The sequence below is a fragment of the Staphylococcus sp. KUGN1 genome (genome assembly GCF_045984185.1).
GTDB lineage: Bacteria > Bacillota > Bacilli > Staphylococcales > Staphylococcaceae > Staphylococcus > Staphylococcus warneri_A.
The window spans coordinates 1-86929 of the sequence record NZ_JBJQIL010000006.1 but is presented as its reverse complement, the minus strand read 5'-3'; the positions used below and the strand labels follow the sequence as shown (position 1 = coordinate 86929).

The following is an 86929-nucleotide window of genomic DNA, read 5'->3' as shown; positions in this document are numbered from 1 at the left end:
GCTATCGGCTGTTAACCGATCGGTCGTAGGTTCGAGTCCTACCTGTGGAGCCATGGCTCCTTGGTCAAGCGGTTAAGACACCGCCCTTTCACGGCGGTAACACGGGTTCGAGTCCCGTAGGAGTCATTTATGGAGAATTAGCTCAGCTGGGAGAGCATCTGCCTTACAAGCAGAGGGTCGGCGGTTCGAACCCGTCATTCTCCACCATTGATTTTAATTAAATATGCTGGAGGGGTAGCGAAGTGGCTAAACGCGGCGGACTGTAAATCCGCTCCTTCGGGTTCGGCAGTTCGAATCTGCCCCCCTCCACCATCTTAATGGGCTATAGCCAAGCGGTAAGGCAACGGACTTTGACTCCGTCACGCGCTGGTTCGAATCCAGCTAGCCCAGCCATAAGAGCCATTAGCTCAGTTGGTAGAGCATCTGACTTTTAATCAGAGGGTCAGAGGTTCGAATCCTCTATGGCTCACTCTTAACATCTTTCTTCGGAAAGATGTTTTTTTATGTTGTTTTATGTAAGCGGATACATTATTCTATAAATAACATGATAAAAAGAGGTGGATATATTAATGAAGAACATAGATATTATTGGGGCACCTTCGACATTTGGCCAAAGAAAATTAGGTGTGAATTTAGGTCCAGATGCTATAAGATATGCAGGATTACAGGAAAGATTAGAAAATTTAGGTATGAATGTTCAAGATATTGGCAATATAGACGTTCCTGCTATAGATTTGAAAAAGTTTAATTCTGAGCAACAAGGCTTGAGAAATTATGATGAAATTATAAGCGTCTCAAATGCACTTAGCGAAAAAGTTGAACAAACGATAGTAAATCATAGATTTCCATTAGTTTTAGGTGGAGATCATTCTATAGCGGTAGGTTCAATTTCTGGTATTAGTAAACACTATGAAAATCTTGGTGTAATTTGGTATGATGCTCATGGAGATTTGAATATACCTGAAGAGTCACCATCAGGAAATATACATGGGATGCCACTAAGAATATTATTAGGTGATGGTCCAAGTGATCTTGTTAATTTAAATAATAGTCAACCTAAACTTAAACCTGAAAATATAGTTTTAATTGGGATGAGAGATTTGGATAAAGGTGAACGTGAGTATATCAAAGCACAAAACATTAAAACTTATACTATGGCAGATATAGATAAACTTGGAATCGAAACAGTTATTAATGATACTTTAAGTTATTTGAAATCAAGAAATGTTGATGGGTTACATTTATCATTAGATGTCGATGCCTTAGATCCAACTGAAACACCAGGAACAGGAACAAGAGTATTAGGTGGGTTAAGTTATAGAGAAAGCCATTTTGCTTTAGAATTACTTCATGAAAGTAATATGATTACATCAATGGATTTGGTTGAAGTTAATCCATTAATTGATTTACATAATAGTACAGCTGAACAAGCAGTTTCATTACTTGGGACATTTTTCGGAGAAACATTATTATAAAATAATTATTGCAACTTGCATGTGTTTTGACATGCAAGTTTTTTTCATTTTTCTCACCGTTCATATGACACGTGTTCTAATGATTGATATAATGGATGATATGGAAAATGTTATCGGAGGAGATGTTATGGATTTTTCCAATTTTTTTCAAAATTTCAGTACTTTGAAAGTCATAACTAGTGTCCTCGATTTATTGATTGTGTGGTATGTCCTTTACTTACTTATTACAGTTTTTAAAGGAACTAAGGCAATACAATTATTAAAAGGTATTGTTGTTATAGTAATCGGTCAACAAATCAGTAAAATGCTAAATTTGACTGCGACTTCTAAATTGTTCGATATCGTAATTCAATGGGGTGTACTTGCTTTAATAGTTATTTTCCAACCTGAGATTCGAAGAGCGCTTGAACAATTAGGTAGAGGAAGTTTCTTGAAACGTTATACAAATGCCTATACTAAAGATGAAGAGAAGTTAATCCAATCTGTATCTAAAGCGGTTCAGTATATGGCTAAGCGTCGTATAGGTGCGTTAATAGTGTTTGAGAAAGAGACAGGTTTACAGGATTATATTGAAACTGGAATTCCTATGGATTCTAAAATTTCTCAAGAATTATTAACCAATGTATTTATACCTAATACACCTTTACATGATGGTGCTATGATCATTCAAGGAACAAAAATAGCAGCAGCCGCTAGTTATTTACCTTTATCAGATAGTGTTAAAATTTCAAAAAGTTTAGGTACTAGACACAGAGCAGCAGTAGGTATTTCAGAAGTATCAGATGCTTTTACAGTTATTGTTTCTGAAGAGACAGGTGATGTGTCAGTAACATTTGATGGTAAACTAAGACGAGATATTTCAAATGAAGTGTTTGAAGAATTACTAGCTGAGCATTGGTTTGGCACACACTTTCAAAAGAAAGGTGTGAATTAATATGTTAGAGAGTAAGTGGGGGTTAAGATTCGTTGCACTTATTTTAGCAATATTTTTCTTCTTATCTGTTAATAATGTTTTTGGTAACATATTTAATTCAGATGATATTTCACAGAAATCAACAAAGACAATCCAAGATGTTCCAGTGGAAGTAGTTTATAACCATAAAGATTTACATGCAACTCATGTTCCAGATACTGTAGATGTGAACATTTCAGGGCCACAATCTAAATTATTAAAAATTGAAAGTCCAGATGACTTAAAAGTAGTGGTTGATTTATCTGGTGAAAAAGCTGGTAAATATCATGAAAAATTCCAAGTTAAAGGAATAAGTAATGGTATTAATTACAATGTAAAACCTAAAGCAGCCAATATTACATTGGAAAAGAAAACGACTAAGACGATGCATGTTCAACCGGATGTAAGTCAAAGCGATATTTCAAATGAATATAAAATAGATAAACAACAAATTTCACCTGAGACAGTTAAAGTTACAGGTGGAGAAGAACAATTGAATCAAATTGCTTACTTAAAAGCAACATATAAAAATGCAACTAAGATTAGTAAAGATACGAAAGATGTTGCAGATGTTAATGCTTACGATAAAGATTTAAATAAATTAAACGTATCAATTAACCCAGGACAAGTTGATTTGAAAGTGTCTGTTAAGCCTTTTAGTAAAAAAGTTAAGGTTAATACTAAGACTACTGGAAATTTAGATGGTAATAAAAAAGTTGATCATATTAAAATAGATGATGATGAAGTAGAGATTTATGGTAGTAGAGAAGACTTACAGGGTATAGATAATATCACAGCTGAAGTTGATTTAGATCATATTTCAGAATCAACTGAAAAGACAGTGAAATTTAATTTGCCTAAGAATGTAAGTAAGGTTGAACCTGAAGAAACAAAGGCTTATATTACGGTTAAATAAATGAAAGAAATAAAAGGAGAGTAAATCATGGGAAAATATTTTGGTACTGACGGTGTCAGAGGTGTCGCAAACGAAGAGTTAACACCAGAACTAGCATTTAAATTAGGTAGATATGGTGGCTATGTACTAGCACATAATAAAGGTGAAAAAAATCCTAGGGTACTTGTAGGAAGGGATACAAGAGTCTCTGGTGAAATGTTAGAATCTGCATTAATTGCAGGGTTAATTTCTATTGGTGCAGAAGTCATGCGTTTAGGTATTATTTCTACTCCAGGTGTTGCATATTTAACTAGAGAAATGGACGCAGGACTAGGTGTTATGATTTCGGCATCACATAACCCAGTTGCTGATAATGGTATTAAATTCTTTGGTTCTGATGGATTTAAACTTTCTGATGATCAAGAAGAAGAAATAGAAGCACTATTAGATCAAGATGAACCAAGTCTTCCAAGACCAGTTGGTACTGATATCGTTCATTACTCAGATTATTTTGAAGGTGCACAAAAATATTTAAGTTATTTAAAATCAACAGTAGACGTGAATTTAGAAGGCATGAAAATAGTTTTAGATGGTGCCAATGGATCTACATCATCATTAGCACCATTCTTATTCGGTGATTTAGAGGCGGATACTGAAACAGTAGGCTGTAGTCCTGATGGCTATAATATCAATGAGGAATGTGGTTCTACACATCCTCAAGCACTTGCAGAAAAAGTACTTGAAACTGGAGCAGATTTTGGATTAGCATTTGATGGTGATGGTGACAGAATCATTGCTGTAGATGAAAAAGGACATATCGTTGATGGTGACCAAATTATGTTCATCATTGGCCAAGAAATGCACAAGAATCAAGAACTAAATAATAATATGATTGTTTCAACAGTTATGAGTAATTTAGGTTTCTATAAAGCATTAGAGAATGAAGGTATCCAATCTAATAAAACAAAAGTCGGCGATCGTTACGTGGTTGAAGAAATGAGACGTGGCAATTATAATCTTGGTGGCGAACAATCAGGTCATATTGTTTTAATGGATTATAATACAACAGGCGACGGATTATTAACAGGTGTGCAACTTGCAGCTATCGTTAAAATGTCAGGTAAATCATTGAGTGAATTAGTTTCACAAATGAAAACTTATCCGCAATCACTAATCAATGTGAGAGTAACTGATAAATATCGTGTTGAAGAAAATATTGATGTTAAAGAAGTAATGACTAAAGTTGAAGTGGAAATGAATGGTGAGGGTAGAATTTTAGTACGTCCTTCAGGTACAGAACCTTTAGTACGTGTGATGGTAGAAGCATCAACTGACGAAGATGCACAAAGATTTGCACAACAAATTGCCGATGTAGTCGAAGACAAGATGGGTTTAGATAAATAAATGATAAGAGCACATGTCACAAATTAAATGTGGCATGTGTTTTTTATATTACAAAAAGAACCAGAAACAGTAGTTTCTGGTTCTTTAAATATCTTATTTTGCAACTAGTTCATTATATTCTTTTTCAATTTCTTCAGCTAATGGTCCTTCAACTTTAGCATATGTTTGTAAGAAGGCTTTAATACCATTTTCATGAATATAATTATTTTTCTCAACTGTTTCTTGATCAGCTTTGTCGTCATATTTTAGAAGTAGGGCAGCTGCTTTAACCAAGCCATCTCTTTCTAAATTATGTTCATATAAATAATTCAATGGTTTGATGATACGATCTTTCGGTCCAATTTTACGTAGTGTTCCGCGACCTACGCGAGTAACTTCATCAGAAAGATGTGGGTTATTGAAACGTTCGATAATTTTTTCTACGTATTGTGATTGTTCAGTTTTAGTGAAATCAAATTCACGAGTAATATATTCGCTTGTTTCAGCTAATACACGTCTTAAACCTGCTTCAATCGTACTATCTTGAACGGCATCTAATACTGTTGCCTTATTATCATTATATCCTGCATATGCTAAAAATGCATGACCTGTATTTACTGTTAATAATTTTCTTTCGATATAAGGTGTTAGATCATCAACGTATTTAATATGATCTAACTCTTGACCATACCAAGCGTCTTTTTCGACTACCCACTCGAAGAACGGTTCTACCATAACATCTAAAATATTTTCATTTTTTTGTAATGGAACGATTCTATCAACTGCAGAGTTTGCAAAGTGAATATGATCGCCTAGAGGGCCAGTGATATCTAAGATAGCTTTTTTAAGTGTGTCTGTTGCCATTATTGCATTTTCACATGCAACGATATTAACATGATTTTCTTTTTCTTTTAAATATGGTGCAAATGATTTAGCGATAATTGGTAAGATATTAACACCAACTGCAGTAGTAATTAAATCAGCTTCTAAAATAGCTTGTTTTAATTCATCAGACGGTTTAGCTGAGTTAATCGCATCAACATTGTTCACACGTGTAGTTGTTTTAGACTCATCTGCTAAAATAACGTCGTATTCATGCTCTTTTTGTAAAGCATTAATAATGTCTTCGTTAACATCTGCAAATGTAACTTTAATATTATTATCTGCTAAGATATAACCAATAAAACCACGACCGATATTACCGGCACCAAAATGTACTGCTTTCATTATGCATCAGCCTCCTCAAAGACTTGTTTGATTTCGTCAGCAGATTTAGCATTGATAATACGCTCTACATTTTCTTCTTCACTGAAAGTAATCGCGATTTTAGATAATAGGTCTAAATGTTCTCCATCTTTACCAGCAATACCAACTACGACTTTAACTTCTTCGCCATTCCAATCTACGCCTTCAGGAATTTGTAATAAGCTTAATCCAGATTGGATAACGTTTCCTTTAGCTTCTTCAGTACCATGTGGTATAGCTAAGCCATTGCCCATAAATGTAGATACGACATCTTCACGATCTTTCATTGCTTGGATGTAGTTTTCTGTTACAGCACCACTATCTACTAAAGCTTGTCCTGCTTTTTCGATTGCTTCGTTTTGACTACCTACTGATACATTGATAAAGATATTTTCGTTACTGAATAATTCACTCATTGATTAATACACTCCTAAATTAATTGTTGTTTTATTTGTTTTAAAAATTGCTTTTCTAGTATGGTTTTAAATTCCTGTGGATTTTGCATAAAATCATCTAAGTTTTCCAAATGATCGCTAAGTGTTTCTGATATTGTACTAACTAGTTTTGTCATGATTGCATCTTCTGGAATAAACATACTTAACATATATTTAATTAAATGATTGTCATTTTGAACATTACTCAACACTATTGGTTCTTCCAAGGTCGTAATAAGGATACTAGGTTGTTTAAACATAGCATCTTTCATATGTGGAATTGCAATAGGGTAGGGTTGTAATATCCAACTTGGATTTTCCTCTAACCGCTGTTGTAATTGTTCAGCGAATGACTGACCATCTTCAATGATATGTTGACTTACTAAGTAATCAGCTAAATGTTGTTTCCAATTTTTAACTGATTTATATTCTATTTTCACTGAATCAACTAATTTTAAACCTGCGCGCATGGTTTCTAAAATATCTTCTGAGGATGCTTTTTGAGTCTCCACATCCTTCTCTTTTACCACCTGATGTGATTCTTTGGTATTTAAAAATGACGCCACATAACCGATATCTGAATCAGGAAGTAGGGGATTCACTGTTAAAAATGGTCTATCGATATCTAAATTAACTGTCGATATTATGCCATCATAACTAGATAAATCTAATACATTTAAATCACTTACAGATGCTTGGGTAATACGTTCAATTTCACTAAATACTTGTACAAGACGAGTTGCTAATAAACGACTAGTCCCAATACCGCTACTACAAACAACTAGAATGTTTAGAAATTGATGTCCTTGATTTTTGATAGATCCTCCAAAATGAAGCACGATAAAGGCGACTTCACTTTCAGGGAATATCAAATCTGGCCAAACGATGCGTAACGCCTTACTCACATTATCAAATAGTCTTGGATATTTGTACTTAATCATATCGGTTAACGGGTTGTAAGTTTCAATATTTGATTCTAAGCGATTGATAGCTGGATTAATATGCAATGATAAACCATTTATTAAAGTATCTTTATCATCAAAGTATTGGCCTGAAATCTCTTCTACTGACTGTACAAAAGATTTAATTTTTTGTTCGCTTTTTTTATCTTCAAATAATGAATTTTTAGTATCTTTACGTTTTGAACCGCGCAAATGAATGGTAATAAATGTGATTTCAGCTTGGTTAAATTGAACATCGTATAAGTATTCTAAATGTTTGGCGATTTCACTAGCAATTTCATGTTCAAACGTATCTTTTACAGATTGATAAATGTCATCATTAAGTGATACATATTCGTTGTTTTGCATTCTTGTAATACTTAAAACGATATGAACAGTTAGTGTTAAATAGCTAGATTCAGTCAATGAATAGGGAAGTTGCCCTAAATAATCCATTAAAATTCTCTCAACTTTAAATATTCTATCTAAATCCACAAGTGATTGCTGAGATTGATGTAATGATTGGTAAACAAAGTGGTTTTCGATTACTGAATACACACTTGTACTATTTAAGTTATTCACCATTAATTGACTTAAGAACTCTCTTTTTTTAGATTCAGTGCCGTTTAAAATAACACCTTCGCCACGTTTACGTGTTAATGATAATTGATATAATGATAAATCTTGTTCTAATTCATCTAGCAATTTGGTTAACGACTGAATGGATACGCCAATTTCTTGAGCTAGACTATATTGTTTAACAGCATGCTTAGACTGTATAAGAGCATATAGAATAATAACTTTTTGCTCTTCTACTGATAAATCGAGCGTTTGCTGCTGAGTCATTTCAAGTTTTAATGCTTGAATATTTTGGTTAAGTCCTTTTAAGCGTATTCCTTTTTTATTTACACGTTCTAATTCTATAGAGAAAGTATCAATATAAGATTCAACATGTTTTAATTCTCTATGAATAGTACGAGAGGACACTGCCAGTTGCTGAGCAATGTCGTATATAGTGACATATTGACCGTGATACTTGATTAATAGTTCTATAATCTCTTTTTCACGTGTACTCAATAACATGGCGGTATCCTCCATTTAATATTTATTTAAAATTATTGTTCTTCTTTTTTAAGGTTATTTAATAACTCTTCATATCTAGGTGAATTTAAGAAATTATCAACTGAAATATGAATTGCATTTGGTACTTGTTTGATAGCACGATCAGTTAACGTTTTTTGAGTGATAACTAATTGAGCATCGTTAGGTAATTGGTTAATAGCTGTATTTGTCACATTTACATCAGAAATGCCAGCTTTTTTAAATTTATTTCTTAACATACTAGCACCCATTGCACTAGAACCCATACCCGCATCACAAGCAAAGATAACATGGTTAACGTTACTATAATCATGAGCATCTACATCTTCAGTATTATAGTTATCTAATAATTGATAAGCGTCGTCTTCAGTATTATTAGATTCTTCTGTTGATGTAGCACCTGCAGTTGCACTAGCTTCTTGATTATTTTCTTTACTGCTTAATTTTGAAGATACACTTGACTTTTTACCTTTAGTAGCTTCCATTTGAGCAGTAGCTGACTCTAAATCTTGTTTAGGTTCTTTTGTAAACTTAAGAATAATTGCTGAAACTGCGAATGATACTAATGTTGCTAACACCACACCTAATAACATGTGAAGAAATTCTCCTCTAGGTGCGTTAATACAATAAACGATGAATGATCCTGTAGATGCAGGGCTTTTGAATCCGAATCCAGTTGCTTGGTATGTTGCAACGCCTGTCATACCACCTAAAATAACTGAGATGAATAACATAGGTCTCATTAATACATATGGGAAGTAAATTTCATGAATACCACCTAAGAAGTGGATAATTCCTGCACCATATGATGTTGCTTTTGCAGTACCTTTACCAAAAATCATGTATGCAAGTAACACACCGAAACCTGGTCCAGGGTTTGATTCGATTGCGTATAAAACAGATTGACCTGCTGTAGCAGCTTGGTCTGCACCAAGTGGTGTGAATACACCATGGTTTATAGCGTTATTTAAGAATACGATTTTAGCTGGCTCAACAATAATACTTACGATTGGTAATAAGTGAGCGTGAACTAAAGCTTCAACTGCAACAGATAAAATGTGCATGATGAATTTCATAATTGGAGCTAAAATTTCAAAACTTAGAATTGTCATGATGAAACCTAGGATACCGGCTGAGAAGTTATTGAATAACATCTCGAAACCTTTTGGTGTTCTAGGTTGAATGATTTCATCTGTTTTCTTCATTAACCAACCAACTAATGGTCCCATAATCATAGCGCCTAATAGCATTGGTGTATCTGGTAATGCAACGATAACCCCCATAGTTGAAGTTGCAGCGATAATACCACCACGTAATCCATGAATTAAACGACCACCACTAAATGCAATTAATAATGGAATTAAGAATTTAATCATTGGATCGGCTAATTGAGCTAAATCTTTATTTGGTAACCAACCATTGTCGATAAAAATTGCAGCGATAAATCCCCAAGCGATGAATGCTCCAATATTTGGCATAATCATACTACTAAGGAAAGAACCGAATGCTTGAACTTTACGGCCGAAACCTTTTTTCTCTTGTGATTGTGCCATTTCTACACCTCTTTTTAAATTAGTATTTTGACTATATATATTGTAAATCTAAGAAGGTCATTACTACAATAAGAACAAAATTCGAATTTGTCATATAAATCGTGACTATAGGTAAAGAGAATGTAAATATACAGTTTGTTAACAATTAAATTCATATGCAATTTACGCTAGGAATTTTTTACAAAAAGCTTGTGAAAATATTTGCAATTGAGTAAATTGTCATTGTACAATAGGTTTTAATGGGAAGGAGGATAGAAGATAAATATTACAAAGCGCCTGTGCAAGTTGTTGTTATAATGCAATAATTAAGAATTTAATTCAAATGTTGAAATTCTTATAGCTTATATGCACATCTTGTAGACGAGGAGGATAGTGATCGAAAAGATCGGCGGATGCTATCCCGGATGTGGCTCATTCGTTAGCTTATTAAGTAAAACAATAGGGCAACCTATTGGACAAAGTTAATAAGATCGCCAGTAAATATTATATAAAATGAAAGACGTTAGAATGTTAAGTGTGATAAAATATCACGCTTATTTTCAAGTGGGTTCAAATACTTTTTTGTGTCACTTGTTGTATCGAAATAATAATGATAGAAGATTACTAAACTAAATTATGGGTAATAAATCATTGTTACTAACGTTATTTCAATAATTGGAGGAAAAATAAATATGTGCGGAATAGTAGGATATATTGGCTACGATAATGCCAAGGAATTATTATTAAAAGGATTAGAAAAATTAGAATATAGAGGTTATGATTCAGCAGGTGTAGCTGTTGCAAATGAATCAGGTACTAAAGTATTTAAAGAAAAAGGACGTATCGCAGAATTACGAAAAGTAGCTGATAGTAGCGATATTGATGGTACTGTTGGAATCGGTCACACTCGTTGGGCAACTCACGGTGTTCCAAATTATGAAAACTCTCATCCACATCAATCAACAACTGGTCGTTTTACACTTGTACATAACGGTGTAATTGAAAACTATGAAGAATTAAGAAGTGAATACTTAAGCGATGTTAAGTTTGTTTCTGAGACAGATACAGAAGTTATTGTTCAATTAGTTGAATATTTCTCTAAACAAGGTTTCGAAACAGAAGACGCATTTACAAAAGTAGTCTCATTATTACATGGTTCTTATGCGTTAGGTTTGTTAGATGAAGAGGATAAAGACACAATGTTTGTTGCTAAAAACAAATCTCCATTATTAATTGGAGTTGGTGATGGCTTTAACGTTATTGCTTCAGATGCGTTAGCAATGTTACAAGCAACAAATGAATATAAAGAAATTCATGACCATGAAATCGTTATTGTAAAACGTGACGAAGTGATTATTAAAGATGCTAATGGTCAAGTTCAAGAACGTGAAACATACACTGCTGAAATTGATGCTTCAGATGCTGAAAAAGGTGTTTATGATCACTACATGTTAAAAGAAATTCATGAACAACCAGCAGTTATGCGTCGTATTATTCAAGAATACCAAGATAATGAAGGTAACTTGAAAATTGATGAAGATATTATCAATGATGTTTCACAAGCGGATCGTATCTATATTATTGCTGCAGGTACTAGTTATCATGCAGGATTAGTAGGTAAAGAATTCTTAGAAAAATGGTGTGGTGTTCCAACAGAAGTACATGTGGCATCTGAGTTTGTATACAACATGCCTTTATTATCTGAAAAACCACTATTCATATATATCTCACAATCTGGTGAAACTGCAGATAGTCGTGCAGTATTAGTTGAAACTAAAAAGTTAGGTCATAAAGCATTAACAATTACGAACGTGCCTGGTTCTACATTATCTCGTGAAGCAGACCATACTTTATTATTACATGCTGGTCCAGAAATAGCTGTAGCTTCTACAAAAGCATATACAGCACAAATAGCAGTATTATCTATTTTAGCTCAAATCGTTGCTAAAACACATGGTCGTGAAGCGGATATCGATTTATTGAGAGAATTAGCTAAAGTGACTACTGCAATCGAAACAATCGTAGACGATGCACCAGTAATGGAAAAAATTGCTACTGATTTCCTTGAAACAACTAGAAATGCATTCTTTATTGGTCGTACAATTGATTATAATGTCAGCCAAGAAGGTGCATTAAAACTTAAAGAAATTTCATATATTCAAGCAGAAGGCTTTGCTGGTGGGGAATTAAAACACGGTACAATTGCCTTAATTGAAGATCGTACACCAGTGATTGCACTAGCAACACAAGAAAATGTGAACTTATCTATCCGTGGTAATGTTAAAGAAGTTGCAGCACGCGGTGCAAGTACATGTATTATATCTATGGAAGGTCTAGATAAAGAAGATGATACTTACGTGATTCCTCACGTACATGAATTATTAACACCATTAGTTTCTGTAGTTGCACTACAATTGATTTCTTATTATGCTGCATTACACAGAGATCTTGATGTTGATAAACCACGTAACTTAGCTAAATCAGTAACAGTTGAATAATCATTTAGATAAATTGAAATAATTATAAAACATACTTGATAACCTCTTTTTAGTCAATATTAACTGAGAAGGGGTTATTTTTATTGCACTTTTATTCAATTAATGACAAAATTTTAAGTAATATATCATTACGTTATGGAGGATAATATGGACAACATCAAAGCGATATTTTTAGATATGGATGGTACGATTTTACATGAAGATAACAGAGCATCAGAATATACAAAAGACGTCATTAATGCTTTAAGAGAGCATGATTATAAAGTGTTTTTAGCAACTGGACGTTCATATTCTGAAATTCATCAACTTGTTCCTGAAGGTTTTTCAGTAGACGGTATTATTAGTTCAAACGGTACTACTGGAGAAGTAAATGATGAAAATATATTTAAGCATAGTATGTCGCTCGAGTCTGTTAAGCGTATAGTGTCATTAGCGCAACAGCAAAACATATACTATGAAGTATTTCCATTTGGGGAACAACGACTTGTCTTAAAAGAAGATGAGCAGTGGATAAGAAATATGATTAGCGGTGGAGATACACCACCTAATAATGTAGGGCAAAGCGAATGGGCCTCAAGACAAGAAGCACTCAAAGATAAAATTCAATGGGTAGAAACATTACCAGATAAAGACTATTCGAAAATATATTTATTTGATACAAACTTAGATAAAATCACTAATTTCAGAGATGAATTAAAACAAAATAAAGTGTCACTTAATATTAGTGTTTCTAACTCTTCACGTTATAATGCTGAAACGATGGCTTATAATACTGATAAAGGAACAGGTATTAAGGAAATGATTGATTACTTTAATATAAAACAAGAAGAGACCCTTGTAATGGGTGATAGTGATAATGATAGAGCTATGTTTGAATTCGGACATTATACAGTGGCAATGAAAAATGCTCGAAGTGAGATTAAAGCATTGACGAATGATGTGACAGAATTTACAAATGAAGAAGATGGTGCGGCTAAATATTTGGAAAAACACTTATTAGATTAAATTAGAATAGTGATTAGATTAATAAAATAAGACGACGTTCAAAGGTTTAAAACCAATGAACGCCGTCTTTTATAATTGTTCTTTATTTGTTATTAGGGTTGTTTTTATCAATTGTATCTTTTGCTGTTTTTTCTAAATCATCTTTTCTTGATGATGCTGTATTTGATAAATCTTCTTTATGTTGAGTAGCTTTATCGTTTAAGTCTTTATTAGAATCTTGAGCATTAGATTGTGTTGAGTCTTTTAAATGACTTGTATGATCATTAGCACTTTTATCAGTTTTATCTTGTAATTGACTAGATTGTGTTGATTTAGCTTTAGCATCTTTATTATTTATAGCTTTATCTTTTTTGTCTTTTTTACCTTTTTTAGAATCAGTTGTTACTTTTTCGCCACGACGTACGAAATATTGAACGATTCCCATTAATAAAGCATAGTAAATAAATAGTGTTACTAAAATAACAATAACTTGTAAAATAACTAATAATACTTGAGCAACTGTTTGAGACATACTACCAGTTGCCATTTGTACAAGAGTCACTAATACACGTGTGATGATAGTAATTAATAAATTGATTAATAAAATACCAATAAAGAATTTTAACCAAGTTTTATGGCCATTTTTAATTGCTTTAAATCCTTCTTTGAAAAGTTTAATTGGTCCTTGTGTTGGGTTTTCTGCGTATGCGGCTGTGTAGTTAATAATTAACACAAAGAAGAACCAATAAAAGATTGAAGTAATGAATCCAACAATTAAAGTTACACCAATTTGGAATGCTAGGTAAGCAGGCATTGGATTATCCATGCCGCTAATAGGTCCTTGGACAGCATTAAATAATGGTGATAGCGCAAGGCCAATCAATTTATTTACTAAAAATAAAATGACTCCCATAATGATAAATAATACTACTGTGATTAATGCGAGTAACACACTTTTACCATAATGACCTTTTTTAAATGAAATAAATAAATCAGTGAACTTAACTTTTTCTTTTCTAATTGCTTTTGAGATAACATTAATCGCACCTGCAATCAATTGATAACCTAAAAAGATAAATAATAATATAACGACTAATGCAAGCCCAATAATCGGTGTAAGTAATGGTCCGACTGGTTGACCGAATTGCATCATCATTTGCAACTGCATGATTTGTTGGCCAATCATAGCCATTGCCACTCTACCGATTAAAAAGATGACGATAAAGCTTACTAATGTAAATAGTATTGCTTTAAGATTCTGAGGTTTAGCATTCTTAAATGCTAAGTTGTAATATTTAAACAAATTTTAAGCACTCCTTTTCGTTAATATAAATACAATATCAAAAATTTGGACTTTTTCAAATTAATATCTAACATAATAGGGGATTAAGTGTTAAAATGTTCTAATGAATTGAAAATGAAAGGAGATATCATCATGAAATTTGCAATTATTACTGACGTGCATGGTAACTTTGATGCATTAGAAACTGTATTGGATGATATTGATAACAGAGAAGATATTGATAAAATTTATAATCTTGGTGACAACATTGGAATTGGTCACGAGACAAATAAAGTATTAGATCATATATTTGATCGTGACGATATGGAAATGATTGCAGGGAATCATGATGAAGCTATTATGTCTGTTGTTAATGGCACTCCTTATCCAGATGATTTAAAAGATAAATTTTATGAACACCATCGATGGATTGCTGGCCATTTAGATGAAGAATATTATGAAGAACTCAATCAATTACCACGTTATATCGAAAAAACAATTTGTGGAAAAAAAGTTTTATTCATTCATTATGAAATCGCTAATGATAAATTGTCATCTTCAATTGATGAACAACCGTTTAGTCCAATCGTTAAAGATGATGAAAATGAAATGACTCAATTATTTGCGGATAAAGATGCTGATTTAATCATATTTGGTCATAACCATCGTTTGCATATGTTTGATGACAAAAATAAAATGTATTTTAACCCAGGTGCTGTCGGATTGAACAATGGTCCACACGCTGTTTATGGTATTGTAACGATTACTGATACAGACATTTCATTAGAAAGAGTTAAATTAGCATACGATAATGAAGAATTTTTAGAAGGATTTGAAGCTAAACAAGTACCTGCAAAAGAACTTATATTTGAAAAATTTATGTAATTAAAAAGTTGCCCTATCAATTGAATGATGGGGCAACTTTTTATTATTAATGATGATGAACGCCAGTACAAAGTGTTGTCTCGTCATGATCATGATTCACTGTTTCTAATTGAATTGTCATGTGTTGAATATTTAAATGTAACAAGTCATGTTCGATATGTTTAAGTAATTGTTCGCAGTCTTTGACAGTTAAAGTGTCTGATACGACAGCATGGCAACTTAATGCATTCATATCATTAGATATCGTCCACACATGATAATCATGCACGCTTTGGATTTCAGAGTTTCTCATTAAAGTTTGTTTAACGATATCTAAATCTACATCGTTCGGTGTACCTTCCATTAATATATTTAAAGAAGATTTGGTAATACCATAGGCACTTTTTAAGATAATAACAGAAACTAAAATACTCGCTATCGGATCAGCAATAGACCAACCCAATGTCCAAATTAATATTGCAGCGACAATTGCACCTATAGAACCAAATAAGTCTCCAAGTACATGTAAGAATGCACCGCGCATATTTAAATTGTGTGATGTATCTCCACCTTTGAACATTAAAAGTGCAATGACAACATTGACAATTAAACCTAAGATACTAATGACAAACATTTCTTTTGACTGAACTTCTGGTGGCGCGAAAAAGCGTTTAATAGCTTCTATAACAATTAGTATACTTATGACAAAGAGTGTAACACCATTGAAAAGTGCTGCTAAGACTTCAAAGCGCTTATACCCATAGGTCTTAGATATTGTTGCATGTTTTTCTGCATAGATAAATGCAATGAGCGCGACTAAAAGTGATAGGGCATCACTGAACATATGGAAGCCGTCAGAAAGTAAGGCTAGACTATTGGCTAAAAAACCGCCAATAATTTCTACTAACATAAATAGGGCTATAATAATAAATGAGATTAATAGGATTTTTTTGTTGTTTGTATGTACATGCCCATGTGCATGATCATGATGATGTGTTGACATATTATTTTTCACCTTCTATAGGGTGGCTCGCATGATGAATAGCTTGTTTCAATAGAGTAGAAACATGTTGGTCATCTAAAGAATAAATCATACTTTGACCTTGACGTTTTGATTTCACAAGTTTTACTGATTTTAAAAGTTTTAGTTGATGGGACACATTAGATTGGGATAACGACAATGAATGAGAAATGTGACCAACACTTGCTTCACCTGACGCTAATAACTCCATAATTCTAATTCGATTAATATCACTTAAAGCTTTAAAAATATCTGTCACACGTTCCAAGGTATGTTGATCAGATAGGTCTATATACTTTTCAGTCATACGAACACCTCTTAATATATGAATATGTATTCATATATTAATATAATCTACATTGCATATCTAGTCAATAGAGTTATGGCGTTTAAATAATGATAAAAAAGGTAACAATAATAATATAAGTTTTTAAGGAGGACGTTTGATATGAGTATTTTGATTATAGGCGCAAATGGCGGCGTGGGTTCTAAATTGGTTGATCAATTAAAAGATGATAATGTTGATTTTACTGCAGGTGTTAGAAAAGATGAACAAGTTAAAGCATTAGAGGATAATGGTATTAAAGCTTTAAATATTGATGTCGAAAAAGATAGTATTGAAGATTTAAAGAATAAGTTTAAAACATTTGATAAAGTCATTTTCTCAGTAGGTTCTGGCGGTAGTACAGGAGCTGATAAAACAATATATGTAGATTTAGATGGTGCAGTAAAAACAATTAAAGCAAGTGAAGAAGCGGATATTAAGCATTATGTAATGGTTTCAACATACGATTCAAGAAGAGAAGCATTTGATCAAAGTGGCGACTTAAAACCATATACTATCGCTAAGCACTATGCGGATGATTATTTAAGACATTCTAATTTAAATTATACTATTGTGCATCCAGGGGGCCTTAAAGATGACCAAGGTACAGGACAAATAAAAGCAGATTTATATTTTGACAGTTATGGTTCCATACCACGAGAGGATGTAGCCAGTGTATTAAAACATGTAATAAATTCAGATAAATTTAGCAAACAAGAGTTTCAAATTGTATCTGGTAATGAATCTATTAATGATGCATTAAAATCTTATGAATAATGAAGTAGTAAATACTGCGACATACAAATATATAGGACGAGCAGAATTCTGCTTGGCCTATATATTTTTTATACTTTTTAACCCCAAATAATAATACATACAGTTACTATTCATTTGTATTATAAATTGATATAATGACGAAGATTACCTTAAATATAATAAAATAGTATATTTAAAAGTAATAAATGACGTGAATATCGATTGAAAATAGTCAAAAATCATCTTAACCATAAAAATATGAATTGTGATACAATCACATATAGTGAGTTAAATATATTAATCGTTGATTTAAACATCAATAAGGACATACATAGAATACGAATCGTTGATAAATCATTGGTCAACGATATTTACATAAACATCAAGAGTAATGGAGGTGTAGACATGCCACTGTTTTTGAAACCTATTTTCCATGAGAAAATGTGGGGTGGTAATAAATTAGAAAACTTTGGATACCAACTACCCAATCAACAAATTGGAGAATGTTGGGGTATCTCAGCTCACCCTAATGGTAAAAATATAATTAAGAATGGTCCATACGCAGGTCAAACGTTAGATCAAGTTTGGACAGAACATCGAGAATTATTCGGTGAGTTTCCTAGCAAGGATTTTCCATTGCTCGCTAAAATTGTTGATGCAGAATCCCCGTTATCTATTCATGTTCACCCTGATGATTCTTATGCCTATGAAAATGAGAATGGTCAATACGGAAAATCAGAATGCTGGTACGTGATAGATGCAGAGGAAGGGTCTGAAATTATACTAGGAACAACTGCAGATTCAAAAGAGACATTTAAAAAGCATCTAGACGATGGGTCAGTTGAAGATACATTAAGAAAAGTAAATGTAAGGTCAGGCGAATTTTACTTTGTACCAGCTGGAACAATTCATAGTATCGGTGCAGGTATTGTTGCATATGAAGTTATGCAGTCTTCGGATATTTCTTATCGTGTCTATGATTATCAACGCGATAATCATAATGGGGAGTCAAGAGAACTTAATATTAATAAAGCATTAGATGTCATGGCATTTAATAATGATCTACCTAATATTGTTCCAGAAAAAGAGATTATAGAAAGTCATCAATGTACGCATATCGTTTCTAATGATTTCTTCACTATAGTGAAATGGGAAATTTCAGGAACTTTAAATTATATGAAGCCACGTGAATTTTGTTTAGTGTCTGTAATAGATGGTGAAGGGAAATTAATTACAGACGGTGACATTTTTGATATTCAAAAGGGAAGTCATTTTGTTTTGACTTCAGAGGATTTAGATAATGTATTTGAAGGTGACTTTTCTTTAATAATAAGTTATATCTAATGATTAAATAAAGGATGTTCAAATTATGAAGCAGTTTTTATATATTTCATTGCTATGTGGAGTGATTGCAGGTGCTGGTGTGTTTCTGAATATGCCACATTATCCTTCTTTAATGATACCTAGGTTGGTTGCTATTATAGGCGTTCTTAGCGCAGCTATCACGTTTCGAGATAAAGATACAAGTGCCATGCTATCATTAGGTGGTATTATGATTAATTTATTGCCACTGCTTGGTTCTTTCGTACCTTCTCATTAAATTTGAAAAAATGTCTTTATTAAAATAATAACTAAATATAAGTTATATATAGACTAATGCGGATTTTAGCATTAGTCTATTTTTAATTATTTAAGTCCTGAATGATTGCTTTTTAATAAAATATTTGAAAAATAGTTGTAGTAGCATTGGTGTGTTAGATATAATAAGGTAATTACAATAACTTATTTTACATATAATAAGGTGAGGAGATTCGTGATGACAGAAGAAATCAATTACTTTTGGTTAAATTGTGGTTATAATAGATGGAATCATAATGAACCTTTAGTAGGTCAAACGACATTATTTGAATCAGGTGCACAATTTAATCCTACTCAAGGATTTAGAGCATTTAAAAAAGCAAAAGCCGGTGACCAAGTCATCTTTTATCAAGTACAAACTGATACAGGTTTGTTAGGTTTTGGAGAAATACTAAGTGTTCAAGCAGGTGCTCAAAATAAAATCAGAGTTGAATTTAAATTTAATGAAACGTTAAATCCTTTAACTACAGATTATTTAAAGCGTAGTGAAGTACTAGATTTTAGAATGAGTAATATGAAAGAAACACTATTTAATCAAATTAGAAAAGAAGAATTTGATCTTATCGTTCAACTTGGTAAAGGTGAAACCAAAATTCCGCGTTATTTCTTCCTGTCAGAAACAGAAGATTTTGAACCCGGTAAGCACTACACAATATTTACACATACTTACAATGGTATTAAGCGAAATGGCTATCACTTCTATACACAATTAGAAGTTGGAGATAATGTAATTATTTACAATAAATATCAAAACCAATCTGTAATTGGTGTTGGTGAAGTGACTAGACATATTCATGAAAAACCACCAATTCCTGGCAGAACCAATAGTACAGCTATTGAAATTATGTTTGGTAAACATATAACACCAATATCACTTGGTCATTTGAACAAGCATCCGAAGCTTAAAAACTTATATTTCTTACAAGAAAACGCTAAGCAAGCAATAGCGAGTATGTCGCAAGTTCAATATGATGCTATTTTAGAAATGAGCGATAATAATGGAATTAAAAATCCATTTGAAACAGTTGAGAAATCAAATTTATTAGAAGAGCAACACCAAGAAACAACAATTAAGCCTTTTATTCTACTAGTTGTAGATAAAAAAGAAGAAGGTTTAAAAGCTGCAAATGATTTGTTACAAAAAACAAATGCCAATCCAATCATTACATCTGGACATCCAGATTTTAGTGAAGATATGTTATATGGTAAATATCTTCCTAACGAAAGTGGTGCGTTATACTATCGAGAAGGCTTTATCACTCAAAATATGCCTAAGAAAGATAAAAGCTATCTTGTAATCGACAACTTTAATAGAATCGATCCTGATATATTCCAAACTTATATCAACGTGCTTGAAGGATATGAAGTGACATTACCAAGATATAACAAAGAAGGTAATATGATTAAGTGGTCAAAAGAAAAAGACTCATTTTATCATTTTAATCCTAACTGGCACATCATTGGTGTCACTTATGACTCATTAGAAGAAATTCAGCAAAAATATTCTCAACAATTTTTAAAATATACTAGAATTGTAAAAGTTAACCAAGACTAACTCTAAGTTGATTTTATGAAGTAATCATTTAGTATCCTATGACTTAATAGGTAAATTATGATTGTATTCATAAAATCGACTTATTTTTTTAACAAAAAGTGGATAATTTGTTTATAAAAAGGTGAATAGGGAAAATACATAATGAGTTAAAAAGGAGTGAGTTTAATATGGCAATCATTTATTATGATGGTAATTGTGTTTATTGCTATAACTATGCGATATGGTTAATTCAAAAAGGGTTATCACATAAATATGAATTTGCGACATTAAAAGGTGAGTATGGCCAACGCTTGTTTAATCAACATCCGGAAGCGAAGAATAGAAATAGCGTAATAGTAGTAGATGGAGACCATATTGAATATGAATCTACAGCGATTGCTTCACTCATTACGTCATTACCTAATCAGTATAAATTATTAGGTTTATTATTATATGCCATACCTAAATCCATTAGGAATTTGGGTTATCAATTATTTGCTAATAATAGAGATAAAATGTGGCGCACACATTGGCATCAACCTAATGTTTATGAGAAATCATTCTTTTTAGATGATAATGCACATGTCAAATTGATTGATTCTCAATTATAATACTTAATTGAGAATACTTGGACTAAATATTATTAATGAAATCATTGATGAACAATTATATCTTTAAATGCTGAGATTTATTTGTGAATATCATATGAACTTATTTATAATCATTATAAATAAACGTATCATTTTACTTTACAGATTATAATAATTCTAATATAATAAGAGTATAAACAAAGCGTTAAAGGTAGTAAAAGGAGCGAATATTAATATGACAAATCATAATGATGTAGTAAAAGAGTTAAACCAACAAGTTGCTAACTGGACAGTAGCTTATACTAAATTGCATAATTTCCATTGGTATGTAAAAGGACCTAATTTCTTCTCATTACATGTAAAATTTGAAGAATTATACAATGAAGCTGCACAATATGTAGATGATTTAGCAGAACGTATTCTAGCAGTTGGTGGTAATCCTGTTGGAACTATGAAAGAGAGTTTAGATATGTCAATTGTTGAAGAAGCTGGCAAAGGTTACGCTGCTGAACAAATGGTTGAAGAATTATCTAAAGATTTCACAAACATTTCTAAACAATTAGAAAATGCTATTAAAGTAGCAGGTGAAGCTGGCGACGATGTATCTGAAGATATGTTTATCGGCATGCAAACGTCAGTAGATAAACATAATTGGATGTTACAATCTTATTTAGGTAAATAGGATGACTATAAAATCAAGCTAAGAGGCACTTTGTTTAACAAAGTGCCTCTTAGCTTTTCATGTAAAATATTTTAATAGCACCTTAATAATTTATAATTATTATGATAAATTTTATTAAAATAACCAAGCACATCTAAATCAACGTGCTTGGCTTTTATATTATTCAGCTATTTCTAATGCAATTTCCATCATTTGTGTAAATGATGTTTGACGTTCTTCTGCAGTTGTTGCTTCATCTCGTAAGATATGGTCGCTTACTGTGAAAACACCTAATGCTTTTTTACCAGCATGGATAGCATTTAAATATAATCCGGCAGATTCCATTTCAATACCTAATATACCCATTTTCTTCCATGCATCATTAAACGTTTCATCTGCATTATAAAAAGTATCTGATGATAAAACGTTACCGACATGAGATACCGCACCGATGTCATCTGCAGCTTGTTTCGCTTTTGTAACTAAATCAAAATCAGCGATAGGTGCAAAATGGCCAGGAATTTGATATTGATCTACATAATTTGAGTTAGTAGATGCAGCTTGTGCGATGATGACATCATATAAATTTACATGTTCTTGTAATGCTCCACATGAACCTACACGAATAATTGTATCTACATCAAAGAAATGATAAAGCTCATATGAATAAATACCTATACTAGGAATGCCCATACCAGAACCCATAACAGAAATTTCTTTACCTTTATACGTTCCAGTATATCCAAACATATTACGAACTTCATTGAATTGTTCAACATTTTCTAAGAAATTATCGGCGATGTATTTTGCACGTAGCGGATCACCTGGCATTAATACTGTTTTAGCGATTTTAACTCCATTTGGTTGAATATGAGGTGTACCATTTGTCATTTGTTATCTTCTCCTTAAATACATGATTATGTTTAAGATAACATTTGTTTAAATTTATTGCTAATTTTTGTACTATATAGATGAAGGGTATGTTTAACGAATGCATTTGTTCACCAAATGAGATGGACGAAAATTGCATTGTAAAAAAGTGAGGAGGACCTTTTAATGAATTATGCAAAATATATAGATCACACACAGTTAAAGCCTGAATCAACACGTGAACAAATCGATAAAATAATCAGTGAAGCCAAGGAATATGGTTTTAAATCGGTTTGTGTTAATCCAACACATGTGGAATATTCAGCAGAACAATTAAAAGGGACAGACGTCTTAGTATGTACTGTCATCGGTTTTCCACTTGGAGCATCCACTAAAGAAGTAAAAGCATTTGAAACGAAAAATGCGATAGAAAACGGTGCTGCAGAAATTGATATGGTAATTAATATTGGTGCTTTAAAAGATAAGCGCTTTAACGATGTCAAAGAGGATATAGAGAGTGTAGTAACTGCAGCAAATGGTAAGACGGTTAAAGTCATCATTGAAACAGTTTTATTATCAAATGAAGAAAAAGTAAAAGCTTGTGAGCTTGCAAAAGAAGCTGGTGCACACTTTGTTAAAACATCAACAGGATTTGCTGGTGGTGGTGCTACAGCTGAAGACGTTAAGTTGATGAAAGACACAGTAGGAGATGCTTTAGAAGTAAAAGCTTCAGGCGGTGTACGTAATTTAGAAGATTTTAATCAAATGTTAGAAGCTGGTGCTACACGTATTGGTGCAAGTGCAGGAGTTCAAATTATTCAAGGGTTAGAATCGGATTCAAGTTATTAATTCATCTCATTAAAGTAAAGAAAAATAAATCAAGAAACAAACATCTAAAAAGGGGCTGTTTTTATGAGAATGATAGATATTATTGAAAAGAAACGTGATGGGAAATCATTAAGCAAGGAAGAAATCGAATTCTTCATTGAAGGTTATACCAACGGAGAAATACCAGATTATCAAGCTTCAAGCTTAGCTATGGCAATCTTTTTTCAAGATATGAATGAAGAAGAACGTGCTCACTTAACAATGGCAATGGTTAATTCCGGAGAAGTTATCGATTTATCTGATATCGAAGGGATTAAAGTTGATAAACACTCTACAGGCGGTGTTGGGGATACAACAACATTAGTACTAGCGCCTTTAGTGGCTTCAGTTGGCGTACCAGTAGCTAAAATGAGTGGTCATGGTTTAGGCCATACCGGTGGCACAATTGATAAATTAGAGTCTGCTAATGGTTTTCATGTTGAATTAACTGAAGATGAATTTATTAAGTTAGTCAACGAGAATCAGGTCGCAGTTATGGGACAATCAGGTAACCTTACACCAGCAGATAAAAAGTTATATGCACTAAGAGATGTTACAGGAACTGTCAATTCCATTCCGTTAATAGCATCTTCAATAATGAGTAAGAAAATTGCAGCCGGAGCTGACGCGATTGTATTAGATGTCAAAACTGGTAGTGGCGCATTTATGAAGACACTAGAAGATGCTGAAGCCTTAGCGCATGCGATGGTAAGTATTGGTAATAGTGTTGGTAGAAATACAATGGCGATTATATCTGATATGAGCCAACCTTTAGGTAACGCGATTGGTAATGGCTTAGAGCTAAAAGAAGCAATTGAAACACTGCAAGGACATGGTCCAGAGGACTTAACTGAATTGGTACTTACATTAGGTTCGCAAATGGTTGTGCTTGCCGAGAAAGCAGATAATTTAAAAGATGCACGTGAACTATTGGAAGCATCGATTCAATCTGGTAAAGCTTTAGATAAAATGAAAACTTTTATTAGAAATCAAGGCGGTGATGTAAGCGTAATAGAACATCCTGACAGTCTTGAAAATGCGAAATATAAAATAGACTATACTGCAAAAAAAGATGGTTTTATATCAGAAATGGTAGCTAATGAAATTGGTGTTGCATCAATGATGTTAGGTGCAGGTAGACAAACTAAAGAAGACGACATCGATTTAAGTGTGGGTATCGTTTTAAACAAAAAAGTCGGTGACAAAGTAAATGCTGGTGAGTCTATCCTAACCATCCATAGTAATCAAGAAAATGTGAATGATATATTTGATAAATTAAATGAAAGTATTAAAATTGATAGTAAAGGTTACACACCAACATTAATACACAAAATAATTACCGAGTAGGAGATGTAAATATGACTACACCATTTAAACGTGTGCATCTAATTGTGATGGACTCAGTTGGTATTGGCGAAGGCCCTGATGCCGCAGCATTTAATGACGAAGGGTCACATACTTTAAAGCATACACTTGAAGGTTTTGATCAGTCGTTACCTCATTTAGAAAGATTAGGATTAGGTAATATCGACCAATTACCAGTTATCTCAAGTGTCGAGGAACCTCAAGCTTTTTATACAAAATTAAGTGAGGCTTCTGTAGGTAAAGACACAATGACAGGTCACTGGGAAATAATGGGATTAAATATTATGCAACCATTTAAAGTATACCCAGATGGTTTTCCTGATGAATTAGTCCAAGAAATTGAAAGTATGACAGGTAGAAAGGTTGTTGCTAACCGTCCTGCATCTGGTACTCAAATTATTGATGAGTGGGGCGAACATCAAATGAAAACCGGTGATTTGATTGTATACACAAGTGCTGACCCGGTACTTCAAATTGCTGCTCATGAAGATGTGATACCTTTAGAAGAACTATATGATATATGTGAGAAAGTCAGAGAACTAACCAAAGATCCTAAGTATTTAATTGGTAGAATTATTGCTCGACCATATGTTGGTGAACCTGGTAACTTCACACGTACATCTAATCGTCATGACTATGCATTAAAGCCGTTTGGTAAAACAGTTATGAATGAATTGAAAGATAATAACTATGATGTTATTGCAATCGGAAAGATTAATGATATCTATGATGGTGAAGGTGTAACTGAAGCTATTCGAACTAAAAGCAATATGGATGGCATGGATCAATTAATTAATGTTGTAAAAAAAGATTTCAATGGATTAAGTTTTCTCAATTTAGTTGATTTTGATGCTCTTTATGGTCATCGTCGTGATAAACCAGGATATGCACAAGCAATCAAAGACTTTGATAATCGAATACCAGAGCTGATCGACAATTTAAATGAAGATGATTTAGTCATTATTACAGCAGATCATGGTAATGACCCAACAGCTGAAGGTACCGACCATACTAGAGAGTATATACCTGTACTAATGTTTAGTCCTAAAATCAAGCAGTATCATGAATTGCCTGGAGATACAACATTTAGTTCAATAGGTGCAACAATTGCAGATAATTTCAACGTAGAAATGCCCGAATTTGGAAAAAGTTATTTAAAAGAAATGGGAGTGGAACACGAATGAAATTTCTAAGATGGCTATTAGGTATTAGTTTTGGAACAGCAGGTGTATTACATTTTACGAGAGAAAGACAGTTTAGAAACATTGTGCCTGACTATTTACCATTACAAAAAACAGCAGTACTTGTAACTGGCGTATTTGAAATATTCTTTGGTATTGCTTTACTTATTAAACGCCCAGCAAGTTGGTTGAAAAAAGGAATAAATTTATTCTTATTAGCAGTTTTACCTGCAAATGTTTATATGGCGAGAAAAAAATTACCACTTGGTGATAAAGAAGTGCCGGCATGGGCATTATGGTTACGTTTACCATTACAATTTGTACTGATTGGTTTAGTTAAAAAATTATAAGATTAAATAAGCCAGGATGTTAGCAATGAAGCTAACATCCTGGCTTATTTTATACATATATATTGCTATTTAGCATTGCCATAAATGTCGTGCCATTGATTACGTTTATCTAAGAACGCTTGTGCGATTTCTTTGGCACCTTCTAATGAATGACTAGCAGCCCAACCACATTGTACTTCATTACATGCAGGGACTTCTGTTGTGTTTAACACATCATGGAGAGTTTTTTCAACAATATCTAATACATCTTCATAATCATCATGGTTGATAAATGAAACATAAAATCCTGTTTGACATCCCATTGGGCTTAAATCTACTACTTTATCTGTATGATTTCTGATGTTTTCCGCCATTAAATGCTCTAGTGAATGTAAACCAGGCATTTCCATATGTTCTTTGTTAGGTTGTTTAAAACGAATATCATATTTGTGAATTTTGTCGCCATTTAGTCCTTCCATTGTGCCTGCTAATCGAATAAATGGTGCAACCACTTTTGTATGATCTAAATTAAAACTTTCTACGTTCATTTTGGGCATTATATTTTCCTCCTCAAATATACGAAACAACAATTTATTAATAACTAAATTGTAACAATACTGTTTTGTTTTTACAATTTCGAGGTAACAGTATCTTATACTAAAATACAAGTTTGAATAGTGAGAAAATTGTGTAAATATAAATAAATGTAATGACATTTAAATCTAAATCCGATAGAATAAGTAATAATTAAATGATAGATGTGGTCATTATAGTGCGTTTGTAGAATGGGAGCTAGGTAATATGAGTGAGAAACAAGATATTTTATATTATATTGAAAATAATAAATATGATTATGTAGAGATGAGTCACCGAATACATGAAAGACCAGAGCTTGGTAATGAAGAAATCTTCGCTTCAAGAACATTGATCGATAGTTTGAAAGCGAATGGATTTGAAATCGAAACAGATATTGTTGGACATGCTACAGGATTTATAGCTAGATATGAATCGAATAAAGAAGGTCCAGCTATTGGCTTTTTAGCAGAATATGATTCCTTACCGGGACTAGGTCATGCATGTGGACATAATATTATCGGTACGGCAAGCACGTTAGGTGGCATTGCTTTAAAACAAGTCATTGACGATATCGGCGGTTCAGTTGTGGTACTCGGATGTCCTGCAGAAGAAGGCGGAGAAAATGGAAGTGCTAAAGCATCTTATGTAAAAGCAGGTATTATTGATGAAATAGATATTGCATTAATGGTACATCCAGGCAATGAAACATACAAAACGATAAATACATTAGCGGTTGATGTATTAGATGTTAAATTTTATGGGAAAAGTGCACATGCTTCTGAGAATGCGGATGAAGCTAGAAACGCATTAGATGCTATGATTTCATATTTTAATGGTGTAGCGCAACTAAGACAACACATTAAAAAGAGTCAACGTGTCCATGGTGTCATATTAGATGGTGGTAAAGCAGCCAATATTATACCTGATTTTACACATGCTCGGTTTTACACAAGAGCCACGTCAAGAAAAGAATTAGATGTTTTAACAGAAAAAGTAAAACAAATTGCAAGGGGTGCCGCAATTCAAACAGGTTGTGATTATGAATTTGGTCCAATTCAAAATGGTGTCAATGAGTTAATCAAATCACCAAAATTGGACGATTTATTCGAAAAATATGCCATTGAAATGGGTGAAGCAGTCATTGATGATGACTTCGGTTATGGTTCAACTGATACAGGTAATGTTAGTCATGTTGTACCTACAATTCATCCGCACATTAAAATTGGATCAAGAAATTTAGTAGGGCACACACACCGGTTTAGAGAAGCAGCAGCTAGTTTACAAGGTGATCAAGCACTCATCAAAGGCGCAAAAATTATGGCCTTAATGGGATTAGAAATAATTAAAAATCAAACATTATTCGATGAAATAGTTGAAGAACATCATCATATGAAAGGACATGTGAAATCATGAGTGAAAACGTATATAGTCCCAAATTAACATTAAGCGATTTATATAATGATGATGTTGTTTATACATCTAGGCCTTCATATATATCTAATCCATGGTTAAAGCCTGATGAACATCAATCTAATTTTTTAACTGGCCGAGAGTTATTAATTGCCAATCAGTTTCCAGTTATTGTACATGAAGCGAGTGTAACTTCTAAATTAGAGACCCTATTTAAAGAGGTGGGTAAACAAATCCCGCCTCATATTTATCAGTTTAGAGATCAACAAACTTATGAATCTTTAATAAAAAAATTGGCATATGAAAATAATAAAAAATTATACTTCCAATATATTCATGACGACGATGTATTAGAGAAGTCATACTATGCATTAAATAAAGATGTGTTTGTTGCGCTTAACAATAAAGCAAGAATCCCAGAATGGACGAATGGTAAATATCTTCCAAAGAGAGAGATTGTACCTATTGAGTCTTTCAAAGATGCGATACAGAATTGGCAATATCCTTTTGTCATTAAGCCGGGGGATGATTTACCAACTGCTGGAGGATATGGTGTGATGATTTGTTACAATGATCATGATCTAGCCGAAGCTCAAAAACGTATTGAAGAAGCAACAGAAGCAACTGATCAATTAATTATTGAACAAAAAATTGAAGCCGTACAAAACTATTGCGTTCAATTTGCTTATTCCGAAGACATTGGTATTCAATACTTAGGTACCGCGCGACAATTAACAAATGATTATGGTTTCTATAACGGTAATGAAAATGTAGAAGATGTGCCACAACATGTCATAGATGCAGGTCGTGAAATTATGTCAATTGGTGTAGGGTTAGGTTTCTTTGGTGTTGCTGGATTTGATTTATTGTTAGATGAACATCATGACGTATACGCCATTGATTTAAACTTTAGACAAAATGGTTCAACGAGTATGCTACTATTATCTGATGAATTAACAAACGGATATCATAAATTCTACAGTTATTTCTCAGATGGAGATAATGACCATTTCTTCAATGCCATCTTAAAATATGTGAAAAAAGGTGTTCTATATCCTTTATCATATTATGATGGTGATTGGTATGGTAAGAATAAAGTAGGTTCTAGATTTGGATGTATATGGCATGGCAAAGACAAAGCATCGATTCAACAATTGGAGAAAGCATTTTTAGAAGAATTAAAAAATTAAATGATATTGTAATAACTCTTAAAATTTAAGTGATAAGCTTAATTTTTAAGATTTTTTTTAAGGAATAATGAAAAAAGTGAGTGTTAGGTATACGATTCTTATCGTATTGACTAACATTAATGAGTATTTTAATATTTTAAGTAAGGAATAAAAGAATATCTATGAATCGAGGGTGTAAAATGTCTTACAAAGAGGAATCGTTTTTCAAAGAAATGTTAATAAATGAATATATTTATTTTGCTTCAAAAAATAAAAAAATAGTACGTTTAATGAAAAATGAACAGTCCTATGTAGCTGTATGGACAGATGCAGACACTGCGAAGCAATATTTAAATGATAACGAAATCAATTATGATAAATTAATACAATTAGATTTAGATCGCTTTGTCGCATATGACTTAGATGAATTATTTGATGAAACGGATAAAGTAATGATTGATACGACAAACGATAATACAGGTAAACTTGTCAATATATATGATGTCACTCGAGAATTGATGTCAGAATTAGATAAAATTAGAGTGAAAGAATTTGTTAGAGATGTAGCGAAATATGATCATGTGTATGGACTAACTAATAAGAACGAAAAAAACTTTATTTTAATAGATGATGGAAGAGAAGATAAACCACAAATTATGCCAGTTTGGAGCTTAAAGAAAAGAGCTCAAAAAGTTCAAGAGGAAGACTTTGAAGAATGTGATTTAATTGAAATTGAGACCAGTGTGTTTGGTGAGTGGTTAGATAAATTACGTGATGACGATAAAGGTGTTGGAATAGATTTAAAACCAGGTGTCATCGGAACAATAGTATCAGCACAAAAATTATCTAACGAAACAACATTTTAATATTTAAAAGGGAGGTTGAGACATACAGTTTTTGTCTCGACCTCCCTTTTAGTTTAATGATTGTCATTCAGATGTATCGCACCTATTGCACCAGAAAAGGCGCCATGTTCAATGTAAAATGGATTGAATCCTCTTAATACAGTATAATCTTCGATTACTTTACGTAATAACGGATTATTGTTAAATGATGAACCGATGTAAACAACATTATCAGTTTGATGCTCATGAGCAACTGTAATAGACATCGTTGTAATAACTTCTCCCACAACACCCACAACAGAGGCTAATTTATTCTCTAATGAAAAGTCTTCATTCATATGATGTAAAACATTACCAAAGTTTGCGGCTGTTAAATCACCAGGAATAGGGGGTTCACAATCTTTATAAATATGTTTGACTTTTAAATCAATCGTATCTCTATCACCTTTTTGGGCCAAATCTGTTAATTGTTTATAATCTGAAATTTGGCTTAATAAATAACCAAGACCTTGAATCATACCGCCACCAGTACCTATACCTCCAACACGTTGTTGTTGTTGACCATCAAAATAATGAAGTGAAGTACCTGTACCTACATTGGCAAAAATATATTGATTAATATCATGACCTTGTTCTTTAAGTAAAATACCTAGTCCTTTTGAAGCAGCATCAAATTCAACAAAATTTTGAGTTGGTTTTGATAGTTGCTCAGCTATAATACTTGCTTGACCACCAGTCAAACTTAAACTCTCGAATTCAATTTGGTTTAACCACTGAATCACTTTATCAATATTAATGGTTAGTTCGGTGTGATATTTACGTTTATTTTCGAATTCTTGAACGATTTTAATTAAAGTTCCACCAGCATCGATTCCTATTTTCATTTCCACATTCACCTCAAATCAAAAATCCATCACCCATAATAGTATAATAAATTAAGCGAAATACAAGAGTTTATTTTATTTAAAAAATGAACTCATAAAACAATGCAATTAAATTACAATTCTAAAATAGGACTTTGTATACATTTTATTTGGTAGATATTTTAAATTATATGAGAATTCGTATTACAATAGGGTAAAGTAATATATAATAAGTGAGTAATTAAAGATAAGGGGATTAACTTATGAATATAAAAAAGCAATTTGAAGATATAACGATTCAAGTCTTTGAAGAAAAATATCGTACGGATATATTAAATTTTGAACTAAGTGAGAGACAGCAAATCTATTCTTCATTACCTAAAACAGTTTTAGAAGAAGCACTTAATGATGACAATCGTGTTGCTAATATTGCGAAGAATAAAGATGGAGAAGTTGTGGGGTTCTTTGTATTACATCAATATTATCAACATGAAGGGTATGATACGCCTGAAAATGTCGTTTATGTACGATCATTGTCAGTTAATGAACGATACCAAGGACATGGTTATGGTACTAAAATGATGATGTATTTACCTCAATATGTACAAGCATTGTTCCCGGACTTTAATCATCTATTTTTAGTTGTTGATGCTGAGAATCAAGCAGCTTGGAACGTGTATGAACGTGCAGGTTTTATGCATACAGCTACTAAAGAAGAAGGACCAATTGGTAAAGAAAGATTGTATTATTTAGATTTAGATTCTAAACATGTGTCTTCCTTGAAACTCGTTGAGAACGAATCTTCAGAAGAAGCTAATATTCATTTAATTAACTTACTCAAGGATGGAGAAAAAGTAGGTTTTATTGGTATTGAACAGATTGATGATAGAATGCGTATTTCTGGAATTGAAGTTAATAAAACGCATCGAAATGAAGGTATAGCTGAAAGTGCATTAAGACAATTACCAACTTATATACGTAAGAACTTTGATAATATTAAGGTGTTATCTATTACTTTGTATGGAGAAAATAACGAATTAAGTCCACTGTGTATTAATAGTAACTTTGTTGAAGTAGAACAAGCAGAGGATTACATTCTATTTGAAAAATATATAAATTATTAACAGAGATTGCGTAAACGCCCATTGTCATTTATAATTTATTTTTGTTACTATTAATTAACGAAATTTGACCTACTAGTTTAAGATAAAAATCCTTTGAAAGGAAGTATTTTATAATGAAAATTAAAGATTACACTAAAGAAATGGTAGATGAAAAATCATTTATCGATATGGCTTACACACTTCTAAATGAAAAAGGCGAAACAATGAATTTATACGATATTATTGATGAATTCAAAGCCTTAGGTAATTATGAATACGATGAAATTGAAAATCGTGTTGTTCAATTCTATACAGATTTAAATACTGATGGTCGCTTTTTAAATATCGGTGAAAACCAATGGGGAATTCGCGATTGGTATTCTGTAGATGATATTGAAGAAAAAATTGCACCAACTATTCAAAAATTTGATATTCTTGATGACGATGACGAAGAGGATAAAAACCTTAAATTATTAGGTGAAGATGAAGCGGATGACGATGATGATATTCCAGCAGTTACCGATGATCAAGAAACATTAAATGATCCTGAAGATGAACAAGTCGAAGATGAAATTAATGAAACTGATATCGTTATCGACGAAGAAGATGAAGATGAAGATGATGACTTTGATGATGAAGAAGAGGAAGAAGAATATCAAAGCTAAATTTCTAATTGACTTTTAGTTTAAAAATGATAGAATTTTATTTGGGCTCCTTTAAATAGGACACGTGTATAAATGTTATACGCTCCCCTTACAAATATGTGAGAGGGAGCGTTTTTTTATTTTAATAAAATAAGATTCCAATGTAATGTTTAATGTTGTAGAATGAATATTATTTCAAAGTAACTATCAAATACACTGTGACATGTAAATAGAAAAGTATATGTGAATGTATTAAACACATTGTTCCTTTCAAATTAAATACATACTTAATTTATAGTAAATGCTTTTGATTTTAAGCAAATAATATGCAAACTCTAATAAAATTCAGGAGGTCAAATCATGACAAAGTTTATATTTGTAACAGGTGGCGTAGTTTCATCATTAGGTAAAGGGATTACTGCTGCTTCTTTAGGAAGATTATTAAAAGATAGAGGTCTTGAAGTTACGATTCAAAAATTTGATCCGTATTTAAATGTCGATCCAGGAACAATGAGTCCTTATCAACATGGTGAAGTTTTTGTAACTGATGATGGGGCTGAAACGGATTTAGATTTAGGACACTATGAACGTTTTATCGATATCAATTTAAATAAGTATTCAAACGTAACTGCAGGTAAAGTATACTCACACGTCTTGAAAAAAGAGCGTCGTGGTGATTATTTAGGTGGAACAGTACAAGTTATTCCACACATCACTAATGAAATTAAAGAGCGCTTGTTATTAGCTGGTGAAAGTACTAATGCTGATGTTGTTATTACTGAAATTGGTGGTACAACAGGGGATATTGAGTCTTTACCATTCTTAGAAGCAATTCGACAAATTAGAAGTGACTTAGGTAGAGAAAATGTAATGTATGTTCACTGTACACTATTACCATATATCAAAGCAGCAGGCGAAATGAAAACTAAACCAACACAACATAGCGTTAAAGAATTACGTGGATTAGGTATCCAACCAGACCTAATTGTTGTTCGTACTGAATATGAAATGACACAAGATTTAAAAGATAAAATCGCATTATTCTGTGATATTAATAAAGAAAGTGTTATCGAATGTCGCGATGCTGACTCATTATATGAAATCCCACTACAATTAAGTAAACAAGAAATAGACGACATAGTAATCAAACGACTACAATTAAACGCTAAATATGAAACACAATTAGATGAATGGCAACATTTACTAGACACTGTCAATAGTTTAGATGGCAAAATTACAATTGGTTTAGTTGGTAAATATGTAAGCCTACAAGATGCATATTTATCTGTGGTAGAATCACTTAAACATGCAGGTTATCCATTCAAAAAAGATGTTGTAGTTAAATGGATAGATTCAAGTTTAGTAACGGATGAAAATGTTGCAAGTTACCTTTCTGATGTAGATGGTATTCTAGTGCCGGGTGGATTTGGTTTCCGTGCCAGCGAAGGTAAAATTTCAGCCATTAAATATGCGCGCGAAAATAATGTGCCATACTTTGGTATTTGTTTAGGCATGCAACTCGCTACAGTAGAATTTGCACGTAATGTCTTAGGATTAGAAGGTGCACATTCAGCTGAATTAGATCCTAGTACACCACATCCAATTATTGACTTATTACCTGAACAAAAAGATATTGAAGATTTAGGTGGTACTTTAAGATTAGGATTATATCCTTGTACAATTAAAGAAGGTACTTTAGCACATTCTATTTATAATGAAAATAATATTGAAGAAAGACATCGTCATAGATATGAATTCAACAATGATTATAGAGAGCAATTAGAAGCTAATGGAATGGTATTCTCTGGAACAAGTCCAGATGGAAGATTAATTGAAATGGTAGAGATTCCAGAAAAAGATTTCTTTATTGCATGTCAATTCCATCCAGAATTTTTATCTAGACCAAATAGACCACAACCCATTTTTAAAGCTTTTGTTGAAGCAGCTTTAAAACATCAACAACAATAATATTAATAAAGCCTATGGATATGAATTAGTTCATACCCATAGGCTTTGTTATTTTATAATTCTAAATCACGTGTCATTTCAACCATTTGAGTATAAATATCATAATAGATATAGTTAAAAGCAATAGGGTGAGGTTGTACAATCTTATCGTAATCTTCAGTGTATACGATAGGTCTTGGCGTTGATAGATTGATAAAATGCATTAAATGTTCAGGAAAATCATCTCGTTTAGGGTGATTACATACAAGAACAAAGTCGATATCAGTCTCTATTAGTTTATTTACGTCACGTTCGACGTCTTCATTGTATGTAGGTGAAAATAAAAATACGCGGTCTGTTGTATCTAATTCTTCAAAGCTGTTTAAATCTGTTAAAGGTAAGCTTGATTTTAACTTTTCATGACTATGTAGGATGAATTCTTCATAAAATTTCAAATCGTCATATCCTTTAATATAAACATGGCCTTCGCCACCAATGGCTTGTATTAAACATTGTGCCCCCATTTGTACATCTAAAGCTTGTTTTTCAATTCTATCGAAGATACCTATTAATTGCGTATTGAGTATTTTTGACATATTCTACCTCCATTCTATTCATTAAAATATTGTAAATAAAGCCATAATTGATTGCAATGATTATAACTAATTATAATTGGATACGTTTTCAAATCGAGTAGTGGTAAGGATTGTGAAAATTGTAAATTTTAAATCATCTATTCGAATGCATTTAAGTTGTAATTTTGTTATAATGAGTTTGAAAAAATACGTGCTCAAGCACTCAAGGAGGAACTATAATGCCTTTAGTTTCAATGAAAGAAATGTTAATCGATGCAAAAGAAAATGGTTATGCGGTTGGTCAATACAACTTAAATAACTTAGAATTTACACAAGCTATTTTAGAAGCTTCACAAGAAGAGAATGCACCAGTTATTTTAGGTGTTTCTGAAGGAGCTGCTCGTTACATGAGCGGATTCTATACAGTAGTTAAAATGGTTGAAGGTTTAATGCATGACTTAAACATTACAATACCAGTAGCTATCCACTTAGACCATGGTTCAAGCTTTGAAAAATGTAAAGAAGCAATTGATTCTGGATTCACTTCAGTAATGATTGACGCTTCTCACAGTCCTTTTGAAGAAAATGTTGAAATCACTTCTAAAGTGGTTGAATATGCTCACGAAAGAGGCGTTTCAGTAGAAGCTGAGTTAGGTACAGTTGGTGGTCAAGAAGACGATGTAGTAGCTGACGGTGTCATCTATGCAGATCCTAAGGAATGTCAAGAACTAGTTGAAAAAACTGGTATCGATACATTAGCACCTGCATTAGGTTCAGTACATGGTCCTTACAAAGGTGAACCAAAATTAGGTTTCAAAGAAATGGAAGAAATTGGTGCTTCAACTGGTTTACCATTAGTATTACATGGTGGTACTGGTATCCCAACTAAAGACATCCAAAAAGCAATTCCTTATGGTACTGCTAAAATTAATGTTAACACTGAAAACCAAATTGCTTCAGCTAAAGCTGTTCGCGATGTATTAAACAAAGATTCTGAAGTTTACGATCCACGTAAATATTTAGGACCTGCTCGTGAAGCAATTAAAGCAACAGTTAAAGGTAAAATTAAAGAATTCGGTACTTCTAACCGTGCTAAATAATTAAATATCTTTTAATAAGCCATTAAACCTAGGTTTAATGGCTTATTTTTATGCTATAATGATTACGAAATTTATAAAATTGCATAAGTTTTAAGCATACTAAATAAAAATATAGTATTGTTGGCATATGAAAATCAGAACAATTTAATGCGGAGGAAACAAACTTTAAATTCGTAACTTTTGATGAACATGATATAACATAATGTTGAACCAACTATGTATTCATGAACTATTTTACAAACAAAGTAAAATTATTTTATAATGCTAATAATGTAAATTTTTAACAAATGAAGGAAACAAAGGAGAAAAAGATATGGCTCAAGAGGTAATCAAAATTAGAGGTGGAAAGACACTTAAAGGAGAAGTGAATATTAGTGGTGCTAAAAATAGTGCTGTAGCAATCATTCCTGCTACTTTATTAGCCCATGGACAAGTGAATTTAGATGGGTTACCACAAATCTCTGATGTAGAAACACTTGTTAGCTTATTAGAAGATTTAAATATTAAAACAAAATTAGACGGTACTAAATTAGATGTTTATACAACTGAAATTGAAAATGCACCATTACCCAATAATAAAGTTGAATCTTTAAGAGCCTCATATTATATGATGGGAGCAATGCTAGGAAGATTTAAAAAGTGTGTCATTGGGCTTCCAGGTGGTTGCCCATTAGGGCCACGTCCAATCGATCAACATATTAAAGGTTTTAAGGCATTAGGTGCAGAAATCGATGAATCTAGTGACACGTCAATGAAAATTGAAGCTAAACAATTAAAAGGAGCTAATATCTTTTTAGATATGGTGAGTGTTGGTGCTACAATTAATATTATGTTAGCTGCGGTACATGCAGAAGGACAAACTGTTATTGAAAATGCAGCAAAAGAACCTGAAGTTGTAGATGTGGCTAATTTTTTAATTAGTATGGGAGCACAAATTAAAGGTGCCGGTACAACGACAATTAAAATTAATGGCGTAGATACATTACACGGTACAGAGTATCAAGTTATACCTGACCGTATTGAAGCAGGCTCATACATGTGTATGGCGGCAGCTGCGGGAGAAGAAGTTGTCATTAATAATATAGTGCCAAGACATGTTGAAGCATTGACAGCTAAATTAAAAGAATTAGGTGTCGATATCGAATTAAACGATGAAAAAGCTATTATTAGAAAGAGCGAACCGTATCATAGTGTTGATATTAAAACACTGGTATATCCAGGATTTGCAACAGACCTACAACAACCGATTACACCATTATTATTTATGGCAAATGGTCCATCATTTGTTACAGATACAATTTATCCTGAAAGATTCAAGCATGTTGAAGAACTACAACAAATGGGTGCTAACATTAATAAAGATAATGGCACAGCAACGATTAAACCATCCACTCTTAATGGGGCTGAAGTTTATGCGAGTGATTTAAGAGCAGGTGCATGCTTGATAGTAGCTGGTTTAATCGCGGAAGGCGTTACAACTATATACAACGTTAAACACATTTATCGTGGGTATACTCAAATTGTTGAACATTTAAAAGCGCTCGGTGCAGAAATTTGGACTGAAACAGTTTAAAAAATGTGGTATAATAAATATACTTAAAATTATAAGCACAGATTTTAGTGCATTAGTATTAAGATATATGAGTGAGAGGTGAGATTTATGGAAGTATGTCCTTATTTAGAAGAAACTTTTAAAATATTAGGACGCAGTTGGAACGGTTTAATCATCAACTATTTATCTAGATGCGAAGACCAATCTGCACATTTTTCCGATTTGAAAAGAGACTTGAAAACAATCACGCCTCGTGCACTAAGTATTAAACTGACTGAATTAGGAGACTGGGGATTAGTTGAAAAAAGAATCGTTTCCACTAGTCCAGTAACCATTATTTATGAATTGACAGAAAAAGGTAGTTCATTAGCTGACGCTTTAAAACCAATTGAAGAATGGGCACAAAATAATATTAATCTAGAATCAGAAGCAGAACCTGTAAAATAATTCAGACAGTTGTACTTAGAATTGTTTAATTTCTAGATTACGACAACATCCTTATGATTAATTTTAATAAGAAGATGTATTGTAAGAGTGAGGCAATCATGTATTGCTTCGCTCTTTTTCTATGCCATTTTACAGATTGAGTGAATTCGATTGTTATTTCATAAATTTTAAATTTTAAAATGATTAAGTGCAATTGAATCAATGAGCAGATATGTTTAACTTTGTAACAAAATGGTTAGAATAGTTGTATAACAAATCTAAGGAGTGAAGTTTGATGAGACATTTCACTAAACAATATATTAATGGTGAATGGGTTGATAGTGCTAGTGGAGAAACAATAGAAGTAATTAACCCTGCAACTGAAGAGGTCATTGGTTCAGTGGCTAAAGGTAATGAAGAAGATGTTAATAAAGCAGTTGAAGCTGCAGATAATGTATATTTAGATTTCCGTCATAGTACGGTTGAATATAGAAGAGATTTACTAGATAAAATCGTTAAAGAATATGAAAATAGAAAAGAAGATATTGTACAAGCGATTACTGATGAACTTGGTGCGCCGTTATCAGTTTCTGAAAAAGTACATTATCAAATGGGACTTAATCATTTTACTGCAGCGAGAGATGCATTAGACAGTTTTGAATTTGAAGAACAACGTGGTGATGATTTAGTTGTGAAAGAAGCTATCGGCGTAGCAGGTTTAGTTACACCTTGGAATTTCCCAACTAATCAAACATCACTTAAATTAGCTGCAGCATTTGCAGCAGGAAGCGCTGTTGTCTTAAAACCATCAGAAGAAACACCGTTCGCTGCTGTTATCTTAGCTGAAATTTTTGATAAAGTAGGCGTGCCTAAAGGCGTATTTAACCTTGTTAATGGTGACGGTGAAGGTGTAGGTAATCCGTTAAGTGAACATCCTAAAGTTAGAATGATGTCATTTACAGGCTCAGGTCCTACTGGTTCAAAAATTATGGAAAAAGCAGCTAAAGACTTCAAAAAAGTATCATTAGAACTTGGTGGTAAGTCACCTTATATCGTTTTAGATGATGTTGATATTGAAGAAGCGGCTAAAGCGACAACAGGTAAAGTTGTTAATAATACAGGACAAGTATGTACTGCAGGTACACGTGTATTAGTACCAAATAGTATTAAAGAAGACTTCTTAAAAGCTGTGAAAGCACAATTTAGTTCAGTCAAAGTCGGTGATCCTAGAGAAGAAGGTACACAAGTTGGACCGATTATTAGTAAAAAACAATTTGACCAAGTTCAATCATATATTGATAAAGGTATTGAAGAAGGTGCAGAATTATTTTACGGAGGTCCTGGTAAACCTGAAGGTTTAGAAAAAGGATATTTTGCTCGTCCTACTATTTTCATTAACGTTGATAATCATATGACTATTGCTCAAGAAGAAATTTTTGGTCCTGTTATGTCAGTGATCACTTATAATGATGTAGACGAAGCAATTAAAATAGCGAATGATACGAAATATGGTCTAGCTGGTTATGTTATTGGTAATGATAAAGACACATTACACAAAGTGGCACGTTCTATTGAAGCAGGAACAGTTGAAATTAATGAAGCTGGACGTAAACCAGATTTACCATTTGGTGGATATAAACAATCTGGATTAGGTCGTGAATGGGGCGACTACGGAATTGAAGAATTCTTAGAAGTAAAATCAATTGCAGGTTATTTCAAATAATTAAAAAATATTATGAATCAAATTTTTGTGAATGCACGTTACGTTATGACGTAACGTGCATTGTTTTAAATATGTTAAATACAAAATTCGTTTTGTATTTAAATTAAAAGTTTGCTATAGTTATTCTAGTATTTAGAAGGTTATGATGAACAAAGTCGTGATAAGCACTTCAAAAGGCTTTTTTTTAGTAAATGCTAATTAAAAGCCATCTATGTTCCATCACAATCTTTTTAACATAAAAAATAAGGAAATGGGTGCAAGTCTATGCCTGAACGAGAACGAACTTCTCCTCAATATGAATCTTTCCACGAACTATACAAAAACAACACTACTAAAGAACTCACTCAGAAAGCTAAATCTTTAAAATTAACTAATTATAGTAAATTGAATAAGAAAGAACTTGTATTAGCTATCATGGAAGCTCAAATGGAGAAAGATGGCAATTATTATATGGAGGGTATTTTAGATGATATCCAACCCGATGGTTATGGTTTCTTAAGAACTGTTAATTATTCTAAGGGTGAAAAAGACATCTATATTTCAGCAAGTCAAATTCGTCGATTTGAAATTAAAAGAGGCGATAAAGTAACAGGTAAAGTTCGTAAACCTAAAGATAATGAGAAATACTATGGATTACTACAAGTGGACTTTGTTAACGATCAAAATGCTGAAGAAGTAAAAAAACGTCCTCACTTCCAAGCGTTGACGCCTTTGTATCCAGAAGAACGAATTTTACTTGAAACTGAACCAAAAAATTATTCAACACGAATCATGGATTTAGTAACTCCTATTGGTTTAGGACAACGTGGGCTCATTGTTGCGCCACCTAAAGCGGGTAAAACATCATTACTTAAAGAAATTGCTAATGCAATTATTACCAATAAACCAGAAGCCAAATTATTTGTCTTGTTAGTTGGTGAGAGACCTGAAGAAGTAACTGATATAGAACGTTCAGTTGAATCAGCTGAAGTTGTACATTCAACGTTTGATGAACCACCACAACATCACGTGAAAGTTGCAGAATTATTATTAGAGAGAGCTAAACGCCTTGTAGAAATAGGGGAAGATGTCATTATATTAATGGACTCAATTACTCGATTAGCTCGAGCTTATAACTTAGTCATTCCACCAAGTGGCCGTACGCTTTCTGGTGGTCTTGATCCAGCATCTCTGCATAAACCAAAAGCCTTTTTCGGTGCAGCCCGAAATATAGAAGCGGGTGGTAGTTTAACTATCTTAGCTACAGCTTTAGTAGATACAGGCTCAAGAATGGACGATATGATTTATGAAGAATTCAAAGGTACAGGTAATATGGAGCTTCACTTAGATCGTAAACTATCTGAACGACGTATCTTCCCAGCTATAGACATTGGTCGAAGTTCTACACGTAAAGAAGAACTGTTAATTAGCAAGGCAGAGTTAGATACATTATGGCAACTTCGTAATCTATTCACGGATTCTATGGATTTTACAGAGAGATTTATTCGTAAGTTAAAACGTTCAAAAAATAATAAAGATTTCTTTGAACAACTACAAAAATCAGCAGAAGAAAGCACAAAAACAGGTAAACCTATTATTTAATTTTACAAAGGGTTGCGTTTTACATTAATTACTATTATAATTACCAAGTATTGGGTAAAAACTCACAAATAACTCTGTTCCAGATGGTTCAGGGCAAAGGAGCTGAAAACAATGAAACAAGGAATTCATCCTGAGTATCATAAAGTTATCTTTTTAGATACTACTACAAACTTTAAATTCTTAAGTGGTTCTACTAAAACATCATCAGAAACTATGGAGTGGGAAGATGGAAATGAATACCCAGTTATTCGTTTAGACATTTCTTCTGATTCACATCCTTTCTATACAGGACGTCAAAAATTCGCTGCTGCGGATGGTCGTGTGGAACGCTTCAACAAAAAGTTTGGTCTCAAATCAAACAACAACTAATTTTAAGTTTAGACTGTCTACACCATATCAATGGTTATGTAGGCAGTTTTTTTATTATAGTTATATTTAGAGATGACTTGCTATTCAACATAAGAGTAATAAAGAAATGAGTAAGTTATAGAATATTACTGTAGCTAACTTTTTCGAGTTATTATTGTATAATAGAATAGATTGCAAAAATAGCATTTATGATATTTTAAAATATGATATAATTAAGCGATTATGTTTTGAAAAAGGGTGGAACGCTTAATGTATGAAACTTATCATTCCGGATGGATTGAATGTATTACCGGAAGTATGTTTAGTGGTAAATCAGAAGAACTTATACGTCGACTTAGACGGGGAATTTACGCTAAACAGAAAGTTATTGTTTTTAAACCAGCAATTGATGATCGCTATCATAAAGAAAAGGTAGTTTCACATAATGGCAATGCAATTGAAGCTATAAATATTTCAACAGCTAGAGAAATTTTAAATCATGACATATCTCATGCAGATGTTATCGGTATAGATGAAGTTCAATTTTTTGATGAAAATATTGTAAGTATCATACAACAACTTGCTGATCAAGGTCATCGAGTCATTGCGGCTGGATTAGATATGGACTTTAAAGGCGAACCGTTCGAGCCAATGCCTGAATTATTGGCATTAAGTGAGCATGTTACAAAATTGCAAGCTGTATGTGCGGTATGTGGAGGGCCTTCAAGTCGAACTCAAAGACTTATAGATGGTCAACCCGCTAAAGCAGATGATCCAATTATTTTAGTAGGTGCTAATGAAAGTTATGAACCAAGATGTAGAGCGCATCATATTGTAGCGCCAAGTGAAAATGAGAAGGAGGAAATGTAGTGTTTGATCAATTAGAAATTGTAGAGGAAAGATATGAACAATTAAATGAAATGTTAAGCGACCCAGATGTCGTGAACGATTCAGATAAATTACGTAAATATTCAAAAGAACAGGCAGAATTGCAAAAAACTGTAGATGTCTATAGAAGTTATAAAAGTAAAAAAGAAGAGTTAGCAGATATCGAAGAAATGCTAAATGAGACTTCTGATAAAGAAGAAATTGAAATGTTAAAAGAAGAAAGCTCAAGTTTAAAAAATGAACTTCCTGAAATGGAAGAACAATTAAAATTATTACTTATTCCTAAAGATCCAAATGATGAAAAAGATGTTATCGTTGAGATTCGTGCTGCAGCTGGTGGTGATGAAGCAGCAATTTTTGCTGGAGATTTAATGAGAATGTACTCTAAGTATGCTGAAGCGCACAACTTTAAAACAGAAATTGTTGAAGCATCAGAAAGTGACCATGGTGGCTATAAAGAGATCAGTTTCTCAGTATCCGGTAACGGTGCATACAGCAAACTTAAATTTGAAAATGGTGCGCATCGTGTTCAACGTGTTCCTGAAACAGAGTCAGGTGGTCGTATTCACACGTCAACAGCTACAGTCGCAGTATTACCAGAAGTAGAAGATGTAGAAATCGAAATTAGAAATGAAGACTTAAAAATTGATACGTATCGTTCTAGTGGTGCAGGTGGTCAGCACGTCAATACAACAGATTCAGCTGTTCGTATCACTCACTTACCAACAGGTGTCATTGCTACTTCATCAGAAAAATCACAAATACAAAACCGTGAAAAAGCGATGAAAGTATTAAAAGCAAGATTGTATGATATGAAATTGCAAGAAGAACAACAAAAATATGCATCACAACGTAAATCAGCAGTAGGAACAGGTGACCGTTCAGAAAGAATTAGAACGTATAACTATCCTCAAAGTCGTGTAACTGATCATAGAATTGGCTTAACATTGCAGAAACTGGGTCAGATTATGGAAGGTAATTTAGATGAGATTATCGATGCCCTAACATTATCTGAACAAACAGATAAATTGAAAGAATTAAACAATGGTGAGTTATAAAGATTACTTAGCAAATGCTATTTCATTAGCAAAAGAGAAAGGCTATGAACAAACACGAGCTGAGTGGTTATTACTTGATACATTTAATTGGTCACGTACAGACTATCTTATTCATATGAATGATGAAATGTCGGTTGCTGATAAAGCTAAACTTGGTTTAAATTTACAAAGAATGCTATCTGGAGAACCTATTCAATATATTGTAGGGTTTCAATCTTTTTATGGATACCGATTTACAGTATCTGATCGTTGTCTCATTCCTAGACCTGAAACTGAAGAAGTAATGTTACATTTTTTAAACCTTTGTAACGAAGGCGATTCAATAGCAGATATAGGGACAGGCAGCGGTGTATTAGGCATCACATTAAAAAAGTTAAAGCCTACTTTAAGCGTAATAGCTACCGATTTATATGAAGATGCATTAGAAGTGGCACGATTAAACGCAGAACAACACGGAGAGAACATTGATTTCATTCAAGGTAATGCGTTAAAGCCATTGATAGAACGAAATATTAAAGTAAATGGTCTGATATCAAATCCGCCATACATTGATGTCAAAGAAGTCAAAGATATGGCTAAAACAGTCGTAGACTATGAACCACATCAAGCATTATTTGCAAAGAGTCAAGGTTATGCTATTTATCAATCGATTCTAAATGATTTACCTAAGGTGTTATTACCAGGCGCACATGTAGTGTTTGAAATTGGTTATAACCAAGGTCAGACTTTAAAAGAGATAGTGAATGATATGTACCCAGATAAGGCAGTCGCAATTTATAAAGATATTAATCAACTAGATAGAATTTTAGAAATTAAATGGTAAAGTCACGCTCATTTAAATAAATGGATTACTTTTAATTATTAAATTCTTAAATGTATTTAACATAGCTATCGGGTGGGAATGGGCTTTCTTTCAATTGAATATTGAAAGATGATAAGCTATCCCACCTTTATGTTTTGTTAATCAAAGAAAGAGAGGTGTAAAAGAAAAGTGGAAACCAAAATTTGGGATTTAAGAACATACAGAAATGATATTCTACAAAGTACAGACGTATTGGAAATTAAAGACACAGTATTAAACGGTGGTTTAGTTGCATTACCAACCGAAACAGTATACGGGTTAGGTGCAGACGCTACTAATCAAGAAGCTGTTAGTCACATTTACGAAGCAAAAGACAGACCGTCTGATAATCCATTAATTGTACATATCCATGATATGTCGCAGATGAATGATTTTGTCGATACATTAGAGCCTAAGGTTCAGAGTTTAATGGAAGCATTTTGGCCGGGACCTATTTCATTTATATTACCTCTCAAGTCAGGTTATCTGTGCCCAAAAGTAACTGGTGGTTTGAATTCAATTGCAGTGAGAATGCCAAGCCACCCCATTGGCAGAAGTGTATTACAACATATTGATAAACCAATTGCAGCGCCAAGTGCTAATATTAGTGGTAGACCTTCCCCAACAACGTTTGAACATGTATTCCAAGATTTGAATGGTAGAATTGATGGGATTATTAATGGTGATCAAAGTGAAGAAGGTTTGGAAAGTACAGTGTTGGATTGTACACAATACCCGTTTAGAATTGCACGTCCAGGTTCAATAACTAAGAAAATGATTGAAAACGTACTTCCCAATTGCATAGAGGCATCAAATTATAATGAAGCTTCTCAACCCATTGCACCAGGAATGAAATACAAGCATTATTCACCAGATACCCCAGTAACCATTTTAAAAGAATTAAACAAAAAAATTCCAGACCATAATAAATGGAAACAGGTGGCGTTTGTAGTGCCTGATAGTTTGTCACATTTTCTACCTAAAGAAGCGATATATATAAAATTATGTGACAATGTAACAGATATTAAACAAGCCAATCATTTACTTTATAGTATTTTGCATGAAATTGATCAACGTGCAGATATCACTCACGCATATATTTACGGATTTGATGAAAGTGATCAATCTGAAGCGATTATGAATCGCATGTTGAAAGCTGCTGGAAATAATATTGTGAAAGAGGCGTCATTATGAAAGTGATTTTTGTTTGTACAGGCAATACCTGCCGAAGTCCAATGGCTGAAAGTATAGCAAAATCTTTATTTAAAAATGAAAATATTACAGTAGAATCAAGAGGTATATTTGCTTTAGATCATCAACCGATTTCAAAACTGTCAGAAGAAATCATACATGAACAAGAATTACCACAGCCATCATTAACACAATCTTTTTCTGAAAAAGATATTGAAGCAAATCTTATTTTAACCATGTCACAATCACATAAAGCAATTTTGAAATCGCAATATGGTTCAGTTACAAATATATTTACTTTAATCGAATTTGTAGGTGACGAATCTGAAGTTAATGATCCATATGGTGGGGATAAAAAGATTTATTTGAATACTTATAAACAAATTTATGACTTAATTAGTAAAATTAATCCAAAAGATCTGCAAGAGAATTATATATAATTAGTATATGTTACGCTTTAAATACGTTATAATAAGGGAGTATAGCAAGTTTGCTATGTTCCTTTTTTATATTTTAAGGGGGTGGGTTTTAAATGCAAGATTTTTCAATTTTGTTAGAAGAATTAAAAGCGATGTCATTTTTTAATGAAGGTGAAATATGTTTGATTGGTTGTTCAACTTCTGAAGTGTTAGGTGAATGCATTGGTTCAGTAGGGTCAATGGAGGTAGCTGAGTCAATATTTAATGATTTAAACGAAATTAAATTACAAACAGGGGTTTCGTTTGCATTTCAAGGATGCGAACATATCAATAGAGCAATCACCATTGAAAGATCCGATTTTAATCCACTGACAATGGAAGAAGTTACTGTTGTTCCAGATGTTCATGCAGGCGGTAGTTTAGCAACTTATGCATATCAACATATGGAAGACCCAATCGTTGTTGAACATATCACCGTGCCTAAAGGTATAGATATAGGTCAAACATTAATAGGTATGCATATTCAACATGTTTGCGTACCGGTTAGAACAAGTGTAAAGCAAGTTGGGGAAGCAATCGTTACCATTGCGACATCTAGACCTAAGAAAATTGGTGGCGAACGTGCAAAGTATAATTAATTAGTTGAAAGAAGGGGTTTATATGTCTTACATCGAAAAGCAAGATAAAGTAATTTTTGAAGCCATTGAGCAAGAGTTTAATCGACAAAATAATAATATTGAGTTAATTGCATCAGAAAACTTTGTTTCTGAAGCTGTTATGGAAGCACAGGGTTCAGTATTAACCAATAAATATGCTGAGGGCTATCCAGGTCGTCGCTATTATGGTGGTTGTGAGTTTGTAGATGTAACTGAATCAGTTGCTATTGATCGTGCTAAAGCACTATTTGGTGCTGAGCATGTCAATGTGCAACCACATTCAGGATCTCAAGCAAATATGGCTGTATATTTAGTAGCTTTAGACTATGGAGATACAGTTTTAGGTATGAACTTAAGTCATGGTGGTCATTTAACTCATGGATCTCCAGTAAACTTTAGTGGTAAATCATATCATTTTGTTGAATATGGCGTAGATAAAGATACAGAACTTATTAATTATGATGAAGTACGTAAGTTAGCCATTGAACATAAACCTAAATTAATCGTTGCAGGTGCATCTGCTTATTCTCGACAAATTGATTTTAAAAAATTCAAAGAAATCGCTGATGAAGTAGGCGCTAAATTAATGGTGGATATGGCACACATTGCAGGGTTAGTAGCTGCAGGGTTACATCAAAATCCTGTCGAATATGCTGACTTTGTGACAACAACAACGCATAAAACTTTACGTGGACCACGTGGAGGAATGATTCTTTGTAAAGAGGAATACAAAAAGGCAATTGATAAAACTATGTTCCCAGGTATCCAAGGCGGACCACTTGAGCATGTGATTGCTGCAAAAGCAGTTGCTTTCGGTGAAGCGTTACATAATGATTTCAAGGTATATCAAAATCAAGTGATTAAAAATGCCAAAGCATTTGCAGAAGCATTATCTAAAGAAGGTTTTAGAATTGTATCAGGTGGTACTGATAATCACCTAATAGCTGTAGATGTTAAAGGTTCTGTGAATATCACTGGTAAAGTAGCGGAAGAAACACTTGATAAAGTTGGAATCACTTGTAATAAAAATACTATCCCGTTTGATCAAGAGAAACCTTTTGTAACAAGTGGTATTAGATTAGGAACACCAGCAGCCACTACGCGTGGATTTGATGAAGCAGCGTTTGAAGAGGTTGCTAAAATTATTAGCTTAGCATTAAAAAATCATGAAGATGAAACTAAGTTAAATGAAGCGAAATCACGTGTTTTAGCTTTAACTGAACAATACCCTTTATATCAATAATATTAAGGGATTTTTAGAATATTGGAGGAAATGAAAATGAGTAAAGTACATGTATTTGATCATCCATTAATACAACATAAATTAAGTTATATTCGTGAGGCTCATACAGGAACGAAAGAGTTTAGAGAACTAGTTGATGAAGTGGGCATGCTTATGGCTTACGAAGTAACAAGAGATTTAGAGTTACAAGATGTTGAAATTGAAACACCTGTAACTAAAATGACAGCTAAACGTTTAGCAGGTAAAAAATTAGCTATTGTACCTATATTAAGAGCAGGATTAGGTATGACAGAAGGTATTTTAAGTTTAGTACCAGCAGCTAGAGTAGGCCATATTGGACTTTATAGAGATCCCGAAACTCTTGAAGCGGTAGAATACTTCTCTAAAATGCCTCAAGATATTGATGAACGTGAAATTATTGTTGTAGATCCTATGTTAGCTACTGGAGCTTCTGCCATTGAGGCTATTACTTCATTAAAAAACAAAGGGGCCAAAAATATTCGTTTTATGTGTTTAATAGCAGCACCAGAAGGTGTAGAAAAAATGAAAGAAACACATGATGATGTTGATATTTATATTGCTGCTTTAGACGAGAAACTTAATGATAAAGCTTATATCACACCAGGATTAGGTGACGCAGGAGATAGATTATTTGGTACTAAATAGATAATGAAAACGGAGATAGATACGTTTGAAGAAAAAAATTATGACAATCTTTGGGACTAGACCGGAAGCTATCAAGATGGCGCCACTAGTCAAAGCAATAGAAAATGATAATCAATTAGAAGTATGTGTAGTCGTTACAGCACAACATAGAGAAATGTTAGATTCTGTATTAAACACATTTGATATACAACCTGATTATGACTTAAATATCATGAAAGAAGGTCAGACACTTTCAGAAATTACATCAAAAGCTATGATGGAATTAGAGTCAATAATCAAGCGTATTAATCCTGATATGGTATTAGTTCATGGAGATACAGCAACTACATTTTCAGGAAGTTTAGCAGCATTTTATAATCAAGTACCGATTGGCCATGTTGAAGCAGGTTTGAGAAGTTTTGACAAATATTCACCATATCCTGAGGAAATGAATAGACAAATGGTAGGTGTACTTTCTGATATTCATTTTGCACCTACCTCAAATGCCAAAAAGCATCTGTTAGATGAAGGTAAGAAAGAAACAACAGTTGTAGTGACTGGAAATACTGCAATTGACGCTTTGAATTATACAGTTAATGATGATTATCAATCTGAGATACTTGAAAAGCACAAAAACAAGAAAATTTTGTTACTAACTGCTCATCGTAGAGAAAATCTTGGAGAGCCAATGGAAAATATTTTTAAGGCTGTTCGAAAACTTGTGGAAGAAGATAAAGCATTAGTAGTTGTATATCCAGTTCATATGAATCCTAAAGTTAGAAACATCGCTCAAGAAATTTTAGGGAATCACGAAAGAATAGAACTCATTGAACCATTAGATGTGTTAGATTTTCATAATTTTGCTAAACAAGCATATATAATTCTTACAGATTCTGGTGGTATTCAAGAAGAGGCACCTTCATTACACAAACCGGTATTAGTTTTAAGAGATAATACTGAGAGACCTGAAGGCGTTGATGCTGGCACATTAAAAGTAGTAGGTACGTCATTAGATAATGTCTATAAAGAAACTAAGCAACTTTTAGAAGATCAGCAAGCCTATCAATGCATGTGTAATGCTAAAAATCCATACGGAGATGGTAAATCTTCTGAAAGAATAGTGAATCATATAAAGTATTATTTTAATTTAACAAAGGAAAAACCAACAGATTTCAATTAATAAAAAATGTATACCGTTTAAATGTGGCCAATTTGTGACAATTTTGCCTTAAAATTTAACAACAATTTGAATAGAATTGACACCGTTGTGGCCACTATATTATCATTTAGATTGTATGAGTGGAACGGTTTACATGATTGTATAAGACACTCGGAGGCAAACAAATGGGTCGTTTCTACATCATTTTTAAACAATATATACAATATTATCTTTATTTATTGATATTATTAGGTATATTGTATCTCTTTTCACCCCATCCATTTTTACTTGGATTGATTATTGGCACATGTGGTTCTTTAATCAATACATACATCTTTGAGAGTTATTTATTCCACGCACAGAAAGCAGATACTAATCATATATCTACAGGCAACATGTGGAGATATTTAGTCGCTATAGTTGTGTGTTCAATTTGGTTTTTCTTTAAAGATCACATCAATATCATCGGGGTGTTAATAGGGCTAATGATTTCTTATATTGTAATCATATGTCGCCCTCTACTTAATAGGGAGTAAAATTCAATACGAAAGAGGTGAGAATATGGATCATAAACATCCGAAAGTAAGTTGGGATGTTTTCGGCTTTGACCTTGTTTTTAACATGGCAAGTGTAATGATGGTGCTAATTACTGCAGTGATCGTTTTTCTATTAGCTATTATTTGCACACGCAATCTGAAGAAACGACCAACTGGCAAACAAAATTTCATTGAATGGATTTTTGACTTTGTTAGAGGAATCATTGAAGGTAATATGGCATGGAAAAAAGGTGGACATTTTCACTTCTTAGCAGTGACTTTGATTTTATACATCTTTATTGCAAACATGCTAGGTTTACCATTCTCAATTGTAACTAAAGACCACTATTTATGGTGGAAATCACCGACAGCTGATGCAACAGTTACATTGACATTGTCTACAACAGTAATTCTTTTAACACATTTTTATGGTATTAAAATGCGTGGTACTAAGAATTATTTTAAAGGTTACATTCAACCGTTTTGGCCACTTGCAATTATAAACGTCTTTGAAGAATTTACTTCAACCCTAACACTTGGACTACGTTTATATGGTAATATCTTTGCAGGTGAGTTATTACTTAGCCTATTAGCTGGACTTGTAACAAATCAACCAGCTTGGGGTTGGATCATTGGTATTCCTGGTTTAATTGTTTGGCAAGGATTCTCAATCTTTGTAGGTTCAATCCAAGCATATATCTTCATTATGCTTTCAATGGTTTACATGTCACATAAAGTGGCAGATGGACACTAAATTTTAAAAATTATATACAATCTTAGGAGGAAAATTTATTATGAATTTAATCGCAGCGGCAATCGCAATTGGTTTATCAGCATTAGGTGCAGGTATTGGTAACGGTCTTATCGTTTCTAGAACAGTAGAAGGTGTAGCACGTCAACCAGAAGCTCGTGGTCAATTAATGGGTATTATGTTCATTGGTGTTGGTTTAGTTGAGGCTTTACCTATCATCGGTGTTGTAATTGCATTCATGACATTTGCTGGATAAGACATTTATTTAAGGCGAAGTCTATTAGACTCTCGCCGTTCGTTTTATTTTTTATTGCTTAATGATTATTTTGACGAAAGGAGTGTCATGATCCCGTGACTGCAACAGCTAATATGTTCGTTATTGGTGCAGCTTCAGGCGTTGAGTGGGGTACTGTAATTGTACAAATCGTTACTTTTATTATCCTATTAGCGTTATTGAAAAAGTTTGCTTGGGGTCCATTAAAAGAAGTAATGGACAAACGTGAACGTGATATTAACAAAGATATCGACGATGCTGAACAAGCTAAATTAAATGCACAAAAACTTGAAGAAGAAAATAAACAGACACTTAAAGAAACTCAAGATGAAGTTCAAAGAATTCTAGAAGATGCGAAAGTTCAAGCTCGTAAACAACATGAAGAAATCATTCATGAAGCTAATGTGAGAGCTAACGGCATGATTGAAACAGCTCAAAGTGAAATTAATAGTCAAAAAGAACGTGCAATTGCAGATATCAATAATCAAGTATCAGAACTATCTGTTTTAATTGCTTCTAAGGTTCTTAGAAAAGAAATTTCAGAGCAAGATCAAAAAGAATTAGTTGAAAAGTATCTAAAAGAGGCAGGCGATAAATAATGGCAAAAATCGCTGATAAATACGCAAAGGCATTATTCGATGTTTCTGCAGATACAAATCAATTAGATAATATTTATGAGGAATTGGAAGTAATTAGTCATTCCTCTTTCGATTATATTAAAGACTTAAAAGCTATTGATAGTAATCCGAAATTAACATTACAAAAACGTCAAAGTTTTTTAGAAAATGTTTATGGTGACGCTAATCAATATATTGTTAACATGTTAAAAGTATTAGCCGAAAATCGTCATATTTCATATATTGAAGATGTATTTAAAGCTTTTCAATCTCAGTATAATCAACATAATAATCAAGATTTCGCATTAATAGAATCTACTTATGATTTAAACGATGATGAAATTTCTAAAATCGTTGAACTAGTTAAACAACAAACAAACTTATCTAAAGTAATTGTGAATACTAAAATTAATCAAGACTTAATTGGTGGTTTTAGAGTTAAGGTCGGCACGACTGTTATGGATGGCAGTGTTAAAAATGATCTTGTTCAATTACAACGTAAATTTAAAAGAGCTAACTAATTAATAAAGAGGAGTGACATAGATGGCCATAAAAGCTGAAGAAATCAGTGCATTACTTCGCTCACAAATTGAGAATTATGAGTCAGAAATGTCCGTTACAGATGTTGGTACAGTATTACAAATTGGTGATGGTATCGCATTAATTCACGGACTAAACGACGTTATGGCTGGTGAGCTAGTAGAATTCCAAAACGGCGTGCTTGGTTTAGCACAAAACCTTGAAGAATCTAATGTTGGTGTGGTTATCTTAGGACCATACACTGAAATTAGTGAAGGGGACGAAGTTAAACGTACTGGACGTATTATGGAAGTACCAGTAGGTGAGGAACTTATTGGACGAGTAGTAAATCCATTAGGTCAACCAATTGATGGACAAGGTCCAATCAATGCTACTAAAACTAGACCAGTAGAGAAGAAAGCAACTGGAGTTATGGATCGTAAGTCAGTTGATGAACCTTTACAAACTGGTATTAAAGCAATTGATGCATTAGTACCAATTGGTCGTGGTCAACGTGAGTTAATCATCGGTGACCGTCAAACTGGTAAAACAACAATCGCAATTGATACAATTTTAAACCAAAAAACTGAAGATACAATTTGTATCTATGTTGCAATTGGTCAAAAGGATTCAACAGTAAGAGCGAACGTTGAAAAATTAAGACAAGCTGGAGCTTTAGATTACACAATCGTTGTTTCAGCATCAGCAGCAGAACCTGCTCCATTACTATACATTGCACCATATGCAGGTGTAACAATGGGTGAAGAGTTCATGTTTAATGGTAAGCACGTATTAATCGTGTATGATGACTTAACTAAACAAGCATCAGCTTACCGTGAACTTTCATTATTATTACGTAGACCTCCAGGTCGTGAAGCGTATCCAGGTGATGTTTTCTACCTACATAGTAGATTACTTGAAAGAGCAGCTAAATTGAACGATGACTTAGGCGGAGGATCTATTACAGCGTTACCTATCATTGAAACTCAGGCTGGAGACATTTCTGCTTATGTTCCAACAAACGTTATTTCAATTACTGATGGTCAAATTTTCTTACAATCTGACTTATTCTTCTCAGGTGTAAGACCTGCGATTAACGCTGGACAATCAGTATCACGTGTTGGTGGTTCAGCACAAATTAAAGCTATGAAGAAGGTTGCGGGTACTTTAAGATTAGACCTTGCTTCTTATAGAGAATTAGAATCATTTGCTCAATTTGGTTCTGATTTAGATGAATTCACAGCTAGAAAATTAGAGCGTGGTAAACGTACAGTTGAAATCTTAAAACAAGATCAAAACAAACCACTTCCTGTTGAAAATCAAGTATTAATCATCTTCGCATTAACAAAAGGATATTTAGACGATATTCCAGTTGAAGATATTACTCGTTTTGAAGACGAACTAAACCACTGGGCAGCTTCAAATGCAACTGATTTATTATCAGAAATCAGAGAAACTGGTGGCTTACCAGATGCTGATAAATTTGATACTGCAATTACGGAATTCAAAAAAAGTTTTAGTAAATCTGAATAATAAAGAATAGTAATTAAAGGTGGTGAGATAGTGGGTTCTTTAAAAGAAATAGATACACGTATAAAATCAACCAAAAAGATGAAGCAAATTACTAAGGCGATGAACATGGTATCAAGTTCTAAATTACGTAGAGCGGAGAAAAATACTAAACAATTCAAGCCTTATATGGATAAAATGCAAGATGCTATTACAGCTGTAGCTGGATCAAATAAAAGTTCTAGCCATCCTATGCTTAAAGAAAGAGATGTAAAACGTAGTGGTTATCTTGTTATCACAAGTGATAAAGGTTTAGCTGGTGCGTACAGTGCTAATGTACTTAAAAGATTAGTAACTGACATCAAACAAAAGCATAATGATAGTAGTGAATATAGTATTGTGGTATTAGGTCAACAAGGTGTTGATTTCCTAAAAACACGTGGTTATGAAATCGAAAGTTCACTAGTTGATTTACCAGACCAACCTTCATTTAAATCTATTCAAGCTCTTGCAAAACATGCAATTGATTTATACAGTGAAGAAAATATTGATGAGTTAAATATATATTATAGTCATTATGTAAGTGTGTTAGAAAACAAACCTACTACTAAAAAGGTTCTTCCATTATCTCAAGAAGATTCAAGTCAAGGTCATGGTCATATGTCTACATATGAATTTGAACCTGATAAAGAATCTATCTTAAGTGTTATCTTACCGCAATATGTAGAAAGCTTAATATACGGTACGATATTAGACGCTAAGGCAAGTGAACATGCTTCACGTATGACAGCAATGAAAAATGCGTCTGATAATGCTACAGAACTTATTGATGACTTATCATTAGAATATAACAGAGCTAGACAAGCAGCTATCACGCAACAAATCACTGAAATTGTTGGTGGTTCAGCAGCACTTGAATAAAATTAAAAGGAGGAAAATAGCATGGGAATTGGCCGTGTAACTCAAGTTATGGGTCCTGTCATTGATGTTCGTTTTGAACATAACGAAGTCCCTGATATTAATAATGCCCTTATTATTGAAGTTCCAAAAGAAGACGGAACGTTAAACTTAACATTAGAAGTTGCACTACAATTAGGTGATGATGTTGTACGTACAATTGCAATGGATTCAACTGATGGTGTTCAAAGAGGCATGGATGTTAAAGACACAGGTAAAGATATTAGTGTACCTGTTGGCGATGAAACGCTTGGAAGAGTATTTAATGTACTAGGTGAAACAATTGACTTAGAAGAGAAAATTGATGATTCAGTACGTCGTGATCCAATCCATAGACAATCACCAGGTTTCGATGAATTATCTACTGAAGTAGAAATTCTTGAAACAGGTATTAAAGTAGTAGACTTATTAGCACCATACATTAAAGGTGGTAAAGTTGGACTATTTGGTGGTGCCGGTGTAGGTAAAACCGTTTTAATTCAAGAATTAATTAACAATATTGCACAAGAACATGGTGGTATTTCAGTATTCGCGGGTGTAGGTGAACGTACTCGTGAAGGTAATGATTTATACTATGAAATGAGTGATAGTGGTGTAATTAAGAAAACAGCGATGGTATTCGGACAAATGAATGAACCACCTGGTGCACGTATGCGTGTAGCTTTATCTGGTTTAACTATGGCTGAATACTTCCGTGATGAACAAGGGCAAGACGTACTTTTATTCATCGATAATATTTTCAGATTTACACAAGCTGGTTCTGAGGTATCTGCATTACTTGGTCGTATGCCTTCAGCGGTTGGTTATCAACCAACATTAGCAACTGAAATGGGTCAATTACAAGAACGTATTACATCTACAAATAAAGGTTCTGTAACATCTATCCAAGCAGTATTCGTACCTGCCGATGACTATACTGACCCAGCTCCAGCAACTGCCTTTGCACACTTAGACTCAACTACAAACTTAGAGCGTAAGTTAACTGAAATGGGTATTTATCCGGCAGTAGACCCATTAGCATCAACTTCTAGAGCATTAGAACCATCTATTGTTGGTCAAGAGCATTATGAAGTTGCTCGTGGCGTTCAATCTACATTACAAAAATACAGAGAATTACAAGATATCATTGCAATTCTTGGTATGGATGAATTATCTGAAGAAGATAGACAAACTGTAGAACGTGCACGTAGAATTCAATTCTTCTTATCACAAAACTTCCACGTGGCAGAACAGTTCACTGGACAAAAAGGATCTTACGTTCCTGTTAAAACAACTGTAGCGGACTTTAAAGATATCTTAGAAGGTAAATATGATCATATTCCGGAAGATGCATTCCGCTTAGTAGGTAGCATGCAAGACGTTATTGCGAAAGCTAAAGACATGGGTGTTGAAGTCTAATAATTAGGAGGTATGGATAATGAATACATTAAGCCTAAATATTGTCACTCCTAATGGTTCTGTCTATGAACGAGATGATGTAGAACTAGCTGTTTTACAAACTACAGCTGGCGAAATGGGTGTGATGAATGGACACATTCCAACCGTTTCTGCATTAAAGACTGGCTATGTCAAAGTAAATTTTCATAATGGAAATGAATATATAGCAGTTAGTGATGGGTTTGTAGAAGTTAGACAACATCAACTATCAATTATTGTCCAAACAGCTGAAACTGCTACTGAAATTGATGTTGAAAGAGCTAAATTAGCTAAATCAAGAGCAGAATCGCATTTAGATAATGATGATGATAATAGTGACATTAATAGAGCCAAAAGAGCGTTAGAACGAGCAAATAACCGTTTACGTGTGGCTGAACTTAAATAAATGATAAAAGGCTTGGAAATTGACCAGATGTGGTGTTTCCAAGCCTTTTACTATACATATAAATCTTCCATTATTTGCAGTTAATTGTAGTATCATTATTAACTTTTTTCATGTACAATGTTATACAGTAATCAATTCTAAGGAGTTAACTATGGATTATCTTGGACAGTTTGCAATCATACATTTGGTATTACATGTGATATGTATATGTATTGCATATTGGGCATTAAATGCAATTCGTCTAGACCAATTTTTTAAAAAAGGTTATGCTACACAAGTTCAAATTTGTATGATATTTATAGCTATCATGTTGGGAACGAGTGTGAGTAATTTCATAATTGATTTATTACAGTTTTCCACTCAATTAAAATATATAATGAAATAGTGCGTTTTTGGTTTTTTCATATTGAAAAACGGATATAATATATTAATGAATAATAGATTTTATATAGTAGGGAAATGTAAATAACTAGGAGATTTAAGTGGAGGATTTAAGATGGATAAAATAGTAATTAATGGTGGTAACCAATTAAAAGGCGAAGTTAAAGTAGAAGGTGCTAAAAATGCAGTTTTACCTGTATTAACAGCTTCACTATTAGCTTCTAAAGGTACAAGTAAATTAGTTAATGTACCTGCATTAAGTGACGTAGAAACAATTAATAATGTATTATCAACATTAAATGCAGATGTTACATATAAAAAAGATGAAAATGCAGTTGTAGTAGATGCTACAAAAACTTTAAATGAAGAGGCACCGTATGAATATGTAAGTAAGATGCGTGCAAGTATTTTAGTTATGGGTCCTTTATTGGCACGTTTAGGACATGCAATAGTAGCATTACCAGGTGGTTGTGCGATTGGAAGTCGTCCAATTGAGCAACATATCAAAGGTTTCGAGGCACTAGGAGCTGAAATACATTTAGAAAATGGAAACATTTATGCAAATGCAAAAGATGGTTTAAAAGGTGCTTCAATTCATTTGGACTTCCCAAGTGTAGGTGGAACGCAAAACTTAATTATGGCAGCGTCATTAGCATCCGGTAAAACAGTATTAGAAAATGCTGCTAAAGAACCTGAAATTGTTGATTTAGCTAATTATATAAATGAAATGGGCGGAAAAATTACGGGTGCTGGAACTGACACTATTACAATCCACGGTGTTGAATATTTAACAGGTGTAGAGCATTCTATTATTCCAGATAGAATTGAAGCGGGTACTTTACTTATCGCTGGTGCAATTACACGAGGAGATATTTTTGTTCGTGGTGCTATTAAAGAACATATGTCTAGCTTAGTTTATAAGTTAGAAGAAATGGGCGTCAAATTAGATTATCAAGAAGATGGTATTCGTGTATCTGCTGAAGGAGATTTAAAACCTGTAGACGTAAAAACATTACCGCACCCTGGTTTCCCTACAGATATGCAATCTCAAATGATGGCATTATTATTAACTGCCAATGGCCATAAAGTAATTACAGAAACAGTTTTTGAAAACAGATTTATGCATGTTGCAGAGTTCCGTAGAATGAACGCTAATATCGACGTTGAAGGTAGAAGTGCTAAAATCGAAGGTAAGAGTGATTTACAAGGTGCACAAGTCAAAGCAACTGATTTAAGAGCGGCAGCGGCACTAATATTAGCTGGTTTAGTAGCTGAAGGTACAACTCAAGTTACTGAATTAAAACATTTAGATAGAGGTTATGTAGATTTACATGGTAAATTAAAATCATTAGGTGCTAATATCGAACGTATTAATGATTAATTTAAAGTATTAACTTTTGTTCAAACTTGGAGGGTTAAACATCATGGAAACAATTTTCGATTATAATCAAATCAAACAAATCATACCACATAGACAACCATTTTTACTGATAGATAGAGTTGTAGAATACGAAGAAGGTAAACGTTGTGTGGGATTAAAACAAGTTTCAGGTAATGAACCATTCTTCCAAGGGCATTTTCCAGATTATGCTGTAATGCCTGGTGTATTAATTACAGAAGCATTGGCCCAAACTGGTGCAGTGGCTATGTTAAATAGTGAAGAAAATAAAGGTAAGATTGCGCTTTTTGCAGGTATAGATAAATGTCGTTTTAAAAGACAAGTAACTCCTGGTGATACACTTATGTTAGAAGTAGAAATAACAAAAATTAAAGGACCAATTGGTAAAGGTACTGCTAAAGCAACAGTAGATGGTCAATTAGCATGTAGTTGTGAATTAACTTTTGCAATTCAAGATGCTAAGTAAAACAAAACCTACACTCATGTTTGAACATGAGTGTAGGTTTTTGAATTTACCTCTCGAATTTTTCATCTTTAAGTTTAGGCTTAGATTGCATCATACGGTTAAATGTTTTCTTTAGTTCTTCACCAGTTAGCCCATCATCTACTAATTCTTCTAGTAAGCTTTCTGCGTAGACTTGTCTAAGGGTATAAATATGACATTCGAATACTATTGACATAGTCTTTTCAAACTGAGTTACACTTTTCACAGTAGCATCAAATAATGCTGGATCATTGGCAGGTCTTGTTATGACCACACGTATATCTAACAATTGATCACTATCCATATAATCTTTAAATGTATGATAGTGTTCATTAGAAATGACAATTTCTAAAAGCCATCCTGTTCCACTACCTTCCTTATTTATAATCACGCCATCTTCTAATTCATATTCGGTTACACCGCCATTTTCACTTACAATTTGAAAACGTACAGCTTTAAATGTCTTCATAAAGTCCACATCCCATTTATTTATATATTTACAAAAAGTGATTTATTATTAATCAACTGATTTAAATATTGATTATTTTCTTTAAATATATCAAATATGAAGGGTGAATAGCTATATCTTTCGATAAAATAGCTTTTTGACGGTATAAAGAGATGTGATTATTATATAACTTAAGAGGAGGTGACACATGTTAAATAAAATAGTTTTAGTTGGTAGACTTACAAAGGATGCCCAAATTTATGAAAAGGAGGAAGGTAGTAAAGTAGCAACATTTTGCGTTGCTACGGAAAGAAATTATAAAGATCAGAATAATGAAATCGCATGCGATTATCTATATTGCAAAGCCTTTGGGAAAACAGCTACGAATATTGAAAAGTTTACATCTCAAGGATCTTTAGTAGGTATTACTGGCCAAATGCGATCACGTAAGTATGAAAAAGATAATCAGACACATTTTGTAACTGAAGTTTATGTAGAAACAATTAAATTTATGTCCTCTAAGACAAAAGAATCCAATATCCTCTCTAATGAATATAATGAAGCACAAAATGAATGCTTCATATAGGTTAGACAGCCATTAATTATTCAATAACTCCCAATTATTTATACTTTTATCCTATCTTAATATAAATTACCATCTTTCAATTATACTCAAGCGACCTTTTTTAATTTTTTTAAATAGAAAAAGGTCGTTTTTGTATCCATATTTTACTTTAAAAATGACATATTTGCGTCAGAATTATCTGATAGATTTCATTTCTATTACATACATATCACAGATATATAACCTTTATAAACTGTCATGGCAGTTTTCAAAAGGTATATATATTAATATTACACCTCTAAACGATGTAATTAGGACGTAAAAAAAAGGCTTCCTTTTTTATTTGGCTGTAACCTGCAGTGTATTTATAGATGTTAAAGTTGTATTTGTAAATTAGTTAAAGAAAACAAATCACTTTTAGGAGGATTTTTTAATAATGAAAAAGACAATTATCGCATCATCATTAGCAGTAGGATTAGGCGTTGTAGCAGGTAACGCTGGACACGACGCACACGCAAGTGAAGCAAATATCAACGAAGCTGAATTAGCTCAAAAAGCACAATCAAATGATCAATCATTAAATGAAAGCCCTATCCAAGAAGGCGCTTATAACTATACATTCGATTATAATGGTTTCACATATCATTTTGAATCAGATGGTACAAACTTCTCATGGGATTTCCACCAATCTGGTCAATCAAATGAAGCTTCAAATACTCAAGCTCAACCACAACAAGATGTAAGTGAACAAGCTTCAGCATCAACTAACCAAACTTCTGCAGAAGAAGTAAGTAACCAACAACAATCAAACTCAGCTCAACCTGAACAAGTTTCAGCTCCACAAACTGAGCAAACTCAACAACCACAACAAGAAGCTACTACTTCAAACAATGAGTCAAGCTCAAGTGAAGCTTCAAGTGGTTCATCAGTAAACGTAAATGATCACTTAAAACAAATCGCACAACGTGAATCAGGTGGCGACATCCACGCTACAAACCCATCATCAGGTGCTTCAGGTAAGTATCAATTCTTACAATCTACATGGGATTCAGTAGCTCCAGCTGAGTACAAAGGTCAACCAGCTTCTAGCGCTCCTGAACATGTTCAAGACGCAGCAGCTCAAAAATTATACGATACAGCTGGCCCAAGCCAATGGGTAACTGCATAATTTAATTTTTATTAAACATCTTATCATTAGATAGGGTGTTTTTTAGTTGGTAAATAGTTTGACTTAGTTATATGTTTATTAAAAGGTATATTGTTATACATTTTTTAATAATTGAATTTATGTGTTACATTTGCTATTGTAATAATTGAAAATGATTAAAAATAGAACTACTAGGGGCGCCTATAAAGGCTGAGATGAATTTAATTCAGACCCTTAAAACCTGATTTGGTTAGTACCAACGGAGGAAAGTAGTGTAACATATTAACGGTATTAGGTCGTGCCTTAATTTTGCTACTTTCCAGTTTGGAAAGTAGTTTTTTTATTTCAAGGAGGAAATTTTATGAGTTTTTCTAAAGATTTAAGAGTGGCAGCAGAACCTATTATTGAGGATATTTATAATGATGGTTTCATACAAGATTTATTACATGGTGAATTATCTAAACAAGCGGTAAGACAATATCTACGTGCAGATGCATCTTACTTAAAAGAGTTTGCTAATCTATATGCACTATTAATTCCTAAAGTGCATAATATGGATGACGTTAAATTTTTAGTGGAACAGATTGAATTTTTATTAGAAGGAGAAGTAGAAGCACATGAAATTTTAGCTTCATTCATAAATGAACCATATCATGAGATTGTTAAAGAAAAAGTATGGCCACCAAGTGGTGATCATTATATTAAGCATATGTACTATAATGCCTATGCACATGAAAATGCAGCATATACGATTGCAGCAATGGCACCATGTCCATATGTATATGCGGTAATTGGTAAAAGAGCGATAAAAGACAATCAACTTAATAAAGATTCAATTACGTCTAATTGGTTTGAATTTTATAGTACAGAAATGGATGCACTAGTAAATTTATTTGATGAATTAATGGATCGTTTAACAGAGAATTGTACTTCAGAAGAAAAAGAAGAGATTAAGGAGAATTTCTTACAAAGTACTATTCATGAAAGAAACTTTTTCAATATGGCCTACGTAGATGAAAAATGGAATTTTAGAGGTGACAAATATGAATAAACCTAAAATTGCTTTAACTATTGCAGGTACTGATCCAACTGGCGGTGCTGGAGTAATGGCTGATTTGAAGTCATTTCATTCTTGCGGCGTTTATGGAATGGCAGCAATAACGAGTATTGTCGCTCAAAATACGATGGGCGTAGAACATATTCATAATCTAGAGACATCATGGGTTAAAGAACAATTGGATAGTGTATTTAATGATGAACTTCCTCATGCAATTAAGACAGGGATGATTGCTACAGAAGAGACGATGCAATTAATCAAAAGTTATTTAGAAGATTATCCTACAATTCCATACGTGATTGATCCTGTTATGCTAGCCAAAAGTGGGGATTCGTTGATGGATGATCAAACCAAACAAAAGTTGCAAAGTACATTATTACCTTTAGCTGATGTTGTTACACCTAATATTCCAGAAGCGGAAGAAATCACTGGTATAAAGATTGATACTGAAGAAAACATTCGAAAAGCAGGAGATATATTTATCAATGACATTGGCAGCAAAGGTGTAATCATTAAAGGTGGACATTCTGCCGACTTAAATAATGCTAAAGATTTTTTATTTACAAAAGATGGCGTATACACATTTGAAGATGAACGATTTGATACTAAACATACTCATGGAACAGGTTGTACATTTTCAGCTGTCATTGCTGCTGAATTAGCTAAAGGTCGTAGTATTTATGAAGCAGTTGAAAAAGCTAAAACATTTATTTCTTTGAGTATCAAATATACCCCTGAGATTGGTAAAGGTCGTGGCCCAGTCAATCATTTTGCGTATCTAAAGAAAGTAGGTTTAGATGATGAATAATTTAGAAAAGCTTAGAAATGAGAATCCTTTAATTGTTTGTTATACGAACGATGTAGTTAAGAATTTTACTGCAAATGGTCTATTAAGTATTGGTGCAAGTCCGGCAATGAGCGAGGCACCAGAAGAGGCTGAAGATTTTTATCAAGTTGCAAGTGGATTACTAATTAATATTGGTACGCTTACGCATAATAATGAAGCAGATTTAATTAAGATAGGTAAAATTGCAAATCAACTTGGTACACCAATTGTTTTTGATCCTGTCGCAGTAGGAGCGTCACAATATAGAAAAGATTTTTGTAAAAACTTTTTAAGTGAAGTAAAAGTTGCAGTGATTAAAGGGAACGCTTCAGAAATATTGACACTCATTGATACCAATACAACAATGAAGGGGACTGATGGAGATAGTTCACTAAATGCAATAGAAATTGCCAAGAAAGCTCATCAAAAATATCACACTGCAATTGTAGTCACAGGTAAAGAAGATATTGTAGTTCAAGATGGCAAAGTGACTCAACTTTCAAATGGTTCTCCTATGTCTGCTAAAATTACAGGTGCTGGTTGCCTATTAGGTGGAATTATTACTAGTTTCTTATTTAGAAATAATCATCCTCAACAAGAAACACTTGTAGAAGCGGTTAGTTTTTATAATATAGCTGGTGAAATTGCTGAAAACGCAGATCATGTCAAAGGTCCTGGCTCATTTTTACCAGAATTACTAGATCAAATGTATTTATTGGATTATCAAACCTTTGAAAAATATGTTAGAAAAGAAGAGGTTGAATAAATGTCATTTAAAGCAACAGATTTAAAAATATATTTTATATGTGGCACCCAAGATATACCTGAACACCAAACTATTCAAGGTATCCTAACACAAGCTTTAGAAGCTGGCATTACGATGTTTCAATTTAGAGAAAAAGGTGATAAAGCTTTAACTGGCTCGAAGAAAGAAAAATTAGCTAAAGAATTACAAGCTCTATGTCAATCATATGATGTACCATTTATTGTTAACGATGATGTCTCATTAGCCAAGAGCATTAATGCTGATGGCATACATGTTGGTCAAGATGATGAAGATGTTCGAGCTCTTGCAAATGATTTTCAAGAAAAGATTATCGGTCTAAGTGTTGGAAATTTAAATGAGTATGAAAAATCAGATCTCACTAATGTTGATTACATCGGAGTTGGACCAATGTTTGAAACACCATCTAAAAGTGATGCTAGTGCTCCAGTAGGTCCAGATATGATTACACAGTTAAGACAAAAAATGGGTGATTTTCCTATGGTTGCTATTGGAGGTATTAATGAGGAGAATGTTGCCCTCATTGCAAATGCAGGTGCTGATGGCATTTCAGTGATTTCAGCAATTAGCAAAAGTAATAATATTGACAACACTGTTAATGAATTCAAGAAATATTTCAATTAATCTTTAATTTTTTCCACTTTTTGTTTTATCCTAGAGTATGAGTATGATAGAATAAATCCTATGTGAATATTACAATAGAGGTGGAAAAATGAAGAAAAAAGCGTTGCTACCTTTGTTTTTAGGTTTAATGGTCTTTTTAGCAGGCTGTGATTATTCAAAACCTGGAGCTCGTAGTGGATTTTTCTATAATACGTTCGTTGATCCAATGAAACACTTATTACAGTGGTTGGGTAACGATGTTTTACACAATGATTATGGTTTAGCTATTATCATTTTAGTATTTGTTATTCGTCTTGTGTTACTTCCATTCATGTTATCAAACTACAAAAATAGTCATATGATGCGTGAAAAAATGAAAGTTGCTAAACCTGAAGTAGATGGTATTCAGGAAAAGGTTAAACGTGCACGTACTCAAGAAGAGAAAATGGCTGCTAACCAAGAATTAATGGAAGTTTATAAAAAATATGATATGAATCCAATGAAGAGCATGTTGGGTTGTTTACCGATGCTAATTCAAATGCCTATTATCATGGGGTTATACTTTGTACTTAAGGACAAGTTAGTTAATGGCTTATCTGTACACCCTCATTTTTTATGGTTTAATTTAACTAAACCAGATATTTGGATTACAATTATTGCAGGTGTGCTTTACTTTATACAAGCATATGTTTCAAGTAAAACGATGCCTCAAGAACAACGTCAAATGGGTTATATGATGATGATTGTATCACCTATTATGATTATTTGGATTGCGTTAAGTTCAGCATCAGCATTAGGTTTATATTGGTCAGTCAGTGCAGCATTCTTAGTTGTACAAACACATTTTGCTAATATGTACTATTCTAAACTTGCTAAAAAAGAAGTTGAACCATTACTTGAAAAATTTGATCAAGACGGTAAGTCATCAAATAAAAAAGGTAAAAATACTCAAGTCGTATCTAAGAAAAATAAAAAATAATTTAAATAAACCAGCAAATCATTGATTTGCTGGTTTTTCTTATATATAGTGCCATTCGTCAAAAAACTGGGAAACGAATGACTTCATAAATTCATGACGTTGTGCTGCAATATGCTTAGCAGTTTGAGTATGCATTAAATCTTTAAGTTTAAATAATTTTTCATAAAAGTGTTTTATAGCAGAAGGTGGTAATTGTGTTAGAGTTGATTCACTAAAATCATTAGGCATTATTGTTTCCGTCCACATTGGTTCATTGAAATAACCTGCAAATTGAAATGTTCTAGCAATACCAATAGCACCAATGGCATCTAGACGGTCGGCATCTCTGACAATTTGACCTTCAGTTGATAATTCAATATAGTTGTTTGAACCATTCTTATAACTCATATTCTCAATAATATGTATAACATGAGTTTGATCATCTTCAGATAATTCAATTTCTCTTAAAAACTCTATTAATTTAGCTTTAGCCTGTTGTTCATTTACTAATTTAGGGTCAATCGTATCGTGTAGTATACTTGAGAGTTCAATGATAAATGAATGTTCAAAACCTTCTTTCTTAGCAATATACTTTGCTAATGCGTGTACACGATTAACATGTTCAACATCATGACCACTATAATCATTTTTATGAAATGCTTGCATATATCTGAAAGCCATTTGAATTCGTTCTTCATTATTCATTCAATTCATCCTTTCATAATGAAAACCTGAGACAACAATAGGTATGGGTCTCAGGTTTGTATTTATTCTAATTACATATATTTGTTTATCTATACAATCGATAAAATCTTATTTATTGTGAATACTGTATTATAAAATGGGTGATAAGAGTTGTGATATACCTTCTTTAAATTTGATCCATAAGCTACGCGATTCATATTTTTCTTTAGTTAATTGATCGGAAACTTTCATATCATCAATGAAGGCTTGTTTTAAAGAACGAGCAATACCTTCGTCATATATAAAGGCATTCACCTCAAAATTTAGCGTGAAACTTCTATGGTCCATATTGGCAGTACCAACACTTGCGACTTCATCATCAATAATTAATGTTTTGGAATGTAAAAATCCATTATTATATTGATATACGTTGACGCCAGCTTCTAAGAGGGAAGCTACATTTTTTAGAGTTGCCCAATAAACAAAAGGGTGATCAGGCATATTTGGAGTCATAATATTGACTTCTACACCCCCGAGTGCAGCAATTTTAATTGAATCAAAAAAAGCTTGGTCAGGAATGAAATAAGGTGATTGGATATAAATTGATTTTTTAGCAGAAGAAATCATTTTTAAATATCCATATTTAATTTGTTCCCATTCTTCATCTGGACCACTAGAAGCGATTTGTATTCCAATAGTACCACCTGAATTGACATCTGGGAAATAGCGTTCTTCGTAAGTAATATTGTCACGTGTAGATTGAGAGTTCCAGTCTAGGATGAATCTTAATTGAAGAGCGTTAACTGCATCTCCTTCAACACGTAAATGTGTATCGCGCCAATATCCAAACTTTTTAGATTTACCTAAATATTCGTCACCAACGTTAAATCCACCCACATATCCTATTTTACCGTCTATCACAACGATTTTACGGTGATTTCGATTGTTCATTCGTAAATTAATAAGTGGAAGTTTCGATGGAAAAAAAGCTTCTGCATGACCACCTTTTTCACGAAATGCTTTCAAATCCTTTTTCCTTAAGTCTCTTGAACCCATATCATCATATAACATTTTAACTTCAATACCAGCTTCAGCTTTATCTTCTAAAGCCTTTAAAATGGTCTTTCCAAGTTCATCACTGTGAAAGATATAATATTGAATATGTATATAATCTTTAGCATTTTTAATATCTTCTAATAAATCATCAAACTTTTGATGACCGTCAGTATATATCATTAAATCATTATCAGTTGTTAAAAAAGCTGCATTATTATATAACAACATTTGAACCATTTCTTTAAACTTAACAATTTGATGATTTCCCTTTGAAAAGTTTTTATCTTTTATGGCTTTAAGTTGTTCATCAACAATCATTTCAAGGCCAACTTTATCGTCTTTATCCAATGTGAAAATGTGATCTCTTTGAATTTGACGGCCAAAAAGTAGATATAATATAAAACCTAATAAAGGTAAAAATACAAGGACTAATAACCATGCCCATATTGAATTAGCACTACGTCTTTCCATAAAAATAATGGTAAAGGCAAAGGCTAAGTTCAAAATAAAAGCACCAATCAAAATAATATTGATAATAAGATTGGAATGAGCGAAAGTCATCGTGAATATTTCGACCATAAAATACCTCCTTATTATATTATTTGTATTAAAATTTAATTGATTTAACAAAAGTTTTTAACTACATAATTGTACCATGAAGTCATCTTTTTATCATTATACTGATTGTATTAATAAGTGTTTCTATTATTGACTAAATAGTATTAGAGAAGTAGGATAGTAGGGAAATCAATAAAGAGGTGACTCAAGTGACAGAACAAGATCATGCGCATCACTCTGAACAAAGTAAAGCAAATTTAAAATCGAGATTAAACCGTATTGAAGGTCAAGTGAGAGCTATTAATCAAATGATAGAAGAAGATGTATATTGCGATGATGTGTTAACTCAAATCAGAGCTACACGTTCTGCATTAAATAGCGTAGCTACTAAATTATTAGAACAACATATGAAAAGTTGTATTGCAGAAAAAGTTAATCAAGGACATCAAGAAGAGGCAATGGAAGAGCTACTCGTTACTTTTCAAAAACTTATGAAAGATTGAGGGATATTAAGTGCAACAAAAAATTGTTTATACAGCTGGTATAGAAACACAAGAACAATCTGAATCTGTAAAAAATCTTTTAACTGAAATGATAGGTGTATATCAAGTTGAAATCGATATCAATACTGGAAACATTTCAATAGAATTTGAAACACCTGCGAATTTAAATAGTATTGAAAAAGAAATTTATGATGCTGGATATAAAGTCCTCTATTGATAATACGCAAATTCAGTTTATTGAACATATTTTTAAGTTATAAAAAGTAAAGATTATATTAAATTTTAAAAATCATGTAGTAAAGTAGTCTGAATTGGGGTATGATTAGTTATGAAGTCAACCAAACGAGGTGTTATTAGTGAAGAATTCAGAGAAAATTCAAAATGTAGTCAGTTTATTATCATCATTAGGTGTAAATATTAAAAAAACTAAATCTCGTTTAGACATTATTAATACGTTACCTACAACAAATCAAATCAGTCACGAATGTAAATAAGTGAACTTGATTTAGGATTTTGGTTAGTAAGTGCACTTAAATTGTAAATGTGAGTCGTCGTTTCAAAAGGGCGATTTTTTAGTAAAGAAATAGAGTCAGTCCTTTCACGGACTGACTCTATTTTTATTTGATATAAATTATTCTTTTGAAGTTTCATATTTTTTAGGTTCATGATAATAAATGGATAAGATGACACCAATTCCAGTCATTAAACTCCATAATGAGCTACCACCATAACTAATGAATGGTAAAGGAATACCAGTAATTGGTAACAATTGAACTGTCATTCCAATATTTTGTAAAACATGGAAAACAATTAGTGATACATATCCTATAATGAATACTTTATTATATTGATCATTAATCCGACTAGCTAATCTAATTAAATGAAAGACTAAAATTAAAAATAACAAAATGAGAATAACTGATCCTATGAATCCCATTTCTTCGCCTATCACAGAGAAAATAAAATCGGTATGATTTTCAGGTATATAAACTTCACCATGATTATAACCTTTACCAAATAGTTGACCTGAACCAATGGCCTTTAGTGATTCGGTTAAATGATAACCATCTCCACTACTATATGAGTATGGATCCAACCATGAATTGATTCGTCCCATTTGATACATCTTTATACCTAATAAATTTTCTATTAATGATGGTTTGAAAAGAATAGTAAGTATAATTGACGAACCAATTACGATTGCCGCAATGAAGATAGGTGCAAGTAATCTCCATGTAATACCACTAACTAGCATGATTCCGGCAATGATTGCACAAATAACCAACGTTGTTCCTAAATCATTTTGTAATAAAATCAACGCCATTGGAATAATAGAAACACCTATGATTTTGAAAAATAATGTCAAATCAGATTGAAATGACTTGTTAAAAGTAAATTGATTATGTCGTGCCACTACTTTAGATAAAGCCAATATAAGTATAATTTTCATAAATTCAGAAGGTTGAATACTAATTGGTCCAAAGCTATACCAACTTTTGGCACCATTAATAACTGGTGTGATAGGTGTTTCAGGTAATATTAAAAGTCCTAATAATAAAATACAAAAAATTCCATAAAGCAAATATGTATAATTTCTTATTTTTTTAGGTGAAATAAACATAATTATTATGGCCATTATTGCGCCTAGAATATAGTACATTATTTGTCTGATTCCAAAGTTAGCACTATATTGTCCACCGCCCATGGCAGAACTAATTAATGTAACACTTAATATAGCTAACAATGTAATGATTGCTACTAAAATCCAGTCTACTTTAAGTAGCCAATGTTTGTTAGGCTGTTGACGGGATGAATATTTCATAATTTACTCCTTTTACTACACGTGATGAGATATTTGGTAATGAATTATCAATATTGATAATCATTCATCTATCATCCATAATTATATAACGATTTTACATGACTTTATAGAAATTTGCTAGAATATCAAGTCCAAATGAACTAACCATTTTATTTCAAATGATATATTTAGAGTGAAGATTGGTTAGGTTAAGTAACTTTTCCATTTATATTAATAGATTATAAAATGCAAAAGTCCTATCAAATATGATAATATTAAGTTTCAGAGAAGACTTTGTATATTAAAAATACATATATTTAAAAGTAGATATTAAAATGATAAGACGTTATTCCATAGCGTTTATTGGAGGAAAAACGAAATGACAAAAGAAAATATTTGTATCGTTTACGGAGGAAAAAGTGCAGAACATGATGTATCAATCTTAACTGCCCAGAATGTATTAAATGCGATTGATAAAGATAAATATCAAGTTGATATTATTTATATAACAAATGACGGTGAATGGAAGAAACAAGATAACATCACTAGTGAAATTGAATCAACAGAGGATTTAAGAATCGATAATATTCCTACCGGTGAAATTTCTCAATTATTAAGTAAGGGAAGTTTAGGACAATCATATGATGCTGTGTTTCCATTATTACATGGCCCAAATGGAGAAGATGGTACAATTCAAGGATTATTCGAAGTGCTCGACATTCCTTATGTAGGAAATGGTGTTTTAGCAGCATCAAGTTCAATGGATAAACTAGTTATGAAACAATTGTTTGAACATAGAGGGTTACCACAATTACCATACATTAGTTTCTTAAGAAGTGAATTTGAAAAATATGAGAATAATATTCTTAAATTAGTTAATGATAAATTAAGTTACCCAGTATTTGTTAAACCTGCAAACTTAGGTTCAAGTGTAGGTATTAGTAAATGTAATAATGAAGATGAATTAAAATCAGGTATTAAAGAAGCATTCCAATTTGACCGTAAATTAGTGATAGAACAAGGTGTTAATGCACGTGAAATAGAAGTTGCAGTTTTAGGCAATGACTATCCTGAAACAACATGGCCAGGTGAGGTTGTTAAAGATGTAGCGTTTTATGATTATAAATCAAAATATAAAGATGGAAAAATACAATTACAAATCCCTGCAGATTTAGATCAAGATGTACAAATGACTTTAAGAAATATGGCATTAGAAGCATTTAAAGCTACGGACTGTTCAGGTTTAGTACGTGCAGATTTCTTTGTTACTGAAGATAATCAAATTTATATTAATGAAACAAATGCAATGCCAGGTTTTACGTCTTTTAGTATGTATCCAAGTCTATGGGAAAACATGGGTCTTTCATATGCAGATTTAATTGCAAAATTAATAGATTTAGCTAAAGAAAGACACGAAGATAAAAAGAAAAATAAATATAAAATAGATTAAACGAGGTTGCTTGAAATGATTAACGTAACATTAAAACAAATTAAGGCATGGATTGATTGTGAAATAGATGAGCAATATCTTCATCAATCAATTCAAGGTGTCACAATTGATTCCAGAGCGATAAAAAAAGACATGTTATTTATACCTTTTAAAGGTGAAAACGTTGACGGTCATCGTTTCGTTGAACAAGCACTCAAAGATGGAGCAGGTGCATCATTTTATCAAAAAGATGTATCACTGCCCAAGGATATAGAAGGACCTATTATATGGGTAGACGATACGTTGCAAGCATTACAAGATTTAGCTAAAGCATATTTAAAATATGTTAATCCAAAGGTCATTGCTGTGACAGGTTCCAATGGTAAAACAACAACTAAAGATATGATTGAATGTGTACTTAATACAGAGTTTAATGTGAAAAAGACACAAGGTAACTACAATAATGAGATTGGTATGCCTTTAACTATTTTAGATTTAGATAAAAACACTGATATTTCTATTTTAGAAATGGGAATGTCAGGATTCCATGAAATTGAATTATTATCTACTATTGCTGAACCAGACATTGCTGTAATTACTAATATTGGTGAGTCACATATGCAAGATTTAGGTTCACGTGAAGGCATTGCTCAAGCTAAATCAGAAATAACAATTGGCTTAAAATCAAATGGTACATTTATCTATGATGGTGATGAACCTTTGTTAAAACCGCATGTCGAACAAATTAAAGAAGCTAAATGTATTAGCATTGGGTTAGAACAAGGCAATTCATTAGTATGTAGTGTAAATGATCAAGTTGAAACAGAAGGCATTGCATTTACAATTAATCATCAACAAGAATATGAATTACCTATATTAGGTATTCATAATATGAAAAATGCTGCTATTGCCATTGCAGTAGGGCAAGAATTAGGACTTTCGTATAAAACAATTCAACACAATATCAAACGTGTTAAATTAACAGGCATGAGAATGGAACGTCATGAAACAGAACAACAAGTTACTGTCATTAATGATGCATATAATGCAAGTCCAACAAGTATGAAAGCTGCTATAGATACGTTAAGTAACATGAATGGACGAAAGATTATTGTGCTTGGTGATGTTCTTGAATTAGGTGACAATAGTCAACGTATGCATGAAGAAGTCGGAACTTATTTACAGAATAAACACATCGATCAATTAATTACATTTGGTAGTGAAGCAACATTTATACACAATACAGGTAAGTCATATGTTGATGAAGCACATCATTTTAATGATAAAGAAAAACTTATTTCTTATATGACACATTTCGTTCAACCAGATGATAACGTCTTAATTAAAGGTTCAAGAGGTATGAAATTAGAAGAAGTAGTAGATGCATTAATTAAATAATGCTTTATGTTATTGTAGTAAGACTCATGTTAATTTCTCATATAATTGGGAATAACATAGTAGTCTTACTATTTTTATTTAAAAAATAAAATATATTTATGAAACGCTTCCAAATTATATAAAACACCAGTTTAAAAGGAAAAATTTCATAATAAAAGGACATGATTCACCACGATATGCCAACTGCTTTATTGCTATAATAAATGTTAGGTGGTACTATTAAGAAGTTGATAAAACATAAATGAACATATATGCAAAAAAGTATATTGAGAAATAAACATGTAAAAGGAGAATTATTTTGCAAAATTTTAAAGAACTAGGGATTTCGGATAAAACGGTTCAAACACTTGAATCTATGGGGTTTAAAGAGCCAACTCCTATCCAAAAAGATAGTATCCCTTATGCGTTAGAAGGACATGACATCCTTGGACAAGCACAAACAGGTACTGGTAAAACGGGTGCGTTTGGTATACCTTTAATTGAAAAGGTTGTTGGAGAACAAGGTGTTCAATCGTTAATTCTAGCGCCTACTAGAGAATTAGCTATGCAAGTTGCAGAGCAATTAAAAGTATTTAGTAAAGGTCAAAACGTACAAGTTGTTACGGTATTTGGTGGTATGCCAATCGAGCGCCAAATTAAAGCCTTGAAAAAAGGACCACAAATCGTAGTAGGTACACCAGGACGTGTCATTGACCATTTAAATAGACGTACATTAAAAACTAACGATATTCACACACTTATCTTAGATGAAGCGGATGAAATGATGAACATGGGATTCATCGATGATATGAGATTCATCATGGATAAAATCCCGGCTGAACAACGTCAAACGATGCTTTTCTCAGCTACTATGCCAAAAGCTATTCAAACGTTAGTACAACAATTCATGAAAACACCAAAAATTATTAAAACAATGAATAATGAAATGTCTGATCCACAAATCGACGAATATTATACAATTGTTAAAGAATTAGAAAAGTTCGATACTTTCACTAATTTCTTAGATGTACATCAACCAGAACTAGCTATTGTGTTCGGTCGTACAAAACGTCGTGTAGATGAGTTAACAAGCGCGTTACTTTCTAAAGGTTATAAAGCTGAAGGTTTACATGGTGACATTACGCAAGCTAAACGTTTAGAAGTATTGAAAAAATTCAAAAATGATCAAATTGACATTCTTGTAGCAACTGACGTAGCGGCACGTGGTTTAGATATCTCTGGCGTTAGTCATGTTTATAACTTTGATATCCCTCAAGATACTGAAAGTTACACGCATAGAATCGGACGTACTGGTCGTGCTGGTAAAGAAGGTATCGCTGTTACTTTTGTAAATCCAATCGAAATGGATTATATTCGTCAAATCGAAGATGCTAACAATAGAAGAATGACTGCTTTAAGACCACCTCATCGTAAAGAAGTATTGAAAGCACGTGAAGACGATATTAAAGAAAAAGTACAAAACTGGATGTCTAAAGACAATGAACCTCGTTTACAAAGAATTTCAACTGAACTACTTGAAGAGTACAATGATGTTGAGTTAGTTGCATCATTATTACAAGAGTTAGTTGAAGCTAATGATGAAGTTGAAGTTCAATTAACTTTTGAAAAACCACTTTCACGTAAAGGTCGTAATTCAAAAGGTAATAATAACTCTAGAAGAGGCAATAATAAACGCAGTGGCGGTAAATTTGATAACAAAAATAGACGTTCATCAAAAGGTTTTGCTTCTAAGAAAAACGGTAACAAAAAATTTGACCGTAAAGATAAATCATCTCAAGGGTCAAACAAGACAATGAAAGGTCGCACATTTGCTGACCATCAGAAATAATTAATTTATCAATACTCAATATATTTGTATTAAAAATAGAGCATACATTTAGCTTCGGTTAAATGTATGCTCTATTTATTTGTTTCTAAAATATACTAAAGTAATTTGGGTTTAAAGAACGTTAATAAGTAATGAGGAGCATTTAGAAGGTAATTTGTCTATGATATAATGTGACTAAAATGAAAAGGAGCTTATTGATGGATAATACATTTCATAAAAGTCCCAGAAATACATTGACATACTATTTTTTAACTTCAGGGCTTAACTTGATTATTGAAATTATTATTTTTACAATTCTATTTTATTTATGGAATCAATTTAATTGGTGGCACTTTATCATATACATATATTTTCTTTTATGGGGGATAAGTTTAATTAGATTCTTTTACGTTCCTGTTGTAAATTATCACTTTTTATATTATCGAATTCATCATAATATTTTAGAGGTGAAGTCTACTTTTTTCTTTAAACGTCAAGACATCACTAAAGTAAAAAGACTTCAATTTTTACAAATTAGAACTAACCCACTAGCTAAATTATTTAAAATTAATGAAATTTCATTTGTTTCTGCAGGTCATTCGATTGAATTACCATTTGTTTCTGAAAAGGAAGCAGAATATATAGAAGATCAAATTTTTAGTCAATTGAGGGGAGCTGAATATGATGTTTAGCCCACAAAAATTACACCCTATTTCTTATATATCAGGCTTAATTGAAGCGTTCAAACAAAATATTATTGTAATTATTGTATTTTTAGTTTTTAACTTTAAAGACTTTGATTTTACTAATATTCGTGAGTATATTGTACCGGCAGTGTTGTTTATATTTTTCTTAATATCGTTTATTGGACAAATATTGAAAGTGTATCAGACAAGATATTGGATTGAAAATAACCACTTTATATTAACAACGGGCATATTTAACAAAGAACGTAAAGAGTTAGATATCAGTCGTATTCAATCTGTAGACACTTCACAAAGTATGATTAATCAAATAGTAGGTGGTGTGCAATTACAAATAAAAACACCAAGTGATGGTATAGAATTATCAACTATATCCAAATCACAAAGTATTGAATTAGAACATACAATCAAAAATATTCAAACTCAGTTAGATAATTCTCAGATTGAAATAGAAACAAATGATTTTCATAATACTGAAGAGAATAATGAATTACATAAGAAAGAATCATTTAATGAGGAACCCAAAAAACGTCGTGTATTTAAGTTATCAATCAGAGATTTAATTTTAATGTCATTAACAAGTGGTGCTATAGGAATCGCAATAGCAACTATTTCACCTATCATAGGTAGTGTGTCCAATATCATTCCGTGGAAAAGTATTACTGAAGAAATGACTCATTTGGCTAATGCCATTGTATTAATCGTAAGTATCATCATTGGAGTGATATTAGTTGCGAGTTATATTATAGGTGCAATTATCAATTTCATTAAATATTTCGGATATACACTAACACAAGAAAATCATCAATTGAAAATTCAATATGGTTTGTTTACTAAAAAGAACGTTACCGTACCTACAGAGCGTATTCAAGCAGTTGTCGAACATCAATCATATATTAGAAAGTTATTCGGTTTTACAGCTATACACGTATTGATTACGAGTGATTTTGAAGAGAAGATGGAAGATGATTCAACTGTAGGTGGAAATATAATGATTATTCCATTCATAAAGAGTAAAGAGGCATATAGAATCATTAAGGCATTAATTCCAGAAATGGAGTTCAAACCTGCTCATATCGGTATGCCTTGGAGAGGTTTTCATAGACATTTTTTAATCCCTTCGTTGGTATTAATCTTAATTGGTATTATAGGACTATATTATTGGTCAGCTTGGGCTTTATTTATAGTTTGTATAATGATTTTAGCACTAATTATTGAAGCATTACTTTATATTCATTTGTCTGGATTTCAACTTGAAAATGACGAAATGACAGTACAGAAAGTGAACTGGTTTAGTATTAAAAGATACTATTTAAAATACGATAAAATTATTGGAATGGAAATTAAAACTCATCCATTTTTAATAAGAAATCATTTAGGTAATTTCAACTTCTTAATTTCTAAAGGTGCTTCAAATCAAACAATTGGATTAAAATTCTCAGATGAAAAATCAATAGAAACCCTTAAAACATGGTATGTAGGAGGTGATCAACGTGTCGAATTATAATTATATGGATGTTAATGCTAAGAAATCTATGGTTTTAGCTAATTCTATTTTGTTGATCATACTTTTTCTTATTTTGATTTGTATTCTAATTCTAAATTGGAAATTTTTACATTTAACAGATAACTGGTCAATCGCTATTGGAGGTATAACACTCTTTATTGTATGCAGTATTACAATGTTATTCGTTATACCAACATTTAGATATAAGAATTTCAGATATAAAATAAAGAATAACGAGATACATGTGAGAAAAGGGATTATCTTTATTAATACTAATATTATACCGTTTTTTAGAATTCAAAATATTGATATAAGCGAAGGCTTTATTATGAGAAAATATCAACTAGCTACAGTCACTTTATCAACAGCAGGAGGTAACTCTGAATTATTACTTATAAACAAAGAAAAAGCTGAAGAAATCAAACATTTAATTAAAGAAAGACGAAATAGTGAAAATCTAAATCAAAATGATGTAAAATTATAAGAATAGAATGATAAAAGATAACGAGGCGTCCTATGATATATGGTATTGGATTAGATTTAATAGAAATTGAGAGAATAGAAAATGTTTATAATAAGCAAAATCAAAAGTTTGTTGAACGAATTCTATCTAAAGAAGAGCAAATCAAATTTAATAGTTTTTCACAACAAAAAAGAAAAATTGAATATCTTGCGGGAAGATTTGCTACTAAAGAAGCGTTTAGTAAAGCTTTAGGAACTGGATTAGGGAAAACAATAGCATTTCATGATATCAACTGCTATAACGATTATCTAGGCAAACCATGCATAGACTATAGTGGTTTTCGAGTTCATGTGAGTATTACCCACACTGAAAATTACGCGATGAGTCAAGTTCTTTTAGAGAAACAAGATGATAATCATGATGTGTGAACTAACTCATTTGTATTTATGTTGTTAGGTTTTAAAGGAGGTAATGACATTATGTCAGAAAAATTTTACAGATCGACGTATTTAAATATAGATTTGAATGCAATCTTATCTAATTATCAAACTTTTGATAAATTGCATGCTAATAAGACTGTTATATCAGTCATTAAAGCCAATGGATATGGTTTAGGTAGTGTTAGAATTGCACAACACTTAATGGAAAATGGTGCTTCATTTTTTGCAGTTGCAACATTAGACGAAGCAATAGAATTACGTATGCATGGCATTAAAGCTAAAATTTTAATTTTAGGAGTAATTCCGCCTAAAGATATTAATAAAGCTATCCAACACCGTGTCGCATTGACAGTCCCTTCAAAATCTTGGTTAAAAGAATCCATTAAGAACATATCAGATGAAAATGAGAAAGCACTTTGGTTACATTTAAAACTTGATACAGGTATGGGTAGACTAGGTATGAAAGATGTTGAAGAATACAAAGAAGTTGTAGATATTATTAGTAAATATGACCAACTTGTATTTGAAGGTGTATATACTCATTTTGCATGTGCTGATGAACCTGGAGACGATATGGCTACACAATATCAAAAATTCAAAGAACTTGTAGAACAAGTAGAAAAACCACATTATATACACACACAAAATTCAGCAGGTTCTCTATTAATGGATGGTCAGTTCTGTAATGCGATTCGTTTAGGTATATCACTATACGGATATTATCCTTCTGAATATGTGAAAGAAAACGTTAAAGTACATTTGAAACCAAGTGCACAATTAGTGAGTGAAATTGTACAAACAAAAACATTGAATGTTGGTGATTCTGTAAGTTATGGCAGTACTTATACTGCAACGGAACCAACGAGAATAGCTGTATTACCAATTGGCTATGCAGATGGTTATTTACGTTCTATGCAAGGGTCATATGTCAATGTGAACGGTCAACAATGCGAAGTAATAGGAAGAGTATGTATGGATCAAACGATGGTCAAAATTCCAGATACAGTAAAAGTCGGAGATAAAGTAATTCTGTTAGATAACCATGTAGATACAGAACAATCTGTTGAAGCATTAGCTAAGCAGCAAAATACAATAAATTATGAAGTTCTATGCAATTTATCAAGACGATTACCACGCATTTATCACATAGAAGATAATACAGAGATATCTAATGAATTATTAAAATAAGTATAGTCACTGATTTCAAAATTTGTTATTATTAAGTTAAATTAAGAAATCTTAATAATGCAACTTTTGGAATCAGATGGAGGTTCTTTGTATGTTATCTTTTAATCAAAATAGAAGTTACAGTTTAGAGCAATCTTTAAAAGAAGGTTATGCACAAATGGCTGATTTAAATCTCTCCCTAGCAACCGAAGCTTTTCCTATTGAATGTGAAGCGTGCGATTGCAATGAAACATATTTAACTTCTAATGCTAAGAATGAATGATTAGAAGAGGAGACGTTTATCTAGCGGATTTATCGCCTGTTCAAGGGTCAGAACAAGGGGGAGTGAGACCCGTAGTCATTATTCAGAATGACACAGGTAATAAATATAGTCCCACTGTAATTGTAGCTGCAATTACTGGAAGGATTAATAAAGCTAAGATACCTACACATGTTGAGATTGAAAAGAAAAAGTACAAACTTGATAAGGATTCAGTCATTTTACTAGAACAAATTCGTACTTTAGATAAAAATCGTTTGAAAGAAAAACTCACATATTTGTCTGATAACAAAATGAAAGAAGTAGATTACGCCCTAGACATCAGTCTAGGTTTACATAATTTCAATCATTCTAAGACATAATTAATTGTATGTATTATTCCAATACAAATAAAATAATGAGATCAAAGACAATAACTTTATAATAATTACAACTGCTTAAATATATATAAATAGATTTATTTATAACGTTGAGCATTTAGTTTTTAACATTTTATGAGCAATGATAGTTATTTCGAAGTATTATTTATTATAAAAGGATGTCTTAAGTTTTACGGCTTTAGGTATTCCATTCCTAAAGTCTTTTTTAGATGTATCGAGGTTTTAGTCTTTTTTACTAATTATAAAGAAAGATATTTTGATTGAACGTTAGAAACTGAGCGTTGAAGTCGTATTGAGGAGGCAAAATCGTGGAAGAATTTAAAAAAGATTATAAAAAATTGATTGATGAAAGTTTAAGCACGAATAATAAAACTCAATTAATAAAAAAGTGTGAAGAGTTTACTAATGAAGTTATAAAAAAGGACATTTTGCCAGAAGATATTGTTGAAATACATAAAAATTATATATCTTCATTAAACGTTACTGATCACGAAGCGCTTGATACTTTAGATGTCCTTCAAGAAGTAGTTAAAGGATTTGGTTACAGTTATAGAGATTATCAAAAATTAGTAAACAAACTTCAATACCACGATAAAGAAATAGATCTAGCTTCTAGACTTCAACAAACTATGTTGAAAACAGATATTCCTCAATTCGATAGTATTCAAATTGGTGTAATATCAGTTGCAGCTCAAAAGGTAAGTGGAGATTATTTTAACTTAATAGATCACAATGATGGTACTATGAGTTTTGCAGTTGCAGATGTCATTGGAAAAGGTATACCGGCTGCTTTAGCAATGAGTATGATAAAGTTCGGTATGGACTCATATGGACATTCTCAATTGCCAAGTGAAGGGTTAAAGAGGCTCAATAGAGTTGTCGAAAAAAACGTCAACCAAAATATGTTTGTTACAATGTTCTATGGTTTGTATGAAGAAATGAACCATTTATTATATTGCAGTTCAGCTGGTCATGAACCAGGTTATGTATATAGAGCCGAAACTGAAGAGTTTCAAGAAATTGAAGTAAGAGGCCGTGTTTTAGGTGTTAATCAACAAACTAGATATAGTCAGCAGGAAATACCAATCTATATTGATGATTTGGTGATTATATTTACTGATGGAGTCACAGAAGCAAGAAATAAAGAAGGCGAATTCATCCAGAAAGATACTTTATTAAATTTAATCAAGAAATATAAACATATGCACCCTCAAGATATTGTTCAAATTATTTATGAAGCAATATTAAAAGTACAAAATCCTAATAAAAAAGATGATATGACTATTTTAATTATTAAAAGAGTAAATTAATTTTTATTTTATGATTAAGCAACGTTGACTTTGGGTATAATTATTCTTGAATAGTAAACTAGAAGATTTGAAATATAATTAGGAGTGTAACCAAATGAATCTTAATATAGAGACTGTCACACATGATACATATTATGAAGTTAAAGTTGGCGGAGAATTAGACGTTTATACAGTGCCTGAGTTAGAAGAAGTGTTAGTACCAATGAGACAGGAAGGTACACACGATATTCATGTAAATTTAGCAAATGTTAGTTATATGGACTCAACAGGTTTGGGTCTTTTTGTAGGCACACTTAAAGCATTAAATCAAAACGGTAAAGATTTATATATTTTAGGCGTTTCTGACCGTATAGGAAGATTGTTTGATATTACCGGATTAAAAGATTTAATGCATGTTAATGAAGGAACGGAGGTAGAGTAACATGCAATCTAAACAAGATTATATTGAAATGCGGTTACCAGCTTCTGCCGAATATGTAAGTTTAATTAGATTAACATTATCTGGAGTGTTTACTAGAGCAGGTGCATCATATGATGATATAGAAGATTCAAAAATTGCTGTAAGTGAAGCAGTTACGAATGCAGTCAAACATGCATATAGACATAATCCCGAAACAGGCATGATTAATTTGTGCTTTGAAGTCTTTGAAGATAAAATTAAGATTGTGATTTCAGATCAAGGTGAAAGCTTTGATAATGAGACAACTAAATCTAATTTAGGGCCTTATAATGATAACGAAAATATAGATTTCTTACGTGAGGGTGGATTAGGATTATTCTTAATCGAGTCACTAATGGATGAAGTAACTGTTTACAAAGAGTCTGGTGTTACTATAAGTATGATTAAGTATATAAAAAAAGAGCAGGTGCGAAATAATGACGAAAGAGTCGAAATCAGTTAATGATGTATCACCTGAACAGATTAACCAATGGATTAAAGAACACCAAGAAGACCAAAATAGCGGAGCTCAAGATAAGTTAGTAAGGCACTATCGTAAACTAATTGAATCATTAGCTTATAAATATTCTAAAGGTCAATCACATCATGAAGATTTAGTTCAAGTGGGAATGGTTGGTTTAATAGGTGCTATAAATAGATTTGATTTGTCATTTGATCGAAAATTTGAAGCATTCCTAGTGCCAACTGTTATTGGTGAAATAAAAAGATATTTAAGAGACAAAACATGGAGTGTTCATGTACCTAGACGTATAAAAGAAATAGGTCCACGCATAAAGAAGGTAAGTGATGAACTTACAAATGAATTAGAACGTTCACCTTCAATAAGTGAAATTGCTGCTCGTTTGGAAGTTACAGATGAAGAAGTACTTGAAGCTATGGAAATGGGCCAAAGCTATAATGCATTAAGTGTAGACCATTCAATTGAAGCGGACAAAGACGGGTCTACAGTTACCTTATTAGATATTATGGGTCAACAAGATGATAATTATGATCTTACAGAAAAGCGCATGATACTTGAAAGAATTTTACCAATATTATCTGACAGAGAGAAAGAAATCATTCAGTGTACATTCATTGAAGGATTAAGTCAGAAAGAAACTGGTGAGCGTATAGGACTAAGCCAAATGCATGTGTCTAGATTACAGCGAACTGCAATTAAAAAGTTGCAAGAAGCAGCTAAACAATAAATATTTAAAAATAGTTAACATTAATATTTATAAGGTTATTATTTCTTTAGTCAGAAGCCACACAATAATGTGAGGTACTGTTGAAGAAATAGTAATCTTATTTTTGTTTTTATACTTATAATACTTGATAATAAGAGTATTAGTATTAATAATTACAGAAAGCAACTATGTTAAAATAAAAAGATAAATTAAAGAAAAAGTGTGGTAGAACTATGGACAATCATTTAATAAAATCAATTATTGAAAAATATAATTTTTCAGAAAAACAAATCACTTCAGTATTAAAACTTTTAGAAGATAAAAATACCGTTCCGTTCATTGCGAGATATCGTAAAGAACAAACTGGTGGTTTAGATGAAGTAGAAATTAAACAAATATCAGATGAATATCAATACATGGTCAATTTACAAAAAAGAAAAGAAGAAGTTATTCATAGTATTGAGCAACAAGGTATGCTAACTAATGAATTAAAAAACAATATTCTTAAACAAACTAAATTACAACGTGTTGAGGATTTATATAGACCTTATAAACAAAAGAAAAAAACACGTGCCACTGAAGCGAAAAGAAAAGGTTTAGAACCTTTTGCTACTTGGTTGTTACAGCCTAAACTAAATGAAAATGTTGAATCAAAAGCTCAAATGTTTATTAATGAAGAAATAAAAGGCGTTGAAGAAGCTATTCAAGGTGCACAAGACATCATTGCAGAGCAAATTTCTGACAACCCTAAATATCGTTCAAGAATATTAAAAAATGTATATCAACACGGACAAATCGTAACTACTAAAAAGAAAAAAGCTGAAGATGAAAAAGAAATATTCTCTATGTATTATGATTATGCAGAACCGATTAAAAAGATAGCTAATCATAGGGTTTTAGCCGTTAATAGAGGAGAAAAAGAAAAAATATTATCTGTAAAAATAGAATTTGATACAGAACAAGTAGAAAAAGACATCGAAAAACAAGAAATAAAAGGTGAAAATGAAGCGACAGAAATTGTAAGAAATGCAATTAAAGATAGTCTCAAGAGATTAATAATGCCTTCTATTGAACGAGAAATCAGAGGCGATTTAACAGAAAAAGCTGAAAACCATGCTATAGATGTTTTCAGTGAGAATTTAAGAAACTTACTATTACAACCGCCGATGAAAGGGAAGCAAATACTAGGTGTAGATCCAGCTTTTAGAACAGGATGTAAACTAGCGGTTATTAATCCATATGGCACATTTGTGGCTAAGAATGTGATATATCCACATCCTCCAGTGAATAAAATTGAACCAGCTGAAAAAATAGTAGTAAAAATGATTAATGATTATGATGTTCAATTAATTGCAATTGGAAACGGTACGGCTAGTAGAGAAACAGAACAATTCATCGCTAATGTAATTAAGAAATATAATCTTAATGTGCAATTTATTATAGTAAATGAAGCAGGTGCGTCAGTATATTCAGCATCAGAAATTGCGCGTGCAGAATTTCCTGATTTCCAAGTTGAAGAAAGAAGTGCCGTTTCAATAGGAAGAAGGGTACAAGATCCTTTAAGTGAATTAGTCAAAATAGATCCAAAATCAATAGGGGTAGGTCAATATCAACATGACGTGAACCAAAAAGAATTAGAGAAAGCACTAACATTTGTTGTCGAAACAGCAGTAAACCAAGTTGGCGTAGATGTTAATACGGCTTCACGTTCATTATTACAATATGTATCAGGACTTTCATCACAAATTGCACAAAATCTAATAGAATATAGAGAAGAAAATGGCGCTATTAAACATCATAAAGATATTGCTAAAGTTAAGCGTCTAGGTGCCAAGACATTCGAACAAAGTATAGGTTTCATGAGAATTGTAGATGGTTCAGAACCGTTAGATAATACATCTATCCATCCAGAAAGTTATGAAGTAACATATGAATTACTAAACCAATTAAATCTTAAAGTTGAAGATGTAGGTAGTGAAACATTAAAAAGCACATTAGATTCAATTGATGTACATGAAATTGCTGATCAATTAAATATAGGTATACCAACTTTAGAAGATATTATAAAATCTTTAAAAGCACCAAATAGAGATCCACGTGATGAATTTGAAACACCAATTTTAAAATCAGATGTTTTATCAATAGAGGATCTATCAGAAGGAATGAAACTCAGTGGAACTGTTAGAAATGTTGTAGATTTTGGAGCATTTGTTGATATTGGCGTCAAACAAGACGGACTTGTCCATGTCTCAAAACTATCAAAAAAATTCGTGAAGAACCCTATGGACATCGTAAGTGTAGGAGATATTGTCGATGTTTGGATACTTAGCATAGATACACAAAAAGATAAAGTTTCATTGACGATGATTAATCCATATGAATGATCAGGAATTACAAAGTTTAGTATGTGATATTTCCTTAAGATATTTTAAAATCCCATTTAAGCATAATGCGTATTTTAATAAACGCTTAAGGACAACTGGCGGTAGATATTTACTAAAAACACATGATATAGAAATTAATCCAAAACAATATGAGCATTATGGTAAAAAAGCCATTATCGATATTATAAAACATGAACTTTGTCATTATCATTTGCATATTTTAGATAAAGGTTATAAACATAAAGATCGAGACTTTAAAAATTTAAGTGCAAAAGTTGGTGCACCAAGATATTGCAGTCCAACTCAATCATATGAAACACGTGCTAACTATGAATATATTTGTACTAATTGTGGTACAAAATATTTAAGAATAAAAAAAGTAAATATAAGTATCATGAGATGTGGCAAATGCGGTGGAAAATTAAGGTTAAATAGAAAAAAGGTTAATTAAATCATTATAAATCTAAGAGTAAATAGATATGAATTTGAGGGAGAGTACTATTAAGAAAATTAATTAAGTGCTCTCTCTTTATATTTCAAATAAGTATTGACATTACTTTTACAATGATTTATTATAAATAGCGTTGTATTAATAAATTAGCAAACATTACAAGATAATTAATTTTATTAATTTAATGTTAAAAAGTTATTGACATCGTTTAATAAATGATTTACAATTTATTATGCTATTGAGAAATCGATAAACTTTTGAATGCGTTTTGCCAGCGGTCGTGGCGGAATGGCAGACGCGCTAGGTTGAGGGCCTAGTGGGAGAAATCCCGTGGAGGTTCAAGTCCTCTCGGCCGCACCAAAATAACTTTTGAAATTATATATGCGGGTGTAGTTTAATGGCAAAACCTCAGCCTTCCAAGCTGATGTTGTGGGTTCGATTCCCATCACCCGCTCCATGATTTATTTAAATGAACATTGAAAACTGAATGACAATATGTCAACGTTAATTCCAATAATGTAACGAAAGTTATAACAATTAATTTAGTTTTATGAGCTAATCAAACATCATAATTTTTTATGGAGAGTTTGATCCTGGCTCAGGATGAACGCTGGCGGCGTGCCTAATACATGCAAGTCGAGCGAACAGATAAGGAGCTT

General features: G+C 32.4%; 91 protein-coding genes, 7 tRNA genes, 1 rRNA gene and 1 riboswitch. Of the genes, 84 read left to right on the top strand and 15 right to left on the bottom strand.

Going from position 1 to position 86929, the window contains the following annotated elements; genetic code table 11:
• The first annotated feature begins 54 nt into the window (after positions 1–54).
• The 9 genes from ACJQQZ_RS11615 (at position 55) to glmM (ending at position 4726) form a co-directional block, all read left to right on the top strand.
• Positions 55–126, top strand: a tRNA-Glu gene (locus ACJQQZ_RS11615).
• 5 nt (positions 127–131) lie between these two features.
• Positions 132–207, top strand: a tRNA-Val gene (locus tag ACJQQZ_RS11610).
• 21 nt (positions 208–228) lie between these two features.
• Positions 229–312: transfer RNA gene (locus ACJQQZ_RS11605), tRNA-Tyr, on the top strand.
• A gap of 6 nt (positions 313–318) precedes the next feature.
• Positions 319–393 (top strand) — tRNA-Gln (locus ACJQQZ_RS11600).
• 3 nt (positions 394–396) lie between these two features.
• A tRNA-Lys gene (locus tag ACJQQZ_RS11595) sits at positions 397–469 on the top strand.
• 100 nt (positions 470–569) lie between these two features.
• Positions 570–1475: an arginase gene (gene rocF, locus ACJQQZ_RS11590; RefSeq protein WP_145506776.1), complete on the top strand. Its 906-nt coding sequence runs from the start codon at positions 570–572 to the stop codon at positions 1473–1475.
• Positions 1476–1602: 127 nt separating this feature from the next.
• A complete protein-coding gene (cdaA, locus tag ACJQQZ_RS11585; protein WP_002451707.1) occupies positions 1603–2409 on the top strand; it encodes a diadenylate cyclase CdaA in 807 nt (268 codons plus the stop codon).
• A gap of 1 nt (position 2410) precedes the next feature.
• Positions 2411–3343, top strand: coding sequence for a CdaR family protein (locus tag ACJQQZ_RS11580; protein ID WP_002451706.1), 933 nt, complete (start codon positions 2411–2413; stop codon positions 3341–3343).
• A gap of 27 nt (positions 3344–3370) precedes the next feature.
• Complete coding sequence (gene glmM, locus ACJQQZ_RS11575; RefSeq protein ID WP_002451705.1) at positions 3371–4726, top strand: phosphoglucosamine mutase; 1356 nt, start codon at positions 3371–3373, stop codon at positions 4724–4726.
• 93 nt (positions 4727–4819) lie between these two features.
• Here glmM and ACJQQZ_RS11570 read toward each other — a convergent pair whose 3' ends face one another.
• Genes ACJQQZ_RS11570 through ACJQQZ_RS11555 form a run of 4 tightly spaced genes read right to left on the bottom strand, consistent with a single transcriptional unit; the run spans position 4820 to position 9979 of the window.
• The gene (locus tag ACJQQZ_RS11570; RefSeq protein ID WP_002451704.1) at positions 4820–5932 is read right to left on the bottom strand and encodes a mannitol-1-phosphate 5-dehydrogenase; all 1113 of its coding nucleotides are present in this window, start codon (positions 5930–5932) and stop codon (positions 4820–4822) included.
• Positions 5932–6366, bottom strand: a complete 435-nt coding sequence (locus ACJQQZ_RS11565; RefSeq protein ID WP_002451703.1) for a PTS mannitol transporter subunit IIA — start codon at positions 6364–6366, stop codon at positions 5932–5934. The genes ACJQQZ_RS11570 and ACJQQZ_RS11565 overlap by 1 nt, the downstream gene beginning before the upstream one ends.
• Positions 6367–6380: 14 nt before the next feature.
• Positions 6381–8408, bottom strand: coding sequence for a BglG family transcription antiterminator (locus tag ACJQQZ_RS11560; RefSeq protein WP_145506773.1), 2028 nt, complete (start codon positions 8406–8408; stop codon positions 6381–6383).
• A gap of 32 nt (positions 8409–8440) precedes the next feature.
• Positions 8441–9979 carry a PTS mannitol transporter subunit IIBC gene (locus ACJQQZ_RS11555; RefSeq protein ID WP_408023160.1) on the bottom strand — a complete coding sequence of 513 codons (1539 nt, stop codon included), beginning with the start codon at positions 9977–9979 and terminating at the stop codon, positions 8441–8443.
• 671 nt (positions 9980–10650) lie between these two features.
• Here ACJQQZ_RS11555 and glmS point away from each other — a divergent pair.
• Both glmS and ACJQQZ_RS11545 read left to right on the top strand, forming a co-directional pair.
• Entirely contained in the window at positions 10651–12456 is a 1806-nt protein-coding gene (gene glmS / locus ACJQQZ_RS11550) for a glutamine--fructose-6-phosphate transaminase (isomerizing) (RefSeq protein ID WP_145506764.1), read from the top strand.
• A gap of 147 nt (positions 12457–12603) precedes the next feature.
• Entirely contained in the window at positions 12604–13461 is an 858-nt protein-coding gene (locus tag ACJQQZ_RS11545; protein ID WP_002451699.1) for an HAD family hydrolase, read from the top strand.
• An 82-nt stretch (positions 13462–13543) separates the two neighbouring features.
• Here ACJQQZ_RS11545 and ACJQQZ_RS11540 read toward each other — a convergent pair whose 3' ends face one another.
• Positions 13544–14743 carry a lytic transglycosylase gene (locus ACJQQZ_RS11540; RefSeq protein ID WP_107533132.1) on the bottom strand — a complete coding sequence of 400 codons (1200 nt, stop codon included), beginning with the start codon at positions 14741–14743 and terminating at the stop codon, positions 13544–13546.
• 132 nt (positions 14744–14875) lie between these two features.
• On the opposite strand from ACJQQZ_RS11540, the gene ACJQQZ_RS11535 reads away from it, so the two are divergent.
• Complete coding sequence (locus ACJQQZ_RS11535) at positions 14876–15607, top strand: metallophosphoesterase family protein (protein WP_002451697.1); 732 nt, start codon at positions 14876–14878, stop codon at positions 15605–15607.
• Positions 15608–15653: 46 nt separating this feature from the next.
• On the opposite strand, the gene czrB is transcribed toward ACJQQZ_RS11535, so the two are convergent.
• Positions 15654–16589 carry a CDF family zinc efflux transporter CzrB gene (gene czrB / locus ACJQQZ_RS11530; protein ID WP_002451696.1) on the bottom strand — a complete coding sequence of 312 codons (936 nt, stop codon included), beginning with the start codon at positions 16587–16589 and terminating at the stop codon, positions 15654–15656.
• 1 nt (position 16590) lies between these two features.
• Entirely contained in the window at positions 16591–16914 is a 324-nt protein-coding gene (locus ACJQQZ_RS11525; protein WP_002451695.1) for an ArsR/SmtB family transcription factor, read from the bottom strand.
• A 141-nt stretch (positions 16915–17055) separates the two neighbouring features.
• On the opposite strand from ACJQQZ_RS11525, the gene ACJQQZ_RS11520 reads away from it, so the two are divergent.
• The 6 genes from ACJQQZ_RS11520 (at position 17056) to ACJQQZ_RS11495 (ending at position 22132) form a co-directional block, all read left to right on the top strand.
• Entirely contained in the window at positions 17056–17709 is a 654-nt protein-coding gene (locus tag ACJQQZ_RS11520) for an SDR family oxidoreductase (RefSeq protein WP_145506760.1), read from the top strand.
• Positions 17710–18093: 384 nt separating this feature from the next.
• Complete coding sequence (locus ACJQQZ_RS11515) at positions 18094–19032, top strand: type I phosphomannose isomerase catalytic subunit (protein ID WP_124227734.1); 939 nt, start codon at positions 18094–18096, stop codon at positions 19030–19032.
• A gap of 25 nt (positions 19033–19057) precedes the next feature.
• On the top strand, positions 19058–19288 hold the full coding sequence (locus ACJQQZ_RS11510; protein WP_002451692.1) for a hypothetical protein: 231 nt from the start codon (positions 19058–19060) through the stop codon (positions 19286–19288).
• 216 nt (positions 19289–19504) lie between these two features.
• Positions 19505–20881, top strand: a complete 1377-nt coding sequence (locus tag ACJQQZ_RS11505; protein WP_145506756.1) for an EVE domain-containing protein — start codon at positions 19505–19507, stop codon at positions 20879–20881.
• 167 nt (positions 20882–21048) lie between these two features.
• Positions 21049–21471, top strand: a complete 423-nt coding sequence (locus ACJQQZ_RS11500) for a thiol-disulfide oxidoreductase DCC family protein (protein WP_124227732.1) — start codon at positions 21049–21051, stop codon at positions 21469–21471.
• Positions 21472–21685: 214 nt separating this feature from the next.
• Complete coding sequence (locus ACJQQZ_RS11495) at positions 21686–22132, top strand: Dps family protein (RefSeq protein ID WP_002451689.1); 447 nt, start codon at positions 21686–21688, stop codon at positions 22130–22132.
• A 159-nt stretch (positions 22133–22291) separates the two neighbouring features.
• Here the strand turns inward: ACJQQZ_RS11495 and deoD are convergent, their stop codons facing one another.
• A complete protein-coding gene (deoD, locus tag ACJQQZ_RS11490) occupies positions 22292–23002 on the bottom strand; it encodes a purine-nucleoside phosphorylase (RefSeq protein ID WP_002451688.1) in 711 nt (236 codons plus the stop codon).
• Between the two features lie 165 nt (positions 23003–23167).
• Here deoD and deoC point away from each other — a divergent pair, with 165 nt between their 5' ends.
• From deoC to ACJQQZ_RS11470, 4 genes are all read left to right on the top strand, one after another.
• The gene (deoC, locus tag ACJQQZ_RS11485; protein WP_002451687.1) at positions 23168–23830 is read left to right on the top strand and encodes a deoxyribose-phosphate aldolase; all 663 of its coding nucleotides are present in this window, start codon (positions 23168–23170) and stop codon (positions 23828–23830) included.
• 63 nt (positions 23831–23893) lie between these two features.
• Complete coding sequence (locus tag ACJQQZ_RS11480; protein ID WP_408023159.1) at positions 23894–25195, top strand: pyrimidine-nucleoside phosphorylase; 1302 nt, start codon at positions 23894–23896, stop codon at positions 25193–25195.
• A gap of 11 nt (positions 25196–25206) precedes the next feature.
• Positions 25207–26397, top strand: coding sequence for a phosphopentomutase (deoB, locus tag ACJQQZ_RS11475; RefSeq protein WP_124227730.1), 1191 nt, complete (start codon positions 25207–25209; stop codon positions 26395–26397).
• Positions 26394–26744 carry a DoxX family protein gene (locus tag ACJQQZ_RS11470; RefSeq protein WP_023373368.1) on the top strand — a complete coding sequence of 117 codons (351 nt, stop codon included), beginning with the start codon at positions 26394–26396 and terminating at the stop codon, positions 26742–26744. The genes deoB and ACJQQZ_RS11470 overlap by 4 nt, the downstream gene beginning before the upstream one ends.
• Before the next feature lie 65 nt (positions 26745–26809).
• On the opposite strand, the gene ACJQQZ_RS11465 is transcribed toward ACJQQZ_RS11470, so the two are convergent.
• A complete protein-coding gene (locus tag ACJQQZ_RS11465) occupies positions 26810–27280 on the bottom strand; it encodes an S-ribosylhomocysteine lyase (protein ID WP_124227729.1) in 471 nt (156 codons plus the stop codon).
• A 244-nt stretch (positions 27281–27524) separates the two neighbouring features.
• Between ACJQQZ_RS11465 and ACJQQZ_RS11460 the strand changes: the two genes are divergently transcribed.
• The 3 genes from ACJQQZ_RS11460 (at position 27525) to ACJQQZ_RS11450 (ending at position 30744) form a co-directional block, all read left to right on the top strand.
• The gene (locus ACJQQZ_RS11460; RefSeq protein ID WP_145506750.1) at positions 27525–28712 is read left to right on the top strand and encodes a M20 family metallopeptidase; all 1188 of its coding nucleotides are present in this window, start codon (positions 27525–27527) and stop codon (positions 28710–28712) included.
• Positions 28709–29899, top strand: a complete 1191-nt coding sequence (gene ldmS, locus ACJQQZ_RS11455; protein WP_124227727.1) for an L-aspartate--L-methionine ligase LdmS — start codon at positions 28709–28711, stop codon at positions 29897–29899. Before ACJQQZ_RS11460 ends, ldmS begins: the two co-directional genes overlap by 4 nt.
• A gap of 179 nt (positions 29900–30078) precedes the next feature.
• Complete coding sequence (locus ACJQQZ_RS11450) at positions 30079–30744, top strand: DUF2750 domain-containing protein (protein ID WP_107532703.1); 666 nt, start codon at positions 30079–30081, stop codon at positions 30742–30744.
• Between the two features lie 53 nt (positions 30745–30797).
• Here the strand turns inward: ACJQQZ_RS11450 and coaW are convergent, their stop codons facing one another.
• Positions 30798–31607, bottom strand: coding sequence for a type II pantothenate kinase (gene coaW / locus ACJQQZ_RS11445; RefSeq protein ID WP_002451679.1), 810 nt, complete (start codon positions 31605–31607; stop codon positions 30798–30800).
• A 242-nt stretch (positions 31608–31849) separates the two neighbouring features.
• On the opposite strand from coaW, the gene ACJQQZ_RS11440 reads away from it, so the two are divergent.
• The 3 genes from ACJQQZ_RS11440 (at position 31850) to pyrG (ending at position 35301) form a co-directional block, all read left to right on the top strand.
• Positions 31850–32710 carry a GNAT family N-acetyltransferase gene (locus ACJQQZ_RS11440; RefSeq protein ID WP_002451678.1) on the top strand — a complete coding sequence of 287 codons (861 nt, stop codon included), beginning with the start codon at positions 31850–31852 and terminating at the stop codon, positions 32708–32710.
• 113 nt (positions 32711–32823) lie between these two features.
• Positions 32824–33354, top strand: coding sequence for a DNA-directed RNA polymerase subunit delta (rpoE, locus tag ACJQQZ_RS11435; RefSeq protein ID WP_002451677.1), 531 nt, complete (start codon positions 32824–32826; stop codon positions 33352–33354).
• Between the two features lie 339 nt (positions 33355–33693).
• Positions 33694–35301, top strand: coding sequence for a CTP synthase (pyrG, locus tag ACJQQZ_RS11430; RefSeq protein ID WP_408023158.1), 1608 nt, complete (start codon positions 33694–33696; stop codon positions 35299–35301).
• A 53-nt stretch (positions 35302–35354) separates the two neighbouring features.
• On the opposite strand, the gene ACJQQZ_RS11425 is transcribed toward pyrG, so the two are convergent.
• The gene (locus ACJQQZ_RS11425) at positions 35355–35876 is read right to left on the bottom strand and encodes a DUF2529 domain-containing protein (protein ID WP_002451675.1); all 522 of its coding nucleotides are present in this window, start codon (positions 35874–35876) and stop codon (positions 35355–35357) included.
• Between the two features lie 218 nt (positions 35877–36094).
• On the opposite strand from ACJQQZ_RS11425, the gene fdaB reads away from it, so the two are divergent.
• The 27 genes from fdaB to fabZ all read left to right on the top strand — a co-directional run bounded on the left by fdaB (position 36095) and on the right by fabZ (position 59916).
• On the top strand, positions 36095–36955 hold the full coding sequence (fdaB, locus tag ACJQQZ_RS11420) for a class IIb fructose-bisphosphate aldolase FdaB (protein ID WP_145506747.1): 861 nt from the start codon (positions 36095–36097) through the stop codon (positions 36953–36955).
• A gap of 313 nt (positions 36956–37268) precedes the next feature.
• Positions 37269–38528: a UDP-N-acetylglucosamine 1-carboxyvinyltransferase gene (locus ACJQQZ_RS11415; protein WP_124227726.1), complete on the top strand. Its 1260-nt coding sequence runs from the start codon at positions 37269–37271 to the stop codon at positions 38526–38528.
• 87 nt (positions 38529–38615) lie between these two features.
• A complete protein-coding gene (locus ACJQQZ_RS11410) occupies positions 38616–38954 on the top strand; it encodes a winged helix-turn-helix transcriptional regulator (protein ID WP_002451672.1) in 339 nt (112 codons plus the stop codon).
• Positions 38955–39228: 274 nt separating this feature from the next.
• Positions 39229–40656: an aldehyde dehydrogenase family protein gene (locus ACJQQZ_RS11405; protein WP_002451671.1), complete on the top strand. Its 1428-nt coding sequence runs from the start codon at positions 39229–39231 to the stop codon at positions 40654–40656.
• A 264-nt stretch (positions 40657–40920) separates the two neighbouring features.
• Positions 40921–42237, top strand: coding sequence for a transcription termination factor Rho (rho, locus tag ACJQQZ_RS11400; protein WP_124227724.1), 1317 nt, complete (start codon positions 40921–40923; stop codon positions 42235–42237).
• Positions 42238–42348: 111 nt separating this feature from the next.
• Complete coding sequence (locus ACJQQZ_RS11395) at positions 42349–42606, top strand: type B 50S ribosomal protein L31 (RefSeq protein ID WP_002451669.1); 258 nt, start codon at positions 42349–42351, stop codon at positions 42604–42606.
• 249 nt (positions 42607–42855) lie between these two features.
• A complete protein-coding gene (locus ACJQQZ_RS11390; protein ID WP_145506742.1) occupies positions 42856–43455 on the top strand; it encodes a thymidine kinase in 600 nt (199 codons plus the stop codon).
• Positions 43455–44531: a peptide chain release factor 1 gene (gene prfA, locus ACJQQZ_RS11385; protein WP_408023157.1), complete on the top strand. Its 1077-nt coding sequence runs from the start codon at positions 43455–43457 to the stop codon at positions 44529–44531. Before ACJQQZ_RS11390 ends, prfA begins: the two co-directional genes overlap by 1 nt.
• Positions 44518–45354 (top strand): peptide chain release factor N(5)-glutamine methyltransferase, encoded by an 837-nt coding sequence (gene prmC, locus ACJQQZ_RS11380; protein ID WP_124227723.1) that lies wholly within the window; start codon positions 44518–44520, stop codon positions 45352–45354. Before prfA ends, prmC begins: the two co-directional genes overlap by 14 nt.
• Positions 45355–45522: 168 nt before the next feature.
• Positions 45523–46566 (top strand): L-threonylcarbamoyladenylate synthase, encoded by a 1044-nt coding sequence (locus ACJQQZ_RS11375; protein ID WP_408023156.1) that lies wholly within the window; start codon positions 45523–45525, stop codon positions 46564–46566.
• Complete coding sequence (locus ACJQQZ_RS11370; protein ID WP_002451664.1) at positions 46563–47003, top strand: low molecular weight protein arginine phosphatase; 441 nt, start codon at positions 46563–46565, stop codon at positions 47001–47003. The genes ACJQQZ_RS11375 and ACJQQZ_RS11370 overlap by 4 nt, the downstream gene beginning before the upstream one ends.
• A 92-nt stretch (positions 47004–47095) precedes the next feature.
• Complete coding sequence (locus ACJQQZ_RS11365) at positions 47096–47620, top strand: TIGR01440 family protein (RefSeq protein WP_145506734.1); 525 nt, start codon at positions 47096–47098, stop codon at positions 47618–47620.
• Positions 47621–47642: 22 nt separating this feature from the next.
• Positions 47643–48881 (top strand): serine hydroxymethyltransferase, encoded by a 1239-nt coding sequence (gene glyA, locus ACJQQZ_RS11360; RefSeq protein WP_124227722.1) that lies wholly within the window; start codon positions 47643–47645, stop codon positions 48879–48881.
• Positions 48882–48917: 36 nt separating this feature from the next.
• Positions 48918–49547 (top strand): uracil phosphoribosyltransferase, encoded by a 630-nt coding sequence (gene upp, locus ACJQQZ_RS11355; protein WP_124227721.1) that lies wholly within the window; start codon positions 48918–48920, stop codon positions 49545–49547.
• A gap of 40 nt (positions 49548–49587) precedes the next feature.
• Complete coding sequence (gene wecB / locus ACJQQZ_RS11350; protein WP_037552380.1) at positions 49588–50706, top strand: non-hydrolyzing UDP-N-acetylglucosamine 2-epimerase; 1119 nt, start codon at positions 49588–49590, stop codon at positions 50704–50706.
• 164 nt (positions 50707–50870) lie between these two features.
• Positions 50871–51221 carry an ATP synthase subunit I gene (locus ACJQQZ_RS11345; RefSeq protein ID WP_002451659.1) on the top strand — a complete coding sequence of 117 codons (351 nt, stop codon included), beginning with the start codon at positions 50871–50873 and terminating at the stop codon, positions 51219–51221.
• 25 nt (positions 51222–51246) lie between these two features.
• Positions 51247–51975, top strand: coding sequence for a F0F1 ATP synthase subunit A (atpB, locus tag ACJQQZ_RS11340; protein ID WP_002451658.1), 729 nt, complete (start codon positions 51247–51249; stop codon positions 51973–51975).
• Positions 51976–52015: 40 nt separating this feature from the next.
• A complete protein-coding gene (atpE, locus tag ACJQQZ_RS11335) occupies positions 52016–52228 on the top strand; it encodes a F0F1 ATP synthase subunit C (RefSeq protein WP_001048816.1) in 213 nt (70 codons plus the stop codon).
• A gap of 95 nt (positions 52229–52323) precedes the next feature.
• A complete protein-coding gene (locus tag ACJQQZ_RS11330) occupies positions 52324–52845 on the top strand; it encodes a F0F1 ATP synthase subunit B (protein WP_002451657.1) in 522 nt (173 codons plus the stop codon).
• Positions 52845–53384 (top strand): F0F1 ATP synthase subunit delta, encoded by a 540-nt coding sequence (locus tag ACJQQZ_RS11325; RefSeq protein WP_145506731.1) that lies wholly within the window; start codon positions 52845–52847, stop codon positions 53382–53384. Before ACJQQZ_RS11330 ends, ACJQQZ_RS11325 begins: the two co-directional genes overlap by 1 nt.
• Positions 53385–53406: 22 nt before the next feature.
• Positions 53407–54915: a F0F1 ATP synthase subunit alpha gene (atpA, locus tag ACJQQZ_RS11320; RefSeq protein ID WP_049423690.1), complete on the top strand. Its 1509-nt coding sequence runs from the start codon at positions 53407–53409 to the stop codon at positions 54913–54915.
• A 30-nt stretch (positions 54916–54945) separates the two neighbouring features.
• A complete protein-coding gene (gene atpG, locus ACJQQZ_RS11315; RefSeq protein WP_049423687.1) occupies positions 54946–55812 on the top strand; it encodes an ATP synthase F1 subunit gamma in 867 nt (288 codons plus the stop codon).
• Between the two features lie 21 nt (positions 55813–55833).
• Positions 55834–57246, top strand: a complete 1413-nt coding sequence (atpD, locus tag ACJQQZ_RS11310; RefSeq protein ID WP_002451653.1) for a F0F1 ATP synthase subunit beta — start codon at positions 55834–55836, stop codon at positions 57244–57246.
• 19 nt (positions 57247–57265) lie between these two features.
• Positions 57266–57670 carry a F0F1 ATP synthase subunit epsilon gene (locus ACJQQZ_RS11305; protein ID WP_002451652.1) on the top strand — a complete coding sequence of 135 codons (405 nt, stop codon included), beginning with the start codon at positions 57266–57268 and terminating at the stop codon, positions 57668–57670.
• Between the two features lie 151 nt (positions 57671–57821).
• Positions 57822–58055, top strand: coding sequence for a DUF1146 family protein (locus ACJQQZ_RS11300; RefSeq protein ID WP_002451651.1), 234 nt, complete (start codon positions 57822–57824; stop codon positions 58053–58055).
• A 111-nt stretch (positions 58056–58166) separates the two neighbouring features.
• Positions 58167–59432, top strand: coding sequence for a UDP-N-acetylglucosamine 1-carboxyvinyltransferase (murA, locus tag ACJQQZ_RS11295; RefSeq protein WP_002466773.1), 1266 nt, complete (start codon positions 58167–58169; stop codon positions 59430–59432).
• Between the two features lie 43 nt (positions 59433–59475).
• On the top strand, positions 59476–59916 hold the full coding sequence (gene fabZ, locus ACJQQZ_RS11290; protein ID WP_002451649.1) for a 3-hydroxyacyl-ACP dehydratase FabZ: 441 nt from the start codon (positions 59476–59478) through the stop codon (positions 59914–59916).
• Positions 59917–59962: 46 nt separating this feature from the next.
• Here fabZ and ACJQQZ_RS11285 read toward each other — a convergent pair whose 3' ends face one another.
• Positions 59963–60403: a YwpF-like family protein gene (locus ACJQQZ_RS11285; RefSeq protein WP_002451648.1), complete on the bottom strand. Its 441-nt coding sequence runs from the start codon at positions 60401–60403 to the stop codon at positions 59963–59965.
• Between the two features lie 187 nt (positions 60404–60590).
• On the opposite strand from ACJQQZ_RS11285, the gene ACJQQZ_RS11280 reads away from it, so the two are divergent.
• The 7 genes from ACJQQZ_RS11280 to yidC all read left to right on the top strand — a co-directional run bounded on the left by ACJQQZ_RS11280 (position 60591) and on the right by yidC (position 66343).
• On the top strand, positions 60591–60968 hold the full coding sequence (locus ACJQQZ_RS11280; protein WP_107532713.1) for a single-stranded DNA-binding protein: 378 nt from the start codon (positions 60591–60593) through the stop codon (positions 60966–60968).
• 415 nt (positions 60969–61383) lie between these two features.
• Positions 61384–62115, top strand: coding sequence for a transglycosylase family protein (locus tag ACJQQZ_RS11275; RefSeq protein ID WP_124227720.1), 732 nt, complete (start codon positions 61384–61386; stop codon positions 62113–62115).
• A 162-nt stretch (positions 62116–62277) separates the two neighbouring features.
• Positions 62278–62379: riboswitch (TPP riboswitch) on the top strand.
• A 76-nt stretch (positions 62380–62455) separates the two neighbouring features.
• Entirely contained in the window at positions 62456–63145 is a 690-nt protein-coding gene (gene tenA / locus ACJQQZ_RS11270; RefSeq protein ID WP_002451645.1) for a thiaminase II, read from the top strand.
• Complete coding sequence (thiD, locus tag ACJQQZ_RS11265; RefSeq protein WP_002451644.1) at positions 63138–63959, top strand: bifunctional hydroxymethylpyrimidine kinase/phosphomethylpyrimidine kinase; 822 nt, start codon at positions 63138–63140, stop codon at positions 63957–63959. The genes tenA and thiD overlap by 8 nt, the downstream gene beginning before the upstream one ends.
• A complete protein-coding gene (thiM, locus tag ACJQQZ_RS11260; protein WP_002451643.1) occupies positions 63952–64743 on the top strand; it encodes a hydroxyethylthiazole kinase in 792 nt (263 codons plus the stop codon). The genes thiD and thiM overlap by 8 nt, the downstream gene beginning before the upstream one ends.
• On the top strand, positions 64744–65385 hold the full coding sequence (gene thiE / locus ACJQQZ_RS11255) for a thiamine phosphate synthase (protein WP_124227718.1): 642 nt from the start codon (positions 64744–64746) through the stop codon (positions 65383–65385).
• Between the two features lie 88 nt (positions 65386–65473).
• Positions 65474–66343, top strand: coding sequence for a membrane protein insertase YidC (gene yidC, locus ACJQQZ_RS11250; RefSeq protein ID WP_002451641.1), 870 nt, complete (start codon positions 65474–65476; stop codon positions 66341–66343).
• Positions 66344–66382: 39 nt separating this feature from the next.
• Here the strand turns inward: yidC and ACJQQZ_RS11245 are convergent, their stop codons facing one another.
• Both ACJQQZ_RS11245 and cls read right to left on the bottom strand, forming a co-directional pair.
• Positions 66383–67027, bottom strand: coding sequence for an HD domain-containing protein (locus ACJQQZ_RS11245; protein ID WP_002451640.1), 645 nt, complete (start codon positions 67025–67027; stop codon positions 66383–66385).
• Positions 67028–67156: 129 nt separating this feature from the next.
• The gene (gene cls, locus ACJQQZ_RS11240) at positions 67157–68641 is read right to left on the bottom strand and encodes a cardiolipin synthase (RefSeq protein WP_124227716.1); all 1485 of its coding nucleotides are present in this window, start codon (positions 68639–68641) and stop codon (positions 67157–67159) included.
• Positions 68642–68829: 188 nt separating this feature from the next.
• On the opposite strand from cls, the gene csoR reads away from it, so the two are divergent.
• The 3 genes from csoR to ACJQQZ_RS11225 all read left to right on the top strand — a co-directional run bounded on the left by csoR (position 68830) and on the right by ACJQQZ_RS11225 (position 69617).
• Positions 68830–69123 carry a copper-sensing transcriptional repressor CsoR gene (gene csoR / locus ACJQQZ_RS11235; RefSeq protein ID WP_124227715.1) on the top strand — a complete coding sequence of 98 codons (294 nt, stop codon included), beginning with the start codon at positions 68830–68832 and terminating at the stop codon, positions 69121–69123.
• 10 nt (positions 69124–69133) lie between these two features.
• On the top strand, positions 69134–69340 hold the full coding sequence (csoZ, locus tag ACJQQZ_RS11230) for a putative copper chaperone CsoZ (RefSeq protein ID WP_002451637.1): 207 nt from the start codon (positions 69134–69136) through the stop codon (positions 69338–69340).
• 139 nt (positions 69341–69479) lie between these two features.
• Positions 69480–69617: an Lmo0850 family protein gene (locus ACJQQZ_RS11225; RefSeq protein ID WP_002451636.1), complete on the top strand. Its 138-nt coding sequence runs from the start codon at positions 69480–69482 to the stop codon at positions 69615–69617.
• A 137-nt stretch (positions 69618–69754) separates the two neighbouring features.
• On the opposite strand, the gene ACJQQZ_RS11220 is transcribed toward ACJQQZ_RS11225, so the two are convergent.
• Positions 69755–70945: an FtsW/RodA/SpoVE family cell cycle protein gene (locus ACJQQZ_RS11220; RefSeq protein WP_049425344.1), complete on the bottom strand. Its 1191-nt coding sequence runs from the start codon at positions 70943–70945 to the stop codon at positions 69755–69757.
• Between the two features lie 358 nt (positions 70946–71303).
• Between ACJQQZ_RS11220 and ACJQQZ_RS11215 the strand changes: the two genes are divergently transcribed.
• The 19 genes from ACJQQZ_RS11215 to ACJQQZ_RS11125 form a co-directional block, all read left to right on the top strand.
• Positions 71304–72374 carry a D-alanine--D-alanine ligase gene (locus tag ACJQQZ_RS11215; RefSeq protein WP_002451634.1) on the top strand — a complete coding sequence of 357 codons (1071 nt, stop codon included), beginning with the start codon at positions 71304–71306 and terminating at the stop codon, positions 72372–72374.
• Positions 72375–72389: 15 nt separating this feature from the next.
• Complete coding sequence (locus ACJQQZ_RS11210; protein WP_145506727.1) at positions 72390–73751, top strand: UDP-N-acetylmuramoyl-tripeptide--D-alanyl-D-alanine ligase; 1362 nt, start codon at positions 72390–72392, stop codon at positions 73749–73751.
• A 298-nt stretch (positions 73752–74049) separates the two neighbouring features.
• Positions 74050–75579 carry a degradosome RNA helicase CshA gene (gene cshA, locus ACJQQZ_RS11205; RefSeq protein WP_408023155.1) on the top strand — a complete coding sequence of 510 codons (1530 nt, stop codon included), beginning with the start codon at positions 74050–74052 and terminating at the stop codon, positions 75577–75579.
• Between the two features lie 197 nt (positions 75580–75776).
• Entirely contained in the window at positions 75777–76250 is a 474-nt protein-coding gene (locus tag ACJQQZ_RS11200) for a PH domain-containing protein (protein WP_124227714.1), read from the top strand.
• The gene (locus ACJQQZ_RS11195) at positions 76243–77769 is read left to right on the top strand and encodes a PH domain-containing protein (protein ID WP_145506723.1); all 1527 of its coding nucleotides are present in this window, start codon (positions 76243–76245) and stop codon (positions 77767–77769) included. The genes ACJQQZ_RS11200 and ACJQQZ_RS11195 overlap by 8 nt, the downstream gene beginning before the upstream one ends.
• Positions 77756–78253: a PH domain-containing protein gene (locus tag ACJQQZ_RS11190; protein ID WP_002451629.1), complete on the top strand. Its 498-nt coding sequence runs from the start codon at positions 77756–77758 to the stop codon at positions 78251–78253. The genes ACJQQZ_RS11195 and ACJQQZ_RS11190 overlap by 14 nt, the downstream gene beginning before the upstream one ends.
• A 32-nt stretch (positions 78254–78285) precedes the next feature.
• The gene (gene acpS / locus ACJQQZ_RS11185) at positions 78286–78660 is read left to right on the top strand and encodes a holo-ACP synthase (protein ID WP_002451628.1); all 375 of its coding nucleotides are present in this window, start codon (positions 78286–78288) and stop codon (positions 78658–78660) included.
• A gap of 51 nt (positions 78661–78711) precedes the next feature.
• Positions 78712–79860 (top strand): alanine racemase, encoded by a 1149-nt coding sequence (gene alr / locus ACJQQZ_RS11180; protein WP_002451627.1) that lies wholly within the window; start codon positions 78712–78714, stop codon positions 79858–79860.
• Positions 79861–79951: 91 nt separating this feature from the next.
• A complete protein-coding gene (mazE, locus tag ACJQQZ_RS11175) occupies positions 79952–80122 on the top strand; it encodes a type II toxin-antitoxin system antitoxin MazE (protein WP_002451626.1) in 171 nt (56 codons plus the stop codon).
• Entirely contained in the window at positions 80119–80481 is a 363-nt protein-coding gene (locus tag ACJQQZ_RS11170; protein ID WP_002451625.1) for a type II toxin-antitoxin system PemK/MazF family toxin, read from the top strand. The genes mazE and ACJQQZ_RS11170 overlap by 4 nt, the downstream gene beginning before the upstream one ends.
• A gap of 326 nt (positions 80482–80807) precedes the next feature.
• On the top strand, positions 80808–81809 hold the full coding sequence (locus tag ACJQQZ_RS11165) for a SpoIIE family protein phosphatase (protein ID WP_075778711.1): 1002 nt from the start codon (positions 80808–80810) through the stop codon (positions 81807–81809).
• 94 nt (positions 81810–81903) lie between these two features.
• The gene (locus ACJQQZ_RS11160) at positions 81904–82230 is read left to right on the top strand and encodes an anti-sigma factor antagonist (RefSeq protein WP_002466754.1); all 327 of its coding nucleotides are present in this window, start codon (positions 81904–81906) and stop codon (positions 82228–82230) included.
• A gap of 1 nt (position 82231) precedes the next feature.
• Complete coding sequence (gene rsbW, locus ACJQQZ_RS11155; protein ID WP_408023154.1) at positions 82232–82711, top strand: anti-sigma B factor RsbW; 480 nt, start codon at positions 82232–82234, stop codon at positions 82709–82711.
• Positions 82686–83456 carry an RNA polymerase sigma factor SigB gene (sigB, locus tag ACJQQZ_RS11150; RefSeq protein WP_002451621.1) on the top strand — a complete coding sequence of 257 codons (771 nt, stop codon included), beginning with the start codon at positions 82686–82688 and terminating at the stop codon, positions 83454–83456. The genes rsbW and sigB overlap by 26 nt, the downstream gene beginning before the upstream one ends.
• Before the next feature lie 212 nt (positions 83457–83668).
• Entirely contained in the window at positions 83669–85819 is a 2151-nt protein-coding gene (locus ACJQQZ_RS11145) for a Tex family protein (RefSeq protein WP_124227711.1), read from the top strand.
• A complete protein-coding gene (locus ACJQQZ_RS11140; protein WP_124227710.1) occupies positions 85812–86270 on the top strand; it encodes a SprT family protein in 459 nt (152 codons plus the stop codon). Before ACJQQZ_RS11145 ends, ACJQQZ_RS11140 begins: the two co-directional genes overlap by 8 nt.
• A gap of 274 nt (positions 86271–86544) precedes the next feature.
• Positions 86545–86630, top strand: a tRNA-Leu gene (locus ACJQQZ_RS11135).
• 23 nt (positions 86631–86653) lie between these two features.
• Positions 86654–86727: transfer RNA gene (locus ACJQQZ_RS11130), tRNA-Gly, on the top strand.
• 118 nt (positions 86728–86845) lie between these two features.
• Positions 86846–86929, top strand: a 16S ribosomal RNA gene (locus ACJQQZ_RS11125); the annotation flags it as partial.

Coding starts and splice junctions, on each gene's coding strand:
- ACJQQZ_RS11140 (WP_124227710.1), top strand. CDS start 85,812: ATGAATGATCAGGAATTACAAAGTTTAGTATGTGATATTTCCTTAAGA.
- ACJQQZ_RS11200 (WP_124227714.1), top strand. CDS start 75,777: ATGGATAATACATTTCATAAAAGTCCCAGAAATACATTGACATACTAT.
- acpS (WP_002451628.1), top strand. CDS start 78,286: ATGATATATGGTATTGGATTAGATTTAATAGAAATTGAGAGAATAGAA.
- ACJQQZ_RS11515 (WP_124227734.1), top strand. CDS start 18,094: ATGCCACTGTTTTTGAAACCTATTTTCCATGAGAAAATGTGGGGTGGT.
- rho (WP_124227724.1), top strand. CDS start 40,921: ATGCCTGAACGAGAACGAACTTCTCCTCAATATGAATCTTTCCACGAA.
- ACJQQZ_RS11345 (WP_002451659.1), top strand. CDS start 50,871: ATGGGTCGTTTCTACATCATTTTTAAACAATATATACAATATTATCTT.
- ACJQQZ_RS11480 (WP_408023159.1), top strand. CDS start 23,894: ATGAGAATGATAGATATTATTGAAAAGAAACGTGATGGGAAATCATTA.
- ldmS (WP_124227727.1), top strand. CDS start 28,709: ATGAGTGAAAACGTATATAGTCCCAAATTAACATTAAGCGATTTATAT.
- ACJQQZ_RS11535 (WP_002451697.1), top strand. CDS start 14,876: ATGAAATTTGCAATTATTACTGACGTGCATGGTAACTTTGATGCATTA.
- cdaA (WP_002451707.1), top strand. CDS start 1,603: ATGGATTTTTCCAATTTTTTTCAAAATTTCAGTACTTTGAAAGTCATA.
- deoC (WP_002451687.1), top strand. CDS start 23,168: ATGAATTATGCAAAATATATAGATCACACACAGTTAAAGCCTGAATCA.
- ACJQQZ_RS11525 (WP_002451695.1), bottom strand. CDS start 16,914: ATGACTGAAAAGTATATAGACCTATCTGATCAACATACCTTGGAACGT.
- ACJQQZ_RS11160 (WP_002466754.1), top strand. CDS start 81,904: ATGAATCTTAATATAGAGACTGTCACACATGATACATATTATGAAGTT.
- ACJQQZ_RS11565 (WP_002451703.1), bottom strand. CDS start 6,366: ATGAGTGAATTATTCAGTAACGAAAATATCTTTATCAATGTATCAGTA.
- ACJQQZ_RS11280 (WP_107532713.1), top strand. CDS start 60,591: ATGTTAAATAAAATAGTTTTAGTTGGTAGACTTACAAAGGATGCCCAA.
- deoB (WP_124227730.1), top strand. CDS start 25,207: ATGACTACACCATTTAAACGTGTGCATCTAATTGTGATGGACTCAGTT.
- tenA (WP_002451645.1), top strand. CDS start 62,456: ATGAGTTTTTCTAAAGATTTAAGAGTGGCAGCAGAACCTATTATTGAG.
- rocF (WP_145506776.1), top strand. CDS start 570: ATGAAGAACATAGATATTATTGGGGCACCTTCGACATTTGGCCAAAGA.
- ACJQQZ_RS11570 (WP_002451704.1), bottom strand. CDS start 5,932: ATGAAAGCAGTACATTTTGGTGCCGGTAATATCGGTCGTGGTTTTATT.
- ACJQQZ_RS11300 (WP_002451651.1), top strand. CDS start 57,822: ATGGATTATCTTGGACAGTTTGCAATCATACATTTGGTATTACATGTG.
- thiM (WP_002451643.1), top strand. CDS start 63,952: ATGAATAATTTAGAAAAGCTTAGAAATGAGAATCCTTTAATTGTTTGT.
- atpE (WP_001048816.1), top strand. CDS start 52,016: ATGAATTTAATCGCAGCGGCAATCGCAATTGGTTTATCAGCATTAGGT.
- ACJQQZ_RS11460 (WP_145506750.1), top strand. CDS start 27,525: ATGAGTGAGAAACAAGATATTTTATATTATATTGAAAATAATAAATAT.
- ACJQQZ_RS11325 (WP_145506731.1), top strand. CDS start 52,845: ATGGCAAAAATCGCTGATAAATACGCAAAGGCATTATTCGATGTTTCT.
- ACJQQZ_RS11415 (WP_124227726.1), top strand. CDS start 37,269: ATGGCTCAAGAGGTAATCAAAATTAGAGGTGGAAAGACACTTAAAGGA.
- murA (WP_002466773.1), top strand. CDS start 58,167: ATGGATAAAATAGTAATTAATGGTGGTAACCAATTAAAAGGCGAAGTT.
- ACJQQZ_RS11510 (WP_002451692.1), top strand. CDS start 19,058: ATGAAGCAGTTTTTATATATTTCATTGCTATGTGGAGTGATTGCAGGT.
- ACJQQZ_RS11245 (WP_002451640.1), bottom strand. CDS start 67,027: ATGAATAATGAAGAACGAATTCAAATGGCTTTCAGATATATGCAAGCA.
- ACJQQZ_RS11560 (WP_145506773.1), bottom strand. CDS start 8,408: ATGTTATTGAGTACACGTGAAAAAGAGATTATAGAACTATTAATCAAG.
- ACJQQZ_RS11425 (WP_002451675.1), bottom strand. CDS start 35,876: ATGTCAAAAATACTCAATACGCAATTAATAGGTATCTTCGATAGAATT.
- rpoE (WP_002451677.1), top strand. CDS start 32,824: ATGAAAATTAAAGATTACACTAAAGAAATGGTAGATGAAAAATCATTT.
- ACJQQZ_RS11520 (WP_145506760.1), top strand. CDS start 17,056: ATGAGTATTTTGATTATAGGCGCAAATGGCGGCGTGGGTTCTAAATTG.
- ACJQQZ_RS11395 (WP_002451669.1), top strand. CDS start 42,349: ATGAAACAAGGAATTCATCCTGAGTATCATAAAGTTATCTTTTTAGAT.
- yidC (WP_002451641.1), top strand. CDS start 65,474: ATGAAGAAAAAAGCGTTGCTACCTTTGTTTTTAGGTTTAATGGTCTTT.
- ACJQQZ_RS11495 (WP_002451689.1), top strand. CDS start 21,686: ATGACAAATCATAATGATGTAGTAAAAGAGTTAAACCAACAAGTTGCT.
- fdaB (WP_145506747.1), top strand. CDS start 36,095: ATGCCTTTAGTTTCAATGAAAGAAATGTTAATCGATGCAAAAGAAAAT.
- sigB (WP_002451621.1), top strand. CDS start 82,686: ATGACGAAAGAGTCGAAATCAGTTAATGATGTATCACCTGAACAGATT.
- ACJQQZ_RS11215 (WP_002451634.1), top strand. CDS start 71,304: ATGACAAAAGAAAATATTTGTATCGTTTACGGAGGAAAAAGTGCAGAA.
- upp (WP_124227721.1), top strand. CDS start 48,918: ATGAGTAAAGTACATGTATTTGATCATCCATTAATACAACATAAATTA.
- ACJQQZ_RS11370 (WP_002451664.1), top strand. CDS start 46,563: ATGAAAGTGATTTTTGTTTGTACAGGCAATACCTGCCGAAGTCCAATG.
- ACJQQZ_RS11390 (WP_145506742.1), top strand. CDS start 42,856: ATGTATGAAACTTATCATTCCGGATGGATTGAATGTATTACCGGAAGT.
- glmS (WP_145506764.1), top strand. CDS start 10,651: ATGTGCGGAATAGTAGGATATATTGGCTACGATAATGCCAAGGAATTA.
- thiD (WP_002451644.1), top strand. CDS start 63,138: ATGAATAAACCTAAAATTGCTTTAACTATTGCAGGTACTGATCCAACT.
- ACJQQZ_RS11145 (WP_124227711.1), top strand. CDS start 83,669: ATGGACAATCATTTAATAAAATCAATTATTGAAAAATATAATTTTTCA.
- ACJQQZ_RS11465 (WP_124227729.1), bottom strand. CDS start 27,280: ATGCCCAAAATGAACGTAGAAAGTTTTAATTTAGATCATACAAAAGTG.
- deoD (WP_002451688.1), bottom strand. CDS start 23,002: ATGACAAATGGTACACCTCATATTCAACCAAATGGAGTTAAAATCGCT.
- ACJQQZ_RS11220 (WP_049425344.1), bottom strand. CDS start 70,945: ATGAAATATTCATCCCGTCAACAGCCTAACAAACATTGGCTACTTAAA.
- ACJQQZ_RS11470 (WP_023373368.1), top strand. CDS start 26,394: ATGAAATTTCTAAGATGGCTATTAGGTATTAGTTTTGGAACAGCAGGT.
- prmC (WP_124227723.1), top strand. CDS start 44,518: ATGGTGAGTTATAAAGATTACTTAGCAAATGCTATTTCATTAGCAAAA.
- ACJQQZ_RS11195 (WP_145506723.1), top strand. CDS start 76,243: ATGTTTAGCCCACAAAAATTACACCCTATTTCTTATATATCAGGCTTA.
- ACJQQZ_RS11170 (WP_002451625.1), top strand. CDS start 80,119: ATGATTAGAAGAGGAGACGTTTATCTAGCGGATTTATCGCCTGTTCAA.
- ACJQQZ_RS11305 (WP_002451652.1), top strand. CDS start 57,266: ATGAATACATTAAGCCTAAATATTGTCACTCCTAATGGTTCTGTCTAT.
- ACJQQZ_RS11580 (WP_002451706.1), top strand. CDS start 2,411: ATGTTAGAGAGTAAGTGGGGGTTAAGATTCGTTGCACTTATTTTAGCA.
- atpA (WP_049423690.1), top strand. CDS start 53,407: ATGGCCATAAAAGCTGAAGAAATCAGTGCATTACTTCGCTCACAAATT.
- fabZ (WP_002451649.1), top strand. CDS start 59,476: ATGGAAACAATTTTCGATTATAATCAAATCAAACAAATCATACCACAT.
- alr (WP_002451627.1), top strand. CDS start 78,712: ATGTCAGAAAAATTTTACAGATCGACGTATTTAAATATAGATTTGAAT.
- glyA (WP_124227722.1), top strand. CDS start 47,643: ATGTCTTACATCGAAAAGCAAGATAAAGTAATTTTTGAAGCCATTGAG.
- ACJQQZ_RS11545 (WP_002451699.1), top strand. CDS start 12,604: ATGGACAACATCAAAGCGATATTTTTAGATATGGATGGTACGATTTTA.
- pyrG (WP_408023158.1), top strand. CDS start 33,694: ATGACAAAGTTTATATTTGTAACAGGTGGCGTAGTTTCATCATTAGGT.
- mazE (WP_002451626.1), top strand. CDS start 79,952: ATGTTATCTTTTAATCAAAATAGAAGTTACAGTTTAGAGCAATCTTTA.
- ACJQQZ_RS11410 (WP_002451672.1), top strand. CDS start 38,616: ATGGAAGTATGTCCTTATTTAGAAGAAACTTTTAAAATATTAGGACGC.
- ACJQQZ_RS11285 (WP_002451648.1), bottom strand. CDS start 60,403: ATGAAGACATTTAAAGCTGTACGTTTTCAAATTGTAAGTGAAAATGGC.
- ACJQQZ_RS11275 (WP_124227720.1), top strand. CDS start 61,384: ATGAAAAAGACAATTATCGCATCATCATTAGCAGTAGGATTAGGCGTT.
- ACJQQZ_RS11405 (WP_002451671.1), top strand. CDS start 39,229: ATGAGACATTTCACTAAACAATATATTAATGGTGAATGGGTTGATAGT.
- ACJQQZ_RS11210 (WP_145506727.1), top strand. CDS start 72,390: ATGATTAACGTAACATTAAAACAAATTAAGGCATGGATTGATTGTGAA.
- wecB (WP_037552380.1), top strand. CDS start 49,588: ATGACAATCTTTGGGACTAGACCGGAAGCTATCAAGATGGCGCCACTA.
- rsbW (WP_408023154.1), top strand. CDS start 82,232: ATGCAATCTAAACAAGATTATATTGAAATGCGGTTACCAGCTTCTGCC.
- glmM (WP_002451705.1), top strand. CDS start 3,371: ATGGGAAAATATTTTGGTACTGACGGTGTCAGAGGTGTCGCAAACGAA.
- cls (WP_124227716.1), bottom strand. CDS start 68,641: ATGGTCGAAATATTCACGATGACTTTCGCTCATTCCAATCTTATTATC.
- czrB (WP_002451696.1), bottom strand. CDS start 16,589: ATGTCAACACATCATCATGATCATGCACATGGGCATGTACATACAAAC.
- ACJQQZ_RS11365 (WP_145506734.1), top strand. CDS start 47,096: ATGCAAGATTTTTCAATTTTGTTAGAAGAATTAAAAGCGATGTCATTT.
- thiE (WP_124227718.1), top strand. CDS start 64,744: ATGTCATTTAAAGCAACAGATTTAAAAATATATTTTATATGTGGCACC.
- coaW (WP_002451679.1), bottom strand. CDS start 31,607: ATGAAAATAGGAATCGATGCTGGTGGAACTTTAATTAAAATCGTTCAA.
- ACJQQZ_RS11500 (WP_124227732.1), top strand. CDS start 21,049: ATGGCAATCATTTATTATGATGGTAATTGTGTTTATTGCTATAACTAT.
- ACJQQZ_RS11505 (WP_145506756.1), top strand. CDS start 19,505: ATGACAGAAGAAATCAATTACTTTTGGTTAAATTGTGGTTATAATAGA.
- atpD (WP_002451653.1), top strand. CDS start 55,834: ATGGGAATTGGCCGTGTAACTCAAGTTATGGGTCCTGTCATTGATGTT.
- ACJQQZ_RS11450 (WP_107532703.1), top strand. CDS start 30,079: ATGTCTTACAAAGAGGAATCGTTTTTCAAAGAAATGTTAATAAATGAA.
- atpB (WP_002451658.1), top strand. CDS start 51,247: ATGGATCATAAACATCCGAAAGTAAGTTGGGATGTTTTCGGCTTTGAC.
- ACJQQZ_RS11555 (WP_408023160.1), bottom strand. CDS start 9,979: ATGGCACAATCACAAGAGAAAAAAGGTTTCGGCCGTAAAGTTCAAGCA.
- ACJQQZ_RS11440 (WP_002451678.1), top strand. CDS start 31,850: ATGAATATAAAAAAGCAATTTGAAGATATAACGATTCAAGTCTTTGAA.